This is a genomic window from Affinirhizobium straminoryzae (assembly GCF_007004135.1).
GTDB lineage: Bacteria > Pseudomonadota > Alphaproteobacteria > Rhizobiales > Rhizobiaceae > Neorhizobium > Neorhizobium straminoryzae.
The window spans coordinates 1-90,229 of record NZ_VJMG01000023.1; the positions used below are offsets into that span (position 1 = coordinate 1).

The following is a 90,229-nucleotide window of genomic DNA, read 5'->3' on the forward strand; positions in this document are numbered from 1 at the left end:
GCGGATCGGCTCGCCATCCACCTCGATGCGATCGGAAAGCGTGGCATTGACCACGGGCGTATCGAGAACCTGGCCATTGAGGCGCACGCGGCCGTCCATGATCATCCGCTCCACGTCGCGGCGCGAGGCGACACCGGCACGGGCGAGAATCTTGGAGATGCGCTCCGGCTTGCCGGCGGTGGCATCGGTCGCCTCGGCGGCCGGCGCTGCGGCCTTGCGGGCCGGCCTTGGACCGAGATCGAAGGTCTTTTTCGGCTTGGCGGTATCTTTCCTGTCGCGATCGAAGGGCTTGCCTCCCTCGCGCTTCGGCTTGTCTTTGAAGCTCATTTGTTGTTTGCCTGAAGCAGAGTGTCGGACGGATATGTCCCGACCATGTGCGTGTTGACTGAATTTTCGTCTGGTCGCACCGCGGAAAACGGCTGGCACGACGCAAGGGTTGGGACCGTTCCTACCAGTTCGTGTTGCCCTGGTTAAGAGGAAATCGCCGTATGAGCGGGACAAATCGCTTCATGGACGAGGCACTGGCGGAGGCCCGCAAGGCAGCGGAACGCGACGAAGTGCCGATCGGTGCCGTTGTCGTTCTCGACGGGCACATCATCGGACGGGCCGGCAACATCACCCGCGCAACCTGCGACGTGACCGCCCATGCCGAAATGGCCGCGATCCGCATGGCCTGCGAGGCGCTGGGCCAGGAGCGCCTGCCGGGCGCCGATCTCTACGTGACGCTGGAGCCCTGCACCATGTGCGCGGCGGCCATTTCCTTTGCCCGCATCCGAAGGCTCTACTATGGCGCGCGCGATCCCAAGGGTGGCGCGGTGGAGAGCGGCGTGCGCTTCTACGACCAGCCGACCTGCCACCATGCGCCGGATGTCTATTCCGGCCTCAGCGAAACGACGGCAGCCGAACTGCTGGTCGATTTCTTCAAGGGAAAGCGGGAGGAGCCGCGCTGAAATCAAGCACGGCAGCCGCTCGACGCGGCGTCCGGCTTATTCGAACACCTTCCACCAGGACGAGGTCTTGCTGGCAGCCTCGGCGGCCTTCTTGCGCTCGCGTTCCTTCTGGGCCTCGGGCTCGCCGAGATCGGTCAGGTTGGCATTGTCGGCCATGCGATATTCCGGCGGCGGGTCGGTCAGCGTGCGACGCTGGCCGGAAATGCCGGGATCGTTGGCATTGGCCTTGGCCTTGCGGAAGGCTTCCCACTTCTGGCTTTCCGTCAGCGTGCCGGCGGTGCCGTTGCCGGCCAGAAGCGGCGAGCGATAGTTGGGATTGTTCTTGTTGGCTTCTGCCTCTTCGCGAAGGCGGGCACGCGTTTCTTCCGGCGATTCCAGCCATTGCGGATTGTTGTCACGGCTTGCAAGCGAGGCCTGCGGCGCGGGCAGCCCCTGCTCGATCTTCTTGTTGACCACGAGCGGCGGGCGCGGATTGTAGGCGGTCTTCTTCTCTTCCTTGTCAAGGCCGAGCGAAACCGACTCACCGAGGTCGTCGGCCAGCTGTTCGGCGGCCGTCTTGCTCGTGCCGTAGGTGGGGCTGGACACGCAGCCCGACAGCCCCAGGCTCGTCACGGCAACGGCGAGAATGCCTGCACGCGCGCAAATGACCTGCATCGTTTTCATTCAAACCCTTCCAGCCGCGCCCGTCCTCGACGCCTGCGAGATTACATCGGATCGCAATGACCGAGAATTCCGGCCAATTTCAGGCAGACTTACCGGATGACGCGCCAAAGCGCAATCATCCGGCACGGTTTGTTACTTGAGCGCGGCAAGTTCGCGCAGGGCCTTTGCATCACGCGCCGAGACATCCGGATAGTCGGGATCGGAACCGACATCCTTCGTGATGCGCCAGGAACGGGCGCAGCGCGTGCCCTCCGCAAGCTTCGGCTCGACCGCCACCTTGGTGCCATCCTCGAGACGGAAGGCGTCTGCCGGCCCCTCGCCCGCCACCACGGCAATATCCGAGGTGATGCAGATTTCGGCAAAGTCCAGCCCGTCCAGCGCGGCGAGCAGCGCGGGATCAGCGACGTGCACGACGGGGGCGGCTTCCAGCGAGGCGCCGATGCGCTTTTCCTTGCGCTCCACTTCCAGCGCGCCGGTGACGACACGACGGACAGCGCGCACACTCTTCCACTTTTCGGCCACGGCCTCGTTCGCCCAGTCGGCCGGGATCACCGGGAACTGTTCGAGATGCACCGATTCCGCCGAGGGATCGCGCGACAGCCAGGCCTCTTCCGTGGTGAAGGGCATCATCGGGGCGAACCACAGCACAAGGCAATCGAAGAGCTTGCGGATGACGTGGAGTGCCGCGCGACGCTTCAGGCTGGAGGGCGCTTCGCAATAGAGCGTGTCCTTGCGGATGTCGAAGTAGAAGGCCGACAGTTCCACATTGGCGAAGTCGGAAAGTGCCCGGACGATGCGCTTGAAATCGAACTCGTCATAGCCCTTGCGCACCAGCTGATCGAGTTCGCTGAGGCGATGCAGCATCAGCTTTTCGAGTTCCGGCAGATCGGCATAGGCAATCTCGTCGCCGTGGTCATGAGCGAGCGTGCCGAGCATCCAGCGGATCGTGTTGCGGATCTTGCGATAGGCATCGATATTGGTCTGGATGATCGTCTTGCCGAGGCGCTGGTCTTCCGCATAGTCGGTCGACATGACCCACAGGCGCAGGATATCGGCGCCGGATTCCTTCATCACATCCTGCGGCGTCACCGTATTGCCGAGCGATTTCGACATCTTGCGGCCGTCTTCGGCCATGGTGAAGCCATGGGTGACGACGGCGTTATAGGGCGCACGGCCGCGGGTGGCGCAGCTTTCCAGAAGCGAGGAATGGAACCAGCCGCGATGCTGGTCGGACCCTTCCAGATAGACATCCGCCGGCCACTTCAGGTCCGGGCGGTCTTCCAGCGTAAACGTGTGCGTGCTGCCTGAGTCGAACCAGACGTCGAGGATGTCGGTGACCATCTGCCACTTGTCGCCGTCATGCTCATTGCCGAGGAAGCGCTCCTTGGCACCTTCGGCAAACCAGGCATCGGCGCCTTCCGCCTCGAAGGCTTCGAGAATGCGGGCATTGACCTTTTCGTCCTTCAGGACATTGCCTTCGGCATCGGCGAAGACGCAGATCGGCACGCCCCATGCTCTTTGACGGGAAAGAACCCAGTCCGGACGCTGCTCGATCATGGCGCGCAGACGGTTCTGGCCGCCGGCGGGGACGAAACGGGTCTGGTCGATGGCGGCAAGCGCGCGGCTGCGCAGCGTGGTGCCATCGGCAAGGTCCTTGTCCATGTAGACGAACCATTGCGGCGTGTTGCGGAAGATCACCGGCTTCTTGGAGCGCCAGGAATGCGGGTACTCGTGCTTGATGCGGCCACGGGCAAACAGGTTGTTCGCCGCGATCAGCGCCTCGATCACCCGCTTGTTGGCATCGCCCTTCTTGCCGTTGTCATCCAGCACGCGGGCAGCGCCGCCCTCGGCGGATGGGCCGAAACCGGGAGCATCTTCCGTGTAGAAGCCGGCGTCATCGACCGTGAAGGGAATCTTGGTATCCACGCCTTTGAAGCGCGCTTTTTCCATCCAGATGTCAAAGTCTTCGCGACCATGACCGGGGGCCGTGTGCACAAAGCCCGTGCCGGCGTCTTCAGAAACATGATCGCCGTCGAGCATCGGAACCGTAAAGCCATAACCGCCGGCAAATCCATTCAATGGATGTCTACAATTGACGCCCTCAAGTTCAGCACCGCTGACTTCTCGCACCAACTGCAGCGTCACCTTTGCCTTTGTCGCGCATTCCTCCGCAAGACGCTTGGCAAAGATCAGCTTCTCGCCCGGTCGCGGACCGAAATCGTTGGTAGCAGCGGTTACCTCGTACAGACCGTATTCAATCTTCGACGAGTAGGAGATGGCGCGGTTGCCGGGGATGGTCCAAGGCGTGGTCGTCCAGATGACGACGGCGGCATCGAGCAGATCGCTCGCTTGCTGGCCATCACGCACCATGAACTTTACCGGAAACTTCACCCAGATCGTATCACTCTCGACCTCGTGATATTCCACTTCGGCTTCCGCCAGCGCCGTGCGCTCCACGACCGACCACATGATCGGCTTGGAGCCGCGATAGAGCTGTCCGCTCATCGCAAGCTTCAAGAGTTCGCCGGCGATGCGGGCTTCCGAATGGAAGGCCATGGTGGTGTAGGGATGGTCGAAATCGCCCTCGATGCCGAGACGGCGGAATTCCTCCGACTGGATGTTGATCCAGCCTTGCGCGAATTCGCGGCATTCCTTTCGGAATTCGTTGATCGGAACCTCGTTCTTGTCCTTGCCCTTGGCGCGGTAGGATTCCTCGATCTTCCATTCGATCGGAAGGCCGTGGCAATCCCAGCCTGGAACATAGTTCGAGTCGAACCCGCGCATCTGGAACGAGCGGGTGATGACATCCTTCAGCACCTTGTTCAGCGCATGGCCGATATGGATGTTGCCGTTGGCGTAAGGGGGGCCGTCATGCAGCACGAATTTTTCGCGGCCGGCGGCAGACGCGCGCAGCTTCTTGTAAAGCCCCATCTCCTTCCACTTGCTTGCCATGTCCGGCTCCTTCTGGGGAAGGCCGGCGCGCATCGGAAACTCGGTCTGCGGCAGGTAGAGGGTCGAGGAATAATCGGTCTTGGTATCGGTCATGGATCAGCCATTCAGGGAAGCGACGGCAAAAGGGGTCGCGCGGATGAAATTCGACGTGGCGGAAGAAACGTGCCCGGACGAAACGACGCCCAAGCACCGAAAACCCGGACCTTCCCGCGCGATTACGCTGCGTGGAAGGCCGGGCCGATAATTCGATGAATGCGGGCCACGGAAACGATCGTCATAGTGCCGGGTTGTTTAAGGGTTTTTGCCGGCAAAAGGAAGGGGCAAGATCAGGCGGAAATGCGCGGCACCGACCGCTCAGGCAAAGGCGAGCGGCGCGCCACGGCCGGGCTCCGGCGGCAGGGGCCTGCCGCGATGCGCCACCACACGGTTGCGCCCCTCCTCCTTTGCCGCATAAAGGCCGCTGTCGGCATCGGCCATCCACGCATCCAGGCTGCGGGCCGGATCATCCATCACGGTGACCCCGCAGGAGAAGGTCAGCCGGAACCGGTTGTCGCCGGAGCGGATCTCCTCCGTCGAGAGGAAGGAAAGCAGCGCCTGGATGACGCCAAGCGCCGACGCCTGGTCGTGGCCGGGCAGGCAGATGCCGAACTCCTCGCCCCCCAGCCGCCCGAAGATCGCCTGGGCAGGCAGGATCTTGCGCAGGCATTCGGAAAACTGCACCAGCGCATCATCGCCGGCGCGGTGGCCATAGGTGTCGTTGATACGCTTGAAGTGGTCGAGATCGAGCACCGCGATGGCGGTTGCGCCCCGGCTGGCAAGCTGCGCCGCCTGCTCCAGAAAGACCCGACGGTTGAGAAGCCCCGTCAGCGTGTCGCGCTCGGCCAGCCTGCGCTGCATCTCGCCGCTGCGTTCCAGCTTCAGCACCATGGCCATCATGAAGGACAGCAGGTTGAAGATCAGAAGCAACATGCTGGTATAGGCCATCCAGTCCGACACCGGCAGCCGGTCGATGAACTGCACCGGATAGAGAATGGCAAGCGGCGCCGTCATCAGGTTGGCAAGCGCATAGACCGCATAGATGGCGGAGGCCAGCCGGCCGGAGGGCAGCCACTCGCCGGGTTTCCCCCGCCACAGCACCGCGGCGCCGAGCGCCAGATTGGCCGCCGACCCCACATAGATCAGCATGATGCGCATGGAGGTGGGATCAGCCGTCAGTTCCGCCAGGCCAAAGCCGATACAGACGAACACGGAGACAACGAAGGCCTCGCCGATCCGGTAGGGTTGTCCGTAGAATTCCTTGAAGCCCAGCCGCATGAAGCCGGTCAGCGCGACATAGATCGATCCGCCGAGATAGGCGAGGATGTTGTGGGGCAGCGCTTCGGTCATGCTGGTGCAGATCGCGCCCAGCACCATGAACCAGGCGGCAAGCACCCAGTAGATCATGTCCTTCTGGCGAGGGGACCGTATCCACGCAATGGTGGCGACCACCACCACGGCAAAATTGACCACCGCATTGTAGGTGACGACCGTCAGCAGATCCAGCATCGGCGCGATACGCTTTTTCAAATAGATCCGCCGGATTCGGCGGTTTCTGCAATGACGCCACTCCTGTTGTCCCGCCGCAAGGGGCGAAATGGTCAACAAAGGGTAAACGTCCGGCCTTCCACAGCTATTCGCACGGCACACGCGTCCGGCAGGCCGAAGGAAGCGTCAACGGAGCATCCGGCGCCAGCCAGCGGCGGCCGCGCCATCTTGAGGAAATCTTGATGCGGGCCGGATGATTTCCAAATCGAAACCTGATGCCGGCAGGCCTAGCTTTGAGCCTGCAACAGCATGAGGGATTTACCCATGTACAGGCTCAGCCTCTTCTGCGCGCAGGATATCCAGGCGCACGAACTCTTTTCCATCATCCGCGCGGCAAGCCGCGAGACCTCGGCCCCGCAGGCGACACCCCAGGCAGCGAACGCGCCTGCTGCCGCAACGCTCCCCTGGCGCCAGCGTTTTGGGCGCCAGCGTTTCGGGCGCCTGCTCAGCCGGCTGATGGCCGAGCCGCAGGTGTGACGGGAGCCGCCATCATGCCTCTTTCCCCGTTTCAGGGAACCTTCGTCGATCTCGTCACCCCGTTCCGGGACGGCGCACTGGACCATACCGGCCTGTCGCTGCTGATCGAATGGCAGATCCAGGCCGGGATCGAGGGCCTCGTCGTCTGCGGCGAGGCGAGCGAATCCCATTGCCTGACGCCTGCCGAGCGGGCCACCGTCATGGCCACGGCCATCGAGGTGGCGCATGGTCGCGTGCCTGTGCTTGCCGGCATCGTCACCAACGCCACCGACAGGGCGATAACGCTGATCGATGAGGCCCGCCAGGCCGGCGTCGATGGAGCCGTTCTGGTCCTGCCCTATTACAACAAGCCCTGCGCAGAGGGCGTGGTGCGGCATGTGATGCAGATCACCGCCGGTGCCGGCCTGCCGGTGCTTCTGCTGAGCCGCCCCGCCACCACCATGCTTGCGCTGACACCGGAACTTGTTGGGCGCCTGGCCGGCCTGCCGAACGTGTCCGGCATCATCGACGGCTCGCGCGATCACGCTGCCCTCTTCGGCCTCTCCGATGACACGCGCCTGCGCACCCGTCTCTACTGCGGCGACGGACAAGGCGATGTCACGGGCTTTCTCGGTTCGGCCGGCTGCATCTCCTGGGTCGCCAATGTCGCGCCGCGTTTGGCCGCCTCGCTGCATCATGCGGCCGCAGGCGGCAATCTCAAGGCCGCGCACGCATTGCAGACGCGCCTGCAGCCGCTGCTCGATGCCATGGACCGCGATCATCCGGTCTCGACGCTGAAGCAGGCGCTTGCCTATGTGTTCGGCACCTCACCGGAAGTGCGCCTGCCGCTGGTACCGGTGGAAGCGCAGAATCTGGCGGCGCTGCGCACCGCTCTCTCGCTCGTCGGCCTTTCGACCGACCTTCCCTTCCTGCAGGCAGCCGCCCTTGCCACGCAAGGCGGCCTGCGCTGCCGGCTCTGACCCTGTCGAACAAGGAGACTATGATGGGTTCCGCCCAGAAAGCCGAGGATCACCAACGATCCTGCATCGCATCCCTGCCCCGCTTCACCATCGGCCGCGATCATCACGGCTGGTGGGTGGTGCACGACCGTCAGGATCGTGTCGGCGGGCTGTTCCGCACCCGCGAGGCAGCACTGCACTTTGCCGCCGGCGAATGCGAACACCCGATCACCGAGATCTGCGTGGCCGAGACCGGCCGCGTGATCGAACTCGGCGCCTTTACCGCCGATGCCCTGCCGCCGGCAGCGCTGGCACGGCAGCAGCCTCGTCACGCGATGCGGGCGCGGGCCTGACGAGGCCTCTTCTCAGAAGGCGATCCGGGCGTCCAGAGCCCCGAGCGGCTGGACGCCCTGCAGCAGCGCCCTTGCCTCCGCCTCGTCCTGCTTCATCTGCGCCACCAGCGGGTCCAGCCCGTTGAACTTCAGTTCCGGGCGCAGATAGCCGAAGAAGGACACCGACGAGACCTCGCCATAAAGGCTGCCGGAAAAATCGAACAGGAAGGTTTCGAGCAGCGGCGCGCCGTTGTCCGTCACCGTCGGGCGGCGGCCATAGCTTGCCACGCCGTCATGCAGCGAACCGTCGGGCCGGCGGAAGCGCACGGCATAGATGCCGGATCTCAGCTCCGTTTCCGCGGCAAGGCGCATGTTGGCGGTGGGATAGCCGAGCGTGCGCCCCAGCTTCTCGCCGTCGATCACCTCGGCCTCCACCGTGTAGCGATAGCCGAGCAGGCCGGCCGCCTCCACCACATTGCCTTCTCCGAGAAGGGTGCGGATGCGGCTGGAGGAAATCACTTCGGCGCCCTCGTCGCGGAAGGCATCGACCAGCGACACGTCGAAGCCGTAGCGGCGACCGGCCTCCATCAGGAAGGCCGGGCCACCCTCGCGGCCACGGCCGAAATGGAAATCGAAGCCCGTGACGACGGCGCTGGCCTTCAGCCAGCCGGCCAGCACGGTCTGCACGAAATCCTCGGCGGTGCGCTGCGAGAAATCGCGGTCGAAGGGGTATTCGATCACCGAGCGGAAGCCCATGGCTGCCAGCAGGCGGGCCTTCAACGGCGCAGGCGTGAGGCGGAACACCGGCTGGTCCGGCCGGAAGACGGTGCGCGGATGCGGCTCGAAGGTCAGCACCAGGGCCGGAACGTCGCGCTGTTCGGCGAGCGCCAGCGCCCGTTCCAGCACGCTGCTGTGGCCGCGATGCACGCCGTCGAAATTGCCGATCGCCACCACACCGCCGTGCAATTCGGCCGGCAGCGGCTCTTTCTTCTCGTTGCGGTGAAATACGGTCATGGCGCGGTCTTCCGTCAGGCGAGCCTTGGCATCCACCACTTCGGCGTCGCCCCCTCGCGCTTGAGATAGGCATTGAGGATCGCCTCGTCGGTCTTGCCGTTCACCGTATATTCGGCCGCATGGATGCCGCCGGAAATGTAGAGAAGGTCCAGGCCGTAGCTCAGCGCCCCCTTCACATCGGTCGGCATGCCATCGCCGACGGCAATCACCCTGGCCATGTCGATCTCGCCGCGAACCTCGCGCGCGGCGGCCAGCGCCGCCTCGTAGATCGGCCGGTGCGGCTTGCCGGCGATGCGGGTTGAGCCGCCGAGCTGTTCGTAATAGGCGGCAACGGCGCCGGCGCAGGGGATGATGCGATGGCCGCGCTCCACCACCAGATCCGGATTGGCGCAGATCAGCGGCGCGCCCCTGGCGACGAAGCGGGTCAGCATGTCGTGATAATCTTCCGGCACTTCCTTTTCGTCATCGAAGAAGCCCGTGCAGACGATCGCCTCTGCCGCCTCCTCGCCGGTGACGGTGACGTCCAGCCCCTCGAGCAGCGGCATGTCGCGTTCGGGGCCCAGCAGGAACACCCTGTTCGGGCCCTCGGCGATCAGCCGGCGGGTCACGTCGCCGGAGGTGACGATGCGGTCATAGGCCTCATCCGGCACGCCGAGCACACGCAGCTGCTCGATGACGCCCGGCGCGGGGCGCGGCGAATTGGTGATCAGCACCACGGTAACGCCGGCCTTGCGCGCATCGGCCAGCGCCACGCAGGCAGCCGGGAAGGCGTCGACGCCATTGTGCAGCACGCCCCACACATCCGAAAGCACGAGCTGATAGCCCGCCGTGATCGCGCTGAGATTCTGAATGCGGTCTGCCATGGTCATCCGGTGCCTTGAAAAAGATATGCGCTGACATGGCAAAGCTGGGGGCCGATGGCAAGGAGTTTCCTTGTGAACACTGCGGCTGCAGCCACGCGGCACGGCCTCGCCGTCAGAACCCCGCCAGCCGCCACAAGAGACCGGCCGCCGCGCAGAGGCCGAGCACCTTGACCATGCCGATCTTCAGCCGCAGAAGCAGGATGGCCGAGACGAGGAAGAGGATGAGCGCCGCCGGATCGAGCGAGGCCAGCCGCGGCCACCAGAGGCCGGGCGCCCCCTCGCCCGTCCATCCGGGAAACAGCGGCAGACGGTGCACATCGGCAAACAGCACATGCAGGCCGAACCACAGCGCCAGATTGGCAATGACCCCGACGACGGCAGCGGTGATGGCAGACAGCGCTGCGGAAATCTGCGGTTTGCCGCGCAGCCGCTCGATGTAGGGCGCACCGGCGAAGATCCAGATGAAGCTCGGCACGAACGTGGCCCAGGCCACCAGAAGCGCGCCGACAATGCCGCCGATCACCGGCTCGAGCCCCGGCACCGTGCGAAAACCGACGAGATAGCCGACATAGGAAAGCACCAGCACCAGCGGCCCCGGCGTGGTTTCCGCCAGCGCCAGTCCGTCCAGCATCTCGCCGGGGCGCAGCCAGCCATAATTCTCGACCGCCACCTGCGCCACATAGGCGAGCACCGCATAGGCGCCGCCGAAGGTGACGAGCGCCATCTTCGAGAAGAAGGCAAACAGGGCGGCCAGGCTTTCCGCGCCCGCCACCAGCGACAGGACGAGAAAGGGCAACTGCCAGACGAGGACCCAGAAACCGAGCTGCAGCAGGGCCGTGCCCAGCGGCGAGCGGGGGCGCTGGGTCTCCACCGGCTCTGCGGCGGCAGCTTCTGCCGGCAGCCTCCGTGCGCGCAGATAGCCCGCAAGCCCGGCCACCACCACCACCAGCGGAAACGGCAGGGCCAGCGCGAAGAGCGCCAGGAAGGCGAGAATCGACAGGAGCCGGAGGAACCGGGTCTTCAGCGTGCGGCGGGAAAGCCTCAGCACCGCCTCCAGCACGATGGTCAGCACTGCGGTCTTCAGCCCGAAGAACAGGCCGGACAGCCAGCCGGCGTCCTGATAGAGCGCATAGGCGGTGGAAAGGCCGATGATGACGGCAAGCCCCGGCAGCACGAACAGGAGGCCGGCAACGATCCCGCCGCGCACCCCATGCGTCAGCCAGCCGATATAGGTGGCGAGCTGCTGCGCCTCCGGGCCGGGCAGCAGCATGCAGTAGTTCAGCGCATGCAGATAGCGGTCCTCGCGGATCCAGCCTTTTTCCTCGACGCAGACGCGATGCATCATGGCGATCTGCGCCGCAGGCCCGCCGAAGGAGAGGCAGCCAATGCGCGCAAAGGCCAGCGTCAGCGCGCCGAACGACGGAGCAGGTTCATTCATGCGCTCAGGCAGCCGCACGGGGAAAGAACCACAAGGGAAAAGGTTCCGCCGCAGGATAAAATTTCTGGGCCCCGTTCTTGACTCATACAGGCTCCAATCTTATCTCAACGGCGCTGGCACTCACCAGATGGGAGTGCTAACAACATCATCGCGGGAAACTTTGAACCCGCCTATGTCATTTGATCGAGGGATTAGACAATGGCAAGCACCAATTTCCGCCCGCTGCACGACCGCGTTGTCGTTCGTCGCGTCGAGTCTGAAGAAAAGACCAAGGGCGGCATCATCATTCCCGACACCGCCAAGGAAAAGCCGGCAGAAGGCGAAGTCATCGCTGTTGGTCCGGGCGCCCGCAAGGAAAACGGCGAGCTGGTTGCGCTCGACGTGAAGGTCGGCGACCGCGTTCTGTTCGGCAAGTGGTCCGGCACGGAAGTCAAGCTCGACGGCGTTGACCTTCTCATCATGAAGGAAGCCGACATCATGGGCATCATCGGCTGATTTTCGGCCGAAGGCCTCTCCACCTCAAGATTGAACGACAGCGGGCTTGATAAGCCCAAGGGAGTTTTCACATGGCTGCTAAAGAAGTCAAATTCGGCCGCACCGCGCGCGAAAAGATGCTGCGTGGCGTCGACATTCTCGCTGATGCCGTCAAGGTAACGCTCGGCCCGAAGGGTCGTAACGTCGTCATCGACAAGTCCTTCGGCGCTCCGCGCATCACCAAGGACGGCGTATCGGTTGCCAAGGAAATCGAACTGGAAGACAAGTTCGAGAACATGGGCGCCCAGATGGTCCGCGAAGTTGCTTCGAAGACCAACGACATCGCAGGCGACGGCACCACCACCGCGACCGTTCTGGCCCAGGCCATCGTTCGCGAAGGCCAGAAGGCCGTTGCTGCCGGCATGAACCCGATGGACCTGAAGCGCGGCATCGATCTCGCCGTTGCCGAAGTCGTGAAGGATCTCCAGGCCAAGGCCAAGAAGATCAACACCTCGGAAGAAGTTGCCCAGGTCGGCACGATCTCCGCAAACGGCGACACGCAGGTTGGCCGCGACATCGCGGAAGCCATGCAGAAGGTCGGCAACGAAGGCGTCATCACGGTTGAAGAAGCCAAGACCGCCGAGACCGAACTCGAAGTCGTCGAAGGCATGCAGTTCGACCGCGGTTACCTGTCGCCCTACTTCGTCACCAACCCGGAAAAGATGGTTGCTGACCTGGAAGACGCCTTCATTCTCCTGCACGAGAAGAAGCTGTCGAACCTTCAGGCCATGCTGCCGGTTCTCGAAGCCGTCGTCCAGACCGGCAAGCCGCTCGTCATCATCGCTGAAGACGTCGAAGGCGAAGCTCTTGCAACGCTCGTCGTCAACAAGCTGCGTGGCGGCCTGAAGATTGCTGCCGTCAAGGCTCCGGGCTTCGGCGATCGCCGCAAGGCCATGCTGGAAGACATCGCCATCCTGACCGGCGGTACCGTGATCTCCGAAGATCTCGGCATCAAGCTCGAGAACGTCACGCTCGACATGCTCGGCCGCGCCAAGAAGGTTTCGATCTCCAAGGAAAACACCACGATCGTCGATGGCAACGGCCAGAAGGCTGACATCGAAGGCCGCGTTGCCCAGATCAAGGCCCAGATCGAAGAAACCACCTCCGACTACGACCGCGAAAAGCTGCAGGAACGTCTTGCCAAGCTCGCTGGCGGCGTTGCCGTAATCCGCGTCGGCGGTGCAACGGAAGTCGAAGTGAAGGAGCGCAAGGACCGCATCGACGACGCTCTGAACGCAACCCGCGCGGCCGTTCAGGAAGGCATCGTACCGGGCGGTGGTACCGCTCTGCTGCGTTCCTCCACGAAGATCTCGGTCAAGGGCGCAAACGACGACCAGGAAGCCGGCATCAACATCGTTCGCCGCGCCCTGCAGTCGCTGGTTCGCCAGATCGCAGACAACGCCGGTGACGAAGCTTCGATCGTTGTTGGCAAGATCCTCGAAAAGAACGACGACAACTTCGGCTACAACGCTCAGACCTCCGAGTATGGCGACATGATCGCCATGGGTATCGTTGACCCGGTCAAGGTTGTTCGCACCGCTCTGCAGAACGCTGCTTCGGTTGCTTCGCTGCTGATCACGACGGAAGCCATGATCGCCGAACTGCCGAAGAAGGACGCTCCGGCCATGCCGGCTGGCGGCATGGGCGGCATGGGTGGCATGGACTTCTAAGTCCAGCCTTCCGGCATTGCGTTACGAAGGGCGGCCCTCGGGTCGCCCTTTTTTGTTGCCCGATCGGCGATCAGGCTGATGGTGCCCGAATGGCCGCCAGCGTCAGGTCCACGGCGTTTGCATGAACCTCTGCCCTCACGACGCCCGGCATATCCGACCAGTAAGGGCTGCCGGAACGCGCGGCCGTCTCGGTCCCCACCGGCAAAAGCGTGTAATGGCCGACGTCCTTGCCAAGGCTGATGAGCCGGCTGCTGGGCAGGCGCTCGTTCAGCCAGGCCGAGCAGAGATCGTAGGGCGCTTCGCGATCCGCCTCGCCGCAAAGGAGCGTGACCGGCAGGTGAAGGGCGCGCAGGCTTGTCTCCGTGAAGCCGCGCACCGGCGGCGCCGCTGCCATGGTGACGACGGCCCGTATCCGCTCGTCGCGGTAGTCGTGAGACTGTCTTTCCCAGGAGGCCCGAAAGACCGCGCTGGAAGAGAGGAGCGGTTCGATCTGCGCGGCCAGATCCGGCATTTCCTGCGGCCCGCCGGTTTCGGGATGCGCCGCCACGAACGCCATCATCCGCTCCACCTCGGTGATGGCGCCGGCCAGGGCCAGCGCGGTATAGCCGCCGAGTGAAAAGCCTGCGGCCGAAACGTTTTCAAGATCCAGCCGGCCGGCCAATGCCCCCTCCTCGCTCAGCCGGTCCAGAAGCACCGTGAGGTCCCGTGCCCGTTCCCACCAGCACAGAAAGCCTTCGGCACGATAGGCTTCCACACCCGTATTGCCGTGATGATCGGCACCGATCACCACAAAGCCCTGTTCGGCAAGCGCGGCGGCCAGCCAGCCGAGACCGGAGGCCGAACCGCCGGTGCCATGCGAGATCAGAACCACCGCATAGCGCTCCGCAGACGCAGCAACAGGCGCCTCGGGCGCCAGTAGACCAAGAGAATAGAGGGGACGGCGGGGCGGGATCACGATTTCCCGCGCGAGGCTGCCGGCCGCGGCGGGATACCAGGCGGACCAGCGAACGGGACGCGGGCCGTCGCCGCTCCAGTTCGACCGCGCCTCATCCAGCAGCAGCCCTGTTGCAAAGCCTATCGTTCCAGCCGTCACGTCGTTCTTCCCATTCTGGCCACCGCCGGGCAGGATAGAAATATTCACCGCTCAATTTCAATGCCGGATGCGCACCGTTGGAGGATCGCTTCCGCCACCAGAACCTCCGTGCCTGCCAGACCTGTGGAGCAGAACAGCGTGATATCCTCTTGCCGCCTGACCGGCCTGTTTTCCGCAACCAGGAGGCAGAGATCCCTGATCCGCCGCATGTCCGGTGTATCGGTCAGGAAGAAGGGTCTGGCATAGGCCAGCATCTGCTCCGGTGAATCGGTCGCAATCGTCCGGGCAGCAGCGGCAACCTCCACCGCGATCTCATGGGCACCGACGAATTTCGGACCGACCGTGTTCACATGCGTGCCCGGCTTCAGCCACGACGCCTCCAGAACAGGCAGGGTGCTGGATGTGGCGCAGATCACGATGTCACTCTCCGTCACCGCCTGCCGGGAGGTCTCGACCGGACGGACGGATATGCCGAGACGCCGCCCCATCTCATCGGCAAACCGGATCCTGTTTGCTTCGTTACGGCTGTAGACAAGGGCATGCCGGATCGGCCGGACGGCGGCCGCCGCTTCCAGCTGTGTTTTCGCCTGCTCACCGCTGCCGATGACGCCGACGATGCGAGCATCGTCTCGTGCCATGTGGCGGATCGCAACGCCGCCGATCGCGCCGGTTCGCAGCGCTCCCAGCCGCGCGCCGGTGACAAGGCCGATGAGCGCTCCGCTGGAGGGATTCCAGAGGGCGACGACCTGCTCGTCCCGTTCGCCGTTGAACGTCGTATAGGCCCGGAAGCCGGCGACCGGCTGGGCCCCGCCTGTGACGCCGCCCACCGTGAAGACCAGATCGCCTGCATCGCCCATCGCAACGCAATGCCGCGGCGGCGACACCAGCATGCCGGCGGCTTTCTCGCGAAACGCCCGTTCCACAGCCTCGATCGCGATTGCGGTCAGCGAAAGATCCTGCAGATCCCTGTCGGTGACGACCTTCACCATTCTCGTATCCTCGATGTTTCCACCATGCTCCGACCTCAAGCGCTCTTGAGGTCAAGTCTTGAATTCGCGCCTGCCGTTCGTTCACAAATACCGAACAATTCGTCTTCATCCGTTCATCTTTCGCGGCGCGACAATCTGGCGCATATATTTTGCCAGACAGACACCGCCGCCACGGCACATCCTCTGGAGACCACACCATGTCGATCACCAACAATGCGATCCTGCTGATCGCCCGCGTTCTTCTCTCCTTCATCTTCATCCTGTCCGGCTTCGGCAAGCTGACGGACCCTGCCGCCACTGCCGGCATGATCACCGGCGCCGGCCTGCCGGCCGCAACCGCGCTTGCCTATCTCGCCGGCCTGTTCGAACTCGTCACCGGCCTTGCCGTTCTCGTCGGCTTCCAGGTGCGCATCGTCGGCTGGGCCCTGGCCGCCTTCTGCGTGTTCACCGGCGCGGTCTTCCATTCCGGCACGGTTGCCGTTCCGGGCTGGCCGGATGCAGCGCTTGGCTGGATCAACACGCTGAACGGCATCATGATGATGAAGAACTTCACGCTGGCCGGCGCCTATATCCTGCTCGCCACCGTCGGCGCCGGCGCCTATTCGCTGGATGCCCGTCGCGGCGCAGCCCCCGCTCTGGCCTGATATAACGCCCATCCTCGGGCACATGCAGAAAACCCGCCGGAGCGATCCGGCGGGTTTTCTGTTGTCGAGACTGGATCTTTTGTGGCGTGGCACCGTGGCCCCCTCATCCGCCCTTCGGGCACCTTCTCCCCGAGGGGAGAAGGGATAAGCTGCACCGTCGACGCCCTTCGTTAACGCATAAGCCAACCGCGACGTTTTACGGTTCATTCTATCCGCAGATGTCCGAGTTGTAAGCTGGCGCAAGGCGCTCGCAACCCTCCCTTCTCCCCTTGGGGAGAAGGTGCCCGAAGGGCGGATGAGGGGGGCTCGCGTGCAAAAGGCACAACGGCCCGTTACACCACCCCGCGCACCGCCTCCACAATCTTCGCCACCGTCGCATTGCCCTCATGCTCCGGCTTGCGCGCCCTGACGAGGCAGGCTTCGGAGCGCAGGATCACCCCGTCCGAGAGGACCTTCAGATGATTGGCCTTCAGCGTGGAGCCCGTGGAGGTGATATCGACGATGATATCCGCCTGGCCGGCGGCCGGGGCACCCTCGGTGGCGCCGAGGCTTTCCACAATGCGATAGAGCTGGATGCCGTGTTGCGAAGAAAAATGCTGCTGGGTGAGCCGCCAGTACTTTGTCGCGATTGCGAGCCGCCGTCCGTGGCGGGCGCGGAATTCGGCGGCGACATCGCCGAGATCGGCCATGGTTTCCACGTCGAGCCAGATATCGGGCACGGCCACCACCACATCGGCATGGCCGAAGCCGAGACGGGCGGCAATCTCCACCCGCCGGTCGGCCTCCGACAGACCTTCGCGGATCAGATCCTCGCCGGTCACGCCGAAATCCACGGTGCCGTTGCCGATCTCGCGCGAGATTTCCGAGGCCGAGAGGAAGGCGATCTCCACGTCGTCAAACCCTTCGACGCGGCCGCGATAGGAGCGGTCATTGCCGACGGCGACGATCTTCATGCCGGCCCGCTCGAAGATGGCGGAGGCATCCTCCTTCATGCGGCCCTTGGAGGGAAGCCCGATGGTGATGGTCATCGCAGTTCTCCGCTTTTGCGCGGCGATTCCGTCCGAAAACCGGCTTCCACTTTTCGGATCGCCGCGCCCTCCTTCGCCTTCTGAATGCGGTCGAGCCACATGGAAAAGCCGACGGCCGGGATATGCTCCTTGGCGCCGAGCAGCGTCAGCATGCGGTCATAGCGACCGCCGCCGACCAGCACGTCATGCTCGCCGCGCACGGTGACCTCGAAGACGAGGCCGGTATAGTAATCGAGCGGACGGCCGAAGGCGGCGCGCCAGGTGATGTCGGCGAGCGAGGCGCCGGCTGCACTGAGCGCCGCCACGCGCGCGTCAAAACCGGCGATTGCCGCATCGAGCGGCAGGCCGGCAGAGCGGGCGAAATCGGCCAGCACGCCCGGCGCATAGCGCAGCGAGACATTGATCGAGAGAAACTCCTTCAGCGCATCGAGCTTGGCGGCATCGAGCGACGCGCCGGCCAGCAGCCGCTTTTCCTTCAGACGCCGGACGATCTCTTCCGGGGCGCGGCTGGCATTGGTGAGATAGCCGGTGCGCTCCATCTCGTCATGCAGATGGCGGGCAAGTGCTGCATCGTCGCCCGCCTCCAGCAGGCCCTCCACCTCCGGCGAAAGGCCCGCAACGGGTTCGGGCTTCGCCAGACGGGCGATGATCGCTTCCAGCACATCCGTCTGGCCAAACGCACGCACGAGGCGCCGCTGCCAGCCGGAGGGCAGGCCAAGCGCTGCCACCACCGCCTCGAACACCGCCTGATCGCCGATGGTGACGGCAAAGGCCCTGCCCGGCAGAACCCTGTGCAGGCAGGCCAGCGCATCGGCAACGATGCGGGCATCGGCTGTCGCGGCATCCGTATCGCCGAGATCTTCGAGCCCCGCCTGATAGAATTCATTGGCGCCCTCGCGGCGCTGGCGGAACACTTCGCCAAGATAGGCATAGCGTTTCGGCGTGCCGGTGACGGTTTCGATGTGGCGCAGGCAGACGGGAATGGTGAATTCCGGCCTGAGGCACAGGCTTTCGCCCCGCTCGTTCTCGGTCAGAAAGATCCGCCGGCGCAGATCCTCACCCGCCATGTCGAGAAAGGGTTCTGCCGGCTGGATGACCGGGGTATCGACGCGGGTGGTGTTGCGGCCCGCGAATTCCTCGAGGATCGCCGGAGCGAAATCGGGCATGTCGATCAGCGGCATGGGGTAAGGCCTCGGGTGAAATACCCTCTCTGGCCTGCCGGCCTTTGGGGTCGAGCCACTCGTCTCGCCCCGTTCTTCGGACCCCACCGCAAGGGGGGAGAAGACCTGAAGCAAGCGCTCGTTACCAATCTAGCGCACCGGTCAGAACGAACAGTCTGAACGCGCAAACTGAACAGGTGGGAAAACGGCACGCGCCGACCGGCTCCCTCCCCCGTGTGGGGAGGGTTGGGGAAGGGGAAAACCACAGACGCCAACATCAAACACCCTTCGCCCGGCGGCGATCTTCCGCCTGCGCGGCCAGGATCTCCCTGACCTTTTCCACCAGTTCCGCCTCTGGCACCACGATCTGCGCCACGCGGGCCTCGCGCCATTCGGCATTGTCTGATATCTCGCCGGAAAGGCGTTTGCCCTCGATCAGGTCCTTGATCTGCACGACGCCCTGCGCCCGCTCGTCACCACCCTGGATGATGGCGATGGGAGAGCCGCGACGATCGGCATATTTCAGCTGGTTGCCGAATTTCTTCCAGTTGCCCTGATACATTTCGGCGCGGATGCCGGCATTGCGCAGCGCCTGCGCAAAACGCTGGTAACGCCCCATGGCCTCCACATCGCCATCCATCACGGTGACGAGAACCGGCGCGAGGACTTCGTCCTGCCCCAGCTTGCCGAGGTTTTTCAGCGCCGTCATCAGGCGCGACACGCCGATGGAGAAACCGGTGGCCGGCACCGGCTGGCCCATGAAGCGCGAGACAAGGCCATCATAGCGACCACCGCCGCCGACCGAGCCGAACACGACCTTTTCGCCTTTTTCGTTGGTGACGTCGAAGGTGAGTTCGGCTTCATAGACGGGGCCGGTGTAGTATTCGAGGCCACGAACGACGGAGGGGTCGATCTTGATGCGGTCAGGACCGTAGCCGGCAGTTTCAACCAATTGCCAAATCTGCTTGAGTTCAAAGACACCTTCAACGCCAGTTGGTGAATCCTTGAAGTTATCGTGAAGCGTATTGAATATCGCGCCACGCACAGCCTTGGGTCCATCTATTTCTAACCCGGGGATAGGATCCTGCACTAGAGGATGAGAACCAAGCGCGGTTTCCGCAGTCTGCAATATATCGATAAAGTTGAGCAATTTTACAATCTGTGGCTCACTAAGTCCCACGCCTTTGGTGAAATCGCCAGACTCGTCCTTGCGACCTTCACCTAGCAAGAGCTTCACGCCATCGGGACCGAACTTATCTAATTTATCAATAGCTCTTAAAACGTTTAGTCGCTGAGTGGCTTTGTCGTTTCCTCCAAGACCGATTGTTTCGAGAACCCCATCAAGCACCTTGCGGTTGTTTACCCGGATCACATAGTCGCCGCGCTTGATGCCGAGCGCTTCCAGCGTATCGGCCATCATCATGCACATTTCGGCATCGGCCTGAACGCCCGGCGCGCCGACGCTGTCGGCATCGAACTGCATGAACTGGCGGAACCGGCCGGGGCCCGGCTTCTCGTTGCGGAACACGTAGCCCGCGCGATAGGTGCGGTAGGGCAGCTGGATCTCGTTGAAATTTTCGGCCACGTGGCGGGCCAGCGGCGCGGTGAGATCGTAGCGCAGGCTCATCCACTGCTCGTCGTCATCCTGCAGCGAGAAGACACCCTCGTTGGGGCGGTCGCTGTCGGGCAGGAATTTGCCGAGCGCATCGGTATATTCGAACAGCGGCGTCTCGATCGGGTCGAAACCGTAGCGCTCGTAGACCTCGCGGATCTTTGCGACCATTTCGTTGGTGGCATGGATATCGGCAGCGGTGCGATCGACAAAGCCGCGCGGCAGGCGGGCCTTCAGTTTCTGCTGTTTCTGCTTCTTGTCGCTCATGATGATCTTCCTTGCCGCCGGCACCGGAAAAGGCCGGAATTTTGAGCGGTTTCTTAGAGGATGAAGCCACAGGCGGCAAGCCTTGAAGCGGGGGGCAAGGGTGGCAAGGCATCATCCATAGTGCTATGCTTTATCCATGCAGGGACAGCAGTTTGAACATCTTTGGCGCGACAAGGTGGGCGACTACCGTATCATCTGCGAAATCATGGACAGGAAACTGATCGTGCTCGTTGTCGAGATCGGCCATCGCCGCGAGATTTACCGTTGATCCTCGAAGCCCTCGATTACGCCGCCAGCCTGCCGCTGACGCCCAGCCCCTTCCGCCGACATATCGCCGCCTCGGTCAGCCTGCTTGCGCGCGCGAGGCGCTGCGAAAAGGCCTGGGCGCCGCATGAGGCGATGAGTCAGGCGCATGTGCTGGACACGGTGAAGGCCATGCGGCAGCGGCGCACGGCGGTCGTGCTCGGCTCCGGCCTGCTGCGCGACGTTCCCGTCGCGGCCCTTGCCAAAAGCTTCGACACGGTGGTGCTGGTCGATCTGGTACATCTTGCCAGCGTGCGCCTGCGACTTTCGGCGCGGCGCCTGCGCCAGGTGCGGCTGATCCACCGCGATCTCTCGGGCCTCGAGGCGGCGCTCGCCGGCGAGGCCCCGGAACCGCTCGCCTTCCTGCGGCAGGTGCCCTATCTCGATCTCGTCGTCTCCGCCAATCTGCTCTCGCAGATCGGGGTCGGCGCGCGGATGGCGCTCGAGACCTCCGGCAGGGCGGAAGCGGCGCACACCATTCTGCCGCAACTGGCGGCGGCGCATCTCTCCGGCCTTGCTGCCCTGCCCTGCCGCACCTGCCTCATCACCGATGTCTCCTACCGCGTGCTGTCACGCGATGGCAGCGTTCTGGAGGAGGACGATCTTCTCTGCGGCGTGCCCGTGCCGGACCATCGAAAGAGCTGGGACTGGACGGTCGCCCCCTTCGGCGAGCAGGGACCGCACCAGCAGGCGGTGCATCGCGTGATCGCCGCCTGAGGAGACGGCCATGGCCCTCGCCGGCCCATCGCCGGCTGCCCGTCCTTGCATTTTGCCGGATGCGGACTACTCTGAACGACATGCGCCGTTTTGCCTTTCTCCTCGCCCTGCTGGCCTGGCTCTTTCAAGGGCTGATGCCGGCGCTTGCGCTCCCGATGGCAGCGGGCGGAATGCCGATGATGAGGGATCACCCGATGCCGGGCGCCGCGGCGACCATATCGCTGCACCGCCACGGGAAACTGCACGAGACGGCAATGACGGGCGCAGAGCATGCGGACCGGAACGCAGGAAGCGCCGGCCATTGCCGCGACTGCGCCGACACGCACCACAAGACCGGCTGCGCCATGAGCCTCTGTGCCGCCTGTACCTCGCTGGTGCCGCCCCTCGTGCTGGCGGGTGGCCATCCGATGGCGCTGCGCTATCCCGCCCCCCTGCCGGATGCGGTGCTTCTGGACAGGGCGCCCGCGCCGCTTGATCCTCCACCCCGCGCCTGACGAGCCGGACGGCGGTTGATCCGCCCCTTTTTTCCTTTTTGCAACTCGTCAAACACGGGACCAAGACCCATGACAGTCAGAACCGCTCTTACCGCCGGCCTCGTCGCCGCGCTCTTCACCCTGCCCGCACCCCTGCCAGCCCTCGCAGACGACATGTCGGCCCATTCCGGCCATGCCATGAACGGTGCCGACGCCTCGACCAAGGGCTTCGAGGCAGCCAACATGACCATGCACAAGGCCATGGCCATCCCCTATACCGGCAATGCCGATGTCGATTTCGTCCGCTCGATGATCCCGCATCATCAGGGCGCCATCGACATGGCCAAGGTGGAACTGGCCCACGGCAAGGACCCGGCCATCCGCAAGATCGCCGAGGACGTCATCGCGGCGCAGGAAGCCGAGATTGCCGTGATGAAGGCGTGGCTGGCCAAACACGGCCAGTAAGGCACGCGCGAAGGGCCCTGGCCGCACCCCGCAATGGCGCGCTGGCGCGCCATTGCATTGGCCGCAGACGGGATTAGTTTAATCGCGTCGTCCTGAGGAAGAGGCCCGCCATGACCATCCGCCCGCTGACCGTCATCGGCTTCGATGCCGATGACACGCTCTGGCAGAACGAGCAGTATTACAAGCTGACGGAGAGCCATTTCCGCGATCTTCTCGCCGATTATGCCGAGGGCGACCACGTCTCGGAGCGCCTGCTGGAGGCGGAAAAGCGCAACCTTGCCTATTACGGTTTCGGCATCAAGGGTTTTACGCTGTCGATGATCGAAACCGCGCTGGAGGTGACCGAAGGCAAGGCGCCGGCCGAGGTGGTGGGCCGGATTCTTTCGATCGGCCGCGAGCTTCTGTCCCACCCCGTCGAATGCCTGCCGCATGCGCGCGACACCCTGGAGGCGCTGTGCGGCCAATACTTCCTCGTGCTGATCACCAAGGGGGACCTCTTCGACCAGGAGCGCAAGCTGGCGCAATCCGGGCTCGGCGATTACTTCGACGCCGTGGAAGTGGTCTCCGACAAGACCGCCACCACCTATCGCCGCATCTTCGGCAAGCATGGCGATGGTCCGGAACAGGCGATGATGATCGGCAATTCGCTGAAATCCGACGTGGTGCCGGCGCTGGCCGCCGGCAGCTGGGGCGTGTTCGTGCCGCATGCGCTGACCTGGGTGCTGGAGCATGTGGAAAAGCCGGCGGAAGCGCCGCGTTTCCGCGAGATCGACGATCTCGGCGGAGTGAAGCCGCTGATCGACGATATCTGCAGCTGAGAGGACGGCCATGCGCAGCTTTGACGACATCTGGACACTTGCCGTCGAGCGCAAGGGCGAAGAGGCCGTGCGCGAGGCCCTGCAGTTTCCGAAGCCGGCAGCCGAGATTGCCGCCATGACCGACGACCGGTTCCTTGCGCTGATGACCCGCTGCATCTTCCAGTCCGGCTTCAACTGGAAGGTCGTGGATGCCATGTGGCCGGGGTTCGAGGCCGCCTTCGAAGGCTTCGACATCGGTCCTTGCGCCATGCTGCATGACGAGGATTTCGGCCGGCTGGTCTCCGACACGCGGATCATCCGGCATGGCCAGAAGATCAAGTCCGTGCAGGAAAACGCGGTGTTCCTCGCAGATCTCGCCCGCGACCACGGCTCCGCCGGAGCCTTCTTCGCAGGCTGGCCGGCAGAGAACTATATCGGCCTGCTCGATCTCCTGCAGAAGAAGGGTTCCCGGCTCGGCGGCAATACGGGGCCGTATTTTCTGCGCCTTGCCGGGCTGGAAAGCTTCATCCTGTCGCAAAGCGTCGTGAACCGGCTGGTGGCCGAAGACGTGGTGAGCAAGGCGCCGACCTCGGCCCGCGACAAGGCGGCGGTGCAGGCCGCCTTCAACACGTGGAGAAATCAGTCCGGCCGCTCGCTGACCGAAATCAGCCGCGTGCTGGCGCTCAGCATCGATTAAGCCTTACGGCCGCGCGAAGGCTGCCCGTTCCGCATCTGCCTCCGGCTGGCGATAGCAGCCATCCAGATGATCGTTGACGAGGCCCATCGCCTGCATGAAGGCGTAAACGGTGGTCGGGCCGACAAAGGTCCAGCCGCGCTTCTTCAGGTCCTTCGACAGGCGGATGGAGGTCGGCGTCGTGGGGTTGGCGCGCAACGTTTCCAGATCCATCACGGCGGGACGTTCGCCGGGCTTCGGCTCGTAGGACCAGAAGAAGCTTGCCAGCGAGCCGAATTCGTCGCGCAGTTCCACCGCACGCCTGGCATTGTTGATGGTGGAAACGATCTTGCCGCGATGGCGGATGATGCCGGCATCCGCCACGCAGCGCTCGATATCCGCTTCGCCGAAGGTGGCAACGCGCTTGAAATCGAAGCCGGCGAAGGCAGCGCGGAAATTCTCGCGCTTGCGCAGGATCGTCAGCCACGAGAGGCCGGACTGAAACCCTTCAAGGCAGATCTTCTCGAACAGGCGGATGTCATCGGTGACCGGGCGGCCCCATTCCTCGTCGTGATAGCGCTCGTAATCGGCAAGGCCCTGATGCCAGAAGCAGCGGCAGCGGCCGTCCGCGCCCTCGATGATACCCGGTTTCGTCATGAAAACTCCTCTCAAGATCCCCGCGCCCTGGCACGAACGGGCGACCCCTTCCACCCGAAACATGCCATCCGAAATCTGCCGCCGGCGATCGGTGCGCCAGCCCGGACGGCGGGAGCTTTACCAGTCCTTTACCCCGTTTCCAAACGATGCATTAACCCTGCCGTCCGGTTTGCAAAAACCCGCGGATTTTCAGGAGCCTGCATTTACCGTTCGGTGGCGGTTGCAGCGCAGTTTCTGGGGCATGAGGATGCCGGCCGGCCGCCGGCGTCAACCCTTTGGAAAGGATGTCGCGGATGCAGCGCCCCTGGACACGTTTCGACAAGACCCTGATTCTGATCGGCACAGGCCTGCAGGTCTTCGTCGCGCCCGCTGCCGCCGAGGAGCGCTACCGCGAACGGCCGCCGGTGATCGTCAGCCCGGACCTGACGGCACCGTGGATCCGGCAACTGGGAGGCGCGGTTCCAGCGAACGCGCCCGCGGCCGCCTCCCCGGTCAGCGCCGGCCGTTCCCAGACAGGCCTGCCCGCCACGCCGTTTCGCCAGATAGCCGTGGCGCCGCCGGTCGCGGCACCCCGAACGCAATCCACACAGATCCGCCCGCGCCAGCCGGAGCTATCGCTGCCGGCCGCCGCTTCGGTCGCCACCCCGGTTCAGACGGCCGCCATGCAGCCGATCCCGGTGATCCGCAGCCGGCTGGAACCGCAATTCCTGCCGCAGATCGTCGACTATGACACGCGCGAGACGCCGGGCACCATCGTCATCGATACGCCGCACCGCTTCCTCTATCTGGTGCTGGAGGACGGCAAGGCTAAACGGTATGGCGTCGGCGTCGGCAAGCCGGGCTTCGAATGGGCAGGCGCCCACAAGGTGACCCGCAAGGCCGAATGGCCGGACTGGCACCCGCCGAAGGAGATGATCACCCGCGAGGCGGCGAAAGGGCATTATCTGCCCGCCTCCATGCAGGGTGGCCCGGAAAACCCGCTCGGCGCACGCGCGCTCTACCTTGGCTCGACCCTCTACCGCATCCACGGCACCAATGCCCCCTGGACGATCGGCAGCGGCGTCTCCTCCGGCTGCATCCGCATGCGCAATGAGGATGTCACCGATCTTTACGAGCGCGTTCCCATCGGAACCACAGTCATCGTGATGTGAGGCAGGGCGGCAACAGGTTTGTCATGTGCCTGTCATGCCCGGCCGCTTAGCTTGGCATCACGCTAACGGGACCCAGGGCATCCGTCATGATTCTTCGCAATGCCATCCATACTGCCGCCCTGCTGGCCGGCTGCCTCTTCGTCAGTGCCGCTCAAGCCGGCGATTTCGAAATCTCCGGCTATGGCGGCTGGCAGTCGGCACCGCACAGCCATGTGGATGTCAGCGACCAGCCGGGTTTCGGCGCCGGCTGGGAAGGCAAATCATTCGCAAGCCCGCCCTACTGGGGCATCCGCGGCACCTACTGGTTCGACGGCGGCGCGCTGTCCAACCTCGGCATCTCGCTCGATTACACGCATGACAAGGTCTATGCAGACGACGAGACCATGGCCAAGGCCGGCTGGTCGCATTTCGAGTTCACCGACGGGCTGAACATCCTGACGCTGAACGCGCTCTACCGCTTCCCGCTGCAGGACCTGCCGATCACGCCTTATGTCGGCGCCGGCGTCGGCATCAACGTGCCGCATGTGGAAGTCACCCGCCCCTCCGGCAAGACCTTCGACTACCAGTTCGGCGGCGCAACGATCCAGGCCCAGGCGGGCGTCAGCTACCGCTTCACCGACAACTGGTCGGCCTTCCTGGAATACAAGGGCACCTACAACTGGATCGATGTCGATATCGACAGCAATGCCTCGCTGAAGACCGACATCATCACCCATGCGGTGAATTTCGGCGTGTCCTACAAGTTCTGACCGGCAGGCCCGACGCCGTCACGCCATCAGGCCGGAAGCCTTGCGGGTTTCGGCCCGCCATAGGCCCAGTCCAGCAGTTCCACCGTGTGCAGCACCGGGATCTCGGTTCCGGTGCGGATCTGGGTGATGCAGCCGATATTGCCGGTAGCGACCACATCCGGTTTCGTGGCCTCCAGATTGCGCACCTTGCGCTGCTTGAGCTGGCCAGAAATCTCCGGCTGGAGGATATTGTAGGTGCCGGCGGAGCCGCAGCAGAGATGGCCTTCCGCCGGATCCTTCACGGCAAAGCCCGCCGCCTTCAAGAGGTTTTTCGGCTGCAGCGTGATCTTCTGCCCGTGCTGCATCGAGCAGGCGGAATGATAGGCCACCGTCAGCCCACGCGTCTCCAGCCGCGGCAGATCGAGGGTCGCCAGATATTCGGTGATGTCGCGGGCGAGTGCCGAAACGCGGGCCGCCTTCTCCGCATAGGCCGGGTCGAGCCGCAGCATGTGGCCGTAATCCTTGATCGTGGTGCCGCAGCCGGACGCGGTGATCAGGATGGCATCGAGCCCCTCCCCCTCGATCTCGGCCATCCAGGCATCGATATTGCGGCGGGCGAAATCGAGCGCATCGGCCTCGCGGCCCATGTGATGCACCAGCGCGCCGCAGCAGCCCTCACCCTTCGGCGTGACCACCGCCACGCCGAAGCGGGCAAGCAGGCGGCGGGTGGCGGCATTGATGCCGGGATCGAGCACCGGCTGGGCGCACCCTTCGAGAAGGGCGACGCGGCCACGGCGAAGGCCAGGGGCAACCACAGCCTCCCCTGATGGAGCCGGCGCTGCGGGCAACGTCTGCGGCGCAAGCGAGAGCATGGCGGCAAAGGAAGACAGCGCCTTGACGCGCGAAAGAACCGGCGCCAGCGGCCGGGCAAGGCCCGCAAGCGTCAGCGCCGCACGGAACCGTGCCGGATAGGGCAGGATCGCCGCCAGCAGCGCCCGGGTGAAACGGTCGAGCGGCGGGCGCGTATAGGTCTTTTCGATATGCACCCGTGCGTGATCGACGAGATGCATGTAATCGACGCCGGAGGGACAGGTGGTGGTGCAGGAAAGGCAGGAGAGACAGCGGTCAATGTGCTTCACCACCTCCGCATCGGCCGGGCGGCCGTTTTCCAGCATGTCCTTGATGAGGTAGATGCGCCCGCGCGGGCTGTCCAGCTCGTTGCCCAGCGTCACATAGGTGGGACAGGTGGCCGTGCAGAAGCCGCAATGCACGCAGCGCCGCAGGATCTTTTCCGATTCCGCCACCTGCGGATCGACAAGCTGTTCGGCGGTGAAGGATGTCTGCATGGGTCAGGCCATTTCCTCGAAGGTGAAGGAGATCGAATAACGCATGAGCGTGAGGTTCGGCACCGCGCGGGAAGCCGCAATCGTGCGCTTGTCGAAATCATGCGCCACGATGATGCCGCGCACGCGCGAGGCGCCATCCTCCTCCATGATGTCGCCCATGTAGCCGAGGATCTGGCCGACGACGCGCGCATCCGTTTTTCCGGCCTTCAGCTCCACGACAACGCTCGCCCCGGCTCGGTCCTGGCAGAAGATGTCGATAAAGCCGGAGGACACGGCGCGCTCGGCGCCATCATCGGCGATGGTCAGCCCCTGCTCCAGCCGGGCGATGTCGCGGCGAAGGGCCGCCTGCATGTCCCGCTCCAGCGAAAGCTTCTGTTTTTCATGGGCGATCTCGGGCAGGGCAGCCGCTTCCGGCAAAACTGCCGCAGCATCCAGCGTGGATTCGTTGAGGAACTTGCGGTAGCGCACCACCGCATTCTTGTAGGATTGCAGGTTGTTGCGGATATTGCCGTCGAACACCAGCCGCGATGGATTGGGCCGGCCCGCCTTCTCGTCGGCGCTGGTATAGACCAGCTCGGCGATCAGCGCGTCATAGCCACCGGCGCCCCAGATCTCGTCGAGATTGCCATAGGCCTGCTCTACGCGCGAAACGCGATGAAGCTGGGCGTTGCGCGTGTTGTCGGAATATTCCTGTGCGACAAGCCAGTCCTTGTAGTCCGCCCGCATCAGGTGATCCTCCGGGCGAAGACGCCGAACGGATCAAGCGAGAGGCGGACCCGCTGGGTGAGCACCGCGACGGGGTCCGGCAGCGGCTCGAAGGGAGCAATCGCCTGCCGCATGCGCTCCGACGCCCGCATCAGCGTGGCATGGCCGCCGCCGAAATGGGCGATGACGCGGCGCAGCAGGTCTGCCTCGGGATCGGCTTCCATCCGCATCCAGACAAGCCCGCCCTGCCAGTCATAGAAGACGTCGATGCCCGCCTCCTGCCGCAGCGCCGCGACCACCTGAAAGCCGGCGGAGGGCGCGACGGAGACACGCCAGACCGGGCGACAGGTATTGTCGGTGTAGGGCGCGACGTCGCGAATCTGTCGCCAGAGGTGAGCGCTGGCCTCGTTTTCGATCGCCGACACCGGAGCATGACGGCCCAGCAGTTCCCGAAGGCGGGCGGCCCGCACGGACACCGAGGCGGAAAGTCCCTCCAGCCGCAGCACGGTTGCAGCCCCCTCCGGCAGATGCCCGCCGAGAAAACGGCCGCGCACGCTTTCCGGCAGATGCGCCGCAGCGGACACTTCGAGCGGCAGCCCCATGGCTGTCGCCATCACCCGCGTTGCAGCCTCGTCATCAAGGCCGGAGACGATCACGGTCTGCTCGGTCTGCGGACGCGGCAGCACGCGGAAGGTCACCTCCGTCAGGAAGCCAAGCGTCCCCTGCGACCCGGCGAGAAGCTTGACGAGATCAAGCCCGGTGACGTTCTTCATCACGCGTCCGCCGGCGCGGATCGCCTCGCCGCGACCGTTGACGAAGCGGATGCCGAGCAGGCTGTCGCGCGCGGCCCCGGCCGACAGCCGCCGCGAGCCGGAGGCATTGGTGGCAAACACGCCGCCGATCGTCGGCTCACCCTCGGTGCCCATGATCGCCCGGTGGTCGATCGGATCAAAGGACAGCATCTGGCCGCTTTCCAGCAGCGCCTCCTCGATCTCGCCAAGCGGGGTGCCGGCCCGCGCCGTCATCACCATCTCGGCCGGATCATAGGCGACGATGCCGGAGATACCGGCAGAGCGCAGCACCGCATCGGCTTCGACCGGCCGGCCGAAACCGATGCGGGTATTGCCGCCCGAAATCGCCAGCGTGCGGCCACCTTCAGCGGCAGCGCGGATCATGCCGGCCGCTTCCTCCTCGCAGACAGGAACCAGAATCGCGCTCATGCGGCCGGCCGCCCTTCCAGCGGAAACACCTTGGACGGGTTCATCAGCCATTGCGCATCGAAGGCGGCGCGCACCGCCATCTGCTGGGCAAGGTCCGCCTCGGAATACTGGTGGCGCATCAGGTCCCGCTTCTCGATTCCCACGCCGTGCTCGCCGGTCAGACAGCCGCCGGCATCGACACACAGTTTCAGGATCTCGTTGCCAGCGGCCTCGGCTTTAGCGGCTTCGACGGGATCATTGGCATTGAACAGGATCAGCGGATGCATGTTGCCATCGCCGGCATGGAAGACATTGGCAACGCGCAGCCCGAAGCCAGCAACGATCTCGCCGGTGCGCTTCAGCACATAAGGCAGCTGGCTGAGCGGCACCGTGCCATCCATGCAGATATAATCGGCAATGCGGCCCGTCGCGCCAAAGGCGGACTTGCGGCCCTTCCAGATCAGCGCCGCCTCCGTCGCCGACTGGCACTCGCGCACGGTCAGCACGCCGTGGCGCCGCGCGATCTCGACGATGAGCGCAAGCATCGCATCCATCTCCGCCTCCGATCCCTCCACCTCGACGATCAGCAGCGCGCCGACATCGAGCGGATAGCCGGCCTTGGCAAAGGCCTCGCAGATCTCGATGGCGGGCTTGTCCATGAATTCGATGGCGACCGGGATGATGCCCGAACCGATCACATCGGCCACGCAGGCGCCCGCCTCTTCCGAAGTGTCGAAGCCGAACAGCACGGGGCGCGCGCCCTCCGGCTTTGCGAGGATCCGCACGGTTGCTTCGGTCACGATGCCGAGCTGGCCTTCCGAGCCGCAGACGAGACCGAGAAGATCGTAGCCGGCGGCATCCAGATGCTTGCCGCCCAGTGCGATCACCGTGCCGTCGACCAACACCAGCTTGACGCCGAGCAGGTTGTTGGTGGTGACGCCGTATTTCAGACAGTGCGCACCGCCGGAATTCATGCCGATATTGCCGCCGATGGTGCAGGCAAGCTGCGAACTCGGATCCGGCGCATAGAAAAAACCTTCCGGCGACACTGCATCGGAAATTGCGAGATTGGTGACGCCCGCCTGCACGGTGGCGGTGCGGTTGGCGGTATCGATCTCGAGAATGCGCGACAGGCGCGACAGGCCGATCACCACCGCATCCTCCTGCGGAATGGCGCCGCCGCACAGCGACGTTCCAGCGCCGCGCGGCACAACGGGTATGCCGTAGCGATGGCAGTATTTGAGCACCGCCGCGACCTCCGCCGTGCTGGTCGGCAGCGCGACCGCCAGCGGCAGCCGCCGATAGGACACGAAGGCATCCGTTTCGAAGGGCACCAGTTCGCGCGGCTCATGCACCAGGCCTTCGGGCGGCAGCAAGTCCGCCAGATCGGCAATGATGGTTGCGCGGCGCGCCAGCACATCGGCTCGCGGTTTCAGGAATGCGATCGTTTCGGACACGTCGTCTCCTCCAACTGCCCAGATATTCTTCCTCTCACGGATCAGGCTTCGCCTTCAAGCGCTACCTTTCGCTCATCTGACGCCCGTCAAATGATGGGGAATATTCAAGCAGCCTCTTATATTTCAGCTTCGCGCAACCTGAATGTGTTATAACTCGTTCGACTGACGCAAAGGCCGCATCAATTTTCGGTTTGTGTCGCAAATGAACAGCTGTGCAAGCAGAATTTTGTGTTAGGAGTTTCCTCGAAATCCGGAGTTCCACGAAAGTGAGTCTTCTCAGCCAGATCGCCACCGACCTTCGCCTGATGTTGCAGCGCCCGCCGCAGCAGCAATATGCCGCGCTGTGCTACCGGTTCCATCCGGCCCATGGCCTGCAGATATTGCTTCTGACGAGCCGCGAGACGCGCCGCTGGGTGATTCCGAAGGGCTGGCCGATGAAGGGCAAGAAGGCCCATGCCGTGGCCGAGCGGGAAGCCTATGAGGAAGCGGGCGTTCGGGGCAAGGCGGAGAAGGACCCCTTTGGCTTCTTCGCCTATGTAAAGACGCGCAAGACAGGGGTGAAAGTGCCCGTGCGCGTGCAGGTTCATGCCCTGCAGGTGGACGAGATGCTGGAAAGTTTTCCGGAGAAGGAAAGCCGCGTGCTGGACTGGGTGTCCTGCCGGGAAGCAGCGGGCCGTGTCCAGGAAGCGGAACTGCGCAACCTCATTCTGGCCTTCGAGCGCCGCATGACACCGCAGCCGGCGGAGCCGATGCGTGCTGTGGGAGGCTGAGACCCGTAGCGGTCGTCACCGTGGCGTCGCTTTCTCGCGCTAGACTTCGCCTCTGGCCGCAACAACCCGGAATGGCAGTGCATTTATTGTGACGACACCGACCGATAGCCGGCCTGACGATGCCGGCTCCGCCGCAACGCCGGCCCCCGGGCGGAAGGCGACGCTGGACAAGGATCTGGCGCGCATCGCCTCCGTGGAAAGCGCCTCCATGCACCTTGGCCGCCGGCTGGCGGCGCCGGGCGCGGCTTTTCTTTTCCTCATTGCCGTCACGATCTTTTCCGCCGTCGCCGTGGTCGGCCATGCCGCGGTCGTGGTCGTGATCGCGGCTGCGGTGCTGGCGGCCTACATGGCGATGAACATCGGCGCCAACGACGTTGCCAACAATATCGGGGCCGCAGTCGGCGCGCGGGTGCTGAGCCTTGGTCTTGGCCTTGCGATCGCAGCCGTCTGCGAGGTGGCCGGCGCATTGCTGGCCGGCACCGCCGTGGCAGATACCATCGCCAACGGCATTCTCTACGCAGACAAGGTCGCCAACCCCGCCTATTACATCTGGGCGATGATGGCAGCGCTCCTCGGGGCCGCGATCTGGATCAACGTCGCCACCTGGATCGGCGCCCCGATTTCCACCACGCATGCGATCGTGGGTGGCGTGCTGGGCGGCGGCATTGCGGCGGCCGGCGTCTCGGCGGTCAACTGGACGGTGCTGTCCGGCATCGCCGCAAGCTGGCTGCTTTCCCCTCTGCTCGGCGCGGCGATTGCCATTGCGGTCCTGGCCTTCATCAAGACCTTCATTATCTACACGCCGGACAAGATCGCCGCGGCCCGGCGCTGGGTGCCGGTGCTGATCGGCGTGATGTTCGGGGCCTTTTCGACCTATATCGTTCTGATCGTCTCCTTTGCCGATCTGGACCTGCGACTGGTGGATGCCGTCCTTGTCGGCATTCCCGTCGGCCTCGCGGCCTGGCTCGTCAGCATTCCCCTGGTGCGACGCAAGGCGGCAGGACTCGACAACCGAAACCAGTCGCTGAAAACGCTGTTCCAGGTGCCGCTCGTCTTTTCCGCAGCCCTTCTCTCCTTCGCGCATGGCGCCAATGATGTTGCCAATGCGGTAGGCCCTCTTGCGGCGGTCGTCTCGGCCTCGCAAGACCAGCCGCTCGTGGGCGCCTCCCCGATCCCCGTCTGGGAACTGCTGATCGGCGGGCTCGGCATTTCCTGCGGCCTGCTGCTGTTCGGGCCGAAACTTATCAACCTCGTCGGCAAGGAAATCACCCGGCTCAATCCGGTGCGTGCCTATTGCGTGGCGCTGTCGGCCGGCGTCACCGTCATCCTCGCCTCAAGCCTCGGCATTCCCGTCAGTTCGACGCATATCGCCGTCGGCTCGGTGTTCGGGGTCGGTCTCTACCGCGAATGGTACATGACACATTCACGCCGCCGGCAGGCCTTCATGGCGATGAAGGCGCGGGAGAGACAGCCGGCGCGGCGCAAGAAGGACGTGAACACGGCAGAGATCCGCCGGCGCCATCTGGTGCGCCGCTCGCATCTGTTGACCATCATCGGCGCCTGGACCATCACCGTTCCGCTCTCGGCAGCCCTTGCGGGTGGCCTCGCTTTGCTTATGTTCCGGCTCTTCATCTGACCGAACCGCCCGCAGGATATTTCAGGATGCGCGCCAATTTTCGCATGCAGCGGCTTTTCGCCGATGTTCCCCTCGCCGCCGGATCCCCGGTCGAGGCGACCGCCGAACAGTTCAACTACCTCGTCAACGTGCTGCGGATGCAGGAGGCCGACGAAGTGCTGCTGTTCAACGGTCGCGACGGCGAGTGGAGGGCAAGGCTGCAGTTTGCAAGCCGCAAGAAGCTGCAGATGCAGCCCCTCGAGCAGACCCGCCCGCAGGACCCGCTGCCGGACCTGCATTATCTCTTCGCGCCCCTGAAGGTCGGCCGTCTCGACTATCTCGTGCAGAAGGCGGTGGAAATGGGAGCCGGCACGCTGCAGCCGGTGATGACCCAGCATGTGCAGGGCAAGATCACCAGCCTGGAGCGGCTGCAGGCCAATGTGATGGAGGCGGCCGAGCAATGCGGCATCCTGGCGGTGCCGGCCGTTTTGCCGCCGGTGAAGCTGAAGGACCTGCTGGAGCGCTGGCCCGCAGAGCGGCGCATCCTCTTCTGCGACGAAGGGGCAGACAGCCACAATCCGCTGCCGATCCTTGGACAGATTTCGGAGCGGAAGCTTGCGCTTCTCATCGGTCCGGAAGGCGGCTTCTCGCAGGAGGAGCGCACCATGCTGCATGCGCTTGACTTCGTCACCGCCATCCCGCTCGGGCCGCGCATCCTGCGCGCCGATACCGCAGCGGTGGCCGCCCTTGCAGTGGTGCAGGCCGTGCTCGGCGACTGGGCCCAACCGCCTGCCTGAGCGTGCTTTCAGAGAAATTCACTTGCGCCGTTTCGCGATCCGGTACAAGCAGCTTTGCCCGGTTTCAGCACCGGCATCGCCCCATCAGACAAGGTCGATTTCATGGCTCGTGACACCACCGATCATACCCCGCTGACCTCCGTCGAGGAGATGGTGACCTATATCGCCAAGGGGTCGAAGCCGGAGGAAACCTTCCGCATCGGCACCGAGCACGAAAAGTTCGCCTTCTTCCAGAGCGACCGCAGCCCCGTGCCCTATTTCGGCGAGCGCAGCATTTCCGCGCTGCTGAAGGGCATGCAGGAAAAACTCGGCTGGGAACCGATCATGGATGGCGAGCACATCATCGGGCTTGGCGAACAGTCCGGCATGGGCGCGATCTCGATCGAGCCCGGCGGTCAGTTCGAACTCTCCGGTGCGCCGCTGGAAACGCTGCACCAGACCTGCCGCGAATCCAACCAGCATCTCGCCGTGCTGCGCGAGGTGGCCGAGCCCATGGGCATCCGTTTCCTCGGCATCGGCGGCAGCCCGAAATGGACGCTGGCCGAGACGCCGCGCATGCCCAAATCCCGCTACGAGATCATGACGCGCTACATGCCGAAGGTCGGCCGCCACGGCCTCGACATGATGTACCGCACCTGCACGATCCAGGTGAATCTCGACTTCTCCTCCGAAGCCGACATGGCGCGCAAGATGCTGGTGTCGCTGAAGCTGCAGCCCTTGGCGACCGCGCTGTTTGCGTCCTCTCCCTTCACCGAAGGCAAGCCGAACGGACTGCTGTCCTGGCGCGGCGAGATCTGGCGCGACACCGACAATGCCCGCTCGGGCCTTCTGCCGCAGGCCTTTGCCGGCACCTTCGGCTTCGAGACCTATGTCGAATGGGCGCTCGACGTACCGATGTATTTCATCGTGCGCGACGGTCGCTATCATGACTGCACGCACGTCACCTTCCGCCAGTTCATGAACGGCGCCCTGAAGGGCGAGGTGGCCGACTGGCAGCCGACGCTCGGCGACTGGACCAACCATCTGGGCACGCTGTTTCCCGACGTGCGGCTGAAGCGCTACCTCGAAATGCGCGGCGCCGATGGCGGCCCGTGGCGTCGCATCTGCGCCCTGCCCGCCTTCTGGGTGGGCCTCCTCTATGATGGAAGCGCGCTTGCCGCTGCCGAGGAACTGACCCGCGACTGGACCTACGAGGATGTGCTGGCGCTGCGGGATGCCGTGCCCGCCGCCGGCCTCAACACCGAGATTGCCGGCCGCCCGCTTCTCGACATCGCCCGCGATGCGATCCGGATCTCCGCGGACGGCCTCAGGGCCCGCGCGCGGCTGAACGGCGAAGGACAGGACGAATCGATCTTCCTGCAGCCGCTCGAGGAGATTGTCGCCAAGAAAAAGGTTCTGGCAGAGGAAATGCTGGCGCTCTACCACGGACGCTGGGGTGGATCCGTGGATCCTGTCTTCGACACGTTTCAGTACTGAACAGCGTGCGATTTTAAGCTGAACAAACCGGTTTCCCCGGAACCTTTTCCAGTTATAGTGACTGTATATAAAAGGGATTCCAGAGAGGAGCCGAGTGCGATGCTGCCGCTGTTCGATATGATGATGAGGGCGCAGAACGGCGCCGCCATGGAGACCATGGCCAAGCAGTTCAACCTGGCCCAGGAACAGGCGGCACAGGCCATGGCAGCGCTGATGCCGGCCTTTTCCTCCGGGCTGAAGCGCACCAGCAGCAACCCCTACGACTTCAGCGCCCTGATGAGCAGCATGTTCTCCGGCGCCTATGCCCAGTATTTCGACGACATCACCAAGGCCTTCACACCGCAGGGCATGGCAGATGGCAATGCCATCCTGGACCGGCTGTTCGGTTCCAGGGACGTGACGCGCGCGATCGCCGAACAGGCCGCGCAACTGACGGGCATCGGCCAGGAGGTGCTGCGCCAGATGATGCCGGCCATGGCCGACAGCATCATGGGTGGCCTCTTCAAGCAGATGACGGGACAGGTCTCGCAGAACCCGTTTTCTCCGGAAGCCATGGGCAAGGCGACGCAGCAGTGGCTGGAAGCGATCGGCGTTGCGCAGAAGCCGAAACCCCAGCCGGCTCCGATCCCCTTCGACACGCCGATGTTCCAGGCCTTCCGCTCCATGTGGGGACTGGAAAAGCCGAGCCATGCGGCACCGGCGCCCAACCCCTTCACGGACAATCCCTTCGCCAAGGCCTTCCAGGACATGATGGCTGGCGCCTTCCAGCCGGCGGCGACTGAGCCCCCTGCCCCGGCCGCACAGGCAAAGCCTGCCCAGAGCGATGCGCCCCAGCCACAGCCGGAGATCGAAAAATTCAAGTCGATGCTGAACAGCATGTTCGACAGCGGCGTCGAGGTGCAGAAGGCCTATCAGAAGAACATGGAGGCCATTTTCGACGGCTACAGGCGCGCCGGCCAGGACACACCCAAGGCGCCGGTCTGATTGGACCGGGCATCCGCCGGCGGGATGGACCTGCGCATAAAAAAGCCCGGCGCGGATCGACCGGCCGGGCAAGTGAGCAGGGTTATTGGCGTTACCCTGCGGGGAAAACTGTGTGTGCGGCGGTCGTAACGGTACGGCCTGCCGGACGCTGGCTTACGACCGGCGACGCCCCTTGCCGCGCACATGGGCCGGCAACAGCTTGAAGGGATCGTCGAAAGCCCCTGTCTGGTTCATCGCAATGTCCACATCGCGACGGGTAAGACCGATGTCGGCCAGCTGATGATCCTCAAGCTCGCTCAGCTGGTTCAGGGCTTTGCGGTTGCGGAACACGCGCAGAACGTTGGTGGCGGCAGCGATCACATCGGTGAGGAGGCCGAGATCAGGCGTGCGGCGCGCGGCAATTGCGCGGCTTGTCATCCGTTCTGTCGTGCTCATGGGATTTCCTTTCTTCGGGCACGAGAAATGCATCCCTTCCGGGACCCGGAAAGGTGGCCAGCAGAGACCTGGGAGGCGGTGGAGAAGGCCTTTGGATTTGCTTTGCCCTTGCGTTATGCAAAATCAGCATTGATCAGTCCAACGAATGTTTCTAATGATTGTCATCAGATGATCTGATAGGTGACCTGATGTCCGCTCCGCTTGATACAGACCAGCTGCAAACCTTCGTCGCCATCGTTGATACGGGAAGCTTCACCAAGGCTGCCGATCGCGTGTTCAAGACGCAAAGCGCAGTTTCCATGCAGATGCGCCGCCTGGAGGAGCGTGTCGGCAAGCAGCTGTTCGTGAAGGACGGGCGCGGCAACCGGTTGACGGCCGAGGGCGAGAAGCTTCTGAACTATGCGCGCCGCATCATCCGGCTGAACAACGAGGCGATTGCCGCCTTCGACGACAACCGTCTGGAGGGAACGCTGCGGATCGGCACGCCGGACGACTATGCCGATCGCTACATGCCGGAAATCATCGGCCGCTTCGCCAAGACGCACCCGAATGTCGAGCTTTACATCGTCTGCGAACCCTCGGTGGATCTTGCGGAAAAGATGGCGCGCGGCGAACTGGATATCGCGCTTGTCACCCACAATCCGCGCGCACGGCAGTCGGATGTAGTGCGCACCGAGCCGCTCTGCTGGGTGGCCTCCGCCAACCATCCGCTGCGCGACGATTCACCGGTGCCGCTGGCGGTCGGGCGCCGCGATTGCAACTGGCGCCAGCTCGCCTGTTCGGCACTCGATGCGGATGGGCGCGATTACCAGGTTCTGTTCACCAGCTGGTCGTCCACCGTTGTCGCGGCGGCCGTTCTGGCGGGCATGGCCGTGTCGGTGCTGCCGGAATCGGCGCTCAGGCCCGGCATGAAGGTTCTTTCGCAGCAGGATGGCTTTCCGCCGCTGCCACCGGTGCAGATCGGCCTGATGAAGCGGCCAGGCCTTTCGACCTCGCTGATGACGGCGATCACCGACCACATCACCGCCTGTCTCGACAACATTTCGCCGGCCGTGGCGCCCGATGACCTCGACAACGACATGCGCGCCTTCGGTCGCAACGCGACGCGCCTGCGCAGCGTGCCCCTGATGCCCGGCTGGTAGGGTCTATTTCTCCTTTCCCGTGGCCGGGTGTGGCGCACCACCGCAAGCAGGTGCGCCACGATGCAGCTGGAAGCCGCCAGAGGTCAGGCGGCGCGGCGCGGCGTGCGCGGCAGGTACTCCTCACGGCGGTCATCCGTCAGCCTGAAATCGCCAACCAGATCGGATAGCTGGCGCGATTTCGAGCGCATCGTCGTCGTGGCAGCGGTGGATTCCTCGACCATTGCGGCATTCTCCTGCGTGGCGCGATCCATCTGGGCAACCGATTCATTGATGTCCTGGATGCCGCTCGCCTGCTCGCGCGCCGAATTGGCAATCGCGGCGATCACCTCGTCGATCTCGCTGACCTTGCGCACAATGCCGCTCAGCGTCTGGCTGGTACTTTCGACCAGCACCACCCCGTGCTTCACCTGATCGGAGCTGGCCGAAATCAGCGACCGGATATCCTTCGCCGCTTCCGCCGAGCGCTGGGCAAGCGCGCGAACCTCAGAGGCAACGACGGCAAAGCCCTTGCCGGCATCACCGGCGCGCGCCGCTTCCACCCCTGCATTGAGCGCCAGAAGATTGGTCTGGAAGGCGATCTCATCGATGACCGAGACGATGCGGGCGATCTCCTGCGAGCTTGTCGCGATCTTGCCCATGGCCTGCTCGGCTTCGATCATGATCTGGCCGGTGCGGCTGACCTCGTCCTTGGTAAACGTGGCCACACGGCTTGCCGTAGCGGCCCCTTCAGAGGTCTTCTGCACCGTCGCCGTCAGTTCGCGCAGCGCGGTGGCGGTCTCCTCCAGTGCCTGCGCCTGCTGCTCGGTACGACGCGACAGGTCCTCGCTGGCGCTCGATACCTCCTCCACGACAGTGCGCAGGTCCGCGACCGTATGGACAATCGTCGTCATCACGCTGTCGAGCGCCTCGGTGGCGCGGTTGAAGTCCCGCCTCGCACCCTCGTTCTTCTCCGGCAGAGGCTCACTCATGCGGATGGAGAGGTTGCCATCCGCCAGCGCGTTCAGCGCCTGACCCATCACCTGCATGGCCGAGGCATCGGCGGCGGCATCGGCGGAGCGCTGCCGTTCGAACTCCTCCTGCTGCTGCCGGGTCTCGGCATTGATGTCCTCCACCAGCACATGCACGGCGACCGCGATGTCTGTGAAGATCGATTCCAGGATGCTGCGGACATAGGTTTCGCGTTTGCGAGGCGACCAGCTGGTTTCCCGCATCACGGTCAACGTCCATTCCGCTGCATAGATCGAGGCAGCCTTGACGATGAAATCAGTGAAGCCCGTCTTTTCCGCGATCGAACGGATCACCGGGGCCTGGGTTGCAAAGTAGCGGGAACTGAAATCGCCCTCGCACAGATGTTGAAACTTCACGCGTTCGCGCGCCACGACATCATCTGCCAGAACGGTCGTCGATGAATCAAAATGCTTGTAACACCGCGTACTGACATCCCGCACATGCTTGTCCAGCATCCTGAACAGCTCCTGCCCGATGGCCTTGCGCTCACCGGACCACGGCCTGATGTCATCTTCAATTTTACGCATGAACACCCTCAACACCTAAAAAGATGATTCATGCTCGCAAAACACTCTTAATTTTCTCATCAAGATTGCCGGCAACATCTGACAGGACGCGGCGCGTGCAATGGGCCGCGTCCTGGCACTGGCGTAGCGTCAGCCCATGTGCCAGCCGTGGCTCACGGTAAACGACTGGCCTGTCAGTGCATTTGTCTCGAAGCCGGCGAGGAACAGCGCCACTTCGGCAACATCCTCCACCGTGGTGAACTGGCCATCCACGGTTTCGCCCAGCATCACCTTCTTGACAACCTCATCCTCGGAAATGCCAAGCGTTGCGGCCTGTTCGGGGATCTGCTTGTCGACAAGCGGCGTGCGCACGAAACCGGGGCAGATGACATTGGCGCGAATGCCGTACTCACCGCCTTCCTTGGCCAGAACCCGGGCAAGACCCAAAAGGCCGTGCTTGGCGGTGACATAGGCGGATTTCAGCGGCGAGGCCTCATGCGAATGCACGGAGCCCATGTAGATCACCGCGCCGCCACCCTGCCGCTTCATATGCGGCACGCAGGCCTTGGTGGTGAGAAAGGCGCCATCGAGATGGATCGCCTGCATCTTCTTCCAGTCGGCAAAGGGAAAATCCTCGATCCGATGGACGATCTGGATGCCGGCATTCGAGACAAGAATATCGACGCGACCGAAATGCTGGACGGTTGCGGCAACGCCGGCATTGACCGCCGCCTCGCTCGTCACGTCCATGGCGATGCCGATTGCCTGGCCCGAGCCGAGCGCCGACAGTTCCTGCGCCTTCGCTTCGGCCGCCTCGAGGTTGAGGTCGGCGATCACGACGTTCGCGCCCTCCTCGACATAGCGCCTGGCGATCGCGGCGCCGATGCCGCTCGCCGAGCCGGTGATGATGGCGACTTTACCCTTGAGCTTCATGTCACGTTCTCCTTGCTTTCGCCGCGCGTTGCGGCATGGCAGCCGGCATGTGGTCGGTTGCTCCTTCGTCCCGCGCCGTATCCTGGGCGAGGTCGAAAATCTGGATGCCATTGCGGGGGCGCCCGCGTCTTGTCCATTTCGGGTGGGTCAGCGTGCGCATGGCATCGTCATACCCCGCCTTCCAGTTCTCCTCGACGGTGGCGCGCGAGAACTCCGCGTCCATGGCATGCGAATCATAGGCGGCGCTGCGATGGATGAGATGAACGAGCGTCACGTCATATTCGACGCCGATGGAGCGCAGGAGTGCAGCATCCTCGTCGTCCTGCAGTTCCGGCGGCAGCTTTTCCAGCAGGCGGCGGGCGGCGCGGCGGATCTTCTGCTTGCGCGCAAACTCGTCCGTGTTCATGCGCGTGCGGCTGGAATAGCGGATCTCCTTGACACGGGCATCGACCTCCAGCAGATCGCGCGGCATACGCCCGCGGGCCGGAAACAGGTCCACCTGGAAGATGCAGAGATCGGCATCGTAGCTGTCGGCCGCCAGCACATATTGCAGCGGCGTGTTGGAGACGAGGCCGCCGTCCCAGTAGAATTCGCCATCGATCTCGATCGGCGGGAAACCGGGCGGCAGCGCGCCGGAGGCGGCGACATGGCGGGCGCACAGACGCGTATTGCTGGTGTCGAAATAGGCGAAGTTGCCGGTCTTCACGTTCACCGCGCCGAGACTGACGCGCACCTTGCCGGTGTTGATCCGGTCGAAATCGACCAGCCGCTCCAGCGTCTTCATCAGCGGTTCGGTGTCGTAATGGCTGATGCGGTAATCCGGGTTCAGCAGCATCTGGTAGGGTGTTGCAAGCCGCGGCGAAAAGAAGCCGGGAATGCCCGTCATCGACCCTGCCAGCACCGACCAGTCCTTCAGCATGCGCTTGCCGAAATGATCCTGCGGCATCACCCCGTAATCGAGGCCGGAGGAGACCATGTCCCAGAAATCGCGCAGGTTGCGGACCTTGTGCTCATCCGGGCTGCCGGCAATGATCGCGGAATTGATCGCGCCGATCGAGATGCCCGCCAGCCAGTCCGGCCGGATGCCGTGGCTGTGCAACGCCTCGAAGGTGCCGGCCTGATAGGCGCCGAGCGCGCCGCCACCCTGGAAGACGAGAATATTCTGCAAGGGACGCATGGGAGATTTCCTGATGATCATCTTCGCTTATGCAGCATGTTCCTGTTCAACATGGTGCGACGCGAAGAAGATTTCATCCGCCAGAAGGGGAAACGGCGTTCACAAAGATGGCATGCAGAAAGCCGCCCCCGAGGGAACGGCTTTCCTCTCCTCTCGCAGTCCGATGGCGGTCAGGCTGCCAGATCGAGCACGATACGTCCGTCGATCTTGCCTTCTTCCATGCGGTGGAAGATCTCGTTGATGTTTTCGATCTTGTCCCAGGAGAAATGCGAGGCGACCTTGCCCTCGCCGGCAAACATCAGGCTTTCCTCGAGATCCTGCCTTGTGCCGACGATGGAGCCGCGCACGGTGATGCGCTTCAGCACCGTATCGAAGACCGGCAGCGAGATGAAGCCCGGCGGCAGGCCGACCAGCGACATGGTGCCCTTGGAACGCAGGAATCCGTAGGCCTGCTCCATGGCTTTGGGCGAGACGGCGGTGACGAGGGCGCCATGCACGCCGCCGGTTGCCTTCTGCACCTGTTCGATCGCATCGGCCGCGCGACCGTTGACGGTGACATCGGCGCCGAGTTTCCTGGCCAGTTCGAGCTTGTCATCGAAGATGTCGGCGGCCACCACATGCATGCCCATGGCCTTCGCATATTGCACGGCCATGTGACCGAGACCGCCGATGCCGGAGATGACCACCCATTCGCCGGGCCGCACCTCGGTTTCCTTCAGGCCCTTGTAGACCGTGACGCCGGCGCAGAGCACGGGCGCGGCGGGGCCGAATGCCAGATTGTCCGGCAGGCGGCCGACATAATCGGGATCAGCCAGACCATATTGCGCAAACGTGCCGTTGACGGAATAGCCGGTGTTCTGCTGGCTGCCGCACAGCGTTTCCCAGCCGGTGCGGCAGGGATTGCAGCAGCCGCAGGCGGTATGCAGCCACGGAACGCCGATACGATCGCCTTCCTTGATGCGGGAGACGCCGGCACCGAGCTTGGCGACATAGCCCACGCCTTCGTGGCCCGGGATGAAAGGCGGGTTCGGCTTGACCGGCCAGTCGCCATTGGCGGCATGCAGGTCGGTATGGCACACGCCGGTCGCTTCGTATTTGACGAGGATCTGGCCCGGCCCCGGTTCCGGAATCGGCATTTCCTCGATCACCAGCGGCTTGCCGAATTCGCGCACCACTGCGGCTTTCATCATTGCTGCCATGATCTTCTCCTCGAACGGTCGGCGCCGGTAACGGCCGGCGCATGATGGGGAGCGGTTGATCCGCACACCACCGTTCTAGAGCAGCTGTCAGCTTTCCGTTTTGATTTGCCGCAAAGCGCGCCGCTTCAGTTGAGCGCCAGCCAGAGCGCCAGCCAGATCCACATGCAGCCAAGCGCCGCGGCCCCCGCCATGAAGGCCAGCCGGCGGTAGCGAATGCGGTTGCTGGTCACGTGGATATAGGTGTGCACGCAGCGGCTCAGCACGAAGAACCAAGCAAGCCCGATGATAACAGGGTTGTCGCCGCTCGTCATGTAGAGCGCCATGCAGACCACATGGAACAGAACCGGCAGTTCGAACTGGTTCTTGAGATTGTTGTGCACGAACAGGCTGTCCGGCGGATCCTGCAGGTTTTCACGGAACTGCGAAACCGTTGCCCGCCCGGCCCTGACCGCCGCCACGCGACGCACGGAGAGAAGAATGTAAAGGAAGAAGACGAGCACCACATGGGCAATCATCGGCCAGATCATGGCTTCGCTTGGCAACATGGCAGGGCCCTTTCCGCTTCTGCACAACGCAAGAAAAAAGGCCGCGAACCGATCAGTCCGCGGCCGCATGTCTTATGGCCCCGTCAGTGGCGCAAGCGCAAGACTTCCGTACCGGCGCCGTCCTCGCCGGAAATCGTCCAGACGCCGTCGAGAATGCCGCCCGGCTTGACCTCGTAGATCACCAGCCCGACGCTGTCGCCCATCACATAGGCCGCGGAAAACGCATTCTCGTGCAGCATGCAGATGCCGACGGAATTGGTAGCCCCCGTCTTCCACTCGATCGAGCAGGTGGTTTCGCTGGTCAGCGAAATCCGGGCCGTGCCGCTATATTCGGAACCGTCCAGATTGGTGCCGGAAACGCTATAGGTCCCCGCTTCCACTGTCTGTGCCTGCGCACAGGAAAATGACGCACCGACAAGCAGTGCGCCAGCAATCAGTCTCTTCATGAAGTCCCCCGAAATGCCGGCAGGATTGCCAGCACCGGGAGAATACGCAAGCCTTGCCGACTGGCAATGGGGGCCAGTCGCCGCGCACCCGTCAGCAGGCTTCAGCTGCCGGCGCCCGGATAGTTCGGGCTTTCGCGGGTAATCGTCACGCCATGCGGATGGCTTTCGCGCAAACCGGCGCCGGAAATGCGCACGAAGGTGGCCTTTTCCTGGAAATCCCTGAGATCCTTGCCGCCGACATAGCCCATGGCCGCCTTGAGGCCGCCGGCCAGCTGGTGCAGCACGGCAGAAACCGGACCCTTGTAGGGTACCTGGCCCTCGATGCCTTCCGGCACCAGCTTCAGCGTGTCGCGCACTTCCGCCTGGAAGTAGCGGTCCGCCGAGCCGCGCGCCATGGCGCCGACCGAGCCCATGCCACGATAGGCCTTGAAGGAGCGGCCCTGGTAGAGATAGACCTCGCCCGGGCTTTCGTCCGTGCCGGCGAGAAGCGAGCCGACCATGACGGCCGAGGCGCCGGCGGCAATCGCCTTGGCCACATCGCCCGAGAACTTGATGCCGCCATCGGCGATGACCGGGATGCCGTGCTTGTTGGCCTCCTCGACGGCAGCCATGACGGCGGCGAGCTGCGGCACGCCGACGCCGGCAACGATGCGGGTGGTGCAGATCGAGCCCGGGCCGATGCCGACCTTGATGCAATCGGCGCCGGCATCGATCAGGGCGCGGGTACCATCGCCGGTCGCGACATTGCCCGCGATGATGCGGACGGAGTTCGTCATCTGCTTGACGGCAGCGACCGCATCGAGAACCTTCTGTGAGTGACCATGCGCGGTATCGACGACGATGACATCGACGCCGGCCTCGATCAGGCGCTCGGCGCGCTCGCGGCCATCATCGCCGGTGGAAATGGCAGCGGCCACGCGCAGGCGTCCCTGTGCGTCCTTCGAGGCATGCGGATTGAGCTGCGACTTCTCGATATCCTTCACGGTGATCAGGCCGACGCAGTGACCATGACCATCCACCACCAGGAGCTTCTCGATGCGGTGCTTGTGCAGGAGGCGCTTGGCTTCCGCCTGATCGACGCTTTCCTTGACGGTGACGAGGCCTTCGCGCGTCATCAGCTCATAGATCTTCTGGCCGGGATCGGAAGCGAAGCGCACGTCGCGGTTGGTGAGGATGCCGACCAGACGGCCGGTCTTGTGTCCGCCGGCACCGCCGTTTTCGACCACCGGAATGCCGGAAATGCCGTGCGCCTTCATCAGCGAGAGTGCTTCGGCGAGCGTCGCATCCGGACCGATCGTGACCGGATTGACGACCATGCCGCTTTCGAACTTCTTGACCTGCCGAACCTCCTCGGCCTGTTCGACGGGCGTCAGGTTGCGGTGGATGACACCGATGCCGCCGGACTGGGCCATGGCAATCGCAAGGCGGCTTTCCGTCACCGTGTCCATGGCAGAGGAGAGGATCGGCAGGTTCAGCTCGATGTCCTGGGCGATCCGCGTGGCGATATTGGTCTGCGCAGGAAGGACTTCGGAATGACCCGGCTGCAGCAGCACGTCATCGAAGGTGAGCGCCTCGGCGCCGGTGGCGGATTCTACAATGCGGGCCATGCCAATTTCCTTCAGTAAAAGAAAGAGCGGTCCGGCGGGAGGGGCCGGAAGCGATCTTCGGGAATGGGAAGTTGGCGAGGGCTGGTAACACGGTTATGACGGGAAGGGAATAGGAAAAACCCCGAGCCCGCCTCCGTCCCTTCGCTTCGGCGTGAGCCACGGCAGCGGATGGCGCGTGCCCCGCACCTTGCGGTCATGCGAGATGGCTCATCAGACGGCATCTGTCCGGCTGGTCGTGCCGGCCTTTCGTACCGGCGGCACATTCCCCTGCCTCATCGAAGCGGACAGGATTGTCGACGAACACACACCCAACAGAGCCCTCCCCGCAGAGGCATGACCCCGCGGACGCGTACCGCGGGATCGCCCCTCCAATCACATCGATCAGATGTCGAACTGGTAGCTCTTCGGCACGAAGCGATAGCCGGTCTCGCGCTTTTCCACATAGCCGACCGAGGGGAAGGGCATGTGATAGCCGAGGAAGGCGACGCGATCGGTGGCGATCATGTCGAACACCGTCTTGCGGGTCTTCGCCGCCATCTCCTTGTTCATGTCGAAGCGGACTTCCCATTCCGGGCGCTGCAGCGACAGAACGTAATGATTGGCGGTATCGGCCGTCAGCACCAGCCGGCGGCCGGCCGATTCGACATGGAAGATCATGTGACCGGGGGTGTGGCCGAAGGCGTTCATGCCGGTGATGCCGGGAACGACGGTCGCGCCATCGCCGATGAAGGTCATCTTTTCGGCGAGCGGCTTCACACTGGCAAGCACCGCCTTCTGGCCGCCTTCCGCCGGCGTGCCGGCACGCTCCGCGCTGGTCCAGAAATCATATTCCGTCTTGCCGGTGACATAGCGGGCATTCGGGAAGGCGGGCTTGCCGTCCTCCATCAGGCCGCCGATGTGATCGCCATGCAGATGGGTCAGGACAACGACGGTGACATCTTCCGGCCGGTAACCCGCCGCCTTCATGCCGTCGAGCAGACGACCGGTGCCCTGCGCACGGCCGCTGGCGCCGAAACCCGTATCGAACAGCACAAGCTCGTTTCCGGCCCGGATCAGTGTCGGCGCGAAGGAATTGACGAAATTGTCGGCGGGCAGGAAATTTTCCTTGAGAAGGTCTGCGACGGCCTCCGGGCTCTGGTTGGTACCGAAGGTCTCGTTCGGCTTGCCGGAGGCGCGGCCACCGTCTCGCACCACGAGAACCTCGAATTCGCCGAGCTTGAACCTGTCGGTCTGGGGCGGCATCGTTGCGGGTATTGCTGCTGTCATCTTTCCATCCGTGGCGGGTTGCTTGGTCCCCTGTGTCCCCTGCGCCAGCGCCTGCCCCGACAGAAGTGCCGGTGCGGCCAGAATGCCTGCTCCGGCGGATCCCAGAAGGACCCGCCGCCCCATCTTCATCTGTGCCATGTCAACCTCCAATATGCGCAACCGGCCGCGCGTCTCGTCCCATCGCCGGTGGTTGCAGAGATATGCAGCCGATGCCCGAGGAAAATGCCTCTCACGTAGTCGTGATGCCGGCAGCCGGACAGAAGAAATTGTATGGCGGGACGGACCAAGGAAGCGTAGGAACGGGGCGCCCTCCGCTGACATGAAGCCATCCCCTATGAACCGCATCGTTCCGCTTATTCTCGCCGTCGCGCTCTTCATGGAGCACATGGATTCCACGGTGATTTCCACAGCCCTGCCGGCCATTGCCACCGATCTCGGCGTCAGCCCCATCACCCTGAAGCTGGCCTTGACCTCCTACATGGTGTCGCTTGCCGTCTTCATTCCGATCAGCGGCTGGATGGCCGACAAGTTCGGTGCCAAGAACATTTTCCGGATGGCGATCGCCGTCTTCGTGACCGGCTCCATCTTCTGCGCCATGTCCTCCTCGGTGCTGGCCTTCGTGATGGCGCGCTTCCTGCAGGGCATGGGCGGCGCGATGATGACGCCGGTCGGACGTCTCGTTTTGTTGCGGACCACCGATCGCAAGGACCTCGTCTCGGCCATGTCACTGCTGACCATTCCCGCGCTGGTCGGCCCGCTGACCGGCCCGCCGATCGGCGGCTTCATCACCACCTATTTCACCTGGCACTGGATCTTCCTGATCAACGTGCCGATCGGCATCATCGGCATCTGGCTGTCCTCGATCCACCTGCCGGACATCCCGGCGCGCGGCGCGCCGCCGCTCGACATGGCGGGTTTTGTCCTGACAGCGATTGCCGCCTCCGGGATCGTTTTCGGGCTCTCCGTCGTCAGCCTGCCGGCCCTGCCGCCCTATGTCGGCATCAGCGCCGCCGTGATCGGCTTTGCCTGCGGCGCGCTTTACATCGGCCATGCCCGGCGCCATCCGAACCCGATCCTGACGCTGACACTGTTTGGCAACACCGCTTTCCGCGCCTCCGTTACCGCCGGCACCCTGTTTCGCATCGCGACCGGTGCCGTGCCCTTCCTGATGCCGCTGATGCTGCAGCTGAGCTTCGGCATGACACCCTTCCAGTCCGGCCTCACCACCTTCGCCGGTGCCGCGGGTGCCATGGCGGTCAAATTCATGGCCAAGCGCACCTTCGCGGCCACCGGCTTCCGAAGCGCGCTGCTCGGTGCCTGCGTTGCCGGTTCCGCGATGACGGCGATCAACGGCTTCTTCACGCCGGCGACCCCTGCCCTGCTGATTACCTTCTTCCTGTTCGCCTCCGGCCTTGCCCGCTCGCTGTTCTTCACCGGTGTGAATGCGCTCGGCTATTCGGAAATCGGGGATGCGGAGGCAAGCCAGGCCACCTCGATCAGCTCCGTCATGCAGCAGATCAGCCTGGCGCTCGGCGTTGCCTTCGCTGCGCTGGTGCTGGAAACATCGTCCTACCTGTCGGGCACGCATCTCGAGCTGGCGGATTTCCATCTCGCCTTCTTCATCGTGTCGGCCATTTCGCTGTGCGCCTGCCTGCCGGTTCTGGCCCTGCATCCGCAGACCGGCGCCGGCGTTTCCGGCCACCGGCGCTACCAGCCGCGGGCGGCCGAAGCGCCGGGCGAGTAAGCTTTATTCCGACAGCACGTCGTCCTGCGCGGCGTCTGCGTCCTGAGCCTCCTCCGCAGCCGTCGGCCGGCGGCCCTTGAACCCCTTGGCGAGCAAAAACATCTCGACGGATTCCGAGCGCGATGAGGCCGGCTTGATGTGCAGCACCTGGCGGAAATTCTGCTTGAGCATGGAGAGAAGCTCCCGCTCCGTGCCGCCCTGGAAGGTTTTGGCCAGGAAATGGCCGCCTTCGGCCAGCACCTCCACCGCAAAATAGGCCGCCACCTCGCACAAATGCATGGTGCGCAGATGGTCTGTCTTCTGGTGACCGGTGGTCGGCGCCGCCATGTCGGAGATGACGAGATCCGGCGTGCCGCCCACCGCCTCCAGCAGTTTTTCCGGGGCGGATGGATCGAGGAAATCGAGCTGCAGGATCTTGACGCCCGGGATCGGCACGACTTCGAGGAAATCGATGGCGGCGACGCGGATATCCTCCTCCGTCGAGCCCGTCACCTTGGCGGCGATCTGCGACCAGCTGCCGGGGGCGGCGCCAAGATCGATGATGCGCCGCGCGCCCTTCAGAATCTGGTGCTTCTCGTCGATCTCCAGCAGCTTGAAGGCGGCACGGGCGCGATAGCCTTCCAGCTTTGCGCGCTGCACATAGGGATCGTTGATGTGACGCTCGAGCCAGCGGCGGGACGAGGCCTTCAGCTTGCCCTTCTTCACCTTCTGGCCGAGCTTGCGGCCGATGGGGGCTTTGGTCATCGGTTCTTCTCCGTGGCTGTGCGCGGCGCGCTTTCCGCCGGGCGGCGGCGCATCCGGCGCCACACACCGTCATCGGCCATCATGTCGGTCAGTAGCCCCTCGCGCAAACCGCGGTCGGCCACCCGCATGCGACGGCTTGGCCAGCGGCGGCGAATGGCCTCCAGAATGGCGCAGCCCGCCAGCACCAGATCCGCCCTGTCCGGCCCGATGCAGGGGTTGGCGGCGCGCCCGTCGAAATCCCAGGACAGCAGCCTTGCCTGCATGGCCGACACCTCGTGATCGGTCAGCCAGAGGCCATCCACCTTGCGCCGGTCATAACGCGGCAGATCGAGATGCACGCCGGCCAGCGTCGTCACCGTGCCGGAGGTGCCGATCAGATGAAAATCCTCTTCCGCCTCCTCCTCCAGCGAGGGGCAGTGGAAGCCGGCCAGCATGCCTTCCACCTCCGCCACCATGGCGGCAAAGACATCGGGCGTGACATTGCGCCCGCCATGCCGCTCCGACAGCGTCACGACGCCAACGGGCAGCGAGGTCCAGTGGGTGATATGGTTGGCGAGCCGCGAGGAGCGGTTGTCGCGAATGCGGATCACGGCGATCTCGGAGGAGCCGCCGCCGATATCGAACAGCACGACGGAGCGCGCTTCTCGCCCGACCAGCGACGAGCAGCCGGACACCGCCAGCCGCGCTTCGGTTTCGCGGTCGATGATTTCCAGTTCCAGCCCGGTCTCGCGCGTGACGCGCTCCAGAAACGCCTCGCCATTGGCGGCCGCGCGGCAGGCTTCGGTGGCAATCAGGCGCATGCGGCGGATCGGCCGGTGCGCGAGCTTCGAGGCGCAGATGCGCAGCGCCTCCACGGCGCGGTCCATCGCCTCGTCCGAGAGACGACCGGTCTTCGCCAGCCCCTCGCCGAGGCGCACGATACGCGAAAACGCATCCACCACGCGAAACTGACCGGGCCGTGTCGGCTGGGCAATCAGCAGACGGCAATTGTTGGTGCCGAGATCGAGCGCGGCATAGAGATCGTCCGGATGGGAGCGGGAGCGGGCACCTTCAGCCGCCTCGACCATACCGCGGGCGCGCACCTCTGACGCATGGCGATGCGGGGCCGTGTGCCCCTGTTCATGCCCGTGACCGTGACCGTGACCGTGACCGTGAGAATGCCCGGTCGCATGACCGTGTCCATGCCCCCGCGCCGAATGGGCAGAAACCGCATCCGCATGGGTTGCGCCAGCGGCGGACGCGATCGACGAGAGCGAGACATGCGCGCCCTGCCCCCTGCCCGACCCAGGCTTGCCGGATGTGGCGAGCGGCCGCCCCTGCGGCCCGCGGGCTTCACTTTTCTTGCGACCGCGCTTGCGCCGACGGCCTGGCGACGCGCCACGTCCCTCCAAGCCCGCAGATAACGATGCGGAAGTGGCCATCGCCACGGCCTTATGGCCGGGCGTGACCGTTTCGCTTTCGGGATGCGGCAAGGCCGCTGCACCGGATTGCCCGCCTTGCGTTGCACGCGCACGTCGGCGCTTGCGCTTTCGGGGAGGACCACCGGTCTTGTCGTCCGGACGTCGGGCATCAGAGGCTTCCGCCTTCACGACACCATGCGCAACGGCTGCGGAAAACGGCTTGCCGTTCCGCTTGGCCTTTCGGCGCCGTCCGGCCTTGCCATCCGGTCGCCCCGCTGCCGACGCCCCGCCTTCGGGCGGCTTTCCGCCGCTGTCGGGGTTCATCACTGCTCTATCCATCATGCCGCGCAAGGCCATTGAAGGCGCGCTGCGGCTTTCATCGTTTCGTTGATGACAGGATAACAGCAGCCGACGCTTTCGCCAACGACTTTGTGCCACACTCCGCGCCCGCGTCCCGCACACCTGCAACCGGTGCAGTCGCACCCGCCTTGCAAACGCGCTTGCCTGCCCTCGCCGCTTTCTCCACAGCCTGTCAAAAAAGTGCAATTTCTGCTCTTGAACACGGGTCAGAATCTGGTAGAAGGCACCCACCGAAGCGGTTCGGCCCGCAGGAAGCACCTGACCTTGGCCAAATAATCGCTCTTCAGTTCGGAGTTCATCTTCGACCTGCTGGGGAATAGTTCAACGGTAGAACGGCGGACTCTGACTCCGTTAATCTTGGTTCGAATCCAGGTTCCCCAGCCAAATCTTCCCTAAATGAGTAGAACTCCTTTATTTCAAGTCGTGCCCGACCCTGTTTTGGCATCTCAGCCATCTTGACTTTTTGCAAACTCGCGGGCCGCGCCCAAAAACGCTTTCATCGCGGCGGAAAGATTTCGGCGGCCGGGATAGTAGAGGCAAAGTCCACCGAACGGCGGCGTCCAGTCTTCCATCAGACGGACAAGGCGTCCCGCCTTCAACTCTTCGGCAACCCCTTCCTCCATGAAGCAGCCGATGCCGATGCCGTCTATGGCGGCAGCGCAGGCAACACTCGTTTCGTCAAGTGTCAGGTTCCCCGGAACATCAATCTGCACGGCCTCTCCGTTCTTCTCGAACCGCCAGCGGAACAGGGATCCGTCCGGCAGGCGGACACGGATACAGTTGTGGTTGAAGAGATCCGAAGGGGTCTGGGGCTTGCCCATCCGCTCCACGTAACCTGGCGATGCCACGATCGCATAGCGCTGCAGGCGGCCGAGCGGGACAGCAATCATGTCGCTTGGCACAAGCGCCGCCACGCGCACACCGATATCGAAGCCGTCGGCAACGATATCCACGAGCCGCGCTTCCGTCACGAGATCGATATGCACGGCAGGATAACGACGCACGAAACCGGTGATCAGCGGTGAGATGATCTGCCGTGCGGCAAAGGGCGCGGCATTGATCCGGATCGTGCCGCTCGGCTCGTCCCGCTGGGAACGAACCACCTGGAGCGCGCCGTGAATGTCCTGAAGAGCTGGCCCCACCTCTTCCACGAAAAGCCTTCCCGCATCGGTCAGCGAGACGCTCCGCGTCGTCCGATTGAACAGACGCAGGCCGAGCTGGCTCTCCAGCCGGCCGATCATATGGCTGAGGGCTGTCGTGGACATGCCGATGTCGATAGCCGCGGCACGAAACGTTCCACGTCGCGCAATGGCGAGAACGGCGCTCAATTCGTGCAGGCCGGCTGTCTCCATTATCCCGATTCCTTCATCACCTCATAACGCACTGTCCCGCTTATCTTTATGGATGCCAAGCCTTAAGTCTACTTCCATCACGACTACCCAACGGAGACGATCATGAAGATGCCTGCAGTCATTGAGGCCTTTTTTGCGGCAGACCACCAGAACGGACAGAACGTTCTACAGTCCCTGTTCACGCCGCAGGCCGTCGTTTCCGACGAGCGAACCAGCCATTTGGGGACTGATGCAATTACATCCTGGTGGATGGCAGCGAAGGAGAAATACCGCCATAGCACCAAGCCTCTGGATGCCGAAAAACGAGATGGGGAGCATGTCGTGCGCGGCGAGGTGACGGGACAGTTCCCCGGCAGCCCTATCGTCCTCACCTACCGCTTCCGCCTGGACGGTGACAAGATTGCAACGCTGGAGATCGGCTGATGAAAGACTTTATCGACCTGAAAGACAAGCGCGTGCTTGTGACGGCTGGAACGAAGGGCACCGGTGCAGCAACAGTGGACCTTTTCCGGCAATTGGGTGCAGCGGTCATCACGACGGCACGTTCGCAGCCGGCAGATATGCCGGCCAGCCAATTTATTGCTGCCGACCTGACGAGCGAAGAGGGATGCAAAACGGTCGCTGACACCGTGCGGGAGCGGCTTGGTGGACTGGACATCATTGTCCACATGCTGGGCGGGTCGTCAGCACCGGGCGGCGGGTTTCAGTCCTTGACCGAAGATCATTGGCGAAAAGAGCTGGATCTCAACCTATTTCCGGCCGTCCGCCTCGATCGACTGCTTTTGCCCGACATGATCGCTCAGTGCCAGGGCGTCGTCATCCATGTTTCGTCCATCCAGAGGCTAATGCCACTGCCGGAGGCAACAACCGCCTATGCGGCTGCCAAGGCGGCCCTCTCGACCTATAGCAAAAGCCTGTCAAAGGAAGTGTCTCCGAAGGGCGTCCGCGTCCTGCGGGTCTCGCCCGGCTGGATCATGACCGACGCATCTGTCCATCTGGCCGAACGGCTGGCGAAGGAGGCCGGAACCGACGTCGAAGGGGGCAAGCGGCTGATCATGGACAGTCTCGGCGGTATTCCGATCGGCCGTCCTTCCAGCCCGGAAGATGTCGCCAGCCTCATTGCCTTTCTCGCCTCTGATCGCGCCGCCACGATCACGGGCGTGGAATATGTCATCGACGGCGGGACAGTGCCGACGGTCTAGAAGCTGCCTCTGCCTGTATCGCCTGCCACGTCAAGCAGGCTATTTTCAACCATCGATCGAATGGTGGCGACGCGGCCAGTTTGGCTTGGGTCCGCAGGAGGCTAGGAGTGGAAGACGAGGTCTGAACTCGCTCCCGTTGTCACTGACGATCATCTTCGGCTTGCCACGCTTGTCGATGATCCGATCCAGCTCGCAAGCAACCCGAAGGCCCGAGAGCGATGTATCGGCGACGAGCCCCAGGCATTTCCTGGTGCAATCATCGACGATCGTCAGTACCCGGAACCTGCGGCCATCGGTGCGCTGATCCGACGCGAAGTCCAGCGACCAGCGGTCGTTGGCCGTTGACAAGCCGCAGCGAGATGATCTATCGAGCGGTAACGGTAATGGATTCTGCCTGGCATAAAGCCGAACCGCTTCCCCGACGAAGCTGATGACTCCTACTCGACGCTAACCACGCGAAGGAGTAGAGCCGTGCCTGGAAGTCAAAATCCGTATCATGTTTCCCTGACTGATCCTTATGACGGAGCGTCGTTCGCATGACGCCCGCATCGATTTTCGGTCTTCGTCTTCAACAGATCCGCAGCCTCGCAAAATGGATCGTCGTCGTCACTCCGATGGCAATGGCCGTGGGGTCGCTGGTTGCCCTGTTCCTCCGGGGCCTTGACCGGGCGACGGAACTGCGTTTCGAATTTTCCTGGCTGATCTATCTGATGCCGCTTGCGGGCTTCGCGATGGTCTGGACCTATGGCAGGTTCGGCAAGTCGGCCGAGGGCGGCAACAACCTCATCGTCGATCAGATCCATGAACCGGGCGGCGGCGTGCCGTTGCGCATGGCCCCCCTTATTCTCGTGACAACGGTTCTGACGCATCTGGTTGGCGGCTCGGCAGGGCGTGAGGGCACCGCGGTGCAACTTGGCGGCAGCCTCGCAAGCGCGTTCGGCAAACTGTTCAAGCTCACCCCCTCCGATACCCGCATCCTTTTGATGGCCGGCATCGCGGCGGGCTTCGGCGCGGTTTTCGGAACGCCGATTGCCGGCGCCGTCTTTGCGCTCGAAGTGCTCACCATCGGGCGCATGCAATACGAAGCGCTGCTTCCCGCGCTGCTGGCTGCTGTCGTCGCCGACGGAACCTGCCACAGCTGGGGCATTGATCATGTCCATTATTCCATTTCCTACCTCTCTGGCGCAGGCATCGGCTTTCACCTTGATGCTCTTCTTATATTGAAGGTGGTGATCGCCGGCGTCGCCTTCGGTCTTGCCGCGCACTGCTTTGCCGAACTTTCCCACCTCGCATCCGCCGCCTACAGGACGCTGCTGCCCTATGCGCCGTTGCGTCCGGTGCTGGCGAGCGCCATCCTGCTTAGCCTCGTTCATGTTCTGGGGACACGCGCGTATCTCGGCCTCGGCGTCTGGTCTCCGAGCCCGGATGACGCAACCATCCTCGGTTTCTTCCGGCCAGACCATGTCGATTACTGGAGCTGGGCCTGGAAAGGTCTGTTCACCATCGTGACGCTGAGCGCGGGCTTCAAGGGTGGCGAGGTCACGCCGCTCTTCTTCATCGGCGCAGCTCTCGGCAGTGCGCTCGCAGGCGTGCTCGGTGCTCCGCCTGACCTGTTCGCGGCTCTGGGTTTCCTCGCCGTTTTCGCGGGCGCGACGAACACGCCGCTCGCCTGCGTGATCATGGGCACCGAACTCTTCGGCGCGACGCACGCCGTCTATATCGCGGTCGCCTGCTTCGTGGCCTATCTCTGCAGCGGCCATTCCAGCATCTATCTCTCGCAACGCGTCGGGGTGCCGAAGACGTCCGCCGCCAACCACCTTCCCCCGGATATCTCCGTCCGCCACATGCGCGACATGAGCGCTCGGGCGAGGAGAGATTTCCAGGCACAGATCCGCCTGCACTCGCTGGGGTCAACCGCAAACATTGCCGAAGGGCCGAGCGCCATGAACAGCCACAGGCTTTCCGCCCGCGAGGTCGGAATGGTTCGCATCTACATGAAACCGGAGGAGAACACCCTCAGCAAGGCTTCGTGGCTGGGCGGAGCCAAACCGCTCTGCCGGGAACTGGTCATGCAGGCGAAGGCGTCCGGCATCATGAATGCCACCGCCCACCACACGCATTTCGGTTACTCAAACGGCGGCGAGCTGCAGGACGAGGGTGGGGAGATCCCGACCCCGGACCTGACCATGTGCGTCGAACTCATCGGCGAGCGCGAGCGGCTGGAACAGTTCTGCCAAACCCATGGGATGTTGCTCAAGGACAAGGTCATCATCTACAAGCACATCGAACACAGGGACGTACGGGATGCGTCACGGATGGAACGGGAGCCGTCGCGGCAAGGCGCCCGCTGAGAACGGGCCACTCCGCGCTCGGCAAGGAGCTTCCTTGCCGGCGGGGAATTCACCTTTGCCCCGATGAAGGCGCCGGCAGACGGGCAGCACCAGGATCAGGACGAGGCGCCGCCCGGCTTCGCGCGCTGACGCAGTCCAGCCACTTCATCGCCGGTCAGAGGGCGCACCCCGCCTTTTTCCAGATCTCCCAGCACGACATCGCCGATCGCCACACGCACCAGCCGCAGGCAGGCCATGTCAAGCACCTCGAGCATGCGGCGGATCTGCCGGTTGCGACCCTCCTCCAGCACGATTTCCAGCCAGGCATTGCGCGCCCCGCTGCGGATCAGCGCGGCACGCCGGGCGCTCAGCCATTCGCCCTCGTGCTGAAGGCCGCGGACCATGGCCTGCAACTGCGCCTCGCCCGGGATACCGTCAACCTGCACGTGGTAGGTCTTCGGCACATGCGTTTCCGGATCGAGCAACGCCTGGGCAAACTCGGTGTCGTTGGTGAACAGCAGCAGGCCTTCGCTTGCCTTGTCCAGCCGGCCGACGGGCGAGAGATGGGTCTGATCCTGCCCTTTCAGGCAATCGAACACGGTTGGCCGCCCCTCGGGATCATGCCGCGTGGTAACAAGACCGCGCGGCTTGTTCAACATCAGATAGCGCAGTTGCTGCGCCACCACCGCTTCACCGTCGACGGCAATCCGGGCGATCTCGAGATCCACCCAGTGTTGAAGATCCCGCACCATACGCTGGTCGACGCTGACGCGCCCGGCGAGGATAAGGCTCTCGGCCTGCGTGCGTGAACAGAAGCCGAGCTTGGACAGTGCCCGCGGCAGCGTGACGCGCTTGCCGCCGGCCGGCGCCTTCGGCGAACGTCTCCTGTCCGGTTTCTGCTCCTTCCGCCCTGCCTTCATGCTGTTCCATCTCCTTGCGGCCAATGCCCTGTTGACCGGCCTGTCCCTGCATTCTAGAGCCAAGGCGCGCTGATGCAAAACCACGCGCGCATAGCGATGCGGCCAGCGTCTGCCCGGCAATACGGCAGGCAACGCGCCATTGGAAGGGAGCATGACATTGAACCTGGACGACGTGACCCGCGAACTGGTGACCTTGCGCGATTTCTGGCGCTATGCCATCTCCCGCTTCAACGCGGCAAATCTAAGCTATGGCCACGGAACGACCACCGCCGGCGATGATGCCGCCTTCCTGCTGCTGGATTCGCTCGATCTGCCCATCGATGCCCTTGATCCTTTTCTTGATGCCCGCCTGCTGCCACACGAGCGCCGTCTGCTGGCGGAACGGATCGAGGCACGCGTGACCTCGCGCAAGCCGTCCGCCTACCTGACCGGACGTTCCTATATCCAGGGCGTGCGCTTTCATGTGGATGAGCGAGTCATCGTGCCTCGTTCGCATATTGGCGAGATCCTGTTCCGCGAATATCTGGGCGGCCAGGGCTCCACCTTCCTGCCGGACCCCATGAGCGTGGAAAGCGCCGTCGATATCTGCACCGGCTCGGGCTGCCTGGCCGTGCTGGCCGCGAAATTCTTCCCGCAGGCTGCCGTGGATGCCGTCGACCTCTCCGAAGAGGCTCTGGAAGTGGCTCGCCTCAACCTTGCCGAACACGAAGTGGAGGACCAGGTTACGCTTCTTGCCGGCGACCTGTTTGCGCCGCTGGCCGGACGGCGCTATGATCTCATCATCACCAATCCGCCCTATGTCGATCACGCCGCCCTCGAGGGTTATCCGCCGGAATTCCAGGCCGAGCCGCGCCTTGCCCATGATGGCGGCGAGGATGGTCTTGATCTGGTTCGCGAGATATTGGCTGAGGCCGCCGCGCACATGAATCCCGGCGGTGGATTGATCTGCGAGATCGGCTCCGGCCGTGAAATCCTGGAAGAGGAATTCCCGCATCTCGATTTCGTCTGGCTGGAAACGGCAGAATCGCAGGATGCGGTCTTCTGGCTTTCGGCAGAGGCACTTGGCGTCTCCTGACAGTCTTGCAAGGCGGACGGCCTGCCGGCCAGGAACCCTCGACGTCTTCCGCGGGATGCTTGCCCGTCCATTCCGCTCACAACACACCCGTTCACGTCAACGACGTTGCAGTCTGTCTTCTGTCGCCACCCGGCCATCCTTGGGATGATGAGTGTGGCAATCCACAGGCACCGCAACGCCGCCCAACGTGATCCCTTCACCAGCCCTTCTCAATCGCGGCGGCTTCGTACATGCCGTCAGCGCTTTTCATGGCTCACACTTGCTGCCAGAGGTCATGCTCCTCTGCGACATCGATTGCTTCAAAGCCATCAACCATAGGTCCGGCCGTAGGACCGACGACCATGTGCTCGTCGCTGTGGCGCGCGAACTGACCGGCACCATCGATGGCAGGAAGCGCATTGGTCGGTTTGGCGGTGAGCAACTCATGGTATTTGTCGCCGATGTGACCAAGAGCGACGCTGCCGGCGCGACCGAAACACGGCGCCGGCGTCTCCATTGGCATGGCTGGCAGCAGAACGAGCGCATTCACCGAGTCACCGTCCGTTTCTGCGTTTGCCTCGTTCCAGTGGCCAGGGAGATCTCACCGGTTGTCTGACTATAGCAGACCGTGCGCTGTATTTCACGGAAGCACACGCCCGCAGACGCGTTTGCTCCGTTTCGCAGCGAGACCTCGATCTACCGGAGAGATCAGGGGATTTGCTTGGGAGAAACAAAAACACGCAGCGTATGCAAGCGTCTTCTCGATTTTACCTCGGTTGCTTTGAGAGATTTAATACCAACAGCACGGATAACTGTCTTGCAAACCACCAGCCAATGCTGGCCACGCAAAAACAGTAGAAGACTCAGGTAAGGAAGCGCCAAGCCAGGCGCCAGACCTGATCACCCCCTGGGGAAGAGTTCCTCGGCCCCATCGACGGACTGCAGCCTTTCGAAGCGCTCCGGCGGCATCAGTCGCATTTCGTCCTGCATCATGAGCGTGAGCTGCTGTGGCATTCCCGTCAAAAGATCGACGGCTTCAACGAGCGGTACGTAGAGAAGGACCGTGCGGATATCCTCCTGGACTTGATGGCGCGCGAGAGAAATTACCGTGGGTGAGACACGCCGCCACTGGAAAAACCTTGCCCGGATGACCGGATATTCAGACGGCGCGTAGCTTTGGGAATAACCCAGAAGCTTTGCCTGCTCCTGCGCCGTTCCGCCCAGAAACCAGCGGGTAAATGCCAATCGAGCCCAGAACATCCCGTCCGTCGGCTCGCAGGCCAGTGCCTTGCGTGAAACATCTTCAAGCTGTCGCAGTGCCAAGATCCAGTTGTCGCGGTCTTCACGCGGGTCGATCTGGTCGGCCTTCCAGGTCACCAGATCCACAACGCCAGTTATCCCGTCCGACTGGCAATCCGCAAAGACGACATCGGCCTTTGCAATCGCCTCATCGACGGCCGCAAGCGATACCGGATCCTTGCTGTAAGCCACGCGGCGCACATTGACAATTTCGCGAGCGGCAATCGACGCGGGAACCGTTTTGACGGCAAGAACGCAGACAAAGGCTGCGGCCCCCAACATGACCAGCCCGATAAAAGGATCAGCTTTCATGATCCACGTAGTAGGAACTGTAGCGCGAGCTATAGTAATCCGACGAGCCATATTCGCGGTAGAGTTTCAGCTTCTGGACATCGACCTTGTTCAGGACCACACCAAGCGTACGCTCTGCAATCTGGTGCTCGGCCTCCAGCGTCTGCTTGACCACCTTGCGCGCAATGCTACCCCACTCGACCACCATGATGAAGCCATCGACGCGACCGGCAATGGCACGCGCGTCCACAACGGGTGCAAGGGGGGGGAGATCGAGAACGACATAGTCATATTCCGCACTGACCTTCGACAGAAGCTGCTGCATCTGCGGCGAGGCCAGGAGTTCCGACGAATGCGTAATACGGCGCTTCACGATCACCGGCAGGAAGTCGAGACCAGACTCGGCATCGCTCAGCAGCAGGGACTTGTAAGGCACACCGGCTGTCAGGACTTCGAGAAGACCAGCCTCCGCATGCTGGCCAAGCATACGGGTTGCGCCCGGATTACGAAGGTCGCAATCGATCAATAGCGTACGGCCGCTCTTTGCCGCGATCTGCGCGAAATTGACAGCAATCGTCGACTTGCCTTCGCCAGGTAGGCAAGACACGAATCCGACAACCTTATTGGGCTTCTGGACATTGACATCGACCGCAATCTTGCAGCTACGCAAGGTTTCGGAGAAGGAGGACAAGGGATAGGCCAACGAGAAGTTGGAAATCGTGCTACGGAAATGCACTCTGCCAGGCGCCGCAGGTTCAACGCTCTCATTGTTCTTTTTAACAATTTCCGGTGTTGCGCCGAGATATTCGAGACCCAGTATGTCACGCACCTGGTCACCCGTCCGGAAGAAACGGTCCCGGAACTCGCGGAATGCCGCAATTGCGCCGCCAGCCATCAAGCCGAGCAGGACAGACGCAACCAGCACGAGCCCCTTGCGCGGGCTGCTGGGGCCGCCCGGGGGAACTGGTCTCGTAATGATACGGGCTTCCGTCACCGGAAATGACTGCTGCTGAACCGCCTCCTGATAGCGTTGCAGGAAGGTCTGGTAGAGATTGCGATAGGTTTCCGAAGACCGCTCGAGTTCGCGCAGCTGGACCTGCGTTTCGCTCGCCGCGACACTGACATTGGTCGCGTTGCGGACACCTTCAGTGATATTGCGCTCGCGGGAACGCGCCACTTCCAGTTCGCTCTGATAGCTTTCGGCGATGCGGCGCAGCTCATCGAACATCAGACGTTCGTATTCCGACATTTCCTGGCGCAAACGAACCGCCTGAATATGGTCTGGACCGAGACGCCGCGTAATATCTGCCTCAAGCTTGGACGCATTCAGATACTTTTCGCGCAAGGTGTTGATAACGGAACTGCCAAGCGCATCCGTGACGATTGCATCCGTCTTGCCGCTCGCAATGATTTCCTGGATTCTGTCATAGCGAGCCTGAGCCCTTGCGGTATCAGCACGGGCAACAATGAGCGCGCTGTTCAACTCCGTCAGCTGCTGGTCGGAAACAAGCGTATTGCCCGCCTGCACGAGGCCGTGCGCTGCGCGGAACTTCTGGACCGCAAGGTCGGATTCAAGCGATTGCTGCCGCAGTTCCTCGATACGATCCTGCAGCCATTCACCGGCACGGCGCGTTGCCTGATACTTCGCATCGAGCTTGTCGTTCAGGTAGGATTCCGCAATCCCATCGGCAACCTGTGCCGCCAAGCCCGGAGTTACCGCCGTAAAGGCAATTTCCAGCACATAAGCACGACCAACACGCTGTACACTGAGACCACCCTGAACGCGCGCAAGAGCACTGCGCCGCTTTGCTTCCGCGGGGTCTACAGCAGAATTATCTCCGCCATTTCCAGAACCGAGTTCAGCAAGACCGCTCCGGAGAAGACCGACAGCCATGGAAATTGCAGAACTACTCGACGCCATGAACTGCGGATTGTCCTGAAGCCGCAATCTGTCGACGGTCGAAAGACCGATGCTATCCGACTTCAGCAACTCAACCTGACTGAGCACTGAAGCTTCGTCGTCCAGAGCGCCACCGATGGTTGAGAGCTGCTGAACGATCTCACTGTTGCCACGGTCGATCAAAACACGTGTCGTCGCCGTGTACATGGGAACAGCGGTAATCAGGTAGACCACACCCAGCACCAGAGCAACAGCAACGGCCATCAGCAGAACAATCCACTGACGCCGCAGCATGGCTATGATGTGTTCAGCGTCAATCGACGGCACCGCACTTTCGGCGAGGCCTGCGTCATTTGTTTCCGGAAATACGGCGCGCTGATTCACTGGTCTACCCTAATCACTCAAAAAAGAGGTTGTATTAGCCGTTCGTCGTGGGGCTCACGACGGTCGTGCCCCCATTGTTCGTCCCGCCGCTTGACGAACTACCACCCGCACCCGAGAACGTACCGCTTCCGCTCGCCGTTGTCGTAGTCGTGTTCGTTGAAGCAATACCACCGCCTGTGCCACCACCGCCGGCCGCACCGCCACCAGCAGTACCGATTGCTGCGCCGCCAGTCGTGCCGATCGCCGTCCCCCCACCGACAACGCCGGTTTCGGCAGTCTGGGTATCACCTGGCGTACCGGTGCGTTGAGCGGCAGAAGCAAGCTGCGTGCTAGAGGCAACAGCAACCTGGATCTGCGCCGCAGCAGCCGGATTGCCCTGGGTGGCCAGAGTGTTCGCAGCGAGATTGGAGCCGGCAACCAGAGCGGCAGACTGGGCAGAACTTGCAGACAGGGCGGCAGCCTGAAGAGCAGTCAACGCCTCCGTCATCTTGTTCGCGCCAACGGCAGCAAGCAGCAGCGAGGCCACATAGTTCGGAAGCGCATCGACGCCCACAGCCAGAATGCTCTGGGGGTTACCGAGAAACGCTGCAAGCTGTTCCGGCGTTGCCGGCGCAACAGCCGGCGCCTGCTGCTCAGTCTGAGCAGGCGCAGCATTCAATGCAGGAGGCGCCGTTTGAGCGAAGGCCGGCGACGCGACCAAAAGAGCCGACACGATCAGTTGAGCATTACGAATTTTGAGGCCCATGACGAGCGAACTCCCTGTTAAGTTTCACTTGACCATAAAGTCCAAGACGAGATGAAATTCAAGTTTTCCATATCGCCTTGGAGCAAGAGGTTTCATTATCCCTAACGACGCCGGATAAGATCCAGCATTGTCAGTTGTTTCTCAGATTGTCACGCGTATTAACAACATTGTTGACCGACGACGTGGCAGAATTCAGGATCGTCAGGAACTTCGTGAGTTCGACACCATCAGACGTCGAGACGTAGAGAACATCCTTGTTCTGCATCGGGAATTTCTGAATGGCGAAGAAACCCGCCGGATCCCGCAGATTGGCACGGAAGATCACCGGAACCTGATCCGAGTGGAAGCGCTTCGTATCGACACCGAGGCCTGTCAGAAAATCGCGGCTGACGAGACGATACAGGAACACGCCCGTCGGCTCCGCCTTGTCATCCAAAAGACCGCCAGCCTTTGCAAGCGCGTCACCCAGCATCAGATCAGAATCCTGGAAGTCGATACTCCCGCTCTGACCGGTTACCCCGAACGCCAGATAGGTGCGGCGCTCGCGACGAACGATCACCGTGTCTCCGGGCTGGACATAGATGTTTTCATTCGAATTTCGCGCGAGAAGATTGTAATCGACTGTCGCCTGACGGCCGCCTCGCTGCACCGTAATGGTCGTTTCCGCAGCAGGACCGCTCAAACCGCCCGCTTCGGAAATAACATCCAGCACACGCTCACCGGCGGGGCTCAACGTAATCTTTTTCGGGGAATTGACATCGCCAAGAACGGACGCCTCCATGGAACGGCTTTCCGAGACGGTCAGCACCACCTGCGGCTCGATCGCGCGATTGGCCAGCCGGCTGGCAATATCGACCTGCACATCATCGACACGGCGTCCGGCCGCGCGAATGGTTCCCGCGTAAGGCACCGTGATATTGCCCTGACGGTCCACGGTCTGGTTGGGCAGCGTGATGTAGTTGCCCGGACGGGCACCTGCATCTGCGGGAATAAACAACCCGCCAGCTTGGGCTTCGAAGACGGCCACCTGAACCACATCGCCAACGCCGAGCAGAATGTCCGGAGCACCGCCCCTGCCGCCGCCGAAGCCGCCACGCAAGCTGCCAGACGTTGCCTTGGACACATGCTGCAGAACCGAAGCATTGATATCGACCAATGCATAATCGATACCAACCTTCTGGTCCGGCGAAGCAACCTTCACCGAAGCACCCGAGTCAACCGCCCGCTGGTCCGGCCCGGAACGCGGAAGCCCGGCACAACTCGCCAAAAGGCTGACCATAGCAATTGATAAAATACGATTTGCTTTCATCCCCATCAGTCCCGCCATATCATTGAGAGGTTGCTCATACTAAATTACGGATAGCCAATCGGCTCCAGTCTTTTCTGCCGCATCGCACATTTTTCAAGGAATCCCGAATGTACGTGTAGCAAATACACCACAACATTATGGTTAATTTTCCCTTTCACCGGAGGATTTTCGACCTCCGCTGATGGAAGCAACCATTCCGAGATAGATCAGCCACCACGTTGCAAAGCCAGGAATCTGCAACGAGAAGTCAACAAGGGAATGCACAGCCACCAGAACGCACGTGGCAATACCACCCACCACGAATAGCCGGCGACTTTTTCGATGCAAAATGCCACGCCGCAGTAACAGAGATATTGCCGCGAGCATAGCAACAAGAACGACAAGGAAGGGAATACCGAGGGCCAGAAGACCGTCGAGATAAACATCATGCGCCATGTTCCAGACACCCGCCATCCCGCAGCTGGCATCGCGATAGGCTGGGAAAACGTTGATAAACGCACCCGGACCGATTCCGAATGGCAAGCCGTCGTGAATGGCGGCGAGGATCCCCGGCAGAACGCAGAAACGGCTATCGTCAACACCCTGTATCTCGGCGCGCAACACAACGCGCCCCGCAAACAGGCTGGCCACCAGCAACAGGATCAACAGAACGGCGACCACTTTCAGCAGGCGTGCCTTGACACTCGACGTTGGCTGCCCAGCGAAGCCGGCCCTTTGCGAAGGCACGGGAGGAAAAAACGTCGCTGCGGCAAACATCACTAACAAAGCGACAAACGTTGCGAATACGCCCCCACGCGAACTCGTCGCCAGCACTGCGCCGAAGGATGCACAGGTCAGCAAGACCCACAACAATGCCTTGCGCGCAGACCAGCCAGAGCGATTATAAAACAGGGAACTGCCGGGAATGACCTGAAACTGCAGTCCCTTGAAATGGCTAAGAAGAGCAATCAGGCTCACACCATAGAAGGTCGCAGCCGTGTTTCGGTTCACGAAAGGCGCGGTCAAGTTGCCGAGATAGTGCAGCTTCTCGCCCAGCATCAGCGAATGCGGGAAGGCAACATATTGAAACAGTGCAAAGACCGCCAGGCAACCTCCGGAAACGGCAAAGACCCAAAGCGCCCGCTCCACGGCCGAATCGCGGCGGAACAGCATGAGCACGCACAGCAAGGTCATTGCTGGCAGACTGATGGCCACGACGCCACCGCGCACCACGCCGGGGGTCGGCGAAACGGATGCATCGGCAGCAATCCCCATCTCGGCAAGCGCTGTCCAGGCAGAGTGCCCCGCCAAGCCGAACGGCGCAGGCATGCCCTGAAATTCGCACCAGAAGACAACGAGCACCCAGCAAGCAAGCGCTGTCTTGAACAGACCGCCGGTCGCCCGGGGAAGCCCCATGGCAAAATAGGCAAGCGCCAGGGATGACGCCATCAAGATTGCTGCCAGACCTGCGGCGATCGGATAAACCGCGCCGTGCGTCAGCATCGTGATCGTGATGGACAGGATAAACAGAACGGTTGCTGTCCGCCGAAGCAGACGCGTCTTCATATCTTCATCGGCGGGAATCACCGATTTATCCGATTTGTGCGCGGCAGGCGCGATTGTTGCAGATCTCGCTACCAATCCACTCTTGTCCTTGGTTGACATAAATCGATGCTGTGAAGACCGGTGCACTAAGGCGCAAGCCGTAAAATCTTTCAAGCGCTAAATTAAGCGGCAGCCGATCCACCAGGCACATAATTCTGAAAACCTGTTGCGACTTCATTTCGATACACTCGCCGTACTTGCCATCGAAAAATGCGACATCGCTCAAATTGAACTGATCCGCTTAAAGTCACCTCATCTTCTCGACGCGTAAAACCGTCTCAGAAAGGCGCAACCCGCAGCGGTGCGCGGAAACCTGAACGGGACAAAGTGATGAGTCGCATTCCTTTCGCCTGCGCCGTGACGCTGATGATGCTGTCGGGTGTCTCACCGGCACTGGCCATCGGCCCCGGGGGCCTTGCAGCACCGACCCAGAAGAAAATCATTCACATCGCTGCCGCAAAGCCGACCCTTGCTCCCTTCGCCTATGTGACGTTTTGCGTGGCGCACGGGGATGAATGCCACACGCGCAATGCGGCTTCAACACTTGCTCTGACGCCCAACCTGATGCGCGAACTGAGGCGTGTGAACGCGGAGGTAAATGCAGCGATCATGCCGATGAACGACGCGCCCGGCCGCGATTCATGGGACATGGATGTTCGCTACGGTGACTGCGAGGACTATGTCCTGACAAAACGCAGCCGCCTGACAAAACTCGGCTGGCCCGCCAACAAGCTGCGGATCGCCGTGACGATGACCCGCAACAACAACGGCCACGCAGTGCTTGTGGTCAGCACGGACAAGGGTGACCTCGTGCTGGACAACCGGATGGATGAGATCAAGAACTGGCAGGACACGGATCTGCAATGGCTGAAGATCCAGTCGGAAGAAAATCCGCTTTTCTGGAATGAGGTCTCAGCCACTGGCAGAAAAGGATAGCTCCCCTGGAATCGCGGATCGAGGCCATCCCGGACGAATTCGGAAAGAAAAAACCCGCACTCGAAGCTTTTACTTGACGACTTGCCGCAACTGATCCACCTCCGTCTGAACAGGATATTGTCCATCGAATAATCTACGGCGGCATGACGATAGAAAGCGATCAACAGGCCATCGGCAAGCTGCCGCGTCCGAGGGGTCGCTGGGCGCTGATGATCTGGCTTCTTCTCGCGACCGGCGCGACCATCGGCACGGTGCTGTTTGCCAATGATGCGCGCAACTGGAAACTGCTGCAAAAGCGTCTTGGCATCCATACCCCAGAAAAGACCACAGAGCGGATCCACAAGACCTCCCGCGCCGGCGCGCGCGTTGCCGGGCAATGGCTGATCAGTCTGTCTCCCGCCCTGCCGGCAACGCGGTTCGAAGCCGTTGTCGAGCCTGCGCAGCAATGCGCGGCCCTGGCAGACCCCGGGCAGGACAAACCACAATACACGGTGGATGGCGAAGGCAACTGGCAATGCCTTGCCTTCTGGTCTGCCGCACCGTCTCCGGATGCAGCCGCGGTTTTCCTTCAGGTTCGCGGAGACAAGATGCACAGCATCACATCCTGGCGCATGAAACTCAGCAAGGCCGATACCGATGGCAGCGAGATTCTCCTGCATGGTTTTGCCATGCTGCAACAGATTGTCCACCCTGTTTCACTGGAGCCGGACTTGCAGACGGTCATCCGTGACAAGACGGAAAAGTGGCAGGATTTCTATTCCGTTCTCGGCCCCTACGTGATCACATTCCGGCAAGAGCTACTGGATCCCAAACGCTTCAATCTTTTTGCATTGAAGCGTCGCGTGGATCGCTATCCGCTGGAACCGGCAGCCCAGGATCTCCGTGCGGTGGGCAACCATATGTCACATCCATAACCGCGAGTGCCAACCGCACCAAACGCAAAGAACACATCCGGGAGACGTTACGGTGGTCACGACTTACGCAATCGTGTTCAATCAATTGCTTTTTTAGGCCTTGACCGCAGCGCAAGAGAGCCCCAAGTGTCGGCAGAAAAATAATTTGGCAATTGGTTTCGACATAGTCTTGTCCGTATGTTCAATATTTTGAGGCACCATTAAGTCTTCAGGGCCTCGGTTACCGTTGTCTCGGTGTGTGAGCATAGCCTTGACAGGGTTATGCGAAATGGAAGGTGCAGATTGACGTCACTTAAGCAGCTGTTGGATTGGCTCCGGGGAAAGCGGGTACACGCGTCTCCCCTTGCGTCCCGTCAGCGGCTGGACCTCGGTGAACAACCACCCGCCTACGCAATCTATGCCATTGGCGATATCCATGGCTGCATCCGCGAACTCATCGAGGCAGAACACCGGATCATGTCCGACATCGAAGCATCCGGCGTTCCAGGGCTGGTGGTGCTTCTGGGAGACTATATCGACCGCGGACCGGATTCTGCCGCCGTTCTCAACCATCTGAGCCGTCCAAGCCCGCAGGGCCTTCGCCGCCTTGCCCTGTGCGGCAATCACGACGAGATGTTCCTGCGTTTTCTCACCGATCCGCGCAACGCCGCGACCTGGCTTGAGTTCGGTGGGCGTGAAACGCTGATGTCCTACGGGGTGAATATCGAGTTGTTCCAAAAGCGTGACCGGATCGATTTCACTGCTCTGAGGCAGCTTCTGGATGAAGCCATTCCGTTGTCGCACATCGATTTTATCCGCAAGATGCCGTCGAGCCTGAAGCTTGGCAGCTATGTCTTCACCCATGCCGGCATTCGGCCGGGCATCCCACTGGAAGAGCAGACGGACGAAGACCTGCTCTGGATCCGCGAACCGTTCCTGTCTCGCGGTCCGGAACTGCCGCTCACCGTCGTTCACGGCCACACACCGGTGCCAGAGCCGGAATTCAAGCCGGGACGCATCGCCATTGACACCTGTGCCTATGCGACCGGTCGCCTCTGCGTCCTGAAGATCTATCAGGAAGACGCCGTTTTGCTTTAAAACGGATCGCGATCGTTTAAAGTCACGCCTCGCGCCCTGTGGTTTCGCGCCTGTCGCTTTCGCAAGGCCGCGGGATCCTTTGGACAACATCCATTCACGCCCATCCAGAACGCAAAAGCGCCGCCCCTCAGGATGGGCGGCGCCTTTAGATCAGATATTCCGGTATCGTCAATCCGCTTTGCCGATGGCATGATAGTCAAAGCCATGGGCTTCGACCTCGGACGCGCGATAGACATTGCGCAGATCCACGAAGACCGGAGTCACCATCAGCGACTTCAGACGTGGCAGGTCCAACGCGCGGAACTGATTCCATTCGGTCACGAGGACCAGAGCCGCAGCGCCTTCCGCCACCTGATAGGGGCCGGAGGCGAATGCGATGTCCATCATCTGGCGGGCATTGTCGATACCTTCCGGATCGTAGCCCGAAACGATGGCTCCGGCATCCTTCAGGGTCTGGACAATCGCAATCGCAGGGCTGTCACGCATGTCATCGGTATTCGGCTTGAAGGTCAGGCCAAGAATGCCGATTTTCTTGCCGCGTACGTCCCCGCCGAGTGCCGCAATCACGCGGCGGCCCATGGCTCGCTTGCGATTGTCGTTGATCGCAATGGTGGTCTCGATCAGACGGACCGGGCTGTCATGGTCCTGCGCGGTCTTGACCAGTGCCAGCGTATCCTTCGGGAAGCAGGAGCCACCATAACCCGGACCGGCATGCAGGAACTTGGAACCGATACGACCATCAAGGCCGATGCCGCGCGACACGTCCTGCACATCCGCACCCACCCGCTCGCAAAGATCGGCGATCTCGTTGATGAAGGTAATCTTCATCGCCAGGAAGGCGTTGGCAGCGTACTTGATCAGTTCCGACGTCCGGCGACCGGTAAAGACAAGCGGCGACTGGTTGAGATAGAGCGGACGATAGACTTCGGTCATGACCCCTCGCGCCCGGTCGTCGGTGACACCGACAACGATGCGGTCCGGTCGCTTGAAGTCGTCGATGGCCGCGCCCTCGCGCAGGAATTCGGGGTTTGAGACGACCGCGAAGTCTGCCTCCGGATTGGTTTCACGAATGATACGCTCAACCTCATCACCGGTGCCGACCGGCACGGTCGACTTCGTCACGACAACCGTGAAGCCCTTGATCGACTGGGCAATCTCAGCGGCAGCCGCATAGACATAGGAAAGGTCCGCATGGCCATCGCCACGGCGTGACGGCGTTCCGACCGCGATGAAAACAACATCCGCCGCCTCGACGGCAGGGCCGAGTTCGGTTGTGAAGGACAAGCGGCCGGCGGAGCGATTGGAGGCCACGAGTGCATCAAGGCCAGGCTCATAGATCGGCATGATGCCGTTGTTGAGTGCCGCGATCTTCTCGGCGGCCTTGTCGACGCATACCACATCGTGGCCGAAGTCAGCGAAGCAGGCACCCGAAACAAGTCCGACATAGCCGGAGCCAACCATGACTATACGCATTCACTATTCCTCATCGAGAGAGTTTCAACATCTTCAGTGGAACCGGACCGACATCACCTTATTGCATCGCAACATTACACGCCCAAATCAACCAGGCCATGGGTTTCAGACGGCGCTCCCCGCGCTGCGGCGGCACATCCGGCGCTCAAGCCTTTTCCCGACCATAGTCATCCTCCAGACGAATGATATCGTCCTGTCCCAGATAGGCGCCCGTCTGGACCTCGACCATCTCGAGGGGAATTTTGCCGGGATTGTGTAGCCGATGTACCTCACCCTGGGGGATAAAGATGGATTCGTTTTCACGGATCAGTCGCATCTGGTCGCCGATCGTGACTTCCGCAACCCCCTTCACGCATACCCAATGCTCCGCGCGGTGATGGTGGCGCTGCAGCGAAAGCCGCTTGCCCGGCAGGACAAAAAGCCGGTTGACCTGGAAGCGGTCGCCATCAAGAAGCGCGGTCAATCCACCCCACGGACGATAGGACGTCGGATGGGTTTCCGTGAGCTTTGCCGTATGGACCTCAGCCGCAAGACGCTTCACCAGCTTGCCCACGTCCTGACTATCCTCCAGCCGCCCCACATAGACGGCATCCTCGCTGGCGATCACAGCCAGATCCTTCACCCCCTGCACGGCCAGATGGCCGGCACGCGAGACGATCAGCGAGTTTTCGGCATTGACCAGGGTTGCATTGCCGAGCACGACGTTGCCGGCCTCGTCCTTGGCGCCAAGCTTCCACACGGCATCCCAGCTGCCGAGATCGGACCAGGCAAAGGCCGCAGGAACAACGGCGGCATTCGAGGTCTTTTCCATGACCGCGTAATCAATGGAGATATCGGGGCTTGCCGCAAAGCTTTCCGGGTCCAGTCGCACGAAATCAAGATCCCGATGCGCCTTGGCAACGGCAGCAACGGCGGCCTCCAGGACAACAGGGGCAAACGCACGCAATTCGTTCATCAAAAGCCCGACGCGGCACATGAAGATGCCGGAATTCCAGGAGAAACCGCCGGCGGCCAGCATTTCCTCAGCCTTTGCCAGCGGCGGCTTTTCCACAAAACGGCGCAGCTCCCTGGCCCCCGTCGGCAAGATGTCGCCCTGCTCGATATAGCCGTAACCCGTGGCCGGCTCCGTCGGCCTGATGCCGAAAGTCACGATCTTGCCGGAGATCGCGGTGTCACGGGCGATGCGGATCGCATCCAGATAGAGATCGCCAGCATCGATCTCATGGTCAGATGCCAGCAGTTGCAGCACGGCGTCCTCGCCGAACCCCTCGACCAGATAGGCACAGGCTGCAGCAATGGCTGGGGCCGTGTTGCGCGCCACCGGCTCCAGCAGAATACCGGACAAGGCAACCCCTATATCCCGTGCCTGCTCGGCCACGAGGAAGCGGAAATCCTGGTTGGTGATGACAACCGGCGCCTCATAAAGCGACTTGTCGGCTACACGCAGAAGCGTTGCCTGAAAGAGCGTGCGATCGCCGGCGACTTGAATGAACTGCTTTGGCGCACTGGAGCGCGACAACGGCCAGAGCCTCGTACCCTTTCCACCGGCCATGATGACGGGGATGATCTTCTGGCTCATAGCAAACTCCGGATACATGGATGAAAAAGCCCTGCAGAGAGGTTGCAACACCACCTCGGCATTTTCTCGTGTTCAAGCACACAGTGCCGCCCCATCGCAACAGGGAGACGCCAACAGGGTTTCCAACAGGAAGACAGAAAGCGCCCGCCTTTCGCGGGCGCCGCATTCAGAAGCCCTGACCGGACGTCAGTTCAGATCGAATGGTGCCGAGAATGATCTTGAGGTCCATCCAGATCGAAAAGTTATCGACGTAATGGAGATCGCAGGCAATCCGCGCCCGCGCCTTCGACGGCCGATCCGTCGGGCCGCGCAGTCCACGCATCTGGGCAAGGCCGGTAATGCCGGGCTTCATCAGATGGCGCCGATGATAATCCTGCACCAGATCTTCGTAAGGGATACCGGCGGCCAGCATGCCAATGGCATGGCAGCGGGGACCAACAAGAGACATCTCGCCCTTGAGAACATTCAGCAACTGAGGCAGCTCATCGATATTCGTGCGACGAATGACACGTCCGACACGGGTAATGCGCGGATCATCCTTGATCGTCTGCGCCACACCCGTCGGGTCACAGCGTTCAACATACATCGAACGAAACTTGTAGACGCGGATCGGCTTGCAGCCCTGCCCCCAGCGTGTCTGCCGGAACAGGACAGGCCCACGACTTTCCAGACGGATCATCAGGGCGACACTCAGCAACAGGGGCGCCAGAACGATCAGCGCACCCAAAGACACCGCAACGTCCAGCAAACGCTTCGCCGAAAGATGGAAAGCTCGTGAAAACCGCGTACGGGATGCAAAACCAAGCCCTGCTCCGGGCGCATCGTCATAATCCCAGAGCAAATGACCACCACCCAAAGACACAACAGATTGTTCCTTGTGCATATCGGTTGCCGCCACTGAAACCACCCACTGAATATTGAAAATGTGATCGTCCGCCAAGAATAGATACTCCATATTCCGGAACGGATTCAGAGTCACCAATTAATTTAACCCGCTGTAAAACATGACCTATGTAAACGACAGTATGTGACCCAATCATCACATGGCGAACCAGATCAAAAATGTCTGTCTAACCGGCTGGCTTGCGATGGCACGAGCATTCTTCATCGAACGGATCTACGGCTGCATCCGCACAAAGCAGAGCAACCAGGAGAGGAATAACGGAACAAAGGGGGCCTTTGCCAGGTAATGCTAACCCATTGTTTTCATGTAGATGGAGCGACGACAAAGGACCGTCGCCTTCGCGGGATCCGCACGTCGAGCAAAACCGCGTCCGCGGTTTTGCGTCCAGACTGCGTGAAAACAAAGAGATAGAACATTCCAGGCGATCCGGTTTTCACCGGAATTCTCTAGAGTTTCAAGCCGGTCATATTCGCCAGTTTTGCCAGCTTCGCCTCGCGGGTCGGCAAATGTCGTATCGCGCGCTCGAATTCCATAATCTTCGCGCCGACCAGGAAGCGATACCAGAAGCCTTGCAGGAAATGGTAGCAAAGCCCTTCCAACCCGTCGAGAAAGCCGAGCTGGAACATATACCGGTAAATAAAGTAGCCAAACGAGGATACCGGAAATGGAATCCGGTTGTAGATCTTTTCCTTGATGAACCGCTTGAGAGACGCCTGCAGTGACGACGCATCCTTGGTCAGGACAATGTCCGTTGCAAACAGGCCGTAACGCTGATTCAGAACATCAACGGCTTCCCGGTTGGCATATCTGTTATGCTTGTCGGTGAAGAAAGTGAGGTCATTCAGATTATGGTCGGAGAACGGGTTGTCGAACAGCACCGTGCGCCCCCCCCACACCAGGATGTGCTCATCCATCCAGCGGTCTTCAATGCGCCCCTGCCCCTTGCGCCAGATACGCGTGAGGATCAACGGATAACGGCCACCGTGACGCACCCACCGATCGAGGAAGATATGCTTCCGCTTCAGGTTCACCGCCGCAACGTCTGATCCTAGGGTCGGCAATTTCTCGCAGATCTCGGCAGCCAGAGCCGGTTCGATTACCTCATCCGCATCAAGCCGCATGATCCAGTCGGCCGTGATCGGCGCATTGTCGAGCCCCCACTGGAATTGCCGTGAGTAATTCGTCCAGGGATTGAACAACACCTGAGCGCCATTGGCCTTGGCAATCTCGACGGTGGCGTCTTTCGAACCGGAGTCGATCACGAAGATCTCCTTCGCGAAAGACTTCACGTGCGTGATCGCCCGTTCGATATGAAGGGACTCGTTGTGGGTCAGGATAAGGACACAAACCGATGTCAAGTTATCTCTCCTGGCAGTCTGCGTAGGCGCAGCGGCTTGGCTGGATTCCCTGCATAAATCGTCTTTGGATCCAGGTTGCGGAACGCCACGCCTCTGGCGCCGAGCACCGCCCATTCTCCGACGGTTACGCCGGGCCCGACAAATGCTTCCGCAGCCACCCAGGCATTTGCCTCGATCGTGATCGGCTTTGTGATCAGCTGAAAACCCTCACCATCCACCTCATGAGTCCCGGCACAAAGATAGGCGCCTTGGGAGACCAGAGAATATGATGCAAGAGAAATCCGGTCCATGGAATAACAATTTACCTCAGGCCCCAGACAGGAATACTCCGCCATATCGAGATTCGCGGGATACCAGATCTTTACACTCGGATAAATCTTCGCCGTGTCGGAAATCTTCGCTCCGAACAGACGCAGCACAAATCGGCGCCATCGGTGCAGGGGCACCGGCGTCCAGCGGCAGCATGCATTCCATACAAAAGAGAACCACATACGCCTGAGGCGATGCCCAAAAGAGTAACTTGGCCCACCGTTTCGGGGGTTAGACTGGTGCGCAAGAATTAACCCCATGCATCGCTCCGCCTTCACCTTCTCAAACACTCCACGGCAAATTTATCCTTTCAAATCAAAACAAAGAAATCACTACACACAATCATATAATTACTAAATTTTCCAAAATTATCATTCAATAAACGGGAAAACTCCCAAAAGCCAAAATCCATCTCAAATAGCTGGCACACCTACAAATACAAACTCGCTCCGCCTTCACTGTTGCCGCTTTCGCGGGCATTGAGGCTAGTCACATGGCGCCTTCCTTGGCGGCTCGCAGGTTATGCAGCAAATCCCTCGCCGCCGCATCTGCACGAAAACAGCGTTCGAACCCCTGCCGTGCACGGTGTCCAAGGCTTTGCCGTTCACCATCCGGAAGCCCAAGGAAGGTATTCAGCAATCGCACGATACCGTCACGATCATCGTTCTCGACCAGACCTGAACCCGTTTCGAGCACCTCACGCCAGATATTCACCTTGTTGGTGATGAGAACGGGAGTACCGCAGGCCATTGCTTCCGCAACAACGATGCCGAAATTTTCCTGATGCGACGGCAGGACGAAAGCCTCGGCGCCGCGGAAGGCGCCCCATTTGGCCTTGCCGCTCAGCATGCCGGGCCAGTGAATACGATGCGCGACCCCTGCGGAGACGGCTTTCGCCATCAATTCGGCCTTCATGCCAACCTGATCGGGACCTGCGATAACTAGATCGACATCCGGATGTGCACCGGCCATATCCACAAAGGCATCGACCAGCAGGTCGCATCCCTTCTTGGGATGGATCCGGCTCAAAAAAAGGAGATAGCGGCGGCCGTCCACCGCGGGAAGGAGCGCCCGGAAGGCGGCGCGCTGCTCCTCTGCCTCATCCGGAGGCTCGCCGGCGGCATAGGCAACGACCTGTTCACGGTAGGCGTGGCCACGGAAGACCCCGCGCGCCAGACAGCACTCCTCCTCGGACGTGAACAGGACGCAATGCGCATCCCGCAACACCTTGCCCTGCGCCAAGCCCCAGAGAATCTGCTTCAACTGATGTTTCAGGGGGTAGGTTTCACGGAACCATGGGTCGAGCATGCCGTGAGTGAAGACGACATAAGGCAGCCGCGCCTTTCGCAGCCCCTGCCAGCCGCCAATCGAGGCATGGTTCCACAGACCGTGGACAACTGCCGCATCATATTGGTTGCCATTCTGGGCGATCCAGCGGGCAAGCTTCGGTGTGTAGCCATACCTGCGCGTGCCGGGTCCGCAGGCGTGAACCGGAAATGGGAAGCTCGCCACATAAGGTGCCGCTGGATCGTCCAGGCAAACCACCTCTGTCTCATGCCCGTCGTCGCGCATGGCGTTAGCGCTGAGCTTCAGCCCCTCGATCGGGCCACCCGTCCGTGGATCGACACTGGCAATAACGCGCAAAATTTTCACGACAGTTCCCCGAGCAGCTGTTCAAGATTGGCTCTGAAATGCGCATTCAGGTAACGCGACTGCAGTTTTTGCTTGCCGGCCTGTCCCATGGCAGCAGCCCTTTGCCGATCACCAATCAGGGTCTCCATCGCTGCTGCGAGAGCCGGAACATCCGATGGATCGATGACGAAACCATCCTGCCTGTCGCTCACCACCTCCTTGGAGGCACCCTGCGTGCCGCAGATCACCGGCAGCCCGTATTTCCAGGCCTCGAGATAAACGATGCCGAATCCCTCCTTGGAAGAGGGCAGCACAAAGCAGGACGCACGCCGATAGCAGTCATCGAGCACCGCATCGCTGACGCGTCCGTGAAAGGTCACGCTCGTCTGGATGCCAAGGCTTTCAGCCAGTGCAACCAGTTCCGGCTTCAGCACCCCATCGCCGACAATCTCTAGGCGGGCTTCGGGCTGCCGCTCCAGAACAAGCTTGAAGGCGCGCAGCACCTTGTCGACATTCTTGCCGTGATCATGCACGGCCATGCGTGTCACACAGAGCACGACCGGAGCGCCGGCAGCCGGAGGAACGATGTCCTCCGCCAAGGCATCAACCGAATTGGGAAAAATACGAAACTTCTGCGTGTTTATCGAAAATTCGCGCGCCATGATATCGGCCGTATAGCGGCTGACCGAGGCCACCATGCCGACGGCTTTCAACAGAAAAGGCTCATACACGCGCTTGCGACGGTAAACCGGATCGTTCCACACCTCGACACCATGCACGAACAGGCAGATCTTCAGGCGGGGGTTCAGGAGTTTGGCCAGAAAGCCGACAGGCAGCAGGTTGACCTGCCCCAGGAAAAGAATGTCCGATTGGCGGGCGGCCGCGAGCGCCTCCCGCATGAAGGCCAGACGGCGGGGACCGAAACCACGCAGGTGAACGCGCTCGACCGGAGGAAAATCGGAATCGATATCCCGCATGATCATGACCCGGCAATCCCGGATCGCGCCCTTGCCGGCAATGTCGGAGAGGCACCCAATCACCCGCTGATTGAAGCGTTGCAGACCGCCGGTACGCGAATAGGTGTCGAGCGCCAGAAACAGGACGCGGGGTACACGCATGTCAGCCCTCCCTCCGCCGGACCAGCCGCGCAACGGATGCAAGGCCGCTCGCGGCAGCCTCCGTGCTGTAATCCTGCATAAAGCCGCTGGCCCAGTTGTAGTCACGCTCGAACAGACACAGCTTCTGCAAAAGCGTTGTCAGTGCAGCGACATCGCCGATAGCGAAGATTCCACAGCGCTCGCGATGGCCGAATTCGGGAGCGGCACCGACCGCCTCCGACATGGCCAGGGCACAACCGGCCTGTAACGCCTCATTGCACACTAGGCCCCAGACTTCGCCCTCGCGGCGAGAGGCCAGGACCACCACATCGGACGCCAGATAGTAGTCGCCAATCTCGTCCTGATTGATGAAGCCGGTCAACACCAGGCGGATGCCGGGAGCCTGTGCATATCGGCTTCGAAGATCTTCTTCCAGCGCGCCGCTTCCCACCAGAAGACACGTGACATCACGCCCAGTCGTGGCGGCAAGCGCAATGCAGGCTTTGATCACCGTTTCCGGATCCTTCTTCGGGATGAGCTTCCCGAAGGCCGCGACAACCACGCTCTCCGCGGAAATGCCGAGCCGTTCCCGCAGCGCACGGGCACGTGTAGACTTCTCCGTTGCGGAAAGACCGGCCGCCTTATCCACCGTCGAAAATCGGGTCATCACCAGTTGCGACGGCTTGAAGCCATGCGCGACAAGATGGCGCCGATTGAGCTCGCCGAAGCAGAACGCCCCATTGAACAGCGAATAAATGGCACGGTAACCGAGGCTGCGCACCGTCTGCTTGAGCGAACTGCGACGAATGAAGGCTTCGTCCTGCGTTTCCACCCGCAACCAGCAGGCGATGCCGCGCAAGCGCGCGGCCAGGGCGAAGCGGATACCGACCCAGTGATTGACGGAATGGATGATGACAAGATCGGGCTTGTGCTTGGACAGAACCTTGCCCACCTCGATCCCCTTGAAGCCCCAGAACGTATCGCGGGTATCCTCACGCCCGGGCAGCAGAACTTCATGCGAATATCCGCTGAGCAGCGGCATGTTCCACTTCACCTCGCGCTGGAACTCCACATCGCGATAGCCCCGGACAGAGGCGTCGTTGTAATAGGCAACGGTCAGCGACACACCGTCATAGCGCGCCAGATCCTGATAGATCGGAGCCCGATACTGCACCGGATGGGTATCGATGATGAGCACCTGCGTCATCGCCGGCCTCCGATTTCGAGGGCTCGCTCGACGATATCCTGCATCAGGAATTCGTTATAGGTGCGGTTGCGCACCGACCGCTCCCTGGCCTTCTGCGCCATGCGGATGCGAAACGCATCATCCGCCAGCAAGCGGCGGCACTGCGCCACGCATTCCTGCGCATTGTCGAACAGCAGAACCTCCTCGCCCTCGTCATACATCGCAAGATGGTGGCTGGTACGCGGAGCGCACATCGCCGTGCCGATGGCTGGGATTTCCGCGGAACGCGTGGTGTGCAGATCGAAATTCCGGTCGTTCAGCATCACAAGGGCCACCTTGGCCGCAGAAATCGCCTTGGCGTAATCACGGTCCTTCAGAAACTTGAACTGAACGGCCGACTTGATGCGCTCGAAATTCGGCGATCGGTCCCAGCGGTTGCCGTAGATCCTGATATCCAGCCCCGCTTCGACCAGTTCCGCCATAAAGGCATCCCGCCCGGGCATCCAGGCGCCTGCGAAGATCACATCGCAGGCCCACTCATCCTTTTCCCCCTCCTGAAACGCGTAAGGCGTATGCTCGATCTCGTCCGCACATTGCCAGATCAGCATGGGGTTACGAATACCAAGCGCACGCATCTGCTCGTCAAGCTTGTCGCGCTTCACCGCCACGACAAGATCATGCATCTTTGCGGCACGGCGGTGCAAGGTCCACCTGAGCCGCTCCGGCGGCGGGTCATGATAGGGGTTATCGGCATTGTAATTGCAGGACAATCTTGCAACGGACCGGATATAAGACAAGGCACGCGGCCCGATTACATCGCCGGAATCCACGACAGCCAGATCAAAGCGGCCGTCCGGAATCTGCCGCTTCAGCGACCGGGTCACCAGCCAGTCCAGACCGATCCCGCCCGTCCGGTAGAGCCAGAGACTCCACCGACGGGGGAGATCGACATAGGGTGAGATGTGCGTCACCGCATAACCGCAGCGGCGCAATGCATCTGCTCGATGCCCGCTTGTGCCAGCAAAGGAGCCAACAAACAGCACTTTCAATTCCCGCATATCGCCGCTCAACCTTTCAACGTCATGTCGAAGGCCTGTTCAAACCGCTCCAAAACAGCTGCCTTGCTGTAATGCTTGGTGAAGGCCTCAACCCCGCGCCGTGCCATCTCCAACCGCAGCGAATTGTTTTCGCTTAACTTGACAAGTCTCTCTGCAATATCATCCGGCGACGGCGAGACAAGGCAACCGATGTCGCCATTCTGCAGCATCATCCTCTGCTGCGGCTTGTCGGGCGCAATCGGAACCGCGCCGGCAGCGAGGGCCTCGATATACACAATGCCGTAACTCTCTTCCCGGCTTGGCATCGCAAATATGTGCGCAGCACTCATCAAGCGCTGAATCTCAAGCGGCGGCAGGGCTGGCAACAATTCGATGGCAGGGTCATCCGGCAATGCGACGGGGCCGTCCTGCATCTCGGAGACAATGGTCAGCGTTGCCTCAACTCCCCGCGCACGAAGCGACTGAAATGCTGTGACCAGCAGATCCAGCCCCTTGCGCCGCGCTGCGCGGCCCACAAACAGTATCTTGATCGGACCGGCGACATGCTTGGCGGTAAGCCGCTCATCATCAATCGCCTGCGTGAAGGGCAGGACAAAAGGCAGGACATCGACCCGGGCAGCATCGACCTCGAATTGCTGACAAAAAAGCTGCTTGGAGTATTCACTGGACATCGCCAGTCGTGTCGCGACCTGCGCGATATCCCTCTTTGCGCGAAGGCACCGATCGACCTCCGCCACAGACAAGCCGCGACGCATGAGGACATCCACATCGGTCGGGCCGTCATGCCAAAGAATCCTGGCACCGCTCGGTGCATCTGTGGGAAAGGTGCCGTAAGAGTAAAAGAAATCATACCCGGGCAATTTTCCGGGATATTGCTCGTAAGGCGTGAAAATCGCAGAGCGACCAAGCGCTCTGCCCAGCAAAAACTTCCGAATATAAGTGTAGTTCGAGCGACCAACGGAAACCGCGCGCTTGTCCAACTCAAGCGTAAAACGTTTGCTGCTCTGTGTCAGAAGATTAGCAGCGTAAACGGTATGAAGCCAATCCGTATTTTTGGGACGGATAAACCAGCGAGGACTGAGACACAGACCACGAGGCACTCCGTCTTCCGTTGCTAACTTGCTCATTTCGTCATCCATAATCTTCGATTTGATTGCCGGAACAAAGAGCGACAAGGGAAACCCAGAGGCGAGCGTCAAGCCGCTTTCTTGCTATGTTTGCGGGCAACAAGAACTGTCACCAGCACCATCGATCCATTCAGCATCAGGGTAACCGCACCTGCCGCGGCAAGCCCGAACCGCCCAATCATCAGCCACAATAGTGCAATAGAGAGAACAGAAAGAATGAGCAACCAGAGCGCGAAATAACTGTGTCTGTTGGTCGAAACGAAGGGCGTCTGCAACGTGTACCAGGCGATCTCGAAGACGACGGCGAGCAACATCATGTGGAAAAGCAGCGACTGATCAACAACCGTTCCTCGCGTCCACCATGCCAAGAATGACTCGCCAAATAGCCACATGCCCGCGACATAAATCAATGTTCCAATACTGGCGGCATAGATCAGGTATTGGAACGCCCGCTTTTCCTTGGAAGCTTCACCCGAGCCAGATAACTGTGCGAATATCGGCTCGAGAGAACTGATAACGATTGAGGCTGCTGTCCGACCAAGCCGCGTCAAAGTACGGATCGCATTGATCACAACGACAGCAACAGGTCCCAGGAAGGCGCCCACAAGCAGACTGACGCCCTGGATATTCAAGGCGTAACTTGCCGTATAGGACATGTAAGCGACAGACGGAACAACCATACGGCGCAGCAACTGAAAATCAGCCAAGCGAAGCCCCGGCATAAACTGAGGATACTTTCTGTAGAACGGAAGACAGCCCGCGAGAAAGATAAGAGAACGATTGGCAAGCAGCAGCAGCGATGTCGGAAGGAAGTCAAAATCGAAATACGCACATCCAGCCAGAAGCACTGCCTCGGTCAGGCGTGAAGTGGCGTTGATGCTCACGACAGCCCACAACAAGCCAACCGACCTCATTCCCGCACCGATCACGCCGAACACAATCGACGTCAGCGTAAGAAGACCCAACACAAAGGTTGCAACTCGAACATCGCCTCCATTTCCCGACTTCAAGCTGAAAAGCTCATCCAGGGGCACAAACGAGACGAACAGACCAAAGGCAACGATGAGGATCAAGGTGACGCAAAGGTTAAAAAGCCATGCCGTCTGATTCACAACCAGAGCGCCTCGGGCGTCTCCCCGTGCCATCCGCATGGTCATGTCGTTTGCAGAAATTTGAGCAAATCCAAGATCCGCCATGGAGAGATAGGACGGCAACGCTGAAATAATCAGCCAGCTTCCGTACTTCTCCGCCCCCCAGAACGTCACCATCAATGGAAGAACAAGCAGCTGTGAACCAATCGTAACAGCCTGGGAATAGCCTTGAGAGAACACCCCCCAAGTAAATTGAGATTTCAAACTGGCAAGCTTCACGCAAATTTCCTCTTACGCAACGGCTTGTCCCGTTTTGCAAACATTCGAAATATGAAGAATATCACGCTGAGTACAGCAATAAATTGAAAGGGGATCCGTGTAGACGCCATCGCGACACTGAGAAGCGTTGTCGAGACGAAGCCGTTGACGAAGAACTGGGACATAATCAGGATCGCCGTGACGCGGCCACCCATCATCCGAGCCATTACGCCATACATGTAACTCATCATGTAATAGAGATAAAATGTTACCAGGAAAACGCAGGCATACCCTCCGATCGAGAAAAGTTCACCCTGAACCGTAATCATCGGCCGCCCCACGTTGGCCCAGTCACGCAGTCCGAGCTCCCAGACGATCTGGTCACTGAACAGGAGATCCTTGTCCTGACCCAAAATGCCCGGCAGAACGTTCCAGACAATATTCCCCCAGAGATCATCCCAACGGATGGCACCGATGTCGCGAATTTTCGAGACAACAATATCCATCTGGGGAAGAAGCGTCAGACGCTGAAGCAGGCTGTCGGAACCTGCTCTGAAAAAGTCCGAGTAAAAACCACTGGTGTTTTCCGGCGCGGTGACGGCCTCCAGTTGAACAGGATGCACGTAGAAAGGATTGATCAGGAAAAATGCAGTATCCAAGGAAAAAAACTTCGACGCGAACAACTCCGCCGTCGATACCGACGTACCTCTCGTCCAGCGAACGGAGAGAAGAAGGGCTGAAAATATGCTCAGCAATCGCATGGTGAAGTATGCGGCAATCAGGGTACCGAAAGAAATGATTTTCTCTTTCAGCATCAGAACCGCGAAACCCATCATGAATAGAAGCGCCATGAGCGCCGTACGCCCACTACTGGCAGCAGAAATGTAGAACATAAGCGCAAAGATCCCCAACAACATGGGATCCTGGGCAATTTTTCCTTCCGCAAGGCGGATCGACATCGCGACAAGCAGAAAATAGCCGATCGTTACCGCGTATGCGGGAGAAAGCAAACCATAGTTTCCGACAATGACACCGAGCAAACCAACGATCAGAAACGGGTACTGCAATGTGTTAAGCGTGGAACGCCGACGAAGGTACTTGAATTCATCGATCTTCAGCAGGACGCCTCTATTCGGCGTCAGCAGGCAAGCCACATACAGCGCCAATTGGCTGACGAGAGCGACAAGTGCAGCTCTTTCTGCATTCCCCAACCCGTAGGTTGCTGTCTGACCATTCAGAAAAGCGTAGGCATAGGTCGCAACAGAGAACATCCAATAAACGTTCGTAAAGATGATGATCCTGATTCCATCCCTGCAGCGCATGGTAACGAGCCAAGCTATCGCTGCCATGGCCAAATGCGCACACGCGGTAAGAAATTGCTGATCCAGCGCAAAGTTTAACAGAACAAGCGCGACGTGAAATGGGATGACAAACCTCACGAAGGTCCAGACACGCAGGTCGAAGCGGCCGGCCAGAATGGCATCGCGTTGGAGTTCCGACTGCGCAGCGATCGATGACATCCTGGGTTACTTCGCTCCGAGACCTGCATGGAACAATCCGGCCAGTTGCGGCAGCACATCGTGCGACGAAAGCCCGCGCACGAGAACAAGCTGATCCGCTTGCCGAGTGGAAGACATCATCTGCCGAGAGGCCTCGTTGATCGCCTGCGCCATCTCGCCCGCATCGCCCGGCGGCACCACGATCGCTGCGCCGCGCACGAACTCTGCAAGCTCCGTGCCGTCGTCGGCCGTCACCAGCACCGGCCTGCCACTGGCCAGCATACCACCAAGCTTGGAAGGAAGCACGAGGTCCGCAGCGCCCTTGTCCTGCGGCAGGGCATGCAGGTCCGCCATATTGAGGAACGCGTTCAGCCGCGCATAGGGCTGGAAAGGCAGGAAGCGCAAATTGGAAAGATGTCCGTAGCGCGCCTGCAGCTCGGCCTTGACCGGGCCTTCGCCGGCAATCACGAAATGGATCTTTTTCTCGTCCTTCAATTGCTCGGCCGCATCCAGAAGCACGTTCAGACCCTGCTTGGCACCGATATTGCCGGAATAGAGAACAACGAAGTCATCCTTCGCAAAGCCGAGTTCGGCGCGATAGGGGCTCTCTTCGTCCATAGGATAGATGTGCGTCAGATCGACCCAGTTGCGCACCAGCGCCATCTTCTCGGGCAAAACGCCCTTGGCCACCAGTTTTTCCGCCATGCGGTTGGAAATGGTGATTACCTTGTCGAACCGCTTCAGTGTGAAGCGCTCGAAGGCAAAGCCGAGCTTCTTCAGGAGCCCGTGGGCCCCGAGATGGCCGACAGCAAATGCCGCGTCGACTTCTAGGTCCTGAACGTGCAGCACGGTCCGCGCGCCGATGACGGCAGCAGCCAGTTGCGCAACGGGCGAGGCAAACAGGGTCGGCTCGACGCAGAACACCGTTTCCGGCCGACGCCGCAGGATCTGCCAGAAGACGACGGGCGCGGACGCGACGGCAAAGCTCAGCGGCGCCAGCATGCGCCAGATGCCGCTCATCTTGCGGCGCAGCAGCAGCGGCGTGCGCACCACCTTGACACCGTTTTCCACCGAGCTGCCATAACCGTTGCGGTAACCGTGCTGCACGGCCCAGCCGGGATAATGCGGCGGCGTGGTGACCACCGTGACGTCCACCCCCTCGCGCGCAAGATATTCGGCGATCTCACCGGTATATTTGCCGACGCCCGCAAGCTCCGGCGCGTAATTCATGCCATAGATCACAACCTTCCGGGCCGCCAACGGCGACACTGCGGCCTTGGGCGCAACAGCTTCCGCATGAAGGTCATCAAGGGCGGCCGAACTCATGCGGCCGCTCCCGGCTTGCGCTCGGCGTACTCGCCTGCGAGGAAGGCATCGTAGGCGCTGCGAATGCCCTCCTCGAGCTCAATCCTTGGCGACCAGCCGGATGCCCTGAGCTTGTCGGCGCTCATCAGCTTGCGCGGCGTGCCATCGGGCTTGGAGAGATCGTTGACGATCGCCCCCTCGTAGCCAACCACCTTGCAGACAAGTTTCGTGAGGTCCAGGATGGTCACATCGTCTCCGAAGCCGATATTGACGTGGCTTTCGCCGGAATAAGTCTTCATCAGGTGAACGCAGGCGTCGGCACAATCATCGACATGCAGAAACTCGCGACGCGGCGTGCCCGTGCCCCATACCACGATTTCCGACTTCCCGTTGATTTTGGCTTCGTGCGCCTTGCGGATCAGTGCCGGCATCACATGGCTGGAGGTGAGGTCGAAATTGTCGCCGGGGCCATAGAGATTGGTCGGCATGGCGGAAATGAAATCGTGCCCATGCTGCTTGCGATAGGCCTGACACAGCTTGATGCCGGCAATCTTGGCAATCGCATACCACTCGTTCGTGGGCTCCAGCGCGCCCGTCAACAGGGCATCCTCAGTAATCGGCTGCGGCGCAAACTTCGGATAGATGCAGGAGGAGCCGAGAAACAGCAGCTTCTCGACACCGATGCGGTGCGCGGCATGAATGATGTTCGCCTCGAGCACCAGGTTTTCGTAGAGAAAGTCCGCCGGATAGGTGTCGTTGGCCAGAATGCCACCCACCTTGGCGGCGGCCAGAAAGACGGCATCCGGACGGTGAGCCCCCATCCAGGCCTCCACCTGGTCCTGCCGGGTCAGATCAAGCTCACTGCGCGTCGCAACCAGGACCTGACACCCTTCGGACGCCAGACGGCGGACGATCGCCGACCCCACCATTCCGCGATGCCCGGCAACATACACCTTCTTGCCGGCCAGATCGTAACGCACGTCAGCCATCACCACACTCCACGAAACCACGATCAGCGCACCCAGAATTCAGGGACGCAAGAAACGCCCGAGAACGCAAGCAAACAGAAGTCGCACCCGAAAACACCACACCCCAGACGGGAAACTTGACTTCACAAGGCTCCATATTGCAGGCACAGACACCGCAGATGAACCGCAACAGACACCATCCAGACGAGATGTCTTCGGAAAGACTTGGCCACGTGAGTACTACACCGCCAGCACTGAGGCAATCACCAATATATTCAATTCGTATGGCTCGTCTATTTTTTGGGCATTGGTGCAAACGCGCATCAGACGCATCAAGCGCGGCACGGAAAAGCCACGCCGCACGAAGAAAACCGTAACAAATCCTTGGAAAGGGTAACTTCTTCTTGCAAAACTGCGAAAAATCATGAAGCGGAAGAATGCTGCAAAGCACAAAATGGGTGTAGGCTCTGCCAATGCGGCGCGTCGAGAGGGTGATCCATCACCGGCTTTTGCAAAGTAGTTATGCGTCTGGCTCATAGTAGATATGAGTCATGCCTTGACTGTAGCAACATGCAGGAAAACGGTGGCGTTCTGGATCCGCGATGAGGGTGGCGGCGCAACAGTAAGAGGGGAAATATCAGGATAGGTCCGGATGATGAATGACAGGGCGGCGCAAGATGATAAAGAAACAGGCGACAGGTCGTCAGACGTCGCTGCGGGCTGAGGCAAGCATTCCTTCCGCATTTTGAAGCGCCACCGATCCGCAACCTGCATATCTTGATGAACTATCGGTTTTTGGACACAGGGAATTGGTACACATGGCAGATGGACGCAAAGTCGCTTTGATCACCGGCATCACCGGTCAGGATGGTTCGTATCTGGCGGAACTCTTGCTGAAGAAGGGCTATGAAGTGCACGGCATCAAGCGCCGCGCCTCGCTCTTCAACACTGATCGCATCGATCATCTCTATCAGGATCCGCACGAGAAGGACCGCCGCCTGATCCTGCATTACGGCGACATGACGGATTCCTCGAGCCTGATCCGCATCATCCAGCAGGTGCAGCCGGACGAGATCTACAATCTGGCCGCCCAGTCGCACGTGGCCGTTTCCTTCGAGGAGCCGGAATATACGGCAAACTCGGACGCGCTCGGCGCACTGCGCATTCTGGAAGCCATCCGCATTCTCGGCCTTGAGAAGAAGTCGCGTTTCTACCAGGCGTCGACCTCGGAACTCTACGGCCTCGTCCAGGAAATTCCGCAGCGCGAGACCACGCCCTTCTATCCGCGCTCGCCCTACGCGGTCGCAAAGCTCTATGCCTACTGGATCACGGTCAACTATCGCGAAGCCTACGGCATCTATGCCTGCAACGGCATTCTCTTCAACCACGAGAGCCCGGTGCGCGGCGAAACCTTCGTGACGCGCAAGATCACCCGTGCGCTCGCCCGCATCAAGCTTGGCCTGCAGGATTGCCTCTATCTCGGCAATCTCGACGCCAAGCGCGACTGGGGGCACGCCAAGGACTATGTCGAGATGCAGTGGATGATGCTGCAGCAGGAACAGCCGGAAGACTTCGTCATCGCGACCGGCGTGCAGTACAGCGTGCGCGAATTCGTCGATGCCGGCGCCAAGGAAATCGGCCTCTCCATCACCTGGGAGGGTGAGGGCGTGAACGAGAAGGGCTATGACGCCAGCGGCAAGTGCATCGTTGCCGTCGATCCCCGCTATTTCCGTCCGACCGAAGTGGAAACCCTGCTCGGCGATCCGGCCAAGGCCAAGGAAAAGCTGGGCTGGGTGCCGAAGATCACCTTCCAGGAACTGGTCGCCGAAATGATGCGTGAAGACCTGAAGGCTGCCGAGCGCGACGAACTCGTCAAGCGCCACGGCTTCGCGGCCTACGACTATCACGAATAAGCCGCAGGCTCCGTTCGCTGATCTTTCTGAGGGGCGGTGGAGACACCGCCCCTTCGCATGTCAGGTGCCTGCCCCACGGGCACACAGAGCAGGCCGGCAGAACCGGCCTCTCCCCTCACCACAGATCGACGTGGCGGTTGACATCCTTGTAGAGCAGATAGCGGAAGCGGCCCGGGCCGCCGGCATAGCAGGCCTGCGGGCAGAAGGCGCGCAGCCACATGAAGTCGCCGGCTTCCACCTCCACCCAGTCGGAATTCAGGCGGTAGACGGCCTTGCCTTCCAGCACGTAGAGCCCGTGCTCCATCACATGGGTTTCCATGAAGGGAATGGTGCCGCCCGGCTCGAAGGTCACGATGTTGAGATGCATGTCGTAGCGCAGGTCGGCGGGATCGATGAAGCGGGTCGTTCCCCAGGCGCCGTTGGTATCGGGCATGTGGGAAATCGCGTGCTCGTCCTCATGGGTGAAGATCGCCGGCGGCAGTTCCAGCCCGTCCACCACCTGGAAGCGCTTGCGCACCCAGTGGAATTTCGCGGCAACCGCGCCGTCGTTCTTCACCGTCCAGGCAGAGCCGGCCGGCAGATAGGCGAAGGAGCCGGCCCGCAGAGGATGGGCGGTGCCTTCCAGCGTGATCGTCATCTCGCCCTCGACCACGAAGATCGCACCCTGCGCCTCGCGGTTCGGTTCCGGCTGCAGGCTGCCACCGCCCGGCGCCACCTCCATCAGGTACTGGGCAAAGGTCTCCGAAAAGCCGGTCATCGGCCGGGCGATGATCCAGGCGCGCGTCTTGTCCCAGTGCGGCAGCAGGCTGGTGACGATATCGGACATCACCGTGCGCGGGATCACCGCATAGGCCGTGGTGAACACCGCCTTGCTGGAAAGCAGTTCCGTCTGGCCCGGCAGGCCACCCATCTTGGCGTAATATCGCGCTTTTTCCATTCTTCCATTCCACGCTGGTCACGGCCGAACCCCGGCCTTCCCCTTCTCATAGACCGAAGATCGGGCAAGATAAATGGCGCAGGAAACGGGCCTTTCCGGTTCGGGAACGCAGGGGGTGATCAGGCGCGCCCGAGGATCCAGCCTTCCCAGGTGGTGACCGGCGCCTGCAAGGGGGCGCCCTCGGGCCTTGCGCCGAAAACCACGTCGATCATCGCGAGCAGTCCGACCGTGCAGTCAAAACGATCCTCACCGGCGGCATCGACGCCAAAACCATCGGCCAGCGACGGAAGAAGAGCGGAGGCGTCCACCGCGAGGTGATCGGCAATCCAGCGATGCAGAAAACCCGCAGCTCTCAGGCGCCCCTCGTGCTTGCGCTTGCTCCACACCGGCTGGCGCGCAATGCCGATCTGGCCATAGGCATCGCCCGGATAGGTTTCCGCAATCACGATCGCCTTTTCGGCGAGGATTCGAAAAAGCGCCCCATCGAAAGGCCAGAGGCCGATGCGATTCCGGTTGGGCAGGATGATCTCGCGCCAGCCGGTGATCGCCGCCTTGCCGACCTGGTTGCCGCCGAGCGTCCAGAACAGCATGGCAGGCGTCGCCCTGCCCGGTGCCGGCCGCTCGCATTGGCGCAACAGATCGGCAGCATCGAGACCCAGTCCCGTAAACAGATGGCTGCGCAGGGTGCCGCCGGGTCGGGCAGGATAGAAGGGACGCGACACGGCAATTTCCTCAGGCTTCGCGGCGACGCGGAACCAGTGCGCCCACTCCCCCTCGCCCGCCACGTCCAGAAAATGGCGGAAGGAGGCAAGGCCGGTCAGCGCGCCATAGGAGACCGGCAGCCCGATCGGAAAATCGAAACCCAGCAGCAGCGGTCCGGCTTCCGTTGCCCGGGTGGCAAGGCGCTCGATCAGATCCGCGGTATTGCCAACCGGCTCCGGCGCGGCCAGGCGGTAGCCCCCTCCCTCGCGAATGGCGACCGCCATCCAGCGCTTGCGCGCGTCGATGCTCCAGTCGCAATGGGCAATGATGGCCGGCAGCATACGCCTTTTCCCCTCGCATGACGGTTCTCTTCGTCCTGCCGGCGTGCAAGGCCGGCCCTTTCCCGATCAGGCGCTTCGGGCACCGCAGGTTGTCAACAGTTAGACCAAAGTCGTTCTGATCCGTCCATTCGAGCTGTGCTAGGTTTTTCAATGTCGCTCTTGGCCACCGCGTTGATTGTGGTCGCCACGCAAGGACCGACATCCGGCAACAGGCCGGAGGAAATGCAATGAGGAGGCGATCGCGCAAGCGACGCGTTGCATTCCCGGCCGGGGACGGCCGGCATCGGAGTGAGGGGCGCTGCTGGAGGCAGGGTTCACGCGAGAGACTGTGATCAGCGGCATTGGCAGGCCGAGAGGCTGGAATCTAGGAGGAGGCATACATGGCAGCAATTGAAATGAACGCCAGGGACCGATCGCGTCCCATGACGGGTGAGGAGAAGAAGGTCATCATGGCCTCTTCTGCCGGCACCATCTTCGAATGGTATGATTTCTATCTTTACGGTTCGCTCGCCGCCATTATCGGCGCGCAGTATTTCACGGCCTTCCCCGAAGCCACCCGCAACGTCTTTGCGCTTCTCGCCTTCGCGGCGGGCTTCATCGTTCGCCCCTTCGGCGCCCTGGTGTTCGGTGCGCTGGGCGATCTCGTCGGGCGCAAGTACACCTTCCTCATGACGATCCTCATCATGGGTCTGTCCACCTTCCTCGTCGGTCTTCTGCCCGGCTACAACAGCTGGGGTGCGGCGGCGCCGATCATTCTCATCATCCTGCGCATGCTGCAGGGTCTGGCACTTGGGGGTGAATATGGCGGCGCGGCGGTCTACGTCGCCGAACATGCGCCGGCCAACCAGCGCGGCTACTTCACGGCCTTCATCCAGACGACGGCAACCCTCGGCCTTCTGCTCTCGCTGATCGTCATTCTCGGGGTGCAGAGCTATGTGAACGCACACTGGGCGCCGACGGCGGTTCTCGATGCGGCAGGAGCCGCCGTCATGAACCCGGATGGCACGCCGAAGATGATCAAGGCCTTTGATCTCTGGGGCTGGCGCGTTCCGTTCCTGGGCTCGATCCTGTTGCTCCTGATCTCGCTCTATATCCGCATGCAGATGAATGAATCGCCCGCCTTCAAGAAGATGAAGGAAGAGGGTGCCGCCTCCAAGGCCCC

83 protein-coding genes, 1 tRNA gene, 2 pseudogenes and 1 riboswitch are annotated in these 90,229 nt (G+C 61.8%); of the genes and pseudogenes, 33 read left to right on the forward strand and 53 right to left on the reverse strand.

The window, feature by feature from the left end; all coding sequences use genetic code 11:
- Positions 1 to 327 (reverse strand): S4 domain-containing protein (locus FNA46_RS10070; RefSeq protein ID WP_281288934.1); only part of this gene is annotated, 327 nt, incomplete at its 3' end.
- 161 nt (positions 328 to 488) lie between these two features.
- On the opposite strand from FNA46_RS10070, the gene FNA46_RS10075 reads away from it, so the two are divergent.
- A complete protein-coding gene (locus FNA46_RS10075) occupies positions 489 to 950 on the forward strand; it encodes a nucleoside deaminase (RefSeq protein WP_143125069.1) in 462 nt (153 codons plus the stop codon).
- Between the two features lie 36 nt (positions 951 to 986).
- Here FNA46_RS10075 and FNA46_RS10080 read toward each other — a convergent pair whose 3' ends face one another.
- From FNA46_RS10080 to FNA46_RS10090, 3 genes are all read right to left on the reverse strand, one after another.
- A complete protein-coding gene (locus FNA46_RS10080) occupies positions 987 to 1,613 on the reverse strand; it encodes a hypothetical protein (RefSeq protein ID WP_143125070.1) in 627 nt (208 codons plus the stop codon).
- 132 nt (positions 1,614 to 1,745) lie between these two features.
- A complete protein-coding gene (ileS, locus tag FNA46_RS10085; protein ID WP_143125071.1) occupies positions 1,746 to 4,658 on the reverse strand; it encodes an isoleucine--tRNA ligase in 2,913 nt (970 codons plus the stop codon).
- Positions 4,659 to 4,919: 261 nt separating this feature from the next.
- On the reverse strand, positions 4,920 to 6,131 hold the full coding sequence (locus FNA46_RS10090) for a GGDEF domain-containing protein (RefSeq protein ID WP_143125072.1): 1,212 nt from the start codon (positions 6,129 to 6,131) through the stop codon (positions 4,920 to 4,922).
- Between the two features lie 282 nt (positions 6,132 to 6,413).
- On the opposite strand from FNA46_RS10090, the gene FNA46_RS25995 reads away from it, so the two are divergent.
- The 3 genes from FNA46_RS25995 to FNA46_RS10100 are packed head-to-tail and all read left to right on the forward strand — an operon-like array spanning position 6,414 to position 7,917.
- Positions 6,414 to 6,626 carry a hypothetical protein gene (locus FNA46_RS25995; protein ID WP_185969795.1) on the forward strand — a complete coding sequence of 71 codons (213 nt, stop codon included), beginning with the start codon at positions 6,414 to 6,416 and terminating at the stop codon, positions 6,624 to 6,626.
- A 14-nt stretch (positions 6,627 to 6,640) separates the two neighbouring features.
- Positions 6,641 to 7,585 (forward strand): dihydrodipicolinate synthase family protein, encoded by a 945-nt coding sequence (locus FNA46_RS10095; protein WP_185969796.1) that lies wholly within the window; start codon positions 6,641 to 6,643, stop codon positions 7,583 to 7,585.
- Positions 7,586 to 7,608: 23 nt separating this feature from the next.
- Positions 7,609 to 7,917 (forward strand): hypothetical protein, encoded by a 309-nt coding sequence (locus tag FNA46_RS10100; protein WP_143125074.1) that lies wholly within the window; start codon positions 7,609 to 7,611, stop codon positions 7,915 to 7,917.
- 12 nt (positions 7,918 to 7,929) lie between these two features.
- Here the strand turns inward: FNA46_RS10100 and FNA46_RS10105 are convergent, their stop codons facing one another.
- The 3 genes from FNA46_RS10105 to chrA all read right to left on the reverse strand — a co-directional run bounded on the left by FNA46_RS10105 (position 7,930) and on the right by chrA (position 11,211).
- Positions 7,930 to 8,910 (reverse strand): bifunctional riboflavin kinase/FAD synthetase, encoded by a 981-nt coding sequence (locus FNA46_RS10105; RefSeq protein ID WP_143125075.1) that lies wholly within the window; start codon positions 8,908 to 8,910, stop codon positions 7,930 to 7,932.
- Between the two features lie 14 nt (positions 8,911 to 8,924).
- The gene (locus FNA46_RS10110) at positions 8,925 to 9,773 is read right to left on the reverse strand and encodes a TIGR01459 family HAD-type hydrolase (protein WP_143125076.1); all 849 of its coding nucleotides are present in this window, start codon (positions 9,771 to 9,773) and stop codon (positions 8,925 to 8,927) included.
- A gap of 112 nt (positions 9,774 to 9,885) precedes the next feature.
- Entirely contained in the window at positions 9,886 to 11,211 is a 1,326-nt protein-coding gene (gene chrA / locus FNA46_RS10115; protein WP_143125077.1) for a chromate efflux transporter, read from the reverse strand.
- Positions 11,212 to 11,409: 198 nt separating this feature from the next.
- Here chrA and groES point away from each other — a divergent pair, with 198 nt between their 5' ends.
- On the forward strand, positions 11,410 to 11,706 hold the full coding sequence (groES, locus tag FNA46_RS10120) for a co-chaperone GroES (protein WP_143125078.1): 297 nt from the start codon (positions 11,410 to 11,412) through the stop codon (positions 11,704 to 11,706).
- A gap of 71 nt (positions 11,707 to 11,777) precedes the next feature.
- The gene (groL, locus tag FNA46_RS10125; protein ID WP_143125079.1) at positions 11,778 to 13,415 is read left to right on the forward strand and encodes a chaperonin GroEL; all 1,638 of its coding nucleotides are present in this window, start codon (positions 11,778 to 11,780) and stop codon (positions 13,413 to 13,415) included.
- 70 nt (positions 13,416 to 13,485) lie between these two features.
- On the opposite strand, the gene FNA46_RS10130 is transcribed toward groL, so the two are convergent.
- Positions 13,486 to 14,556: an alpha/beta hydrolase family protein gene (locus FNA46_RS10130; protein ID WP_143125080.1), complete on the reverse strand. Its 1,071-nt coding sequence runs from the start codon at positions 14,554 to 14,556 to the stop codon at positions 13,486 to 13,488.
- Positions 14,553 to 15,497 carry an ornithine cyclodeaminase family protein gene (locus FNA46_RS10135; RefSeq protein ID WP_143125081.1) on the reverse strand — a complete coding sequence of 315 codons (945 nt, stop codon included), beginning with the start codon at positions 15,495 to 15,497 and terminating at the stop codon, positions 14,553 to 14,555. Before FNA46_RS10135 ends, FNA46_RS10130 begins: the two co-directional genes overlap by 4 nt.
- Before the next feature lie 197 nt (positions 15,498 to 15,694).
- Between FNA46_RS10135 and FNA46_RS10140 the strand changes: the two genes are divergently transcribed.
- Positions 15,695 to 16,141, forward strand: a complete 447-nt coding sequence (locus FNA46_RS10140; RefSeq protein WP_143125082.1) for a DoxX family protein — start codon at positions 15,695 to 15,697, stop codon at positions 16,139 to 16,141.
- A 332-nt stretch (positions 16,142 to 16,473) separates the two neighbouring features.
- Here FNA46_RS10140 and hisG read toward each other — a convergent pair whose 3' ends face one another.
- From hisG to hisS, 3 genes are all read right to left on the reverse strand, one after another.
- Positions 16,474 to 17,169 carry an ATP phosphoribosyltransferase gene (gene hisG, locus FNA46_RS10145; protein WP_143125083.1) on the reverse strand — a complete coding sequence of 232 codons (696 nt, stop codon included), beginning with the start codon at positions 17,167 to 17,169 and terminating at the stop codon, positions 16,474 to 16,476.
- Positions 17,166 to 18,350, reverse strand: coding sequence for an ATP phosphoribosyltransferase regulatory subunit (locus FNA46_RS10150; protein WP_143125084.1), 1,185 nt, complete (start codon positions 18,348 to 18,350; stop codon positions 17,166 to 17,168). The genes hisG and FNA46_RS10150 overlap by 4 nt, the downstream gene beginning before the upstream one ends.
- 256 nt (positions 18,351 to 18,606) lie before the next feature.
- Positions 18,607 to 20,208, reverse strand: a complete 1,602-nt coding sequence (gene hisS / locus FNA46_RS10155) for a histidine--tRNA ligase (protein ID WP_143125085.1) — start codon at positions 20,206 to 20,208, stop codon at positions 18,607 to 18,609.
- 163 nt (positions 20,209 to 20,371) lie between these two features.
- On the opposite strand from hisS, the pseudogene FNA46_RS10160 reads away from it, so the two are divergent.
- The 6 genes and pseudogenes from FNA46_RS10160 to FNA46_RS10185 form a co-directional block, all read left to right on the forward strand.
- Positions 20,372 to 20,476, forward strand: a pseudogene (locus tag FNA46_RS10160) (type II toxin-antitoxin system RelE family toxin); the annotation flags it as partial.
- Positions 20,473 to 21,228 carry a hypothetical protein gene (locus FNA46_RS10165; RefSeq protein WP_143125087.1) on the forward strand — a complete coding sequence of 252 codons (756 nt, stop codon included), beginning with the start codon at positions 20,473 to 20,475 and terminating at the stop codon, positions 21,226 to 21,228. The pseudogene FNA46_RS10160 and the gene FNA46_RS10165, both read left to right, overlap by 4 nt.
- A gap of 59 nt (positions 21,229 to 21,287) precedes the next feature.
- A complete protein-coding gene (locus FNA46_RS10170; protein ID WP_143125088.1) occupies positions 21,288 to 21,722 on the forward strand; it encodes a hypothetical protein in 435 nt (144 codons plus the stop codon).
- A 69-nt stretch (positions 21,723 to 21,791) separates the two neighbouring features.
- Entirely contained in the window at positions 21,792 to 22,166 is a 375-nt protein-coding gene (copM, locus tag FNA46_RS10175; RefSeq protein WP_143125089.1) for a CopM family metallochaperone, read from the forward strand.
- A 110-nt stretch (positions 22,167 to 22,276) separates the two neighbouring features.
- Positions 22,277 to 22,984: an HAD family hydrolase gene (locus FNA46_RS10180; RefSeq protein ID WP_143125090.1), complete on the forward strand. Its 708-nt coding sequence runs from the start codon at positions 22,277 to 22,279 to the stop codon at positions 22,982 to 22,984.
- Between the two features lie 10 nt (positions 22,985 to 22,994).
- Positions 22,995 to 23,660, forward strand: a complete 666-nt coding sequence (locus FNA46_RS10185; protein ID WP_143125091.1) for a DNA-3-methyladenine glycosylase I — start codon at positions 22,995 to 22,997, stop codon at positions 23,658 to 23,660.
- A 3-nt stretch (positions 23,661 to 23,663) separates the two neighbouring features.
- Here the strand turns inward: FNA46_RS10185 and FNA46_RS10190 are convergent, their stop codons facing one another.
- Entirely contained in the window at positions 23,664 to 24,293 is a 630-nt protein-coding gene (locus FNA46_RS10190) for a DNA-3-methyladenine glycosylase I (RefSeq protein ID WP_143125092.1), read from the reverse strand.
- Between the two features lie 293 nt (positions 24,294 to 24,586).
- Between FNA46_RS10190 and FNA46_RS10195 the strand changes: the two genes are divergently transcribed.
- Together FNA46_RS10195 and FNA46_RS10200 are read left to right on the forward strand one after the other, a co-directional pair.
- Entirely contained in the window at positions 24,587 to 25,444 is an 858-nt protein-coding gene (locus FNA46_RS10195; protein ID WP_143125093.1) for a L,D-transpeptidase, read from the forward strand.
- 86 nt (positions 25,445 to 25,530) lie between these two features.
- Positions 25,531 to 26,193: an outer membrane protein gene (locus tag FNA46_RS10200; RefSeq protein ID WP_143125094.1), complete on the forward strand. Its 663-nt coding sequence runs from the start codon at positions 25,531 to 25,533 to the stop codon at positions 26,191 to 26,193.
- Positions 26,194 to 26,219: 26 nt separating this feature from the next.
- On the opposite strand, the gene glcF is transcribed toward FNA46_RS10200, so the two are convergent.
- From glcF to FNA46_RS10220, 4 genes are read right to left on the reverse strand one after another with little or no spacing between them, the layout of a single operon-like run.
- Positions 26,220 to 27,518: a glycolate oxidase subunit GlcF gene (gene glcF, locus FNA46_RS10205; RefSeq protein WP_143125095.1), complete on the reverse strand. Its 1,299-nt coding sequence runs from the start codon at positions 27,516 to 27,518 to the stop codon at positions 26,220 to 26,222.
- A 3-nt stretch (positions 27,519 to 27,521) separates the two neighbouring features.
- Positions 27,522 to 28,244: an endonuclease NucS domain-containing protein gene (locus FNA46_RS10210; protein ID WP_143125096.1), complete on the reverse strand. Its 723-nt coding sequence runs from the start codon at positions 28,242 to 28,244 to the stop codon at positions 27,522 to 27,524.
- Positions 28,244 to 29,443 (reverse strand): FAD-binding protein, encoded by a 1,200-nt coding sequence (locus FNA46_RS10215; protein ID WP_143125097.1) that lies wholly within the window; start codon positions 29,441 to 29,443, stop codon positions 28,244 to 28,246. The genes FNA46_RS10210 and FNA46_RS10215 overlap by 1 nt, the downstream gene beginning before the upstream one ends.
- Positions 29,440 to 30,879 (reverse strand): FAD-linked oxidase C-terminal domain-containing protein, encoded by a 1,440-nt coding sequence (locus tag FNA46_RS10220; RefSeq protein WP_143125098.1) that lies wholly within the window; start codon positions 30,877 to 30,879, stop codon positions 29,440 to 29,442. Before FNA46_RS10220 ends, FNA46_RS10215 begins: the two co-directional genes overlap by 4 nt.
- 305 nt (positions 30,880 to 31,184) lie before the next feature.
- Here FNA46_RS10220 and FNA46_RS10225 point away from each other — a divergent pair, with 305 nt between their 5' ends.
- The 5 genes from FNA46_RS10225 to FNA46_RS10245 all read left to right on the forward strand — a co-directional run bounded on the left by FNA46_RS10225 (position 31,185) and on the right by FNA46_RS10245 (position 36,521).
- Complete coding sequence (locus FNA46_RS10225) at positions 31,185 to 31,649, forward strand: NUDIX hydrolase (protein WP_143125142.1); 465 nt, start codon at positions 31,185 to 31,187, stop codon at positions 31,647 to 31,649.
- 88 nt (positions 31,650 to 31,737) lie between these two features.
- Positions 31,738 to 33,285 (forward strand): inorganic phosphate transporter, encoded by a 1,548-nt coding sequence (locus tag FNA46_RS10230; RefSeq protein ID WP_425468706.1) that lies wholly within the window; start codon positions 31,738 to 31,740, stop codon positions 33,283 to 33,285.
- A 26-nt stretch (positions 33,286 to 33,311) separates the two neighbouring features.
- Entirely contained in the window at positions 33,312 to 34,061 is a 750-nt protein-coding gene (locus FNA46_RS10235) for a 16S rRNA (uracil(1498)-N(3))-methyltransferase (RefSeq protein ID WP_143125099.1), read from the forward strand.
- Between the two features lie 102 nt (positions 34,062 to 34,163).
- A complete protein-coding gene (locus tag FNA46_RS10240; protein WP_143125100.1) occupies positions 34,164 to 35,537 on the forward strand; it encodes a glutamate--cysteine ligase in 1,374 nt (457 codons plus the stop codon).
- 99 nt (positions 35,538 to 35,636) lie between these two features.
- Positions 35,637 to 36,521, forward strand: a complete 885-nt coding sequence (locus FNA46_RS10245) for a DUF937 domain-containing protein (protein ID WP_143125101.1) — start codon at positions 35,637 to 35,639, stop codon at positions 36,519 to 36,521.
- A gap of 153 nt (positions 36,522 to 36,674) precedes the next feature.
- Here the strand turns inward: FNA46_RS10245 and FNA46_RS10250 are convergent, their stop codons facing one another.
- The gene (locus FNA46_RS10250; RefSeq protein ID WP_143125102.1) at positions 36,675 to 36,956 is read right to left on the reverse strand and encodes a DUF1127 domain-containing protein; all 282 of its coding nucleotides are present in this window, start codon (positions 36,954 to 36,956) and stop codon (positions 36,675 to 36,677) included.
- A gap of 188 nt (positions 36,957 to 37,144) precedes the next feature.
- Here FNA46_RS10250 and FNA46_RS10255 point away from each other — a divergent pair, with 188 nt between their 5' ends.
- Positions 37,145 to 38,098, forward strand: coding sequence for a LysR substrate-binding domain-containing protein (locus FNA46_RS10255; protein WP_143125103.1), 954 nt, complete (start codon positions 37,145 to 37,147; stop codon positions 38,096 to 38,098).
- Positions 38,099 to 38,181: 83 nt separating this feature from the next.
- Here FNA46_RS10255 and FNA46_RS10260 read toward each other — a convergent pair whose 3' ends face one another.
- The 8 genes from FNA46_RS10260 to FNA46_RS10295 form a co-directional block, all read right to left on the reverse strand.
- The gene (locus tag FNA46_RS10260; RefSeq protein WP_143125104.1) at positions 38,182 to 39,633 is read right to left on the reverse strand and encodes a methyl-accepting chemotaxis protein; all 1,452 of its coding nucleotides are present in this window, start codon (positions 39,631 to 39,633) and stop codon (positions 38,182 to 38,184) included.
- Positions 39,634 to 39,762: 129 nt separating this feature from the next.
- Positions 39,763 to 40,545 carry a 3-hydroxybutyrate dehydrogenase gene (locus FNA46_RS10265; RefSeq protein WP_143125105.1) on the reverse strand — a complete coding sequence of 261 codons (783 nt, stop codon included), beginning with the start codon at positions 40,543 to 40,545 and terminating at the stop codon, positions 39,763 to 39,765.
- 1 nt (position 40,546) lies between these two features.
- Positions 40,547 to 41,722 carry a patatin-like phospholipase family protein gene (locus FNA46_RS10270; RefSeq protein ID WP_143125106.1) on the reverse strand — a complete coding sequence of 392 codons (1,176 nt, stop codon included), beginning with the start codon at positions 41,720 to 41,722 and terminating at the stop codon, positions 40,547 to 40,549.
- A gap of 170 nt (positions 41,723 to 41,892) precedes the next feature.
- Entirely contained in the window at positions 41,893 to 42,921 is a 1,029-nt protein-coding gene (adhP, locus tag FNA46_RS10275) for an alcohol dehydrogenase AdhP (RefSeq protein ID WP_143125107.1), read from the reverse strand.
- Between the two features lie 125 nt (positions 42,922 to 43,046).
- Positions 43,047 to 43,466, reverse strand: coding sequence for an MAPEG family protein (locus tag FNA46_RS10280; protein ID WP_143125108.1), 420 nt, complete (start codon positions 43,464 to 43,466; stop codon positions 43,047 to 43,049).
- Between the two features lie 83 nt (positions 43,467 to 43,549).
- Complete coding sequence (locus tag FNA46_RS10285) at positions 43,550 to 43,912, reverse strand: hypothetical protein (RefSeq protein WP_143125109.1); 363 nt, start codon at positions 43,910 to 43,912, stop codon at positions 43,550 to 43,552.
- A gap of 101 nt (positions 43,913 to 44,013) precedes the next feature.
- Positions 44,014 to 45,519: an IMP dehydrogenase gene (gene guaB / locus FNA46_RS10290; protein ID WP_143125110.1), complete on the reverse strand. Its 1,506-nt coding sequence runs from the start codon at positions 45,517 to 45,519 to the stop codon at positions 44,014 to 44,016.
- A gap of 381 nt (positions 45,520 to 45,900) precedes the next feature.
- Positions 45,901 to 46,923: an MBL fold metallo-hydrolase gene (locus FNA46_RS10295; RefSeq protein WP_185969797.1), complete on the reverse strand. Its 1,023-nt coding sequence runs from the start codon at positions 46,921 to 46,923 to the stop codon at positions 45,901 to 45,903.
- A 196-nt stretch (positions 46,924 to 47,119) separates the two neighbouring features.
- Here FNA46_RS10295 and FNA46_RS10300 point away from each other — a divergent pair, with 196 nt between their 5' ends.
- Complete coding sequence (locus tag FNA46_RS10300) at positions 47,120 to 48,529, forward strand: MFS transporter (protein WP_143125111.1); 1,410 nt, start codon at positions 47,120 to 47,122, stop codon at positions 48,527 to 48,529.
- Positions 48,530 to 48,532: 3 nt separating this feature from the next.
- On the opposite strand, the gene FNA46_RS10305 is transcribed toward FNA46_RS10300, so the two are convergent.
- A complete protein-coding gene (locus FNA46_RS10305; protein WP_143125112.1) occupies positions 48,533 to 49,273 on the reverse strand; it encodes an RlmE family RNA methyltransferase in 741 nt (246 codons plus the stop codon).
- Positions 49,270 to 50,997: a Ppx/GppA phosphatase family protein gene (locus FNA46_RS10310; protein ID WP_425468707.1), complete on the reverse strand. Its 1,728-nt coding sequence runs from the start codon at positions 50,995 to 50,997 to the stop codon at positions 49,270 to 49,272. The genes FNA46_RS10305 and FNA46_RS10310 overlap by 4 nt, the downstream gene beginning before the upstream one ends.
- Positions 50,998 to 51,343: 346 nt before the next feature.
- On the opposite strand from FNA46_RS10310, the gene FNA46_RS10315 reads away from it, so the two are divergent.
- Positions 51,344 to 51,417, forward strand: a tRNA-Gln gene (locus FNA46_RS10315).
- 62 nt (positions 51,418 to 51,479) lie between these two features.
- On the opposite strand, the gene FNA46_RS10320 is transcribed toward FNA46_RS10315, so the two are convergent.
- Positions 51,480 to 52,385, reverse strand: a complete 906-nt coding sequence (locus FNA46_RS10320; RefSeq protein ID WP_143125114.1) for a LysR family transcriptional regulator — start codon at positions 52,383 to 52,385, stop codon at positions 51,480 to 51,482.
- Positions 52,386 to 52,487: 102 nt separating this feature from the next.
- On the opposite strand from FNA46_RS10320, the gene FNA46_RS10325 reads away from it, so the two are divergent.
- Complete coding sequence (locus FNA46_RS10325; RefSeq protein ID WP_143125115.1) at positions 52,488 to 52,808, forward strand: nuclear transport factor 2 family protein; 321 nt, start codon at positions 52,488 to 52,490, stop codon at positions 52,806 to 52,808.
- Complete coding sequence (locus tag FNA46_RS10330; RefSeq protein ID WP_143125116.1) at positions 52,808 to 53,587, forward strand: SDR family oxidoreductase; 780 nt, start codon at positions 52,808 to 52,810, stop codon at positions 53,585 to 53,587. Before FNA46_RS10325 ends, FNA46_RS10330 begins: the two co-directional genes overlap by 1 nt.
- A gap of 119 nt (positions 53,588 to 53,706) precedes the next feature.
- On the opposite strand, the pseudogene FNA46_RS10335 reads toward FNA46_RS10330, so the two are convergent.
- A pseudogene (locus FNA46_RS10335) lies at positions 53,707 to 53,923 on the reverse strand (DDE-type integrase/transposase/recombinase); the annotation flags it as partial.
- Between the two features lie 34 nt (positions 53,924 to 53,957).
- Positions 53,958 to 54,034: riboswitch (Fluoride riboswitch) on the forward strand.
- A gap of 89 nt (positions 54,035 to 54,123) precedes the next feature.
- Between FNA46_RS10335 and FNA46_RS10340 the strand changes: the two are divergent.
- Complete coding sequence (locus FNA46_RS10340; protein WP_143125117.1) at positions 54,124 to 55,938, forward strand: DUF190 domain-containing protein; 1,815 nt, start codon at positions 54,124 to 54,126, stop codon at positions 55,936 to 55,938.
- 95 nt (positions 55,939 to 56,033) lie between these two features.
- Here FNA46_RS10340 and FNA46_RS10345 read toward each other — a convergent pair whose 3' ends face one another.
- The gene (locus FNA46_RS10345) at positions 56,034 to 56,837 is read right to left on the reverse strand and encodes a pseudouridine synthase (protein WP_143125118.1); all 804 of its coding nucleotides are present in this window, start codon (positions 56,835 to 56,837) and stop codon (positions 56,034 to 56,036) included.
- Between the two features lie 151 nt (positions 56,838 to 56,988).
- Here FNA46_RS10345 and prmB point away from each other — a divergent pair, with 151 nt between their 5' ends.
- Positions 56,989 to 57,912, forward strand: coding sequence for a 50S ribosomal protein L3 N(5)-glutamine methyltransferase (prmB, locus tag FNA46_RS10350; RefSeq protein ID WP_143125119.1), 924 nt, complete (start codon positions 56,989 to 56,991; stop codon positions 57,910 to 57,912).
- A gap of 274 nt (positions 57,913 to 58,186) precedes the next feature.
- A complete protein-coding gene (locus FNA46_RS26625; protein WP_425468708.1) occupies positions 58,187 to 58,507 on the forward strand; it encodes a GGDEF domain-containing protein in 321 nt (106 codons plus the stop codon).
- Positions 58,508 to 58,791: 284 nt separating this feature from the next.
- On the opposite strand, the gene FNA46_RS10360 is transcribed toward FNA46_RS26625, so the two are convergent.
- The 5 genes from FNA46_RS10360 to FNA46_RS10380 form a co-directional block, all read right to left on the reverse strand.
- Complete coding sequence (locus FNA46_RS10360; protein WP_143125121.1) at positions 58,792 to 59,502, reverse strand: hypothetical protein; 711 nt, start codon at positions 59,500 to 59,502, stop codon at positions 58,792 to 58,794.
- Positions 59,492 to 61,765 (reverse strand): polysaccharide biosynthesis tyrosine autokinase, encoded by a 2,274-nt coding sequence (locus FNA46_RS10365; protein ID WP_342782387.1) that lies wholly within the window; start codon positions 61,763 to 61,765, stop codon positions 59,492 to 59,494. The genes FNA46_RS10360 and FNA46_RS10365 overlap by 11 nt, the downstream gene beginning before the upstream one ends.
- Before the next feature lie 34 nt (positions 61,766 to 61,799).
- Entirely contained in the window at positions 61,800 to 62,510 is a 711-nt protein-coding gene (locus tag FNA46_RS26000) for a hypothetical protein (protein WP_185969798.1), read from the reverse strand.
- Between the two features lie 130 nt (positions 62,511 to 62,640).
- Positions 62,641 to 63,837, reverse strand: a complete 1,197-nt coding sequence (locus FNA46_RS10375; protein ID WP_246102997.1) for a polysaccharide biosynthesis/export family protein — start codon at positions 63,835 to 63,837, stop codon at positions 62,641 to 62,643.
- Between the two features lie 123 nt (positions 63,838 to 63,960).
- Positions 63,961 to 65,463, reverse strand: coding sequence for an O-antigen ligase family protein (locus tag FNA46_RS10380; protein WP_143125122.1), 1,503 nt, complete (start codon positions 65,461 to 65,463; stop codon positions 63,961 to 63,963).
- Between the two features lie 306 nt (positions 65,464 to 65,769).
- On the opposite strand from FNA46_RS10380, the gene FNA46_RS10385 reads away from it, so the two are divergent.
- The 3 genes from FNA46_RS10385 to FNA46_RS10395 all read left to right on the forward strand — a co-directional run bounded on the left by FNA46_RS10385 (position 65,770) and on the right by FNA46_RS10395 (position 68,330).
- Positions 65,770 to 66,339, forward strand: coding sequence for a transglutaminase-like cysteine peptidase (locus tag FNA46_RS10385; protein ID WP_246102999.1), 570 nt, complete (start codon positions 65,770 to 65,772; stop codon positions 66,337 to 66,339).
- A 209-nt stretch (positions 66,340 to 66,548) separates the two neighbouring features.
- On the forward strand, positions 66,549 to 67,253 hold the full coding sequence (locus FNA46_RS10390) for a DUF6030 family protein (RefSeq protein WP_281288935.1): 705 nt from the start codon (positions 66,549 to 66,551) through the stop codon (positions 67,251 to 67,253).
- A 303-nt stretch (positions 67,254 to 67,556) separates the two neighbouring features.
- The gene (locus tag FNA46_RS10395) at positions 67,557 to 68,330 is read left to right on the forward strand and encodes a metallophosphoesterase family protein (protein ID WP_425468709.1); all 774 of its coding nucleotides are present in this window, start codon (positions 67,557 to 67,559) and stop codon (positions 68,328 to 68,330) included.
- A 168-nt stretch (positions 68,331 to 68,498) separates the two neighbouring features.
- Here FNA46_RS10395 and FNA46_RS10400 read toward each other — a convergent pair whose 3' ends face one another.
- The 15 genes from FNA46_RS10400 to FNA46_RS10470 all read right to left on the reverse strand — a co-directional run bounded on the left by FNA46_RS10400 (position 68,499) and on the right by FNA46_RS10470 (position 85,711).
- Positions 68,499 to 69,803, reverse strand: coding sequence for a UDP-glucose dehydrogenase family protein (locus FNA46_RS10400; RefSeq protein ID WP_143125125.1), 1,305 nt, complete (start codon positions 69,801 to 69,803; stop codon positions 68,499 to 68,501).
- A gap of 145 nt (positions 69,804 to 69,948) precedes the next feature.
- Positions 69,949 to 71,382: a mannose-1-phosphate guanylyltransferase/mannose-6-phosphate isomerase gene (locus FNA46_RS10405; protein WP_143125126.1), complete on the reverse strand. Its 1,434-nt coding sequence runs from the start codon at positions 71,380 to 71,382 to the stop codon at positions 69,949 to 69,951.
- Between the two features lie 166 nt (positions 71,383 to 71,548).
- Entirely contained in the window at positions 71,549 to 72,322 is a 774-nt protein-coding gene (locus FNA46_RS10410; RefSeq protein WP_342782388.1) for a sugar transferase, read from the reverse strand.
- 410 nt (positions 72,323 to 72,732) lie between these two features.
- A complete protein-coding gene (locus FNA46_RS10415) occupies positions 72,733 to 73,644 on the reverse strand; it encodes a glycosyltransferase family 2 protein (protein WP_210245869.1) in 912 nt (303 codons plus the stop codon).
- On the reverse strand, positions 73,641 to 74,213 hold the full coding sequence (locus FNA46_RS10420) for an LbetaH domain-containing protein (RefSeq protein WP_143125128.1): 573 nt from the start codon (positions 74,211 to 74,213) through the stop codon (positions 73,641 to 73,643). Before FNA46_RS10420 ends, FNA46_RS10415 begins: the two co-directional genes overlap by 4 nt.
- 229 nt (positions 74,214 to 74,442) lie before the next feature.
- Positions 74,443 to 75,606: a glycosyltransferase gene (locus FNA46_RS10425; protein ID WP_143125129.1), complete on the reverse strand. Its 1,164-nt coding sequence runs from the start codon at positions 75,604 to 75,606 to the stop codon at positions 74,443 to 74,445.
- On the reverse strand, positions 75,603 to 76,703 hold the full coding sequence (locus FNA46_RS10430) for a glycosyltransferase family 4 protein (RefSeq protein ID WP_143125130.1): 1,101 nt from the start codon (positions 76,701 to 76,703) through the stop codon (positions 75,603 to 75,605). The genes FNA46_RS10425 and FNA46_RS10430 overlap by 4 nt, the downstream gene beginning before the upstream one ends.
- Position 76,704: 1 nt before the next feature.
- Positions 76,705 to 77,889, reverse strand: a complete 1,185-nt coding sequence (locus FNA46_RS10435) for a glycosyltransferase family 4 protein (RefSeq protein WP_143125131.1) — start codon at positions 77,887 to 77,889, stop codon at positions 76,705 to 76,707.
- On the reverse strand, positions 77,886 to 78,839 hold the full coding sequence (locus FNA46_RS10440) for a CgeB family protein (protein WP_185969799.1): 954 nt from the start codon (positions 78,837 to 78,839) through the stop codon (positions 77,886 to 77,888). Before FNA46_RS10440 ends, FNA46_RS10435 begins: the two co-directional genes overlap by 4 nt.
- 95 nt (positions 78,840 to 78,934) lie before the next feature.
- Complete coding sequence (locus FNA46_RS10445) at positions 78,935 to 80,125, reverse strand: glycosyltransferase family 4 protein (protein WP_143125133.1); 1,191 nt, start codon at positions 80,123 to 80,125, stop codon at positions 78,935 to 78,937.
- On the reverse strand, positions 80,122 to 81,423 hold the full coding sequence (locus FNA46_RS10450; RefSeq protein ID WP_143125134.1) for a lipopolysaccharide biosynthesis protein: 1,302 nt from the start codon (positions 81,421 to 81,423) through the stop codon (positions 80,122 to 80,124). The genes FNA46_RS10445 and FNA46_RS10450 overlap by 4 nt, the downstream gene beginning before the upstream one ends.
- On the reverse strand, positions 81,420 to 82,922 hold the full coding sequence (locus FNA46_RS10455) for a hypothetical protein (RefSeq protein ID WP_143125135.1): 1,503 nt from the start codon (positions 82,920 to 82,922) through the stop codon (positions 81,420 to 81,422). The genes FNA46_RS10450 and FNA46_RS10455 overlap by 4 nt, the downstream gene beginning before the upstream one ends.
- Before the next feature lie 6 nt (positions 82,923 to 82,928).
- A complete protein-coding gene (locus FNA46_RS10460) occupies positions 82,929 to 84,227 on the reverse strand; it encodes a WcaI family glycosyltransferase (RefSeq protein WP_143125136.1) in 1,299 nt (432 codons plus the stop codon).
- A complete protein-coding gene (gene fcl / locus FNA46_RS10465) occupies positions 84,224 to 85,195 on the reverse strand; it encodes a GDP-L-fucose synthase (RefSeq protein ID WP_143125137.1) in 972 nt (323 codons plus the stop codon). The genes FNA46_RS10460 and fcl overlap by 4 nt, the downstream gene beginning before the upstream one ends.
- Before the next feature lie 219 nt (positions 85,196 to 85,414).
- The gene (locus tag FNA46_RS10470; protein WP_143125138.1) at positions 85,415 to 85,711 is read right to left on the reverse strand and encodes a hypothetical protein; all 297 of its coding nucleotides are present in this window, start codon (positions 85,709 to 85,711) and stop codon (positions 85,415 to 85,417) included.
- A gap of 281 nt (positions 85,712 to 85,992) precedes the next feature.
- On the opposite strand from FNA46_RS10470, the gene gmd reads away from it, so the two are divergent.
- Positions 85,993 to 87,087: a GDP-mannose 4,6-dehydratase gene (gene gmd / locus FNA46_RS10475; protein WP_143125139.1), complete on the forward strand. Its 1,095-nt coding sequence runs from the start codon at positions 85,993 to 85,995 to the stop codon at positions 87,085 to 87,087.
- Positions 87,088 to 87,202: 115 nt separating this feature from the next.
- On the opposite strand, the gene FNA46_RS10480 is transcribed toward gmd, so the two are convergent.
- Positions 87,203 to 88,024, reverse strand: a complete 822-nt coding sequence (locus tag FNA46_RS10480; RefSeq protein ID WP_143125140.1) for a bifunctional allantoicase/(S)-ureidoglycine aminohydrolase — start codon at positions 88,022 to 88,024, stop codon at positions 87,203 to 87,205.
- A 119-nt stretch (positions 88,025 to 88,143) separates the two neighbouring features.
- Positions 88,144 to 89,067, reverse strand: coding sequence for a DUF429 domain-containing protein (locus tag FNA46_RS10485; RefSeq protein WP_143125141.1), 924 nt, complete (start codon positions 89,065 to 89,067; stop codon positions 88,144 to 88,146).
- 422 nt (positions 89,068 to 89,489) lie between these two features.
- Here FNA46_RS10485 and FNA46_RS10490 point away from each other — a divergent pair.
- The coding region (locus tag FNA46_RS10490) for an MFS transporter (protein ID WP_143125149.1) at positions 89,490 to 90,229 on the forward strand (740 nt) is incomplete at its 3' end.

Excerpts from the sequence above, each read along its gene's own strand:
- FNA46_RS10255 (WP_143125103.1), top strand. The coding sequence starts at position 37,145 with ATGTCCGCTCCGCTTGATACAGACCAGCTGCAAACCTTCGTCGCCATC.
- groES (WP_143125078.1), top strand. The coding sequence starts at position 11,410 with ATGGCAAGCACCAATTTCCGCCCGCTGCACGACCGCGTTGTCGTTCGT.
- FNA46_RS10455 (WP_143125135.1), bottom strand. The coding sequence starts at position 82,922 with ATGTCATCGATCGCTGCGCAGTCGGAACTCCAACGCGATGCCATTCTG.
- FNA46_RS10105 (WP_143125075.1), bottom strand. The coding sequence starts at position 8,910 with ATGACCGTATTTCACCGCAACGAGAAGAAAGAGCCGCTGCCGGCCGAA.
- FNA46_RS10215 (WP_143125097.1), bottom strand. The coding sequence starts at position 29,443 with ATGAGCGCGATTCTGGTTCCTGTCTGCGAGGAGGAAGCGGCCGGCATG.
- FNA46_RS10340 (WP_143125117.1), top strand. The coding sequence starts at position 54,124 with ATGACGCCCGCATCGATTTTCGGTCTTCGTCTTCAACAGATCCGCAGC.
- FNA46_RS10110 (WP_143125076.1), bottom strand. The coding sequence starts at position 9,773 with ATGGCAGACCGCATTCAGAATCTCAGCGCGATCACGGCGGGCTATCAG.
- FNA46_RS10325 (WP_143125115.1), top strand. The coding sequence starts at position 52,488 with ATGAAGATGCCTGCAGTCATTGAGGCCTTTTTTGCGGCAGACCACCAG.
- FNA46_RS10195 (WP_143125093.1), top strand. The coding sequence starts at position 24,587 with ATGCAGCGCCCCTGGACACGTTTCGACAAGACCCTGATTCTGATCGGC.
- FNA46_RS10430 (WP_143125130.1), bottom strand. The coding sequence starts at position 76,703 with ATGCGTGTACCCCGCGTCCTGTTTCTGGCGCTCGACACCTATTCGCGT.
- FNA46_RS10480 (WP_143125140.1), bottom strand. The coding sequence starts at position 88,024 with ATGGAAAAAGCGCGATATTACGCCAAGATGGGTGGCCTGCCGGGCCAG.
- FNA46_RS10390 (WP_281288935.1), top strand. The coding sequence starts at position 66,549 with ATGATCTGGCTTCTTCTCGCGACCGGCGCGACCATCGGCACGGTGCTG.
- FNA46_RS10225 (WP_143125142.1), top strand. The coding sequence starts at position 31,185 with ATGTTGCAGCGCCCGCCGCAGCAGCAATATGCCGCGCTGTGCTACCGG.
- FNA46_RS10305 (WP_143125112.1), bottom strand. The coding sequence starts at position 49,273 with ATGACCAAAGCCCCCATCGGCCGCAAGCTCGGCCAGAAGGTGAAGAAG.
- FNA46_RS10095 (WP_185969796.1), top strand. The coding sequence starts at position 6,641 with ATGCCTCTTTCCCCGTTTCAGGGAACCTTCGTCGATCTCGTCACCCCG.
- FNA46_RS10400 (WP_143125125.1), bottom strand. The coding sequence starts at position 69,803 with ATGCGTATAGTCATGGTTGGCTCCGGCTATGTCGGACTTGTTTCGGGT.
- FNA46_RS10235 (WP_143125099.1), top strand. The coding sequence starts at position 33,312 with ATGCGCGCCAATTTTCGCATGCAGCGGCTTTTCGCCGATGTTCCCCTC.
- FNA46_RS10135 (WP_143125081.1), bottom strand. The coding sequence starts at position 15,497 with ATGGTGAAGGTCGTCACCGACAGGGATCTGCAGGATCTTTCGCTGACC.
- FNA46_RS10310 (WP_425468707.1), bottom strand. The coding sequence starts at position 50,997 with ATGAACCCCGACAGCGGCGGAAAGCCGCCCGAAGGCGGGGCGTCGGCA.
- FNA46_RS10485 (WP_143125141.1), bottom strand. The coding sequence starts at position 89,067 with ATGCTGCCGGCCATCATTGCCCATTGCGACTGGAGCATCGACGCGCGC.
- chrA (WP_143125077.1), bottom strand. The coding sequence starts at position 11,211 with ATGAATGAACCTGCTCCGTCGTTCGGCGCGCTGACGCTGGCCTTTGCG.
- fcl (WP_143125137.1), bottom strand. The coding sequence starts at position 85,195 with ATGGCTGACGTGCGTTACGATCTGGCCGGCAAGAAGGTGTATGTTGCC.
- FNA46_RS10210 (WP_143125096.1), bottom strand. The coding sequence starts at position 28,244 with ATGCGGGCGGACTACAAGGACTGGCTTGTCGCACAGGAATATTCCGAC.
- FNA46_RS26000 (WP_185969798.1), bottom strand. The coding sequence starts at position 62,510 with ATGGGCCTCAAAATTCGTAATGCTCAACTGATCGTGTCGGCTCTTTTG.
- FNA46_RS10260 (WP_143125104.1), bottom strand. The coding sequence starts at position 39,633 with ATGCGTAAAATTGAAGATGACATCAGGCCGTGGTCCGGTGAGCGCAAG.
- FNA46_RS10280 (WP_143125108.1), bottom strand. The coding sequence starts at position 43,466 with ATGTTGCCAAGCGAAGCCATGATCTGGCCGATGATTGCCCATGTGGTG.
- FNA46_RS10285 (WP_143125109.1), bottom strand. The coding sequence starts at position 43,912 with ATGAAGAGACTGATTGCTGGCGCACTGCTTGTCGGTGCGTCATTTTCC.
- FNA46_RS10270 (WP_143125106.1), bottom strand. The coding sequence starts at position 41,722 with ATGCGTCCCTTGCAGAATATTCTCGTCTTCCAGGGTGGCGGCGCGCTC.
- ileS (WP_143125071.1), bottom strand. The coding sequence starts at position 4,658 with ATGACCGATACCAAGACCGATTATTCCTCGACCCTCTACCTGCCGCAG.
- FNA46_RS10180 (WP_143125090.1), top strand. The coding sequence starts at position 22,277 with ATGACCATCCGCCCGCTGACCGTCATCGGCTTCGATGCCGATGACACG.
- FNA46_RS10170 (WP_143125088.1), top strand. The coding sequence starts at position 21,288 with ATGCGGACTACTCTGAACGACATGCGCCGTTTTGCCTTTCTCCTCGCC.
- hisS (WP_143125085.1), bottom strand. The coding sequence starts at position 20,208 with ATGAGCGACAAGAAGCAGAAACAGCAGAAACTGAAGGCCCGCCTGCCG.
- FNA46_RS10470 (WP_143125138.1), bottom strand. The coding sequence starts at position 85,711 with ATGAGCCAGACGCATAACTACTTTGCAAAAGCCGGTGATGGATCACCC.
- FNA46_RS10435 (WP_143125131.1), bottom strand. The coding sequence starts at position 77,889 with ATGACGCAGGTGCTCATCATCGATACCCATCCGGTGCAGTATCGGGCT.
- FNA46_RS10345 (WP_143125118.1), bottom strand. The coding sequence starts at position 56,837 with ATGAAGGCAGGGCGGAAGGAGCAGAAACCGGACAGGAGACGTTCGCCG.
- FNA46_RS10405 (WP_143125126.1), bottom strand. The coding sequence starts at position 71,382 with ATGAGCCAGAAGATCATCCCCGTCATCATGGCCGGTGGAAAGGGTACG.
- hisG (WP_143125083.1), bottom strand. The coding sequence starts at position 17,169 with ATGACCATCACCATCGGGCTTCCCTCCAAGGGCCGCATGAAGGAGGAT.
- FNA46_RS10185 (WP_143125091.1), top strand. The coding sequence starts at position 22,995 with ATGCGCAGCTTTGACGACATCTGGACACTTGCCGTCGAGCGCAAGGGC.
- FNA46_RS25995 (WP_185969795.1), top strand. The coding sequence starts at position 6,414 with ATGTACAGGCTCAGCCTCTTCTGCGCGCAGGATATCCAGGCGCACGAA.
- FNA46_RS10300 (WP_143125111.1), top strand. The coding sequence starts at position 47,120 with ATGAACCGCATCGTTCCGCTTATTCTCGCCGTCGCGCTCTTCATGGAG.
- FNA46_RS10140 (WP_143125082.1), top strand. The coding sequence starts at position 15,695 with ATGTCGATCACCAACAATGCGATCCTGCTGATCGCCCGCGTTCTTCTC.
- adhP (WP_143125107.1), bottom strand. The coding sequence starts at position 42,921 with ATGGCAGCAATGATGAAAGCCGCAGTGGTGCGCGAATTCGGCAAGCCG.
- glcF (WP_143125095.1), bottom strand. The coding sequence starts at position 27,518 with ATGCAGACATCCTTCACCGCCGAACAGCTTGTCGATCCGCAGGTGGCG.
- FNA46_RS10360 (WP_143125121.1), bottom strand. The coding sequence starts at position 59,502 with ATGAAAGCTGATCCTTTTATCGGGCTGGTCATGTTGGGGGCCGCAGCC.
- FNA46_RS10375 (WP_246102997.1), bottom strand. The coding sequence starts at position 63,837 with ATGGCGGGACTGATGGGGATGAAAGCAAATCGTATTTTATCAATTGCT.
- FNA46_RS10100 (WP_143125074.1), top strand. The coding sequence starts at position 7,609 with ATGGGTTCCGCCCAGAAAGCCGAGGATCACCAACGATCCTGCATCGCA.
- FNA46_RS10295 (WP_185969797.1), bottom strand. The coding sequence starts at position 46,923 with ATGGCACAGATGAAGATGGGGCGGCGGGTCCTTCTGGGATCCGCCGGA.
- copM (WP_143125089.1), top strand. The coding sequence starts at position 21,792 with ATGACAGTCAGAACCGCTCTTACCGCCGGCCTCGTCGCCGCGCTCTTC.
- FNA46_RS10150 (WP_143125084.1), bottom strand. The coding sequence starts at position 18,350 with ATGCCGCTGATCGACATGCCCGATTTCGCTCCGGCGATCCTCGAGGAA.
- prmB (WP_143125119.1), top strand. The coding sequence starts at position 56,989 with ATGACATTGAACCTGGACGACGTGACCCGCGAACTGGTGACCTTGCGC.
- gmd (WP_143125139.1), top strand. The coding sequence starts at position 85,993 with ATGGCAGATGGACGCAAAGTCGCTTTGATCACCGGCATCACCGGTCAG.
- FNA46_RS10200 (WP_143125094.1), top strand. The coding sequence starts at position 25,531 with ATGATTCTTCGCAATGCCATCCATACTGCCGCCCTGCTGGCCGGCTGC.
- FNA46_RS10245 (WP_143125101.1), top strand. The coding sequence starts at position 35,637 with ATGCTGCCGCTGTTCGATATGATGATGAGGGCGCAGAACGGCGCCGCC.
- FNA46_RS10380 (WP_143125122.1), bottom strand. The coding sequence starts at position 65,463 with ATGTCAACCAAGGACAAGAGTGGATTGGTAGCGAGATCTGCAACAATC.
- FNA46_RS10265 (WP_143125105.1), bottom strand. The coding sequence starts at position 40,545 with ATGAAGCTCAAGGGTAAAGTCGCCATCATCACCGGCTCGGCGAGCGGC.
- FNA46_RS26625 (WP_425468708.1), top strand. The coding sequence starts at position 58,187 with ATGCTCCTCTGCGACATCGATTGCTTCAAAGCCATCAACCATAGGTCC.
- FNA46_RS10075 (WP_143125069.1), top strand. The coding sequence starts at position 489 with ATGAGCGGGACAAATCGCTTCATGGACGAGGCACTGGCGGAGGCCCGC.
- FNA46_RS10190 (WP_143125092.1), bottom strand. The coding sequence starts at position 24,293 with ATGACGAAACCGGGTATCATCGAGGGCGCGGACGGCCGCTGCCGCTGC.
- FNA46_RS10240 (WP_143125100.1), top strand. The coding sequence starts at position 34,164 with ATGGCTCGTGACACCACCGATCATACCCCGCTGACCTCCGTCGAGGAG.
- FNA46_RS10320 (WP_143125114.1), bottom strand. The coding sequence starts at position 52,385 with ATGGAGACAGCCGGCCTGCACGAATTGAGCGCCGTTCTCGCCATTGCG.
- FNA46_RS10385 (WP_246102999.1), top strand. The coding sequence starts at position 65,770 with ATGATGCTGTCGGGTGTCTCACCGGCACTGGCCATCGGCCCCGGGGGC.
- groL (WP_143125079.1), top strand. The coding sequence starts at position 11,778 with ATGGCTGCTAAAGAAGTCAAATTCGGCCGCACCGCGCGCGAAAAGATG.
- FNA46_RS10330 (WP_143125116.1), top strand. The coding sequence starts at position 52,808 with ATGAAAGACTTTATCGACCTGAAAGACAAGCGCGTGCTTGTGACGGCT.
- FNA46_RS10250 (WP_143125102.1), bottom strand. The coding sequence starts at position 36,956 with ATGAGCACGACAGAACGGATGACAAGCCGCGCAATTGCCGCGCGCCGC.
- FNA46_RS10460 (WP_143125136.1), bottom strand. The coding sequence starts at position 84,227 with ATGAGTTCGGCCGCCCTTGATGACCTTCATGCGGAAGCTGTTGCGCCC.
- guaB (WP_143125110.1), bottom strand. The coding sequence starts at position 45,519 with ATGGCCCGCATTGTAGAATCCGCCACCGGCGCCGAGGCGCTCACCTTC.
- FNA46_RS10080 (WP_143125070.1), bottom strand. The coding sequence starts at position 1,613 with ATGAAAACGATGCAGGTCATTTGCGCGCGTGCAGGCATTCTCGCCGTT.
- FNA46_RS10420 (WP_143125128.1), bottom strand. The coding sequence starts at position 74,213 with ATGGGGTTAATTCTTGCGCACCAGTCTAACCCCCGAAACGGTGGGCCA.